Annotated in this window: 96 protein-coding genes and 3 pseudogenes (3 of these 99 running past the window's edge); 49 read left to right on the top strand and 50 right to left on the bottom strand. The window is 71.4% G+C overall.

Annotated features, from left to right (window positions below; all coding sequences use genetic code 11):
• Nucleotides 1-10, top strand: partial view of a DUF7882 family protein gene (locus KZC50_RS02890; protein ID WP_236967878.1) — the final stretch only. Its footprint begins 323 nt before the window's first position; only the last 10 of its 333 coding nucleotides appear in the window; its start codon lies beyond the left edge, outside the window; it ends in the stop codon at nt 8-10.
• On the top strand, nt 1-260 hold the 3' portion of the coding sequence (locus KZC50_RS02885; protein ID WP_310890558.1) for a hypothetical protein. It extends 4 nt beyond the left edge of the window; 260 of the gene's 264 nt are visible here — the last part of the coding sequence; its start codon lies beyond the left edge, outside the window; it ends in the stop codon at nt 258-260. The genes KZC50_RS02890 and KZC50_RS02885 overlap by 14 nt, the downstream gene beginning before the upstream one ends.
• An 86-nt stretch (nt 261-346) precedes the next feature.
• Complete coding sequence (locus tag KZC50_RS02880) at nt 347-562, top strand: hypothetical protein (protein ID WP_236967880.1); 216 nt, start codon at nt 347-349, stop codon at nt 560-562.
• Nucleotides 563-1,022: 460 nt separating this feature from the next.
• Nucleotides 1,023-2,042: pseudogene (locus tag KZC50_RS02875) on the top strand (PLP-dependent cysteine synthase family protein); the annotation flags it as partial.
• A gap of 38 nt (nt 2,043-2,080) precedes the next feature.
• Nucleotides 2,081-3,253, top strand: a complete 1,173-nt coding sequence (locus KZC50_RS02870) for a cystathionine gamma-synthase (protein ID WP_310890557.1) — start codon at nt 2,081-2,083, stop codon at nt 3,251-3,253.
• Nucleotides 3,254-3,346: 93 nt separating this feature from the next.
• On the top strand, nt 3,347-4,909 hold the full coding sequence (locus KZC50_RS02865) for an SLC13 family permease (protein ID WP_310890556.1): 1,563 nt from the start codon (nt 3,347-3,349) through the stop codon (nt 4,907-4,909).
• 16 nt (nt 4,910-4,925) lie between these two features.
• On the opposite strand, the gene KZC50_RS02860 is transcribed toward KZC50_RS02865, so the two are convergent.
• Nucleotides 4,926-6,002, bottom strand: coding sequence for an SDR family NAD(P)-dependent oxidoreductase (locus KZC50_RS02860; RefSeq protein ID WP_310890555.1), 1,077 nt, complete (start codon nt 6,000-6,002; stop codon nt 4,926-4,928).
• A gap of 125 nt (nt 6,003-6,127) precedes the next feature.
• Here KZC50_RS02860 and KZC50_RS02855 point away from each other — a divergent pair, with 125 nt between their 5' ends.
• On the top strand, nt 6,128-6,445 hold the full coding sequence (locus KZC50_RS02855; RefSeq protein ID WP_053546461.1) for a DUF7882 family protein: 318 nt from the start codon (nt 6,128-6,130) through the stop codon (nt 6,443-6,445).
• Nucleotides 6,446-6,631: 186 nt separating this feature from the next.
• On the opposite strand, the pseudogene KZC50_RS02850 reads toward KZC50_RS02855, so the two are convergent.
• The 6 genes and pseudogenes from KZC50_RS02850 to KZC50_RS02825 all read right to left on the bottom strand — a co-directional run.
• Nucleotides 6,632-6,931 (bottom strand): annotated as a pseudogene (locus tag KZC50_RS02850) (DUF7882 family protein); the annotation flags it as partial.
• A gap of 74 nt (nt 6,932-7,005) precedes the next feature.
• Nucleotides 7,006-8,409, bottom strand: coding sequence for an aspartate aminotransferase family protein (locus KZC50_RS02845; protein WP_053546460.1), 1,404 nt, complete (start codon nt 8,407-8,409; stop codon nt 7,006-7,008).
• A gap of 126 nt (nt 8,410-8,535) precedes the next feature.
• On the bottom strand, nt 8,536-10,884 hold the full coding sequence (locus tag KZC50_RS02840; protein ID WP_486336249.1) for a beta-xylosidase/alpha-l-arabinosidase: 2,349 nt from the start codon (nt 10,882-10,884) through the stop codon (nt 8,536-8,538).
• Nucleotides 10,885-10,933: 49 nt separating this feature from the next.
• Entirely contained in the window at nt 10,934-11,818 is an 885-nt protein-coding gene (locus tag KZC50_RS02835) for a carbohydrate ABC transporter permease (protein WP_156305115.1), read from the bottom strand.
• A 5-nt stretch (nt 11,819-11,823) separates the two neighbouring features.
• Nucleotides 11,824-12,837, bottom strand: a complete 1,014-nt coding sequence (locus KZC50_RS02830) for a carbohydrate ABC transporter permease (protein ID WP_301131995.1) — start codon at nt 12,835-12,837, stop codon at nt 11,824-11,826.
• A gap of 2 nt (nt 12,838-12,839) precedes the next feature.
• A complete protein-coding gene (locus tag KZC50_RS02825; RefSeq protein WP_310890553.1) occupies nt 12,840-14,132 on the bottom strand; it encodes an ABC transporter substrate-binding protein in 1,293 nt (430 codons plus the stop codon).
• Between the two features lie 168 nt (nt 14,133-14,300).
• Here KZC50_RS02825 and KZC50_RS02820 point away from each other — a divergent pair, with 168 nt between their 5' ends.
• Entirely contained in the window at nt 14,301-15,299 is a 999-nt protein-coding gene (locus KZC50_RS02820; RefSeq protein ID WP_053546455.1) for a LacI family DNA-binding transcriptional regulator, read from the top strand.
• On the opposite strand, the gene KZC50_RS02815 is transcribed toward KZC50_RS02820, so the two are convergent.
• Complete coding sequence (locus tag KZC50_RS02815; protein ID WP_310890552.1) at nt 15,271-16,500, bottom strand: ROK family protein; 1,230 nt, start codon at nt 16,498-16,500, stop codon at nt 15,271-15,273. The genes KZC50_RS02820 and KZC50_RS02815 overlap by 29 nt on opposite strands.
• Before the next feature lie 59 nt (nt 16,501-16,559).
• A complete protein-coding gene (locus tag KZC50_RS02810) occupies nt 16,560-19,943 on the bottom strand; it encodes an endo-1,4-beta-xylanase (RefSeq protein ID WP_310890551.1) in 3,384 nt (1,127 codons plus the stop codon).
• Nucleotides 19,944-20,277: 334 nt separating this feature from the next.
• On the opposite strand from KZC50_RS02810, the gene KZC50_RS02805 reads away from it, so the two are divergent.
• Entirely contained in the window at nt 20,278-20,571 is a 294-nt protein-coding gene (locus KZC50_RS02805; RefSeq protein WP_236967889.1) for a cupin domain-containing protein, read from the top strand.
• 92 nt (nt 20,572-20,663) lie between these two features.
• Here the strand turns inward: KZC50_RS02805 and KZC50_RS02800 are convergent, their stop codons facing one another.
• The gene (locus KZC50_RS02800) at nt 20,664-21,668 is read right to left on the bottom strand and encodes a LacI family DNA-binding transcriptional regulator (RefSeq protein ID WP_310890550.1); all 1,005 of its coding nucleotides are present in this window, start codon (nt 21,666-21,668) and stop codon (nt 20,664-20,666) included.
• Between the two features lie 116 nt (nt 21,669-21,784).
• Between KZC50_RS02800 and xylA the strand changes: the two genes are divergently transcribed.
• The 7 genes from xylA to KZC50_RS02765 all read left to right on the top strand — a co-directional run bounded on the left by xylA (nt 21,785) and on the right by KZC50_RS02765 (nt 28,617).
• Nucleotides 21,785-22,993 carry a xylose isomerase gene (xylA, locus tag KZC50_RS02795; RefSeq protein ID WP_310890549.1) on the top strand — a complete coding sequence of 403 codons (1,209 nt, stop codon included), beginning with the start codon at nt 21,785-21,787 and terminating at the stop codon, nt 22,991-22,993.
• A gap of 1 nt (nt 22,994) precedes the next feature.
• Complete coding sequence (xylB, locus tag KZC50_RS02790; RefSeq protein ID WP_310890548.1) at nt 22,995-24,308, top strand: xylulokinase; 1,314 nt, start codon at nt 22,995-22,997, stop codon at nt 24,306-24,308.
• 78 nt (nt 24,309-24,386) lie between these two features.
• Complete coding sequence (locus KZC50_RS02785) at nt 24,387-25,268, top strand: transposase (RefSeq protein WP_310890547.1); 882 nt, start codon at nt 24,387-24,389, stop codon at nt 25,266-25,268.
• 23 nt (nt 25,269-25,291) lie between these two features.
• The gene (locus tag KZC50_RS02780; protein WP_310890546.1) at nt 25,292-25,990 is read left to right on the top strand and encodes a GTP pyrophosphokinase; all 699 of its coding nucleotides are present in this window, start codon (nt 25,292-25,294) and stop codon (nt 25,988-25,990) included.
• A gap of 48 nt (nt 25,991-26,038) precedes the next feature.
• Nucleotides 26,039-27,241 (top strand): cation:proton antiporter, encoded by a 1,203-nt coding sequence (locus KZC50_RS02775; protein WP_310890545.1) that lies wholly within the window; start codon nt 26,039-26,041, stop codon nt 27,239-27,241.
• Nucleotides 27,238-27,750: a glutaminase gene (locus KZC50_RS02770; protein WP_310890544.1), complete on the top strand. Its 513-nt coding sequence runs from the start codon at nt 27,238-27,240 to the stop codon at nt 27,748-27,750. The genes KZC50_RS02775 and KZC50_RS02770 overlap by 4 nt, the downstream gene beginning before the upstream one ends.
• A gap of 63 nt (nt 27,751-27,813) precedes the next feature.
• A complete protein-coding gene (locus KZC50_RS02765) occupies nt 27,814-28,617 on the top strand; it encodes a TspO-related membrane protein (RefSeq protein WP_310890543.1) in 804 nt (267 codons plus the stop codon).
• Between the two features lie 22 nt (nt 28,618-28,639).
• Here KZC50_RS02765 and KZC50_RS02760 read toward each other — a convergent pair whose 3' ends face one another.
• Entirely contained in the window at nt 28,640-29,380 is a 741-nt protein-coding gene (locus KZC50_RS02760; RefSeq protein ID WP_310890542.1) for a type 1 glutamine amidotransferase family protein, read from the bottom strand.
• A 102-nt stretch (nt 29,381-29,482) separates the two neighbouring features.
• Between KZC50_RS02760 and KZC50_RS02755 the strand changes: the two genes are divergently transcribed.
• The 4 genes from KZC50_RS02755 (at nt 29,483) to KZC50_RS02740 (ending at nt 34,756) form a co-directional block, all read left to right on the top strand.
• Nucleotides 29,483-30,076, top strand: coding sequence for an RNA polymerase sigma factor (locus tag KZC50_RS02755; RefSeq protein ID WP_310890541.1), 594 nt, complete (start codon nt 29,483-29,485; stop codon nt 30,074-30,076).
• A 1-nt stretch (nt 30,077) separates the two neighbouring features.
• Nucleotides 30,078-30,545: a hypothetical protein gene (locus tag KZC50_RS02750; protein WP_053546444.1), complete on the top strand. Its 468-nt coding sequence runs from the start codon at nt 30,078-30,080 to the stop codon at nt 30,543-30,545.
• Between the two features lie 68 nt (nt 30,546-30,613).
• On the top strand, nt 30,614-32,239 hold the full coding sequence (locus tag KZC50_RS02745) for a S8 family peptidase (RefSeq protein WP_310890540.1): 1,626 nt from the start codon (nt 30,614-30,616) through the stop codon (nt 32,237-32,239).
• Nucleotides 32,240-32,275: 36 nt separating this feature from the next.
• On the top strand, nt 32,276-34,756 hold the full coding sequence (locus tag KZC50_RS02740; protein ID WP_310890539.1) for a CHAT domain-containing protein: 2,481 nt from the start codon (nt 32,276-32,278) through the stop codon (nt 34,754-34,756).
• Nucleotides 34,757-35,596: 840 nt separating this feature from the next.
• Here the strand turns inward: KZC50_RS02740 and KZC50_RS02735 are convergent.
• Nucleotides 35,597-36,385 (bottom strand): LysR family substrate-binding domain-containing protein, encoded by a 789-nt coding sequence (locus KZC50_RS02735; RefSeq protein WP_310890538.1) that lies wholly within the window; start codon nt 36,383-36,385, stop codon nt 35,597-35,599.
• On the opposite strand from KZC50_RS02735, the gene KZC50_RS02730 reads away from it, so the two are divergent.
• Nucleotides 36,384-36,809, top strand: a complete 426-nt coding sequence (locus KZC50_RS02730; protein WP_375294561.1) for a DUF1304 domain-containing protein — start codon at nt 36,384-36,386, stop codon at nt 36,807-36,809. The two genes, KZC50_RS02735 and KZC50_RS02730, sit on opposite strands and share 2 nt — an antisense overlap.
• A gap of 3 nt (nt 36,810-36,812) precedes the next feature.
• Here KZC50_RS02730 and KZC50_RS02725 read toward each other — a convergent pair whose 3' ends face one another.
• The 4 genes from KZC50_RS02725 to KZC50_RS02710 form a co-directional block, all read right to left on the bottom strand.
• Nucleotides 36,813-37,388 carry a thermonuclease family protein gene (locus tag KZC50_RS02725; protein ID WP_310890537.1) on the bottom strand — a complete coding sequence of 192 codons (576 nt, stop codon included), beginning with the start codon at nt 37,386-37,388 and terminating at the stop codon, nt 36,813-36,815.
• Between the two features lie 37 nt (nt 37,389-37,425).
• Nucleotides 37,426-37,833 carry a transferase gene (locus KZC50_RS02720; protein WP_053546441.1) on the bottom strand — a complete coding sequence of 136 codons (408 nt, stop codon included), beginning with the start codon at nt 37,831-37,833 and terminating at the stop codon, nt 37,426-37,428.
• Between the two features lie 162 nt (nt 37,834-37,995).
• Nucleotides 37,996-39,357 carry an aspartate aminotransferase family protein gene (locus KZC50_RS02715; protein WP_310890536.1) on the bottom strand — a complete coding sequence of 454 codons (1,362 nt, stop codon included), beginning with the start codon at nt 39,355-39,357 and terminating at the stop codon, nt 37,996-37,998.
• Nucleotides 39,358-39,397: 40 nt separating this feature from the next.
• Entirely contained in the window at nt 39,398-40,885 is a 1,488-nt protein-coding gene (locus tag KZC50_RS02710) for a CoA-acylating methylmalonate-semialdehyde dehydrogenase (RefSeq protein WP_310890535.1), read from the bottom strand.
• Nucleotides 40,886-40,974: 89 nt separating this feature from the next.
• Between KZC50_RS02710 and KZC50_RS02705 the strand changes: the two genes are divergently transcribed.
• The gene (locus tag KZC50_RS02705; protein ID WP_310890534.1) at nt 40,975-42,639 is read left to right on the top strand and encodes a PucR family transcriptional regulator; all 1,665 of its coding nucleotides are present in this window, start codon (nt 40,975-40,977) and stop codon (nt 42,637-42,639) included.
• On the opposite strand, the gene KZC50_RS02700 is transcribed toward KZC50_RS02705, so the two are convergent.
• A complete protein-coding gene (locus KZC50_RS02700) occupies nt 42,636-43,208 on the bottom strand; it encodes a dihydrofolate reductase family protein (protein WP_236967908.1) in 573 nt (190 codons plus the stop codon). The genes KZC50_RS02705 and KZC50_RS02700 overlap by 4 nt on opposite strands.
• A 70-nt stretch (nt 43,209-43,278) precedes the next feature.
• On the opposite strand from KZC50_RS02700, the gene KZC50_RS02695 reads away from it, so the two are divergent.
• Nucleotides 43,279-43,857 (top strand): TetR/AcrR family transcriptional regulator, encoded by a 579-nt coding sequence (locus KZC50_RS02695; RefSeq protein ID WP_310890533.1) that lies wholly within the window; start codon nt 43,279-43,281, stop codon nt 43,855-43,857.
• Nucleotides 43,858-43,877: 20 nt separating this feature from the next.
• Here KZC50_RS02695 and KZC50_RS02690 read toward each other — a convergent pair.
• The 16 genes and pseudogenes from KZC50_RS02690 to KZC50_RS02615 form a co-directional block, all read right to left on the bottom strand.
• A pseudogene (locus KZC50_RS02690) lies at nt 43,878-44,072 on the bottom strand (WYL domain-containing protein); the annotation flags it as partial.
• A gap of 47 nt (nt 44,073-44,119) precedes the next feature.
• Nucleotides 44,120-44,503, bottom strand: a complete 384-nt coding sequence (locus KZC50_RS02685) for a hypothetical protein (RefSeq protein WP_053546433.1) — start codon at nt 44,501-44,503, stop codon at nt 44,120-44,122.
• Between the two features lie 2 nt (nt 44,504-44,505).
• On the bottom strand, nt 44,506-45,420 hold the full coding sequence (locus KZC50_RS02680) for a dihydrodipicolinate synthase family protein (protein WP_310891518.1): 915 nt from the start codon (nt 45,418-45,420) through the stop codon (nt 44,506-44,508).
• Between the two features lie 81 nt (nt 45,421-45,501).
• On the bottom strand, nt 45,502-45,708 hold the full coding sequence (locus KZC50_RS02675) for a hypothetical protein (RefSeq protein WP_310890532.1): 207 nt from the start codon (nt 45,706-45,708) through the stop codon (nt 45,502-45,504).
• Between the two features lie 29 nt (nt 45,709-45,737).
• On the bottom strand, nt 45,738-46,739 hold the full coding sequence (locus tag KZC50_RS02670) for an endonuclease/exonuclease/phosphatase family protein (RefSeq protein WP_310890531.1): 1,002 nt from the start codon (nt 46,737-46,739) through the stop codon (nt 45,738-45,740).
• A gap of 116 nt (nt 46,740-46,855) precedes the next feature.
• Nucleotides 46,856-47,209: a cupin domain-containing protein gene (locus tag KZC50_RS02665; protein ID WP_053546430.1), complete on the bottom strand. Its 354-nt coding sequence runs from the start codon at nt 47,207-47,209 to the stop codon at nt 46,856-46,858.
• Complete coding sequence (locus KZC50_RS02660) at nt 47,206-48,642, bottom strand: NAD(P)/FAD-dependent oxidoreductase (RefSeq protein ID WP_236967915.1); 1,437 nt, start codon at nt 48,640-48,642, stop codon at nt 47,206-47,208. The genes KZC50_RS02665 and KZC50_RS02660 overlap by 4 nt, the downstream gene beginning before the upstream one ends.
• A 130-nt stretch (nt 48,643-48,772) precedes the next feature.
• Nucleotides 48,773-50,428: an amidohydrolase gene (locus tag KZC50_RS02655; RefSeq protein WP_310890530.1), complete on the bottom strand. Its 1,656-nt coding sequence runs from the start codon at nt 50,426-50,428 to the stop codon at nt 48,773-48,775.
• Between the two features lie 39 nt (nt 50,429-50,467).
• Entirely contained in the window at nt 50,468-51,373 is a 906-nt protein-coding gene (locus KZC50_RS02650; RefSeq protein ID WP_236967917.1) for an ABC transporter permease, read from the bottom strand.
• The gene (locus tag KZC50_RS02645; protein ID WP_310890529.1) at nt 51,370-52,314 is read right to left on the bottom strand and encodes an ABC transporter permease; all 945 of its coding nucleotides are present in this window, start codon (nt 52,312-52,314) and stop codon (nt 51,370-51,372) included. Before KZC50_RS02645 ends, KZC50_RS02650 begins: the two co-directional genes overlap by 4 nt.
• Entirely contained in the window at nt 52,307-53,491 is a 1,185-nt protein-coding gene (locus tag KZC50_RS02640; protein ID WP_310890528.1) for an extracellular solute-binding protein, read from the bottom strand. The genes KZC50_RS02645 and KZC50_RS02640 overlap by 8 nt, the downstream gene beginning before the upstream one ends.
• Before the next feature lie 91 nt (nt 53,492-53,582).
• Nucleotides 53,583-54,752 (bottom strand): ABC transporter ATP-binding protein, encoded by a 1,170-nt coding sequence (locus KZC50_RS02635; protein ID WP_053546425.1) that lies wholly within the window; start codon nt 54,750-54,752, stop codon nt 53,583-53,585.
• Nucleotides 54,753-55,007: 255 nt separating this feature from the next.
• A complete protein-coding gene (locus KZC50_RS02630) occupies nt 55,008-55,829 on the bottom strand; it encodes a DNA-formamidopyrimidine glycosylase family protein (protein ID WP_310890527.1) in 822 nt (273 codons plus the stop codon).
• On the bottom strand, nt 55,822-60,594 hold the full coding sequence (locus KZC50_RS02625) for an ATP-dependent helicase (protein WP_310890526.1): 4,773 nt from the start codon (nt 60,592-60,594) through the stop codon (nt 55,822-55,824). The genes KZC50_RS02630 and KZC50_RS02625 overlap by 8 nt, the downstream gene beginning before the upstream one ends.
• A 414-nt stretch (nt 60,595-61,008) precedes the next feature.
• Nucleotides 61,009-62,700 (bottom strand): ABC-F family ATP-binding cassette domain-containing protein, encoded by a 1,692-nt coding sequence (locus KZC50_RS02620; protein WP_310890525.1) that lies wholly within the window; start codon nt 62,698-62,700, stop codon nt 61,009-61,011.
• Between the two features lie 265 nt (nt 62,701-62,965).
• Nucleotides 62,966-63,622, bottom strand: a complete 657-nt coding sequence (locus tag KZC50_RS02615) for an alpha/beta hydrolase (RefSeq protein ID WP_310890524.1) — start codon at nt 63,620-63,622, stop codon at nt 62,966-62,968.
• An 84-nt stretch (nt 63,623-63,706) separates the two neighbouring features.
• Between KZC50_RS02615 and KZC50_RS02610 the strand changes: the two genes are divergently transcribed.
• The 7 genes from KZC50_RS02610 to KZC50_RS02580 all read left to right on the top strand — a co-directional run bounded on the left by KZC50_RS02610 (nt 63,707) and on the right by KZC50_RS02580 (nt 68,889).
• A complete protein-coding gene (locus tag KZC50_RS02610; protein WP_301132034.1) occupies nt 63,707-64,321 on the top strand; it encodes an NUDIX hydrolase family protein in 615 nt (204 codons plus the stop codon).
• A 23-nt stretch (nt 64,322-64,344) separates the two neighbouring features.
• On the top strand, nt 64,345-65,178 hold the full coding sequence (locus tag KZC50_RS02605; RefSeq protein ID WP_310890523.1) for an AlbA family DNA-binding domain-containing protein: 834 nt from the start codon (nt 64,345-64,347) through the stop codon (nt 65,176-65,178).
• A gap of 51 nt (nt 65,179-65,229) precedes the next feature.
• Entirely contained in the window at nt 65,230-66,417 is a 1,188-nt protein-coding gene (locus tag KZC50_RS02600) for a LolA family protein (protein ID WP_310890522.1), read from the top strand.
• 86 nt (nt 66,418-66,503) lie between these two features.
• Complete coding sequence (locus tag KZC50_RS02595; RefSeq protein ID WP_310891517.1) at nt 66,504-67,439, top strand: ABC transporter ATP-binding protein; 936 nt, start codon at nt 66,504-66,506, stop codon at nt 67,437-67,439.
• Nucleotides 67,426-68,271, top strand: coding sequence for an ABC transporter permease (locus KZC50_RS02590; protein WP_301132037.1), 846 nt, complete (start codon nt 67,426-67,428; stop codon nt 68,269-68,271). The genes KZC50_RS02595 and KZC50_RS02590 overlap by 14 nt, the downstream gene beginning before the upstream one ends.
• A 28-nt stretch (nt 68,272-68,299) precedes the next feature.
• Nucleotides 68,300-68,548, top strand: coding sequence for a hypothetical protein (locus KZC50_RS02585; RefSeq protein WP_301132038.1), 249 nt, complete (start codon nt 68,300-68,302; stop codon nt 68,546-68,548).
• Nucleotides 68,545-68,889, top strand: a complete 345-nt coding sequence (locus KZC50_RS02580; RefSeq protein ID WP_301132039.1) for a type II toxin-antitoxin system PemK/MazF family toxin — start codon at nt 68,545-68,547, stop codon at nt 68,887-68,889. Before KZC50_RS02585 ends, KZC50_RS02580 begins: the two co-directional genes overlap by 4 nt.
• A gap of 15 nt (nt 68,890-68,904) precedes the next feature.
• On the opposite strand, the gene KZC50_RS02575 is transcribed toward KZC50_RS02580, so the two are convergent.
• Genes KZC50_RS02575 through KZC50_RS02565 form a run of 3 tightly spaced genes read right to left on the bottom strand, consistent with a single transcriptional unit; the run spans nt 68,905 to nt 72,126 of the window.
• A complete protein-coding gene (locus KZC50_RS02575) occupies nt 68,905-69,969 on the bottom strand; it encodes a threonine aldolase family protein (RefSeq protein ID WP_310890521.1) in 1,065 nt (354 codons plus the stop codon).
• A gap of 34 nt (nt 69,970-70,003) precedes the next feature.
• Nucleotides 70,004-70,714, bottom strand: coding sequence for an SDR family NAD(P)-dependent oxidoreductase (locus KZC50_RS02570; RefSeq protein ID WP_310890520.1), 711 nt, complete (start codon nt 70,712-70,714; stop codon nt 70,004-70,006).
• Entirely contained in the window at nt 70,711-72,126 is a 1,416-nt protein-coding gene (locus KZC50_RS02565) for a DUF6421 family protein (RefSeq protein ID WP_310890519.1), read from the bottom strand. The genes KZC50_RS02570 and KZC50_RS02565 overlap by 4 nt, the downstream gene beginning before the upstream one ends.
• Nucleotides 72,127-72,254: 128 nt before the next feature.
• Between KZC50_RS02565 and KZC50_RS02560 the strand changes: the two genes are divergently transcribed.
• Nucleotides 72,255-72,752, top strand: coding sequence for an Lrp/AsnC family transcriptional regulator (locus KZC50_RS02560; RefSeq protein WP_310890518.1), 498 nt, complete (start codon nt 72,255-72,257; stop codon nt 72,750-72,752).
• A gap of 70 nt (nt 72,753-72,822) precedes the next feature.
• A complete protein-coding gene (locus tag KZC50_RS02555; RefSeq protein WP_310890517.1) occupies nt 72,823-73,791 on the top strand; it encodes a diacylglycerol/lipid kinase family protein in 969 nt (322 codons plus the stop codon).
• Between the two features lie 131 nt (nt 73,792-73,922).
• On the opposite strand, the gene KZC50_RS02550 is transcribed toward KZC50_RS02555, so the two are convergent.
• On the bottom strand, nt 73,923-74,408 hold the full coding sequence (locus KZC50_RS02550; RefSeq protein ID WP_310890516.1) for a hypothetical protein: 486 nt from the start codon (nt 74,406-74,408) through the stop codon (nt 73,923-73,925).
• Between the two features lie 167 nt (nt 74,409-74,575).
• On the opposite strand from KZC50_RS02550, the gene KZC50_RS02545 reads away from it, so the two are divergent.
• A complete protein-coding gene (locus KZC50_RS02545; RefSeq protein WP_310890515.1) occupies nt 74,576-75,784 on the top strand; it encodes a sensor histidine kinase in 1,209 nt (402 codons plus the stop codon).
• A gap of 13 nt (nt 75,785-75,797) precedes the next feature.
• Nucleotides 75,798-76,406 (top strand): response regulator transcription factor, encoded by a 609-nt coding sequence (locus KZC50_RS02540; protein ID WP_231717876.1) that lies wholly within the window; start codon nt 75,798-75,800, stop codon nt 76,404-76,406.
• 114 nt (nt 76,407-76,520) lie between these two features.
• On the opposite strand, the gene KZC50_RS02535 is transcribed toward KZC50_RS02540, so the two are convergent.
• The 7 genes from KZC50_RS02535 to KZC50_RS02505 all read right to left on the bottom strand — a co-directional run bounded on the left by KZC50_RS02535 (nt 76,521) and on the right by KZC50_RS02505 (nt 83,765).
• Nucleotides 76,521-77,699, bottom strand: a complete 1,179-nt coding sequence (locus KZC50_RS02535; RefSeq protein ID WP_310890514.1) for an ABC transporter substrate-binding protein — start codon at nt 77,697-77,699, stop codon at nt 76,521-76,523.
• 80 nt (nt 77,700-77,779) lie between these two features.
• Nucleotides 77,780-78,637, bottom strand: coding sequence for an ABC transporter permease (locus KZC50_RS02530; RefSeq protein WP_310890513.1), 858 nt, complete (start codon nt 78,635-78,637; stop codon nt 77,780-77,782).
• Nucleotides 78,634-79,467: an ABC transporter ATP-binding protein gene (locus KZC50_RS02525; protein ID WP_310890512.1), complete on the bottom strand. Its 834-nt coding sequence runs from the start codon at nt 79,465-79,467 to the stop codon at nt 78,634-78,636. Before KZC50_RS02525 ends, KZC50_RS02530 begins: the two co-directional genes overlap by 4 nt.
• Complete coding sequence (locus KZC50_RS02520) at nt 79,464-80,444, bottom strand: ABC transporter permease (RefSeq protein ID WP_310890511.1); 981 nt, start codon at nt 80,442-80,444, stop codon at nt 79,464-79,466. Before KZC50_RS02520 ends, KZC50_RS02525 begins: the two co-directional genes overlap by 4 nt.
• Nucleotides 80,441-81,457 carry a TIGR03842 family LLM class F420-dependent oxidoreductase gene (locus KZC50_RS02515; protein WP_310890510.1) on the bottom strand — a complete coding sequence of 339 codons (1,017 nt, stop codon included), beginning with the start codon at nt 81,455-81,457 and terminating at the stop codon, nt 80,441-80,443. The genes KZC50_RS02520 and KZC50_RS02515 overlap by 4 nt, the downstream gene beginning before the upstream one ends.
• A 10-nt stretch (nt 81,458-81,467) precedes the next feature.
• Nucleotides 81,468-82,904 (bottom strand): dihydropyrimidinase, encoded by a 1,437-nt coding sequence (hydA, locus tag KZC50_RS02510; RefSeq protein ID WP_301132057.1) that lies wholly within the window; start codon nt 82,902-82,904, stop codon nt 81,468-81,470.
• Between the two features lie 12 nt (nt 82,905-82,916).
• Nucleotides 82,917-83,765, bottom strand: coding sequence for a nitrilase-related carbon-nitrogen hydrolase (locus KZC50_RS02505; RefSeq protein WP_053546406.1), 849 nt, complete (start codon nt 83,763-83,765; stop codon nt 82,917-82,919).
• 191 nt (nt 83,766-83,956) lie between these two features.
• Between KZC50_RS02505 and KZC50_RS02500 the strand changes: the two genes are divergently transcribed.
• From KZC50_RS02500 to KZC50_RS02485, 4 genes are all read left to right on the top strand, one after another.
• Entirely contained in the window at nt 83,957-85,240 is a 1,284-nt protein-coding gene (locus KZC50_RS02500) for a sensor histidine kinase (RefSeq protein WP_310890509.1), read from the top strand.
• On the top strand, nt 85,237-85,893 hold the full coding sequence (locus tag KZC50_RS02495; protein ID WP_310890508.1) for a response regulator: 657 nt from the start codon (nt 85,237-85,239) through the stop codon (nt 85,891-85,893). Before KZC50_RS02500 ends, KZC50_RS02495 begins: the two co-directional genes overlap by 4 nt.
• A 103-nt stretch (nt 85,894-85,996) precedes the next feature.
• Complete coding sequence (locus KZC50_RS02490; RefSeq protein WP_053546403.1) at nt 85,997-86,815, top strand: ABC transporter ATP-binding protein; 819 nt, start codon at nt 85,997-85,999, stop codon at nt 86,813-86,815.
• The gene (locus KZC50_RS02485; protein ID WP_310890507.1) at nt 86,812-88,323 is read left to right on the top strand and encodes an ABC transporter permease; all 1,512 of its coding nucleotides are present in this window, start codon (nt 86,812-86,814) and stop codon (nt 88,321-88,323) included. The genes KZC50_RS02490 and KZC50_RS02485 overlap by 4 nt, the downstream gene beginning before the upstream one ends.
• An 84-nt stretch (nt 88,324-88,407) precedes the next feature.
• On the opposite strand, the gene KZC50_RS02480 is transcribed toward KZC50_RS02485, so the two are convergent.
• Nucleotides 88,408-88,944, bottom strand: a complete 537-nt coding sequence (locus KZC50_RS02480) for a hypothetical protein (RefSeq protein WP_310890506.1) — start codon at nt 88,942-88,944, stop codon at nt 88,408-88,410.
• Between the two features lie 69 nt (nt 88,945-89,013).
• On the opposite strand from KZC50_RS02480, the gene KZC50_RS02475 reads away from it, so the two are divergent.
• Nucleotides 89,014-89,655 carry a 2-phosphosulfolactate phosphatase gene (locus KZC50_RS02475; protein WP_310890505.1) on the top strand — a complete coding sequence of 214 codons (642 nt, stop codon included), beginning with the start codon at nt 89,014-89,016 and terminating at the stop codon, nt 89,653-89,655.
• Here KZC50_RS02475 and KZC50_RS02470 read toward each other — a convergent pair.
• From KZC50_RS02470 to KZC50_RS02460, 3 genes are all read right to left on the bottom strand, one after another.
• Nucleotides 89,642-90,130 carry a SprT-like domain-containing protein gene (locus tag KZC50_RS02470; protein ID WP_236967944.1) on the bottom strand — a complete coding sequence of 163 codons (489 nt, stop codon included), beginning with the start codon at nt 90,128-90,130 and terminating at the stop codon, nt 89,642-89,644. The genes KZC50_RS02475 and KZC50_RS02470 overlap by 14 nt on opposite strands.
• A 34-nt stretch (nt 90,131-90,164) precedes the next feature.
• Entirely contained in the window at nt 90,165-90,704 is a 540-nt protein-coding gene (locus KZC50_RS02465) for a hypothetical protein (protein ID WP_053546399.1), read from the bottom strand.
• A gap of 76 nt (nt 90,705-90,780) precedes the next feature.
• Nucleotides 90,781-91,641, bottom strand: a complete 861-nt coding sequence (locus KZC50_RS02460) for a spermidine synthase (protein WP_310890504.1) — start codon at nt 91,639-91,641, stop codon at nt 90,781-90,783.
• Between the two features lie 52 nt (nt 91,642-91,693).
• Here KZC50_RS02460 and KZC50_RS02455 point away from each other — a divergent pair, with 52 nt between their 5' ends.
• The 4 genes from KZC50_RS02455 (at nt 91,694) to rpoC (ending at nt 101,704) form a co-directional block, all read left to right on the top strand.
• Nucleotides 91,694-92,449 carry a 5-oxoprolinase subunit PxpA gene (locus KZC50_RS02455; RefSeq protein ID WP_310890503.1) on the top strand — a complete coding sequence of 252 codons (756 nt, stop codon included), beginning with the start codon at nt 91,694-91,696 and terminating at the stop codon, nt 92,447-92,449.
• Entirely contained in the window at nt 92,446-94,035 is a 1,590-nt protein-coding gene (locus tag KZC50_RS02450; RefSeq protein ID WP_310890502.1) for a 5-oxoprolinase subunit B/C family protein, read from the top strand. Before KZC50_RS02455 ends, KZC50_RS02450 begins: the two co-directional genes overlap by 4 nt.
• A 249-nt stretch (nt 94,036-94,284) precedes the next feature.
• Nucleotides 94,285-97,782: a DNA-directed RNA polymerase subunit beta gene (gene rpoB / locus KZC50_RS02445; RefSeq protein ID WP_310890501.1), complete on the top strand. Its 3,498-nt coding sequence runs from the start codon at nt 94,285-94,287 to the stop codon at nt 97,780-97,782.
• Nucleotides 97,783-97,828: 46 nt separating this feature from the next.
• Nucleotides 97,829-101,704: a DNA-directed RNA polymerase subunit beta' gene (rpoC, locus tag KZC50_RS02440; RefSeq protein ID WP_310890500.1), complete on the top strand. Its 3,876-nt coding sequence runs from the start codon at nt 97,829-97,831 to the stop codon at nt 101,702-101,704.
• Nucleotides 101,705-102,112: 408 nt separating this feature from the next.
• On the opposite strand, the gene KZC50_RS02435 is transcribed toward rpoC, so the two are convergent.
• Nucleotides 102,113-107,092, bottom strand: a complete 4,980-nt coding sequence (locus tag KZC50_RS02435; RefSeq protein WP_310890499.1) for an ExeM/NucH family extracellular endonuclease — start codon at nt 107,090-107,092, stop codon at nt 102,113-102,115.
• Nucleotides 107,093-107,371: 279 nt separating this feature from the next.
• On the opposite strand from KZC50_RS02435, the gene KZC50_RS02430 reads away from it, so the two are divergent.
• Entirely contained in the window at nt 107,372-108,004 is a 633-nt protein-coding gene (locus KZC50_RS02430) for a hypothetical protein (protein WP_310890498.1), read from the top strand.
• A gap of 21 nt (nt 108,005-108,025) precedes the next feature.
• Here KZC50_RS02430 and KZC50_RS02425 read toward each other — a convergent pair whose 3' ends face one another.
• Complete coding sequence (locus KZC50_RS02425; RefSeq protein WP_236967950.1) at nt 108,026-108,613, bottom strand: hypothetical protein; 588 nt, start codon at nt 108,611-108,613, stop codon at nt 108,026-108,028.
• 134 nt (nt 108,614-108,747) lie between these two features.
• On the opposite strand from KZC50_RS02425, the gene KZC50_RS02420 reads away from it, so the two are divergent.
• The 5 genes from KZC50_RS02420 to KZC50_RS02400 all read left to right on the top strand — a co-directional run.
• Nucleotides 108,748-109,833 (top strand): ABC transporter, encoded by a 1,086-nt coding sequence (locus KZC50_RS02420; protein WP_236967951.1) that lies wholly within the window; start codon nt 108,748-108,750, stop codon nt 109,831-109,833.
• Between the two features lie 38 nt (nt 109,834-109,871).
• Nucleotides 109,872-110,327, top strand: a complete 456-nt coding sequence (locus tag KZC50_RS02415; RefSeq protein ID WP_301132073.1) for a DUF6121 family protein — start codon at nt 109,872-109,874, stop codon at nt 110,325-110,327.
• Nucleotides 110,328-110,385: 58 nt separating this feature from the next.
• Nucleotides 110,386-111,039 carry a spermidine/putrescine ABC transporter substrate-binding protein gene (locus KZC50_RS02410; RefSeq protein WP_236968189.1) on the top strand — a complete coding sequence of 218 codons (654 nt, stop codon included), beginning with the start codon at nt 110,386-110,388 and terminating at the stop codon, nt 111,037-111,039.
• 108 nt (nt 111,040-111,147) lie between these two features.
• Complete coding sequence (locus KZC50_RS02405) at nt 111,148-112,290, top strand: serine/threonine-protein kinase (RefSeq protein WP_310890497.1); 1,143 nt, start codon at nt 111,148-111,150, stop codon at nt 112,288-112,290.
• Nucleotides 112,290-115,343 carry the 5' portion of an Ig-like domain-containing protein gene (locus tag KZC50_RS02400; protein ID WP_310890496.1) on the top strand. 2,925 nt of this gene lie beyond the right edge of the window, so the window shows 3,054 of its 5,979 coding nt (coding positions 1-3,054); the start codon lies at nt 112,290-112,292; its stop codon lies off the right edge, out of view. Before KZC50_RS02405 ends, KZC50_RS02400 begins: the two co-directional genes overlap by 1 nt.

The raw sequence follows: 115,343 nt of genomic DNA, 5'->3' as shown, positions 1-115,343 counted from the left end.
AACGCATTGACATCGCCTACGGCGGCGACCACTACAGCGTCGGCGGGCGGTCGCTCACCGAGCTGCAGGACGAGATCCTCACCGGACTGGCACAGGGCACCCACTGGCTGCAGGTCAACGACGGGGAGGGGGAGCCTCGTCCGTCCTATCTCCTGATCTCAGCAGGAGTGCCGCTCGCCCTCATCCCGATCCCCGACGACGCCCCCGAGGTCTCGGGTGACGAGATGTGGGACGACGAGGGGCACGAAGTCCATCTCTGAGCACAGGACGAGGCGCGAGCGGAGGGGCTGTCAACCCCCTCCGCGTTCCAGGTGACACGCGCGCAGACTGGCGGTCAGGAGGTCGAATGGAAGAGCAACTCCCGTTGCCGCCGATCGAGAACTGGTGGCCCTATCTCAGCGTCAGCGCGCGCCACGAGGTGCGCGGCGCGCCCGATGATGACCTCAGCCGTCACGTCCGCGCCGAGATCGAGCGTGCCCTCGGCATCCGCGTCCCCCTGCGTGCGCACCTCACCAGCGACGACCAGCGCTTCGTCGACTTCGACATCAACGCCGCCGACTGACGCGCGCGACCCATCGCGATCCCGTGGCCGCCGTCGGCTCGCGGGTCTCGCGTGCCGAACTCCTCAGAAACGTCGCCGAACCGGCCGCAACCCGGCCTGTGCGCGGGCGTACCCGGCGGATTCGAGGAGTTCGGCCCGCAACGGTGCCGGCACCGCCCGCCCACCTTGCTCGCGGTCCGGCGGGCCGAACTCCTCACAAACGTCGCCGAACCGGCCGCAACCCGGCCTGTGCGCGGGCGTACCCGGCGGATCTGAGGAGTTCGGCTCGCGCCGGCGCCCGCGCCGAGCCGGTACGGACGAGCGGACGGGGGACGGTCGCGCGTGCCCGCGGGGCGGGCTAGACTGTCGCGCGTGCTGACCTGTCGTTGTCGTCGTTGCTGTCTCTGAAGCGCTCGCTTCACCCTTTTCTTCCGCAACCCGACGACCGCGCCCTTCGGCGCCGACACCTCAGGAAACCACCGTGCGCTACGCCCACAGCGTCATCGATCTCATCGGTGACACCCCCCTCGTCCGACTGAACCGCGTCACCGAGGGCATCTCCGCCACCGTGCTCGCCAAGATCGAGCACGCCAACCCCGGCGGGTCCGCGAAGGACCGCATCGCCCGCAACATCGTCGACGCCGCCGAGCGCGACGGACTCCTGAAGCCGGGCGGCACGATCGTCGAGGCCACGAGCGGCAACACCGGCGTCGGGCTGGCGCTGATCGCACAGCAGCGGGGTTACAACTGCGTCTTCGTCGTGCCCGACAAGGTCGCCGAGGACAAGCGGGCGATCCTCCGGGCCTACGGCGCCGAGGTCGTGGTGACGCCCACGGCGGTGGAGGCCGACGACCCGCAGTCGTACTACAAGGTGTCCGACCGCCTCGCCGAGGAGATCCCCGGCGCCTTCAAGCCGAACCAGTACGACAACCCCAACGGCCCCCGCAGCCACTTCGAATCCACCGGCCCCGAGATCTGGCGCGACACCGACGGGCGCATCACGCACTTCGTCGCGAGCGTCGGCACCGGCGGCACGATCACCGGCACCGGTCGCTACCTCCGCGAGGCGTCCGGCGGCACGGTCCGCATCGTCGGCGTCGACCCCGAGGGGTCGCTGTACTCCGGCGGTCCCGTCCACGGGTACCACGTCGAAGGCGTCGGCGAGGACATCTGGCCGAAGGCCTACGACCCGACGATCGTCGACGAGATCCACCGCGTCGGCGACGCCGAGTCGTTCGCGATGACCCGTCGTCTCGCCCGCGAGGAAGGCCTCTTCGTGGGCGGCTCCAGCGGCATGGCGGTGGTCGGGGCCCTCCGCGCGGCCCGCACGCTCCCCGCCGAGGCCGTCATGGTCGTGCTCCTCCCCGATCACGGCCGCGGCTACCTCAGCAAGATCTTCGACGACGACTGGATGCGCGCGCAGGGCTTCGATCCGGATGCCGTCATCCCGGCATCCGACATCCCGGGCCGCATCCCCTCCCTCCCGACCGACCCCCACCCCGAGACCGACACCGCCCTCGCCGGCGAAGGAGACCAGGCATGAGCGACACCCACGGAAGCGACTCCCGCGAGCGCGGCTTCGGCACGCGCGCCGTCCACGCCGGCCAGTCCTTCGACCCCACGACCGGCGCGGTCATCCCGCCGGTGCACTTCTCCACCACCTACGCGCAGGACGGCATCGGCGGCCTCCGCCAGGGCTACGAGTACGGCCGGAGCGGCAACCCGACCCGCACCGCACTCGAGACCCAGCTCGCCGCACTCGAGGGCGCCCAGCACGCCCTGTCGTTCTCGTCCGGTCTCGCCGCCGAGGACGCGCTGCTGCGCGCCGCCCTCGTCCCGGGTGACGAGGTGCTGCTCGGCAACGACGTCTACGGCGGCACGTACCGCCTGCTCTCCCGTGTGCTCGGCGGCTGGGGCGTGAAGCTCCGCGTCGTCGACATGAGCGATCTGGATGCCGTCGCCGCCGCGATCGCCGAACGCGCGCCCCAGATCGTCTGGGTCGAGACCCCGAGCAACCCGATGCTCCGCATCACCGACATCGCCGGTCTCGCGCGGCTCGGACACGACGCCGGCGCCTTTGTCGTCGTGGACAACACCTTCGCCTCGCCGGCGCTGCAGCAGCCGCTCGCCCTCGGCGCGGACGTCGTGGTGCACTCGACGACGAAGTACCTCGGCGGGCACTCCGACGTCGTCGGCGGCGCGCTCGTCCTCAACGACGACGCGCTGTACGAGAAGGCGAAGTTCCTGCAGTTCGCCGTCGGCGCCGTCTCGGGGCCGCTCGACGCGTGGCTCACCACGCGCGGCATCAAGACCCTCGAGCTGCGGATGCGGCGCCACTCCGAGAGCGCGCAGCGGATCGCCGAGCATCTCTCCGCCGACCCGCGCGTCGCCGCCGTCCACTACCCGGGCCTCCCCGGCCACCCCGGCCACGCGCTCGCCGCCTCGCAGATGTCCGGCTTCGGCGGCATCGTGTCTCTCGAGCTGGCGGATGCCGCGGCGGCGCGCCGCTTCGCCGAGTCGACGCGGCTGTTCCAGCTCGCCGAGTCGCTGGGCGGTGTCGAGTCGCTGATGAACTACCCCGATGAGATGACGCACGCCTCCGTTCGCGGCACCGAGCTCGCCGTTCCGGAGCGCCTCGTGCGGCTGTCGGTCGGCATCGAGAGCGTCGAGGACCTCCTCGCCGACCTCGACGCCGCGCTCGCCGGTCTCTGACGCGCTGAGCCTCTGACACGCCGCGGCCGCGGTCCGGAGTAGTCCCGGCCCGCGGCCGCCACGCCGCCGCGCGCGCGATGGCATGCTGAGGGCATGGACCCCATCATCGCCACCCTCGTCATCCTGGCGGTCGCGGTCGTGGCGTTCATCAGCAACCGCGTGCCGCTCGCGGTGGTCGCAGTCGCCGTGGCGCTCGCGCTGTTCTTCACGGGTGTCCTCACCCTGCCGCAGGCGCTCGCCGGCTTCGGCGATCCCACCGTCCTCTTCATCGCCGCGCTCTTCGTCGTGAGCGAGGCGCTCGATTCGTCGGGGGTCACCGCGTGGGCGGGGCAGAAGGTCATCGGCCGGGCGGGCACGCGCCGCGGCATCCTCGTCGGGGTGATCTCGCTCCTCGTCGCCGTGCTGACCGCGTTCATCAGCATCAACGGGGCGGTCGCGGCCCTCCTGCCACTGGTCGTGGTCGTCGCCGCCCGCGCGGGCATCCCGAGCTCGCGGCTGCTGATGCCGCTGGCCTTCGCCGCCTCCGCGGGGTCGCTGCTCCTCCTCACCGGGACGCCGGTGAACATCATCGTGTCGGACTTCGCCGCCCAGAACGGCGGCCGTGCGTTCGGGTACGCCGAGTTCGCGCTCGTCGGGATCCCGCTGGTCATCGGGACCATCGCGATCCTGCTCCTCCTCGGCGATCGGCTGCTGCCGGTGCGCGAGGGGGCGCTCATGCCCGTGGACCTCGCCCGCCACGCGCGGCTGCTCCGGCAGCAGTACGACCTGACCCTCGACACCGGCACGATCCTCGGTCCGCAGAGCGGTGTGACCGAGATCGTCGTCGGGCCGCGTTCGCCGCTGATCGGGGAACGGATCGCCCCCGGGATGAAGACCCCGGGCGGCGATCTCGTGATCCTCGCCGTGCGTCGCGGCGACGAACCGGCGCGCGGCCAGGAGCTCGTGCTGCAGATCGGCGATGTCCTCCTCCTGCAGGGCGAGTGGGACGACCTCGTCCGGCACGCCGCGCTTCCCGGCATGCTCGCCGTCGACGCGCCGGACCGCCTCCGGCGCTCGGTGCCGCTCGGGCGGGGTGCGCGGCGGTCGCTGGTGATCCTCGGCCTCATGATCGTGCTCCTCGCAACCGGTCTCGTCCCGCCCGCGGCCGCCGCGCTCCTTGCCGCCGGCGCGCTCGTCGTCACGCGTGCGGTCAGCGTGAACCAGGCCTACCAGGCGGTGTCGTGGACGACGGTGATCCTCATCGCCGGGATGATCCCGCTCTCCACCGCCGTCTTCGAGACCGGCACCGCCGACCTCGTCGCCGGCTGGCTGCTCAGCCTCCTGGGGGACTCGGGTCCGCGCGTGGCGCTGTTCGCCCTGTGCGTGCTCACGCTCGTGCTCGGTCAGCTCATCAGCAACGCCGCGACGGTCCTCATCGTCGCGCCGATCGCCGCCGCGGTGTCGACGAGTCTCGACCTGTCGATCCAGCCGTTCATGATGGCGCTCACGGTGGCGGGCGCCGCGGCGTTCTTCACCCCGATCGCGACGCCGGCGAACCTCATGGTGATGGAACCGGCGGGCTACCGGTTCGGCGACTACTGGCGCCTCGGCGTGCCGCTGGCGATCTTCTTCCTGCTGATGGCAGTCTTCTACGTGCCGCTGATCTGGCCCTTCTGAGCCGCCCGCCCGCGTCTCACGCGGCCGACCATCCTCCGTCGCTCGGCAGGATGGCGCCGGAGACGTTCACGCCGTCGTCCGAGAGGAGGAAGGTGATGGATGCCGCCACAGCCTCGGCGACGGCAGGATCGGGCATGACGACCATGGCGGTCTGGATCCGCTCGGCGGCCAGCGGAGACGCGAAGGACGCCTCGATGTTCGTGATCGTCGGACCGGGGGCGACGGCATTCACACGGATGCCGCTCGGACCGTAGACGAAGGCACTCGAGCGCGTCAGCCCGACCACGGCGTGCTTCGACGCGGTGTAGGCCGCTCCCGCCGCCGAGCCGCGCAGCGCCGCCTCCGAGGCGATGTTGACGATGGATCCCGCCGTCTGGGCGAGCATGGCGGGGATGACCGCACGCATGAGCTTCATGGTGCCGTCGACGTTGACGCGGAAGACGCGCTGCCACACCGCATCCGTCACCTCGCCGACCGGGGTCATGTCGTCCATGATCCCGGCGACGTTCGCCAGACCGTCGATCCGGTCGCCGGCCGCTTCGACGATCCGGGCGACGTCGGCGTCGTCGGTGATGTCGGCCACGAGCGGCATCACGTCCGAGTCCGGAAGAGCGGCGGCGAGGTCGTCCAAGCGCTCGGCACTCACATCGACGGCGATGACGCGCCCGCCCTCGCGCGCGACGCGCGATGCCGTGGCGCGGCCGATACCCGAGCCCGCTCCGGTGACGATGACGGTCTGCCCCGAGAATCGTCCGAGATCCACACGCTCCGCCCACGCGGGGGCGGAGGCGGCGGAGGTCGGGGGAGCGTCCGGCGCCGGAGCGGTCGCGGCACGATCGGCCCCGGAGCCGATCGTTCCCGCCGGGCTTTCGCCCGCCTGCGCGCGGCGGACGATCTCGTCGAGCATCTCCTGCGTGAAGGCGCCGCGGCTGAGCGAGACCAGGCGCTTGATGGCGAATCGCCGTACCGGCTTGAACGCATCCGGCGTCTGCCCGGCCTGCGCGAGCAGATCCGTCAGGATCGCATTGCCGACGGGATCGGCGAGCCAGTCGGCGATGGAGGTGTCGGCGGTCAGCGGTCTGGGGGTGCCCATGGGGTCTCCTCGTCGTCGAGGCCACATCGTCCGGCCTGATCCGACGCTACGCGGATCGCGTCGGTGCCGGTAGAGGTTCCGTCCGCCCGGTCGCCCGTGGGGGATCCCCGCAATAGGCTCATCCCATGGGCAGGTTCATCTACGACTCCACCGCGACGTCGGTGGAGATCGACGACCGTACGCTGGCGCATCTGCGGATCGTGGTGATGAACAAGCTGCGCCGGTCGGAGTCGTTCATGTTCGACGCCGAGATGGGTGACGGATCGGGGCGACGCAGCTTCTGGATGCACCCGTCCGTGCCGATGCAGTTCCACTTCTACGGCGGCCGCAACCCGCGCATCAACCGTCACTGGGTGGAGGCGATGATGCTCGCGGCCAGCGGCCCGCACGGGCTGCACATCCTGCCCGAGCCGCCCGCCGACGACACCCCCGAGCGCGGCTGACCCCCGGGGCGCGCAACACGCGCGTCAGCTCTCGATCTGTCCTTCGCCGCGCGAGATGTTCTCGACGCTGAGCTTGTCGATCTCGAGGTGGTCGACCTCGACGTTGCCGAGGTTCACGCCGCCGTCGCCCGAGATGACTCCCGCGCCGTCGGCGTCTGCGTCGGACACGATCGGGATGGGCCCGGTGTCGAAGTGCTCGGCGACGAGGGTGATGCCCCCGGAGGAGTTGGCGGAGTTCGCGAGTTCCTCGATCCATTCGCGGCTCAGTTCCGTGGGCTCCGGATCGTCGAAGACGAACCGCAGGGGAATGGAGGGGTGCAGCCAGATGGTGCTGCGACCCCGCGGCTGATCATCGGGATGCGTCCACGACAGGGTGAACGTCTCATCGCGACGGAGCTTGGTGGCGATGACGACCTTGAGGTGCGCCAGCGCGCGGTCTTCGATGTGGATCGGAGTGTCCGACCCGCCGTAGTAAATGGTTCCCACGGATGAACTCTAAACCCCCCGGGGGCATCCTGCGCGGCATCCGCAGACGCTTTTGGACACGTGTCTCCGAAGCGTTACAGACGCGTCCACGCCTCCGTGAGGACGCTCCGCAGAATCTGCTCGATCTCGACGAACTCACTCGGGCCGATGGTCAGCGGCGGGGCCAGCTGGATGACCGGGTCGCCTCGGTCGTCGGCGCGGCAGTAGAGGCCCGCATCGAAGAGCGCCTTGGAAAGGAAGCCGCGCAGGAGCCGCTCGGATTCGTCGTCGTCGAACGTCTCCTTCGTCGCCTTGTCCTTGACCAGCTCGATGCCGAAGAAGTAGCCGTCGCCGCGCACGTCGCCGACGATCGGGAGGTCGGTGAGCTTCTCCAGGGTCTGCCGGAACAGCGGTGAGTTCTCGCGCACGCGCTCGGGGAGCCCCTCCTCTTCGAAGATGTCGAGGTTCTCCATCGCCACGGCGGCCGAGACCGGGTGTCCGCCGAAGGTGTAGCCGTGGTAGAACGCGCGGTCGCCGTGGGCGAAGGGCTCGTAGATCCGGTCGCTGATCACCGTTCCGCCGAGCGGGGAGTACCCGCTCGTGACGGCCTTGGCGAAGGTGATCATGTCGGGCTGGTAGCCGTAGGCGTCGCACGCGAACATGTGGCCGATCCGGCCGAAGGCGCAGATCACCTCGTCCGAGACGAGGAGCACGTCGTACTTGTCGCAGATCTCGCGCACGCGCTGGAAGTAGCCGGGGGGCGGCGGGAAGCAGCCGCCGGAGTTCTGCACGGGCTCCAGGAACACGGCCGCGACGGTGTCGGGGCCCTCGAACTGGATCATCTCCTCGATGCGGTCGGCCGCCCAGACCCCGAACTCCTCGAGGCTCCCGGTGGGGGCGCCCATATCGCTCGCGCGGTAGAAGTTGGTGTTCGGCACGCGGAAACCGCCGGGGGTGAGGGGCTCGAACATCTCCTTCATCGCGGGGATGCCCGTGATGGCGAGGGCGCCCTGCGGGGTGCCGTGGTAGGCCACGGAGCGCGAGATGACCTTGTGCTTGGTGGGCTTGCCCTGCAGCTTCCAGTAGTACTTGGCGAGCTTGAAGGCGGTCTCGACGGCCTCGCCGCCGCCGGTGGAGAAGAAGACCTTGTTGAGGTCGCCGGGCGCATAGTCGGCGATGCGGTCGGCGAGTTCGATCGCGGCGGGGTGCGCGTACGACCAGATCGGGAAGAACGCCAGCTGCTCCGCCTGCTTGGCCGCGGCCTCGGCGATGCGCTTGCGCCCGTGACCTGCCGCGACGACGAACAGGCCGGCGAGACCGTCGATGTAGCGCTTGCCCTGCGAGTCCCAGATGTGGTGGCCCTCGCCCTTGACGATGATCGGGACGCCGGGGCCGTCGGTCATCACCGACTGGCGTGCGAAGTGCATCCACAGGTGGTCTTTGGCCATCTGCTGGAGTTCGGCTTCGGTTCGGGGGCGGCGGTCGGTGGAGATCGACATGGTGGGCCTTCCTTCGCTTCCTCCCGACGATACCCGCGCGCTCGCGGCCCCGGTGGGACGGATCGTCCGGTTCCGCTCGTGGCCCCGGCGAACCGTCCGCCGGGGCCACGAGCAGAGAAGGGCGGGTCAGCCGACGGAGACGGGGATCGGCGAACCCGCGGCGACGGCGTCGGAGTCGACCGCCGTCGCACGGGGGAGGGACGAGACGACGGATGTCGCGACCCGGGGGTCGTCGGCCTGCACGCGGTGCACGTCGCCCACGATCGAGATCCGCGCGGTGGCCTCGCGGACGGCGCTGGAGGGCCCGACCCACAGGTCGACGTCGCCCGGCTCGACGATGCGGGTGTAGGAGCGGTCGCTGAACGCCAGCCGTTGCGTCGGGACCTCGAAGGCCACCCGCATCGACTGCCCCGGCTGCAGCGCGACGCGCCGGTAGGCCAGGAGCTGCGCGGTGGGACGCGTGATGCTCCCGACGAGGTCGTGCCCGTAGAGCTGCACGATGTCGTCGGCGGCGATCGCGCCGTCGTTGCGGACGGTGACCGAGACGCGGAAGCTCCGTCCCGCCCGGACCTCGGCATCCGCCGTGAGGTCCTCGTGCCGGAAGGAGGCGTAGCTGAGACCGTGCCCGAACGGGAGCACCGGGGTGCTGTCGGCGCTCGTGACGTCCGAAGGACCGCTGAGGATGGGGTGCATGTACGAGTACGGCTGCGCACCCGCCGACCGCGGCAGCGAGACGGGGAGGCGTCCGGACGGCGACACGGCGCCGGTCAGGATCCGCGCCAGGGCCGTGCCGCCCTCTTCGCCCGGGAAGAACGCCTGGACGACCGCGCCGGGGCGTGCGTCGCCCTCGACCGCCCACGCGATGGCGTAGGGGCGCCCGGTGAGCATCACCATCACGACGGGGGTGCCGGTGGCCGCGACCGCCTGCACGAGTGCGCGCTGAGCGCCCGGCAGGTCGAGCGATTCGACGTCGTTTCCCTCGCCCACGGTGCCGCGCCCGAACAGGCCCGCGCGGTCGCCGACGACCACGACCGCCACGTCGGCGGCGCGGGCAAGGTCGACCGCCTCGGCGATCCCCGAGGTGTCGTCTCCCTCGACCGCGCAGCCGGCGGCGTGGCTGATCTCGGCATCCGGCAACGCGGAGCGGAGCGCCTCGAGCACCGTCGGGATCTCGAAGCCCATCTCGGTCCCGGGGTGGTGGGCCAGGACGTGGTTGGCGAACGAGTAGCAGCCCATGAGCGCCTCGGCGCTGTCGGCGTTGGGGCCGAGGACCGCGATGCGGCGCGTGTCCGGCGCGAGGGGGAGCACGCCGTCGTTGGTGAGGAGCACCGTCCCCTCCTCGGCGAGGCGACGTGCGAGCGCCCGGTGGGCGGGGGTGTCCAGGTCGACCTCGCTCGGCGGGGTCGAGAAGTCGGCGTCGAGGAGTCCGAGCTCCTCCTTCTGCACGAGCACCCGCGTCACCGCGAGGTCGAGGACCTCAGGGCTCAGGATGCCGTCGCGGACGCGATCGGCCAGGGCCAGGAACGCGTCCCCGGTCGGCAGCTCGACGTCGATGCCCGCTTCGAGAGCGATCTGCGCGGCCTCGCCGAGGTCGGCGGCGACGGCGTGCATGGACTTCAGGAACGCCACGGAGAAGTAGTCCGAGACCACGACCCCGTCGAAGCCCCACCGCTCGCGGAGGAGCTCGGTCAGGTACTCGCGGGATGCGGCGACCGGGACGCCGTCGATCTCGGCGTAGGAGTTCATCACCGAGCGGACGCCGCCGTCGCGGACGGCCATCTCGAACGGCGGGAGGAACACGTCCTCGATCTCGCGCCGGCCCGCGTGGACGGGCGCGTGGTTGCGCCCGGCCTGCGTCGCCGAGTAGCCGACGAAGTGCTTCAGGGTGGCGTGGACGCCCTCATCCTGCAGTCCGCGGACGTACGCGGTCGCGATCGTGCCGACGACGTAGGGATCCTCGGCGATGCACTCGTCCACCCGGCCCCAGCGGGGGTCGCGGATGACGTCGAGCACCGGGGCGAGGCCCTGGTGGATGCCGAGCTCGCGCATCGAGGCGCCGATCAGCCGCCCCATCTCCTCGACGGCATCCGGGTCGAAGGCCGCTCCCCACGCCAGCGGCGTCGGGAACGTCGCGGCCTTCCACGCCGCGAGGCCGGTGAGGCACTCCTCGTGCACGAGCGCGGGGATGCCGAGACGCGTCTCGGTCTGCAGGCGCCGCTGCTCGGCCCACAGCCACTCCGCCCGCGCCTGCGGGTCGACGGGACGTGTCCCGTAGACGCGGGTGAAGTGGCCGATGCCGTCCGTGATGGCGTCCTCGAAGCGCGTCGAGGTCTTCATCTCGCCGGCCATGGGCGCCACGACGTCGTCGCCCTGGTCGATCCAGAAGCCCACGAGCTGGGCCACCTTCTCTTCGATGGTCATGCGCCCGAGGAGCTCGAGGACGCGAGGGGATGCCGGAACGGCGGGAGTTGTCACGATTCTGCTTTCTTGACGAGCCGAGGCGCTTCGCGAGCGGATGCGGCGGTCAGCCCTTGACGGCGCCGGTGAGTCCACCGACGATCCGACGCTCGAACAGGCTGAAGAAGATCAGCGCGGGGAGCATCGAGAGCGAGGTGAACGCGAGCACCCGGGCGGTGTCGACGGAGTACTGGGAGGAGAACTGCTGCACACCGAGGGGCAGCGTGAACGCCGCCTCGTTGTTGAGGATGAACAGCGGGAGGAGGTAGGCGTTCCAGCTACCGATGAAGGCGAGGATCGACACCGTGATGACGCCGGGGATCGCCAGCGGCAGCACCATGCGCCAGAAGAACGCCAGGCGTCCGCATCCGTCGATGTACGCGGCTTCCTGGATCTCGTCCGGGATCGCCCGCAGGAACGGCACCAGGATGATGATCGTGACCGGGAGCGCGAACGCGATCTGCGGCAGGATGACGCCCGGGAGGCTGTTCATCAGGCCGAGGTTGCGGATGACGATGTACAGCGGCGTGATGGCCACCGTGATGGGGAACATCAGTCCCGCGGCGAAGAGCGCGTAGAGCGCGCCGCGGCCGCGGAAGCTGTACCGGCCGATGACGTAGCTGGCCATGAGGCCGAGCGCGACGGCTCCGGCGGTGGTGGCGAGGCCGACGATCGTCGAGTTGCCCACCTGCGTCCAGAACTGCGGGGCCGTCAGGACGCTGGCGTAGTTCTCCCAGCGCCACTCGGTCGGAAGGCCCGACGGGTTGACGGTGATCTCGGAGTTGCTGCGGAACCCGCCGATGATGATGTACAGCACCGGACCGAGCATGAGTCCGATGACCACGAGCGCGATGAAGTAGACGCTCGGCGGACCCCACGGCAGCTTCGGGCCGGGAGCGGGCCGGATGCCGCCCCGACGCTTGTCGGCGGCGCGACGGGTGGTGATGGTCATGGTGCTCATCCGGCACCCCTTTCGGTGATCGCGCCCGCGGTGTCGCGCCGCAGCACGTAGCGCTGGTAGATCAGGGCGACGACGAGCGAGATGAGGAAGATGACCACGGCGACAGCGTTGCCGTAGCCGAAGTTGCCGGCGTTGCGACCGGTGGCGACCATGTAGATGGCCATCGTGTTGGTCCCGGCGACGGAGGCGACGTACTGGCCCCAGATGATGTAGACGAGGTCGAACAGCTGCAGGGCGCCGATGATCGACAGGAACGCCCAGATGCGGATCGTGGGTCCGAGCAGCGGCAGGGTGATCCGCCGCTGGATCTGCCAGTAGGACGCACCGTCGATGGCGGCGGCCTCGTACAGCTCCTCCGGAACACTCTGCAAGCCCGCGAGGAAGAGGATGACGGCGAAGCCGACGTACTTCCAGGTCAGGATCGCCATGAGCGTCCAGATGGCGATGGCCGGGTCGCTCAGCCAGTCGGAGGCGAGGAAGCCGAGTCCGGCGTTCTCGAGGAAGTCGTTGAGGGCGCCGCGGGTCGCGAGCAGCAGGCTGAAGCCCGTACCGACGACGACCTCGGCGATGACGTAGGGGACGAAGATCAGGACGCGGATGACGGACTGACCGCGCATCTTGCGGTTGAGAAGCAGCGCCAGCAGGATCGCGACCGGACCCTGCATGATCAGCGACATCACGACGATGAAGACGTTGTGCCCGAGGGCCGCCTGGAAGTTCGGGTCGCTGAAGATGACGAAGTAGTTCCGGAGGCCGACGAAGTCGATCGCCGGGCCGAAGCCCGACCAGCGGAAGAACCCGTAGTAGGCGGCCATGATGACCGGGAAGATGACGAACCCGACGAAGAAGATGACGGCGGGGCCGACCATGAGGAGGACTTCCAGGCGACCGGACCAACCCAGGCCGCGTGGACGACTCTTACCCCGCCGCACGGACGGGGGCGACGTGACGCCGCCCCCGTCGTGCTGCGCGAGATCGGAGTCCGTGGAGGACATCTCGCGTGTGGACATGCTCAGCCCTGCGCGCCCGCCGCGTTGACGGTCTGGAGGAAGCGCTCGGGGTCACTGTTCCCGGCGAGCATGTCGACGACCGCCACGTTCAGGGCGTTGCCGACGTTCTGGCCGAGGACGGTGTCGAGCCACTGCGAGACGAACGGGGCGTTGTTGTACGCCTCGAGGATCTGCTGCAGGTAGGGCTCGGTGACGGCCTCCTGGGCGACGGTGTTCACCGGCGGCGACTGGAAGGCCTCGTAGTAGAGCTCCTGCTGCTCGGCGCTGGCGACGAAGTTCAGGAAGTCGGCGCACTCGTCCGGAGCCTGTGCGGCGCACGAGTAGCCGTCGACGCCACCCATCATCGAGCCGGGGAGGCCTTCGCCACCCTCGATCTCGGGGAAGGGGAACCAGGCGAGGTCGGGGAGGGGCTGCTCGTCGGGCGTGAGCGAGGCGATGACGCCGGGGTTCCACGCGCCCATGAGCTCCATCGCGGCCTGACGGTTCGCGATGAGACCCGCCGAGCTGCCGGCGCCCTGCTGGGCCGGGGTGGTCAGGAAGCCCTGGTTGAACGGCTCGATCGCGGCGAACTCCTGCAGGTCTTCGGCGGCGCGCGTCCAGCACTCGTCGCTGAAGTCCTTGCTGTCGCCGGTCTCCTCGATGACCTCGGGGCTGCACTCGCGGATCGCGAAGAAGTAGTACCAGTGCGCGGCGGGCCACGCGTCCTGGGCGCCCAGGGCGATCGGCTCCATGCCGGTGCCCTTGATGGCCTCGACGGCGTCCTCGAGCTCGGCGATCGTCTCGGGGGTCTCCTCGATGCCGGCCGCGGCGAACGCGTCCTCGCTGTAGAAGAAGCCTCCGGGCAGAACCGACAGCGGCATCGCCCAGACCTGGCCCTGGTAGGTCTCCGCCGCGAAGGAGCCCTCGGGGATCTCGGCGCGGATGTCGTCCGAGATGAGGTCCGTGAGGTCCTTCAGCTGACCGGCGTTGACCATGTCGGCGAGCTTTCCGCCACCGCGCTGGAGGAAGATGTCCGGCGGGTCGCCGGCGTTGAGGGCGGTCTGGAGCAGGCCGTCCATGTCTTCGTTCTGGACCGACTGCATCTCGATCGTGACGTTCGGATTCTCTTCCATGAACGTGTCGATCGCGTTCTGCCAGAACGCCTGACCGGGACCGGTCGTGGAGTTCTGCCACAGAGTCATGCTGACGCTGCCGTCACCGGCATCCCCGTCTCCGCCGCCGCCGGTGCAGGCGCTCAATACGAGCGCGCCGGCGAGCAGGGACACGGCGCCCGCTGCGAATCTTCTGGCCTTCATGTGACTCACCTGTTCTCTTCGTTGAGGTGCACGCTCGATCCTCGAGGTGCGCTGCGAACGCCCGATTGCTGTGGGTGGACCCCTCGGGCGGATCTCATTTTTCGCGGGCTTTCCAACAATGTCAAACGTTTTCGAAATCATTTTCAATCCGGGCTACGATCAGCCCTCATGAGCATGCGTCCCACCATCACCGACGTCGCCAAGGCTGCCGGCGTCTCACCGGCGACCGTGTCCAAAGCGGTCAACGGTCGGTACGGCGTGGCCGCTGACACCGTCGAGCGCGTGCTCCGCGTCGTCGCCGAGCTCGGGTACGAATCGAGCCTCGTCGCCAGCAGCATGCGCTCGCGCCGTACCGGGGTCATCGGGGTGCTCGTGGCCGACTTCGAGCCGTTCAGCGCCGAGATCATGAAGGGCGTGGGGCGCGCCCTCCGCGACACCCACTACGATCTCCTCGCCTACAGCGGGTCCCGGCAGCCGAACGGCGAGGGGTGGGAGCGCCGCTCGCTCAGCCGCCTGAGCGGGACCCTCATCGACGGCGTCATCATGGTGACCCCGACGGTCCTCGGCGTCACGGCGGAGGTGCCGATCGTGGCGGTCGACCCGCACACCGGCCGTGCCGACCTCCCCACCGTCGAATCCGACAGCTTCACCGGCGCGCGCGAGGCGACGCGGTACCTCATCGAGCTCGGGCACCGGCGCATCGGGTTCATCGCCGGACGCCCGGATCTGCGGTCGTCGATCCTGCGGGACGCCGGCTACCGTCGGGCGCTCTCGGATGCCGGCATCGCGTACGACCCCGCACTGGTACGCGTGGGCATGTACCACCCCGAGACGGTGCGGGAGCAGGCGCGGCTGCTGCTGGAATCCGCCGATCGGCCGACGGCGGTCTTCGCGGCCAACGACCTGTCCGCCCTCGCGGTGATCGAGGTCGCCGCGCGCCTCGGGATCGCCGTGCCGCGGGATCTCTCGGTGGTCGGCTTCGACGACATCCCCGACGCCACGCAGGGGTCGCTCGCGCTCACGACCGTGCGTCAGCCCATGCAGGCGCTCGGTGCCACCGCCACCGGTCTCCTCGTCGCCCTCATGAACGGAGAGACGCCCGAGTCCACCCACATCGGACTGGCGACGCGGTTGATCGTCAGGGAGACGACGGCGCCGCCCCGCTGACGAGGTCCCGTTCGGCATCCTCCGCGCTGGTCGGCAGAGCCGGATCGGCGAGGATGCCGGCGAAGGCGAGCTCGGCGGCCCCGATGAGCAGGCGGTCTTCGGCGAGGCACGCCGAGCGCAGCTCGAGGGTCTCGGTGGAGGCGGACATCGCCTGCCCCCGCACGCGATCCCGCAGGTCGGCGACGTCGACCTCGGCGAGGGTCGCGAGGAAGCCGCCGAGCACCACGACCGACGGGTTCAGCACGTTCACCGCGTTGCCGAGGGCCGTCGCGAGGATGCGGCGCTGCCGCTCGACCTCGCAGCGGATCGGGTCGTCGGGGTCGTCTCCGGCCACCGCGGCGGCCACGGCGGCGGCGAGCGTCGGCTCGTCGGCCGACTCGAGGCCCACGGCGTCGAGCAGGCGGGCGCGGCTCACTTCGTCTTCGAGGACCCCTCCGCTCGCGCGGCGGTCGCTCTCGTCGGCGATGCCGGGGCGATTCTGGCCGAACTCGCCGGCGTACCCGTCGGCTCCGCCTACGGGGATGCCGCCGATGATGAGTCCGCCGCCGATGCCGCTCGCGCCGCCGTTCAGGTACACGACGTCGCCGACGTCGCGCGCCGCGCCGAAGAGGTGCTCGGCCATGGCGCCGAGGCTCGCGTCGTTGCCGACCCGCGTGGGAAGGCCCGCGGCATCCTCCACCAGTTCGCGGAGCGGGGTGTCGCGCCAGTGCAGGTGGGGGGCGTCGCGGACGAGGCCGTCGGAGGCCCGCACCAGGCCGGGGACGGCGAGGCCGATCCCGACGATCAGCGCGTCGGGGATGGTGTTCGCGCGCCAGTGGGCGACGCGATCGGCGATGAGGCGCGCGGTCTCCTCCGGCTCCGGGGCGCGGGGAACCTCGTGGCGCTCGCGGAGGACGATGCTCTGATCGAGCCGGACGACGGCGAGGGTGATCGCATCGACCTCGGGGTTGACCGCGACGGCGACCACGCGGGGGTCGATCGCGACGATGGGGGAGGGGCGTCCGACGCGGCGCGCCGGATCGGGGGCGCGCTCTTCGACAATGCCGGCGCGGGAGAGCTCGCCGACGAGGTCGGCGATGGTGGAGCGGTTCAGGCCCGTGGCGTCGGTCAGGGCCGCGCGGGAGAGGGGGCCGTTCCGGTGGAGGAGCCCCAGCACCGACGCCAGGTTGCGCTGGCGGCCGCCCGGCCCCATGAGATTCATCGCACCAGTGTAGGCATCGGGCCCGGCGAGCACGTGTCTCGCCGGGCCCGATGACCGGGTCAGCTGGTCATCCGCCGGAGCGTCGTCCCGCGCCGGACGGCGATGCCGCCGACGGTGAGGAGCGACAGGGCGGCCAGCAGGGCCAGGGCCCAGGGCAGCTCCACGCCGGTGGTGGCGAGGTGCGAGCCGGAGCCGGAGCCGGAGCCCGGGGCGGCGACCGGCGAGCCGTCATCCGAGCCACCGGGGGTGCCGGGCGTGCCCGGGTCCGTGGGATCGGTCGGATCGGTCGGGTCCGTCGGGTCCGTCGGGTCGACCGGGTCGGTCGGGTCCGTGGGATCCGTCGGGTCCGTCGGGTCGACGACGTCGGCGGCCACGAGCTGCGCCACGCCCCAGCGGGCGGTGGACTGGTAGCCCGCACCCGTCGGGTCGGCCCAGTTGCGGATGCCGGTGCGGGCGCCCTCGGAGGCGTCGTTGACCTGGAAGTCCACGCCGTGGAAGGTGCCCTCGCCGCCGGAGTCCAGCAGGCTCAGGCGTGCCTCGATGACGTACCCGCCGTCGACCCGGACGACGGCAGACTCCACGCGTGCGCGCTGGAACGGCTCGTCTCCCGTGCCGAACGACAGGGTGTTGTCGGCGTTGATGCGCACCTGCATGTCGTCGTAGCGGTAGGAGCCGTTCTTGACGTTGCCGGCGTCGAGGTAGAACTCCACCGAGTCCTGGATCCACGGGTCGGAGCCCGTGACATCCACGATCGGGTCGGCGACCTCGGCGAGGACGAACAGGTTGTTGCCCTGCCAGAGCGTGCGCACCTCGGCGGTCGCCCCGCCCGTGCCCGAGACCTGGCGGTCGGTGGAGACCGACGGTGCGGCATCCCATCCGGCCTCGATCTCGCCGTCGATGACCGGAGTCTCGGCGGCTTCGGGGATCGCCAGGTACGACACCGGCTCGACCAGCGTCATGATGCCGGTCTGGCCCGTGGTGTTCCAGCCCTGTGTCGCCTCGCCGTCACGCACCCGCACGTCGAAGGCGAGCGTGTCGCCCTCCTGTACGCTCTCGAGCGGCACCGTGGTGACGACGTCGTAGCCGCCCTCGCGCTCGGTGACGACGGCCTCGCGGTCGCCTTCGCCCGATCGTGCGACGGAGTAGACGGTGTCACCGAGCTGCAGGTCGATGCCATCGGCATCCTGCACCGTGGTGTCGTCGACCTTCACCAGCACGGTCGCCTCGTCGGGCTCCCAGCGCATCTGGAACTGCGCGATCGACTCCACCGGCAGCAGCGGCAGCAGCGACCACTCCAGAGCGGATGCCGCGTCGTCGGTCAGCGGCACGGAGCCGCCGAAGACGAACGCGCTCCGCTGGCGGGCCGGAAGCTCCTCGTCCACCGCGCCGTAGTAGGCGGGCTTGCCGAGGTAGCGGTCGTCGAACAGCAGCGGTGCGCCGTTGCCCGAGCGCCAGCTGCGGCCGTCGGTGAGGCCCCACACGGTGACGCTGAACAGCTCGTCGGTGTAGTCGCGGAACACGCGGAACGCGTCGCGGTAGTAGTAGCCCTGCTCCACCAGGAGCGCGTCGTTCACCGGGGTTCCGGTGGTGACGTCGAGCTCGGTGACCGCCTGGGTGAGACCCAGACCCGTGAAGCGCTCCAGCGCACCCTCGAGCGCCGCAACCGGCATGGCGAGGCTGACGTGGAACTGGTGGCCGACACCGTCGATCGGGACGCCGCGCGACAGCATCCGCTCGATGAGAGCGAGGTAGCGCGTCTGCTTGCCCGACTGCTCGGTGTTGTAGTCGTTGATGAACAGCGTCACCGGGCGGTCGCTGCCGGGGGCGGCGAACTCCTCGTTGAACGCCTCGTCGGCGTACTGGAACGACAGGTCGATGAACTCCTCACCCAGGATGCGGTACCACTCGCTGCGGCGCAGGCCGTCGGAGAACTCCGAGCTGTCCGAGACGACCTCGTTGACGACGTCCCACGCCGTGATGGGGTTGCCCCCGCCGTAGGCGCCGTACGTGTCGGCGAGGTACTCGGCGATGTTGAAGATGTGCGTGCGCATCCGGTCGCGGAGGATCTGGCGGTCGGCCTCACTGGTGGTGAGCGGCGAGCCGTCCTCGGCCTGGAAGAAGAACGCCGGGGTCTGGCTGTGCCACACGAGCACGTGTCCGTAGACGTCCAGGTCGTTGTCCGCGGCGAAGCGCATGATCGCGTCCGCCTCAGGGTTGGGGCGGAAGTTGCCCTGAGCGTCGTACCAGGCATCCGGCTTCATGTGGTTCTCGGCCGAGACCTGGTCGAAGTGACGGAGCAGCAGCTCGGAGGCCACGCCCGTGGTCTCGCGGCGGTCGATCGCGACGCCCACCGGCATGTCGAGGGTGTCCATCAGCGGCGTGATGTCTTCGATGACCGCCGGCTCCGGCACCGAGACGACGATGTCGTCGAAGTACAGGTCGGAGGTGTTCGTGCCGTTGTAGTCGGTCTCGAAGTAGAGCCGCCCGCTGTCGAACGCGGAGAGCGGGAAGGATGCCCGCACCTCGGTCCAGCCGGAGTTCGTCACCGAGGTGAACTGCGCCAGCGTGGCGTAGGTGGTCGCGCCCTCGAAGGTGCGCTCGAGCGTCATCCACACCGGGCCCGCGGGCTGACCGGCACCGAAGCGGACCTGCGCCGAGACCTCGTAGGTCGTCTCCGCCTGGAGCGACGCGATGTCGTGCCCGAAGCCCGAGCCCTGCGAGGTGCGCTCCGTGAGCGCGGCCGCGCCGGTGCCCGCGAACACGGGGTCGTTCACAAGGGTCACCACGGGTGCGCCGCTGCCGCTGTCGCGGGGGCCCCATCCGCCGAGGCCTTCTTCGAAGTCGTTCGAGAGGGCGCTGTCGCCCGGCGGGGTTCCGCCGTCGCCGCCGTCGTCTCCGCCACCGGTGTCGGCACCGACGTGGACGATCTCGAGGTCGTCGACGTAGTAGGTGTAGGCGTCGACGCCGGTGATGTCGCTCGTGCCGATGTAGAGCTGAAGCTGCGACGTGTCGGCGCCCTCGGGCACGGTGTAGCTGCCCTCGATGGTCGTCCACGCGTCGGCCGAGATCGGGGTGTTGCCGATCCACTCGTACGCGGGCTTCATCACGAGGCGGGCCGAGGTGGCCGGCGTCTCGGGGGCGAGCTTCACGCGGGCGGACAGGTCGTAGGTGGCGCCTGCCTCGAAGATGCCGAGGGGGCTTTGGATGCCGACGAAGTCGGCGTTGCGATCGGCGACCTGCAGCACTTTGCTGCCGTCGAGGTCGATCACGGAAAGGGTGGAGTCGTCTCCTCCGCTCGCAACCCACTCCCCGATCGTGCCGTCCTCGAAGTCCACGGCCGAGAGGACGGAGTCCTCCGCGGCGGCGGGTACGAGGGGGGCGACGATCAGGGCGGCGGTGGTGAGAGTGGCGGCGACGCCCCATCGAACCCGATGTCGATTCACAGAACGCTCCTTCGCGTAGTTTGTGGTCTTCGCAAACTAATCCGCGAGGCGGCGTCGACGGCACCCCGTTACGGAACTGTTACGAAAACGCCCCGCAAGTTTCGAACGGACGCAGTGTGCCCACCGTTCCATCGTCTCCTTCGACACACCGGAGTTCGTCGATGTCGGACCTGTTCGTCAATCACGGATAGCCCGGAAGAGGATCGCGAGGAGGAGCGGCCGCGTCGGTGCGGAGGATCCTCGACGCCTGGGTCAGTGGCTGTGATCGCGACGGTTGTCGATCCGGCACCGAACCCGCACGATGGGTGCCATGGGACTATCTGTCATTGCGAACGTGAATGATCTGGTGGAGATCGAGGCTGGCAGACGCACCTCGAAGCTTGCCGTTGCAGGCACCGGCGCGAGGGTCATCGTCTTCGCTCTCGATACCGGCGCCGAGCTCGCCGAGCACACCGCGCCCGGCCCGATCCTCGTGCAGGGACTCGCCGGTCGCCTGGAGTTCTCGACCAAGGAGGAGACCGTCGAGCTCCTGCCCGGCGGTCTCATCCACCTCGACGCCCGGGTGCCTCATGCCGTGCGCGCCACCGAGCCGTCGAGGATGATGTTGACGATCATCCGCCAGAACTGACCTCTCGCTCGCTCGGCCCTGGCGAACGGAACGAGATCGACAGGCACCCGTGCCGCGTCCAGACGACCGCCGACGTGTTTCCCGCCGGGCCGTCAGGCCGAAGGGGCGGTGCTGCCGCGCACGACGAGGTGCGTGGCGAGGTCCATGCGCATGGTGTCGGCCTGTTCGCCGTCCGCAATGCGGAGTGCCAGGCGCGCGGCCTCCTCGCCCATCCGGCGGAGGGGCTGGTGCACGGTGGTCAGCTGCGGGCTCATCCATCGCGCGAGGGCGATGTCGTCGTAGCCGACGACCGAGAGATCACGCGGCACGGAAAGGCCACGGGCGGCGGCCGCCGCGATGACGCCCAGCGCCTGGAGGTCGCTGCCGGCGAAGATCGCCGTCGGCGGGTTCGGGCCGGCGAGCAGCTCGGCGCCGTGGCGCTCGCCCTCGCCGGGGAGGAAGTCGCCGAAGCGGATGTGGTCGGGGTCGATCTCGAGCCCCGCGGCGTTCATCGCCGAGCGGTAGCCGTCGACGCGGGCGAGGGAGCACATCATGTCTTCGGGTCCGGTGATCGCGGCGATCCGGGTGTGCCCGAGCTCGATGAGGTGCCGGGTGGCGGCGAGTCCGCCCGCCCAGTTCGCCGATCCCACCGCGGGGACGTCGGATGCCGGATCGCCTGCGGGGTCGAGGATGACGAACGGGATTCCGCGTGAACGCAGCTTCTCGCGATAGCGCGGAGGGATGTCGCTGAAGACCAGCACGACGGCGAGCGGACGCCGGCGGAGCACACCGTCGATCCAGTCGGATGCCGGCGAGTGGCGGTCACCGCTGACGCTGAGCACCACGGACAGGCCCGCGGCATCCGCGACTTCCTCGACGCCCTCGATGACAGCGACCGACCAGCTCGGCTCGAGTTCATGGAAGACGAGCTCGATGTACTCGGAGCGCTGGCTGGCGTTGCGCCGTGTGTAGCCGTTCCGCCGCAGATGCTCCTCGAGGCGCTCGCGGGTGGCGGCGGAGACGTCCGCGCGCCCGTTGAGAACCTTCGACACCGTCGCGAGGGAGACGCCCGCCTCGGCCGCGATCGCGGCGAGGGTCACGCGCGTCTTCTCGGGCATCTAAGAATGCTAGCCCCGGCGGTATCCGAGCCCCGAACCCGCGCGGGAACAGGGATGGACGCGGAGCCGATCGTGAGATACGTTGTTAAGCGCAACAATTACCGCGAAGGAGCGCCATGACCACCCAGGCCTCGGGCCCTGTCCCGACCCCCGCCGACAAGTTCACCTTCGGTCTGTGGACCGTCGGCTACAACGGAGCCGACCCGTTCGGCGGGCCGACCCGCCCCGCCCTCGACGTCGTCCACGCGGTCGAGAAGCTCGCCGAGCTCGGCGCGTACGGACTCACCTTCCACGACGACGACCTCTTCGCCTTCGGCTCGAGCGACGCCGAGCGTCAGACGCAGATCGATCGCCTGAAGGGCGCGCTCGCCGACACCGGCATGACCGTGCCGATGGTGACCACCAACCTCTTCTCGGCCCCCGTCTTCAAGGACGGCGGCTTCACCTCCAACGACCGCGACGTGCGTCGCTTCGCGCTGCGCAAGGTCTTCCGTCAGCTCGACCTCGGTGCCGAGCTCGGCGCCAAGACCTTCGTCATGTGGGGGGGCCGCGAGGGCGCCGAGTACGACTCCGCGAAGGACATCCGGGCGGCCCTCGAGCGCTACCGCGAGGCCGTCAACCTCCTCGGCGACTACGTCACCGACAAGGGCTACGACATCCGCTTCGCCATCGAGCCGAAGCCCAACGAGCCCCGCGGTGACATCCTGCTGCCGACCCTCGGCCACGCGATCGCGTTCATCGACTCGCTCGAGCGCCCCGAACTCGTGGGCCTGAACCCCGAGGTCGGCCACGAGCAGATGGCGGGCCTGAACTTCACCGCGGGCATCGCGCAGGCGCTGTTCCACGGCAAGCTCTTCCACATCGACCTCAACGGCCAGCGCGGCATCAAGTACGACCAGGACCTCGTGTTCGGTCACGGTGACCTGCACAACGCCTTCTCGCTGGTCGACCTGCTCGAGAACGGCGGCCCCGGCGGCGTCCCCGCCTACGACGGCCCCCGTCACTTCGACTACAAGCCCTCGCGCACCGAGGACGAGACCGGCGTGTGGGACTCGGCCGCGGCCAACATGCGCACCTACCTGCTGCTCAAGGAGCGCGCCGCGGCCTTCCGCGCCGACCCCGAGGTGCAGGAGGCGCTCGCCGCCGCCCGCGTGGACGAGCTGTCGGTCCCGACCCTGAACGAGGGCGAGTCCTACGAGGACTTCCTCGCCGACCGCTCCGCCTACGAGGACTTCGACCCGTCGGTCTACCTCGGCGGCAAGGGCTTCGGGTTCGTCCGCCTGCAGCAGCTGGCGACCGAGCACCTTATGGGAGCACGCGGCTGACATGACGCTCGTGATGGGGGTCGACTCGTCGACCCAGTCATGCAAGGTCGTCATCACGGATGCCGAGACGGGTGCGATCGTGCGCGAAGGGCGCGCGTCGCACCCGCCCGGCACCGAGGTCGACCCCGCCGCGTGGTGGCGCGCCCTGGAAGCGGCGATCGCGGATGCCGGCGGCGACGCCGACATCGCCGCGTGGGCGATCGGCGGCCAGCAGCACGGCATGGTCGTCCTCGACGCCGAGGGGCGGGTCATCCGCCCCGCACTGCTGTGGAACGACACCCGCTCCGCCCAGGCCGCGACCGACCTGATCGCCGAGTTCGGCGCCGACGCGCTCGCCGAGCGCACCGGCCTCGTCCCGGTGGCCTCGTTCACGATCACGAAGCTCCGCTGGCTCCGCGACACCGAACCCGACAACGCCGCCCGCGTCGCCGCCGTCGCGCTCCCGCACGATTGGCTGACGTGGCGGCTCCGCGGCTTCGGTCCGGTCGACGAGTCGCCCCGCGGCCCGGACCTCTCCGAGCTCGTCACCGACCGCTCGGACGCCTCGGGCACCGGATACTTCCGGCCCGCGGCATCCGTCGGCGACGAGTACGACCGCGACCTGCTCGTCGCGGCTCTCGGGCGGGACGCGCAGCTTCCGCGCGTGCTCGGACCGACCGAATGGGTGACGGATGCCGCCGGCAGGCGCGTCGGAGGGGGAGCGGGCGACAACGCCGGCGCCGCCCTCGGCCTGAACGCGCGCCCCGGCGACGCCGTCGCGTCGATAGGCACGAGCGGCACGGTCTTCGCCGTCAGCGAGGAGCGGACGATCGACCCCTCGGGGACGGTCGCCGGCTTCGCCGACTGCACGGGCCGCTACCTCCCGCTCGTGGCAACCCTCAACGCCGCACGGGTGCTCGACGCGATCGCGGGTCTCCTCGCGGTCGATCACGCCGAGCTCTCGCGGCTCGCGCTTGCGGCCGAGCCGGGCGCCGGTGGACTCGCCCTCGTGCCGTATTTCGAGGGCGAGCGCACCCCCAACCTCCCGGACGCGACCGCGTCGCTGACGGGGATGACGCTGGCCTCCACGACGCGGGAGAACCTCGCGCGCGCGGCCGTCGAGGGGATGCTGTCGGGACTTGCGGCCGGAATGGACGCCCTCCGCGCCCTCGGCGTTTCGATCGAGCGGGCGCTGCTCGTCGGCGGCGGGGCGCAGTCCGAGGCGGTGCGCCGCATCGCGCCGCTCGTCCTCGGTGTGCCGGTCGAGGTGCCCGATCCCGGCGAATACGTCGCGCTCGGTGCCGCGCGGCAGGCCGCCGCGGTCCTTCAGGACTGACCATCGTCCCCGCCCGGCATCCGCGAGGGTGACCGGGCGGGGGTGGTCAGGCGCGGCGCCGCCGCACAGAATGGGACCATGCCCCGCACCCGCGATGCCGACGCCGAGGACGGCGACGCCGCGTCCGGTGCGGACCTCGACGCGATCGCCGCGGAGCTCTACGCCCTCCCGCCCGAGCGCTTCACCGCCGCGCGCAATGACCGTGCGGCACACCTCGGACGCGCGGATGCCGCCCGCGTGCGGGAGCTCCGGAAGCCCACCGTCGCCGCGTGGGTGGTCTCCCTCGCCGTCCGCGACGGACGTCTCGCCGAGGCGATCACCCTGTCGGCGGCGCTCCGCGAAGCGCAGGACGACGCGGATGCCGCCGCCCTCGCCGAACTCGGCCGGCAGCGCCGCCGTCTCGTCCAGGCCCTCGCCGCTGAAGCCGAGGTCCTCGCGGAGGACGCGGGGGTGACCGTCAGCGCGAGTGCGCGCGATGACATCGCCGCCACGATCAACGCCGCCGTGATGGATGCCGCGGCCGCCACGGCGGTGATGACGGGCCGCCTCGTCCGCCCGCTGGTGGCGGGCGGGTTCGATCCCGCCGACCTCGCCGATGCGGTCGGAGGATCCCTCCCGGGCGTCGCGCCGCCACCCGCGCCTCCCGACGACCTCGCCGAGCGACGCGCACGGAAGGCCGCCGAGCGTGCCGCGCGCGAGGCCGATCGCGCCCAGGCGGACGCCGAGCGGCGGCTCGCCGCAGCCGAGGGCGACCTCGAGCGCCGTCGCACGCGGCTCGCGCACCTCCGCGAGCGCGCCGACGAGCTCCGGCGGAGCCTGGACGACGTCGAGGCGCAGACCGAGGTCGCCCGCGCGGAGACGGAGAAAGCCGAGGCCGAGCACGCGGAGCTGACCACCGCCGTCACGCGCGCCGCCCGCGCTGCGGAGGCCGCGCGCGAGGCGCTCCCAGCGGGTTCGTAGCCGGCATCCGTAGCGTGGGAGGCATGGCGAGCTCCGCGGTGAACGCGTTCGACCCCGACCACACGACCCTCACCGTCTCGCCGGCGGAGCTCCGCGAGATGCGCGACGAGCTGCAGCGCTTCCTCATGGGGTACCGCTTCGGGCTCCGTGAGATCGAGACGAAGATCGCGATCCTCCGCGAGGAGTTCCTCCTCCTCCACGACTACAACCCGATCGAGCACGTGACCTCGCGTGTGAAGAGCCCCGACAGCCTCGTCGAGAAGGTGCAGCGGAAGGGCGTGGAGGCCGACTTCGACTCGATCCGCCGGGCGATCACCGACATCGCCGGGGTCCGCATCACCTGCAGCTTCACCGCCGACGCCTACCGACTGTTCGATCTGCTCACCGCGCAGGACGACGTGCACCTCGTCGAGACGAAGGACTACATCGCCCAGCCCAAGGCCAACGGGTACAAGAGCCTTCATGCGATCGTCTCGGTGCCGGTCTACCTCTCCACCGGACGCCTCGACGTGCCCGTGGAGGTGCAGTTCCGCACCATCGCGATGGACTTCTGGGCGAGCCTCGAGCACAAGATCTACTACAAGTACGACGCGCAGATCCCCTCCGAGCTCTCCGAGAGCCTGCGGGATGCCGCGCACAGCGCCGCAGAGCTCGACGCGCGGATGGAGCGGCTCCACCGCGAGATCCGCGGAGGTGGCATCGGGCCGGTGCACTCGGTCTGACAGTGCTCGGCAGTAGGTCGGGCACCTCGCGGTCGCTACCCTGAACCCGTGGACGACCTCGAGCCGACGCTGCTGCTGATCCCGCTGGTCGCGGTGCTCGCGCCGTTGGCCGCGCGCGGACTCGGCCGGTGGGTGCGCATCCCCATCGTCGTCTTCGAGCTCATGCTCGGCATCCTGATCGGACCGAGCCTGCTCGGCTGGGCGGTTCCCGGCCCCTACATCGCGGCGCTGGCGGAGTTCGGCCTGGCGATGCTCTTCTTCGTCGCCGGCACCGAGATCGCCTTCGATTCCTTCCGCGGGCGCGTCGGTCGCCGCGCCGGCCTCGGGTGGCTCCTGAGCCTCGGACTCGGCGTCGCCCTGGGCTGGACCCTCGACCCCGGGGAGGCGGCGATCGTCATCGGCATCGCCCTGTCGTCGACGGCGCTCGGCGCGCTGCTGCCGATCCTCCGCGACAACGGCGACCTGCGCACCCCGTTCGGGCGCTCGATCGGGGCCATCGGCGCCGTGGGGGAGTTCGGGCCGCTGATCGCCATCTCGATCTTCCTCGGTGGGCGCGACCCGGGGCTGTCCACCGTGATCCTGGCGCTCTTCGCCCTCCTCGCCGCCCTCGCCATCTGGCTGGCTTTCCGCCTCCCGCGCGGGGCGATGCACCGCTTCGTCGACGCGACGCTGCACACGTCGGGCCAGTTCGCGATCCGGGTGATCTTCCTCATCCTCGCCGCGCTCGTGGCCGTCAGCATCGTGCTCGACCTCGACATCCTGCTCGGCGCGTTCACCGCCGGCATCGTCTGGCAGCTGATCATGCGGGATGCCGCGGAGTCCGCCCGCGAGGCGGTGGAGAGCAAGGTCGAGGCCGTCGCCTTCGGCCTCCTGATCCCGGTGTTCTTCGTCTACACCGGCGTCACCTTCGATCTGCAGGCGCTGCTCGCGGAGCCGATCCTGCTCCTCGGCGTCCCGGCAATCGCGTTGGCCCTCCTCCTCGTCCGCGGTCTTCCCGCGTCGCTCGCGGCCCCCGCCGACGCCGATCGGCGCGAGCGCGTCGCCGTCGGGTTCTTCGGCGCGACGGGTCTTCCGATCATCGTCGCGGTGATGGGCATCGGCGTCGACGAGGGCGTGCTCACCTCGGGGCAGGCCGCGATGTTCATCGGCGCCGGCATGCTCACCGTCCTCCTCTTCCCTCTCATCGGCATGGCGGTGCGCGGCCAGCGGGTGCAGCGCTCGGCCGCGCCCGTGGAAGACGACCTCCTGTGACCGGGGTCGTCGGCGCGCTCTTCGACCGCGCACGCGAGCGCCTCGCGCCGATCCCGCGGGACGGCCTCGGCGAACTCGTCGTGCCCAAGCGCTTCCTCGGGATGGGGCGGGCGCCCCGCATCGTCCCGCGTGGCGAGGCCTGGCACGTCGGCACGCTTCTGATCGGCGATGCAGGCGGCGAGGTCGAGGTCGCCGCGATCGGCGACATCCTCCGCTCGCGCGCGGAGGTGCGGCGCGGGTTCACCGCCGAGGCGCAGCGCGAGCGCGCCGCCCTCCAGGCCGCCGCTTTCCGGGGCGGCTTCGCTGAGGGCGCGACGCTGCACCTCGACTACGCCCCGATCGACCTCGCGGCGGTGGAATCCGGAGGGTCATCCGGACCGCTCGCGCTGCGCGACGGCATCGCGAGCATCCGATGGAGTGCCGCCGGCGGATGGATGCCCCTCGAGACCTACCTCTCCGATCGCATCGGTCTGCTGCTGGATCCGCCCGGCGCCGCCGGAAACGTCTGATCCCCTCGGGCGTCGCATTGTCAAGGGGCGTGCGGGCGCGGCATCCGTTCGTACTCTCAGGGAATGAACGCCCCTCGCGACCTCCTCCGCCAGATCGTCGTGATCTCTGCGGTCGTCTTCATGCTGGTCGCTGCCGCGGTCGGCACCGGTGCCTTCGGCGGCACCCCGGTGCAAGACCTCCAGGGCGGCGCCCTCGACGCGGATGCCTCTCTCCTCGCTCCGGCGACGCCGGCGTTCTCGATCTGGAGCGTCATCTACATCCTCCTCATCGCCTACGCGATCTGGCAGGCCCTCCCGTCCCAGCGCACCCGCGACCGTCAGCGGGCGATCGGGTGGCTCGTCGCGATCACGGCGGTGCTGAACGGCCTGTGGCTGGTGCTCGCGCAGTTCGCGACGCTGCCGCTCACCGTCGCCGGGATCGTGCTGCTGCTCATCGCGCTGTGCGTGACATTCCGCCGCACCGTGACCGAGCCGGGTCGCGGTGTGCTCGACTCCCTGCTCATCGACGGCGTGACGGGGCTCCACCTCGGCTGGGTGTCGCTGGCCACCGTCGCCAACACCGCCGCGTGGCTCACCGCCACCGGGCCCGCCGACTGGGCGGCCGCCGGAGAGATCATCGCGGTCGCCGTGCTGGCGGTCGTCGCCGTCATCGGCGTAGGGATCGCGTGGGCGAGCCGCTGGCGCATCGCCCCCGGGCTCGCGCTCGCGTGGGGGCTGTCGTGGCTCGCGGTCGGGCGCCTCGTGACCGAACCGCAGTCGACGGTCGTCGGGATCGCCGCGATCGTCGTCGCGGTCATCGTGATCGCGGTGCCGCTCGTCGGAACGGTCATCGACCGCGCCGCCCAGGTGAGCAACGCCGGCGCCTGATCGGCTCCGCCGGTGCGCGGCGTCAGGCCTCGCCGAACGCCTTCGCGAACGCGTGGAGCAGGCGCAGGGGTTCGGTGACGGATGCCGCGAGCACGCGGTCCGCGGTCGCATCGAACGCGTCGGCGTCGAAGTAGCCGTCGTTCCGGTACACCTTCATCCGCTCGACGAAGTCGGCCGGAGTCGGTTCGGGATGGAACTGCGTCGCGTAGAGGTGCGACCCGACCCGATAGGCCTGCACCGGGCATGCCTCACCGGTCGCGAGGAGCACGGCATCCGGCGGGGGTGCTCCCGTGCCCTCCTTGTGCGCGGTGAGCGCGGAGAAGCGGGTCGCGAGCGGGCCGAAGAGCGGGTCGCGGAGGCCGGCGTCGGTCAGTTGCACCGCCACCGGACCCGTGCCCTCGGGGTACGCGCGTGTGACGTCCCCGCCGAGGAGGCGCGTGACCACCCCGATGCCGAAGCACGTGAACATGCCGGCGAGACGCGCATCGGCGGCCGCCTGCGCGAGGTGCTCGAGGCCCGCCTCGACGGCGCGCTGCTGCTCGGTCTTCGTCTCCTCCGGGTCGGCGACGTTGTAGGGGCTCCCGCCGACGACGAATCCCGCGTACCGGTCGACGGCGTCCTCGGGGAGGAGCTCGCGCACGAGGTCGACGCGATCGAGATGCTCCGGCCGCAGGCGCATCGCGCTACGGAACGACTCGTACTCCGCCGCCGCGGCATCCGCCTGCGGACGCACGCACACGTAGAGGAGCTTCGCGGAGGTCATGCCTGAAAGTCTAGGTCGGCGCGGTGCCGGGAAATCCTCGGGGGTGTCATGTATCAGTCCGCGCCTTCCGCTCTCGGTGGTCGTGTGGACACAATGGTCGTCATGACGCAACCCGGCGCCGAGACGTCCGTCGACCCTGCGGAACCCGCTCGGTGGCAGCGCGCCGCCGCGCTGTTCGTGCGGTGGCGAGACGGCGACGCGCGGGCGATGGACGACCTCGTCCGGCTCATGACCCCGCCGCTGTGGCACATCGTGCGCTCCTACGGCCTCGACCACGCCCTCGCTCAGGACGTCGTGCAGACGACGTGGCTGACGCTCGTGCGCACCCACGCGTCGATCCAGGACCCGCAGGCGATCTCGGGGTGGCTCGCCATGTGCGCTCGACGCGAGGCGTGGAAGGTCGGCAAGGCCCACGGCCGAGCCGACGCCACCGACGCGCCGGCGCTTGAAGAACGACTGCCCGTGGCGGACTCCGCCGAGGACGTCGCCGTCGACGCCGACCGTTCGCGACGGCTGTGGCGCGCTCTCGCGACCCTCGACGAACGGTGCCGCAGGCTGCTGCGCATCATCGCGTTCGACGACCGCCCTGACTACGCACGCATCGCGATGCCCATCGGATCCATCGGCCCCACCCGCGGCCGGTGCCTGACCAAACTCCGCTCGTCGCTGGACCGCGACGGGTGGGAAGGGAACTGACGTGGACAACGACGACGTCGCCGCCGACGCGGCGCTGTTCGCCCGCCTCCGGCACGTGTGGGAGACGGTCGACCCCGTGCCCGCCGACCTGATCGACCGGATGGTCGCCGCCGTCGCGGTGCACGATCTGTCGCGCGAGTACGCGCTGCTCACACTCACTTCCGCCTCCGACCTCGCGGCGGTCCGAGGCGAGAGCGACACCGCCACGCTGCAGTTCAGCGACGGGAAGACCAGCGTGCTGCTGCACATCAGCGCCACCGAGCACGGGGCGCGCCGCGTCGACGGCTGGGTGGACGCCGATGCGCTCGCCATCCGCCTCGTCCGCGGCGACCAGGAGTGGACGCGGGATGCCGCCGAGCACGGCCGGTTCGCGTTCGATGACGTCACCCCGGGGCTCGTGCGGTTGATCCTCGTCGTCCGCACGGGCGACGGCATCCGTGAGTTCCAGACCCCGCAGTTCGAGCTCTGAGCCGCTTCAATTTCGTGACCTGACCTGACCTGCCCTGATCCGCCTCGCCCCGATCTGAGGAGACACCGATGTCCGACATTTCCCCGCCCGACGGTGGGCGCTACCCGAACTGGCGGGCGCGCTACGACGCCGCGCGCGATCGAGGTGCCTCGCTCGACCCGAACAGCGAGCCGGTCAAGGGGGTGCGCGCCTACCCCACCGACTACGCGCTCGACCACCTCCTCGTGAACGTCGGCGACCGGCTCGGCGACGTGTTGGACGTGCTGCGTCCCGCCGCGCAGGACTTCGGCTGGGGCGTGAAGCTCCACAATCTCGACGGGTCGCCGGTCGAGGTCGACGTGGCGGCGGACCGGGCGCGACGCGGCCGCGAGCGGTTCGGCATCCCGACCCTGTATCGCGTGGACATCTTCCCGCAGCCGAGCCCCGACCGGGACGACCAGCCGGTGCCGCCGATCGACGCGTGGCGCCTGCTGCAGCGGGCACGCGCCCGGACCGGCACCCTCGTGCCCGGCGTCGGCCTCGACCACATCCTGAGCATCGACCCCTACGGGAAAACCAACCCCTACGGCAAGACGAATCCCTACGGGAAGACCAACCCGTACGGCAAGACCAACCCCTACGGGAAGACGAACGCGCCGGGCACCGACAGCTACGCCGATCCGGGGAGCGGCGGGCGTCAGCCGGTGCAGTACATCGGGCCCGCGCCCGAGCGTCGGACCCGTGTGTCCGAGAAGGGGCGACGCCCGGTCGTGGCGGTGCTCGACACCGGATGCGGCACGCACGCGTGGCTGCCCGACGACATCGTCACGCGCAACCCGGTCGTCGACGGGCACGTCATCGGCATCGACGACCCGGCGACCGACCCCGAGACCATCGGCGACGTATCGGGCGCCTACGACGGGGAGCTCGACCTCGCGGCCGGGCACGGGACGTTCATCGCCGGTATCGTCCGCCAGGTCTGCCCCGACGCCGACCTCATCTCCGTGCGCATCGCCGACAGCCAGGGGACGCTCCTCGAGGGCGCGTTCGTCTACGCCGTGCGGTCGCTCGTGAAGTGGATGGCAACGCCCGCGGATGAGGGTGGGAAGAAGATCGACGTTCTGAGCCTCTCGGTCGGGTACTACCACGAGACCCCCGAGGACGAGCTCTTCGACCGGGCTCTGAGCGACCTCCTCGCCCTGGCGCGCTCGCTCGGGTGTGCGGTGGTGTGCTCGGCGGGGAACGAGGCGACCGATCGACCGACCTTCCCGGCGGCGCTGTGGAACTGGCCGGGGTCGGACTTCCACGTGGCCGAACCGTCGAAGGCTGCGCCGCACCTGTCGGTCGGGGCCCTCAACCCCAACGACACGGTGGCCCTGTTCAGCAACATCGGCGCCTGGGTGCACACCTTCGCGCCGGGAGCAGGGGTGGTCTCGACGGCGCCGCCGATCATCGGCGGCGTGCAGGCGGGAACGCGGGACGACCGCGAAGGACTCCGCCGCGAGACGATCGACCCGGACGACTTCACCGGCGGCTTCGCCGTCTGGAGCGGCACGTCGTTCGCGGCGCCGTACGTGGCGGGGCGCCTCGCCGCAGCGCTGTGCACCCCGTTGGCGGATGCCGATCTCGACGTCGCGAAGCGCGTGAAGGTGCTCGACTCGGAGTGGGCGTCGCTCGAGAAGGAGCTGCACCGCCGGCGTCGTCACGCCCGCTGATTCCACGCCGCGTCCCGCGCGCGCCATGATGAGGGGATGCAGAGCACGGGGGACGCGCTCCACGCCGACGCGGTGCGCCTGTCGAACGACGGGCGCTACGGCGACGCGCAGGAGGTGCTGCTCCGCATCGATCTGACCGATGCGGAGCCGAATCTCCGCTCCCGCGTGCTCGGAACCCTCGGCTACGTCGCGGCGCGCCTCGGCGAACCCGAGCGGGCCGACATCCTGTGTCGTGACGCGCTGGAATGCGAAGGCATCGACCCCGCGACCTACGCGCTCGCCGCGGGGCAGCTGGGGAGCATCGCCGAACAGCGGGGGCGCTTCGACGAGGCCGACGCGTGGCTGACCCGCGCGATCGACGTGCTCGACGCCGACAGTCCCGAGGCGGCGAACCTGCTCGTGAACCGGTGCCTGGTGCGCATCCACCGGCGGGCGCTGCCGGAGGCGCGCGCGGACGTCCGCACCGCGGCGGCGATCTTCCGGGCCGCAGGTCTGGCCGTCGATGCCGCGCAGGCCCTGCACAACGAGGGATACATCTCGCTCCTGGAGGGGGATCTCGTCGGAGCCCTCCGCGACATGGCGCGGGCACGGCCGGTCGCCGGGGCGGTGTCGCCCGTGGCGGCCGCCGTCGGTGACGCCGACCGCGCCGAGGCGCTGCGCGAAGCCGGTTCGGTCCGTGAGGCCGAAGAGCTGCTCCGCTCCGCGGCCGAGATCTTCGCCGCTGAGGGGATGCCGCAGGCGCGCGCGGAGACCGAGCTGCAGCTGGCCAAGTCGCTCCTTGTGCACGACGCGGATGAGGCGCGACGGGTGGCGGCCGACGCGGCGGACCGGTTCCGGGCGCTCGACAACGCGGCATGGGCGGCGCGGGCCGACGGCATCCGTGTGCTCGCCGATCTCCGTTCCGGCGCCGTGACCGAGAGCGGCGGACGGGTCTCCGCGCCCGATCGTGTGCTCGAGGAGAGCGACGTCGACGCCGTGGCCGCTGAGCTTCACCGACACGGGTTTCGCAGTGACGCGGCATCCGTGCGATTGAGTTTCGACCTGTGGCGCGCCCGACAGCGGATGCCGGAGGGGGCGCGGCCGGTGCGGGCGGCGCGGGTTCCGCCGACGGCGAGCCTGGACGTGCGGCTTCTCGCGCACGAGGTGCGCGCGGTGCGCTCGGCGGCGCGCGGGGAGCTGGGGCGGGCTCGGCGGCACGCCGCGGAGGGGCTCGCGGAGCTCGAGAGCTGGCGGGCGGGATTCGGCAGCATCGATCTGCACACGTCCACCGCGATGCACGGGACCGGTCTGCTTGGGGCGGGGCTCGACGCGGCCGTGCGGTCGGAGCGGCCCGACGTGGTGTTCGAGTGGTCCGAGCGTGCGCGGCACGCCGCCGCCCAGGTCGTGCCGCTGCGGCCCCCGCCCGACCCCGCGCTCGCGCGCGACCTCGCCGAACTCCGGATGCTGCGCAGCGAGGGCCCGGAATGGCAGGCGGATCCGCGCGTGCGGGCGCTGCAGGAGCGCGTGCGCGAGCGACAGTGGGTCGACGTCGCGGCGGCATCGGCGCGCGCCCGCGTCTCGGTGGAGGAGGTTCAGGCGGCGCTGGATCACGAGACGGCGATGCTGTCGTACGTCTTCTCGGGCGACCGGTTGAGCGTGCTCGTCCTCACCGAAGCGGGGGTGCAGCTGCGGCCGATGCCCGGGTGGGACGAGGTGCGGCGGATGCTGCCCGGACTCCGGTCGGACCTCGACATGGCCGCGTCCATCCGCGGACGCATGGGCGAGGTCGTGCGGCGCTCGCTGGACGCGCGGCTTGCGCGGCTGTCGGCGCTTCTCGCCGACGACGCGGTCGCGGCCGCCGGCACGCGGCGGATCGTGCTCACCGCCCCCGGCGTGCTCAGCGGCATCCCATGGACGATGCTGCCGGCGTTCCGCGGGCGCGTGACGACGCTCGCGGTGTCGGCGTCACGCTGGGTTGCGGACCGGGAGGTTCACCCGGCGGCGGCGGTGGTGCGGGCCGGATTCGCGGTGGGTCCGCGGACGCGGCGCGGGGCGGAGGAGGTGGCCGTCGGCGCGGCGGCATGGGGGGACGCGCGGGTGGAGGCCGCGGCATCCGTCGGCGATGCGATCGAGCTGGCCGGTGACGTCGACGCGCTGCACATCGCCGCGCACGGCCGGCACGCCGCCGACAACCCGCTCTTCTCGGGGCTGGAGCTCGGCGACGGCACCCTGTTCGGATACGACGTCGACCTCATGCCGCACGTGCCGTCGCTCGTGGTGCTGTCCGCCTGCGAGGGCGGGCGGTCTGCGGTGCGCTGGGGTGAGGAGGCGATCGGCATGAGCCGGGTCTGGCTCCACGCCGGGGCGCGGAGCGTCATCGCCGCGCCCGTGATCGTCGCCGACGACGACGCGTGCGAGCTGCTCGGGGCGGTGCACGTTGCCCTCGCGGAGAGGCAGGCGCCGGCGGAGGCGTTGGCTGCGGCATCCGCGCGGACGGGGATCGTGGCGCCGTTCCAGGTGCACGGCGCCGGTTTCTGAGGCGGCTTTGCGGACTTTCAGAAAAACTTTGGACAGGGTGTATCAGGGCCGTCCCGGGGTGCTCTTCCACATCGGAGCGGCTCACGCAGTTCGATGCCGGGGGGCATCGGATACTGGGGGCCGGAAGTAACCATGGGGGACGTGGACTTCCGAGGGCCGGCTCCGCGGGGGATGTCGCAGAGACCCAGGTCGGCGACATCCCCCGTCTTCGTCTCCGCGGCGGTGCCCGCGCGTGCCGAACTCCTCCGATCCGGGCCCGTATGGCCGGTTTCGAGCTCTGGGGGTCCGGTGCGGCCGCAGTTTTGAGGAGTTAGGCCCGGATCTCCTCGCGCCGCAGCCGGCCTCCGCCGGCCGGCCGCCGCCGGCGGCGCGTACCGAACTCCTCTGATTCGCGTGCGGGAAGCCGGTTTCGGGGCTCGCGGGCCAGAACGGCGTCGGAATTGAGGAGTTCGGTCCGCCTCTTCCGCGTGCCGGCCAGTGCGCCCGGGTCGGTGGCGCCGGCCGGCACGACCGGCGGGTGCCGGCCGGCACGCGTGCCGAACTCCTCTCATCCGCGCCTGGAGTGCGGGTTTCGGGCTCTGGGGCCCGGTTCGGCCCTGGGTTTGAGGAGTTCGGCTCCGGGAAGCCGGTGCACCCTGCCGCCGACACACCCGGCGCGGGGTCGGCCACACCGGCTCGGCTCCGGTCACACCGGCGGGAGCCGAGGACCGCGCCGCGGGCGTACCGAACTCCTCTGGTTCGCGCGCGGGAGGCCGGTTTCGAGGCGTATCGGCAGGATCGGCGCCGGATTTGAGGAGTTCGGCCCGCGGCTTCCGCGTGCCGGCCGGGGCCGAGCGCGGGTCAGGAGCGGGACGAGTGAGCGGTGCGGCCGCGCACGATGCCGACGAATGCCTCGATCTCGGGCGTCGTCCGGTCGCGCAGCCACGCGAGACCCACGGGAGAGTGGGGCGCGTCGCGCACCGGACGGTGGTCGACGTCCTTGCGGCGGTTCGCGCGTGCGAGCGAGAGCGGGATCAAGATCACCCCGACGCCGGACGCGACGATCGCGACCGCCTCCGCGGTGTCGGCCGGCGCGGCGAAGCGCGGCGCGATCGCACCCGGCACGCGGGCGCGCAGCACGTCGTCCGCCGGCACCACGACGACTTCGCCCTCGAGGTCGGCGAGGTCGAGCTCCTCCGCGGCGGCGAGGTGCGAGTCGGCGGCGAACACCGCCACCGGCAGCTCCTCGTACAACGGGATCACGTGCAGGTCGTCGGCATCCGTGATGGGCAAACGTACGATCGCGGCGTCGACCTCACCCTCGACAAGCGCGCGGTGCTGGGTGGCGGCGGAGACCTCCACCAGCACGAGCGGCGCGTGCGGCGCGCGGGAGTTCCAGATGTCGATCCACTTGCCCGGCGTCGCGCCCGGCACCGCCCCGAGACGGATCGGCCCGAGCGGCGGAGGAACGGATGCCGCGACCTCGGCGGCTTTGGTCTTCCGGGGTGCGGGCTTCCGCGCCGGTGCGGGTTTCCCCGACCGCGCCGGCGCGGGACGACGCCCCGGCTTTCCGCCGGAACCCGTTCCTCTGCGTGAACCGCCGCCCGAGACCATGACGCACAGCGTAGCCCGCTCGTAGAGTTCCCCCATGATCGCTCTGCTCGCCACCGTCGTGGCCGCGCTCGCCGCAGCACTGCACGTCCTCATCTTCGTGATGGAGAGTATCGGCTGGTCCAAACCGCGCGTGTGGCGTCGCTTCGGGGTGCGCGATCAGGCCACCGCCGACGCGACCCGGCCGATGGCCTACAACCAGGGCTTCTACAACCTCTTCCTCGCCATCGGGACGGCGGTCGGCCTTGTGCTGTGGTGGACGACGGATGCCGCGACCACCGTCGCCGGCTTCGCCCTCGTGGTCTTCTCGCTCGGGTCGATGCTCGCCGCTGCGGTCGTGCTCGTCACCTCCGGTGCGCGTTATCTGCGTCCGGCGCTCATCCAGGGCACGCTCCCGGCTATCGGGCTCGTCCTCACGATCATCGCGGGCGCGTCAGCAGGCGCGGCCGCCGCCGCTGTGTGACGCTCAGTGGCACGTCCCCCAGAGTCCGGCGTCCGCAGTCCGGGCGGATGCCTCGGCCGACGCGAACAGGTCGGCATATCGCGAGTTCGGCTCGACCTCGAGGGCGACGCCCGCACCCGTGGCTACCAGCACGTGGTTCACGAAGGCGCCATCCTCGGTCCACAGGTAGAGCAGCGCCCGGTCGTACCGGTCGCGCGGCTCGGCATCCGACGAAGCCCATGCTCGCGAGCCGACCGGCAGCAGGTCCTCGAGTGCGCGCGTGGCCTCCGCGCCGCCGCACTCGACGTCGGGCCTGACCTCGGGGGTGTCCACGCCGATCAGCCGCACAGGTTCATCCTCGTCGCCAAGCAACACACCACCGTCCGCAACGCTGCGTGCGCGCACGGTGTCGCCGTCCGTGATCGACACGATCTCGATCAGCTCGGCGTCTGCGGGTGGGGAGGGGACACCCGCAGCAACGCCAGAAGATCGATCAGTGACGAGGGGAACAACGAAGACGAAGACGACGAGCGCAGCAGCGGCCAGCGAAACGGCGAAGAGGACTCGCCGGCGCACGCGTCGTCGTCCGAGGGGGCTCACGGCGACAGGCTAGCCGCCGCCACCCCCACGGATGTCGTCAGGCGATGTGGCGCAGCCCGCGTCGATCGGTGATCAGCGTCTTCCCCGCGGCGACGGACTCGTCGTCGGGGAGGATCGAACCGGGCGCGACCTTCGCGCCGGCCCCGATCTCGCACCGGATGCCGATCTTCGCGTTCCCGCCGATGACGGCGTCCGGGCCGACGTGGGCGTGCGGGGCGATGCGGGCGCCGGGTCCGATGATGACACCGGACTCGATCCACACCCCCTTGCCGATGAACGCCCCTTCGGCCACGCGCACGCCGGGTTCGACGTAGGCGCCGGCTTCGACGAGCGCCGACGCGTGGACTTTCGCGCCGTGCGCGATCAGCCCCCGGCCATTGGCGTGCTTGCGGTAACGCAGGGTTTCACCCTGGTCGTTTTCGATGTCGATGTAGTTCTTACCCACGAGGCCCCTCCTCCGACGGATCGTGTACCGAGTACAGGAACAACCGATCCCTGTGACTATTCATTCCGGTGAATCGGTCTTCTCGGATGCACCTGATGCAACGAATATTCGGTGCGGAGGGGAGAACGGATGCCGCGGCCCGCGCGGCGCCCGCGAACGGGGTCAGTGGGCGTAGGCGTCCGCGGCCGAGAGCGCCCGGTCGATGACGTCCAGGCCGCGCGTCAGCTCGTCTTCGGAGATCACCAGCGGGGGTGCGACGTGGAGTCGGTTGAAGTGCGTGAACGGCCACACCCCGCCGCTCTTGCACGCCGCGGCGACCTCGCCCATGGGCGCGGCATCCTTCCCGCCGGCGTTGAACGGCACGAGCGGCTCGCGGGTCTCGCGGTCGCGCACGAGCTCGATCGCCCAGAAGAGTCCGCGGCCGCGGACGTCGCCGACCGACGGATGCCGCGCTGCCATCTCGCGCAGGCGCGGCTCGACGACGCGGGATCCGAGGCCGCGGACGCGCTCGAGGATGCCGTCGCGTTCGAACACCTCGAACGTGGCGACGCCCGCCGCGCAGGCGAGCGGATGCCCGGAGTACGTGAGTCCCCCGGGGAAGGCGACGGTGTCGAAGTGCGCCGCGATCCGGTCGGAGATGACCACGCCGCCGAGCGGCACGTACCCGGAGTTCACGCCCTTGGCGAAGGTGATCAGATCGGGGGCGACGTCGTAGGCCTGGAAGGCGAACCACTCGCCGATGCGCCCGAAGCCGACCATGACCTCGTCGGCGATGTAGATGATGCCGTAGCGGTCGCACAGCTCGCGGACGCCGGCGAGGTACCCGGGCGGCGGGATCAGCACGCCGTTGGTGCCGACGACGGTCTCGAGGATGATCGCGGCGATCGTCGAGGCGCCCTCGAGGATGATCGTCTGCTCCAGGTGCGCCAGTGCGCGCTCGGCCTCCTCCTCGTCGGAAGACGCGTGGAACGCGGAGCGGTAGGGGTAGGGCCCGAAGAAGTGGGCCACCGATCCGTCGCCCGGCTCGTTCGCCCAGCGACGCGGGTCGCCGGTCAGCGAGATCGCCGTGGTGGTGTTGCCGTGGTAGCTCCGATAGGCCGAGAGCACCTTCCGGCGCCCGGTCACGAGCCGCGCCATGCGGACGGCGTTCTCGTTCGCGTCGGCGCCGCCGTTGGTGAAGAACACCTTCGACATCCCGTCGGGCGCGACCTCGCTGATGCGCCGGGCGAGATCGCCCCGCACGTCGTTCGCCATCGACGGCTGGATCGTCGCGAGCCGCCCCGCCTGCTCCTGGATCGCCCGGACGAGATCCGGATGCTGGTGCCCGAGGTTCAGGTTCACCAGCTGCGAGCTGAAGTCGAGGTAGGAGTTGCCGGCGTAGTCCCAGAACGTCGCGCCCTCCCCGCCGGCGACCGGCAGCGGATCGATCAGCGCCTGCGCGCTCCACGAATGGAACACGTGCCCGCGGTCGTCGGCGCGCACGCGCTGATCGGTGTCGAGATCAGAGGGGAGGATGCTGGTCATGGCGGTCTCCGTGAGGTGAGGCGTCAGTGATGCCGGGGCGTCAGTGGTTGCTCGGGAATCCCAGGTCGACCTGGGTGGGGGTGTGGTCGGGCCACCGGGTGGTCACGACCTTGGAGCGCGTGTAGAAGTGGATCGACTCGGGGCCGTACATGTGCGAGTCGCCGAAGAGGGAGTTCTTCCACCCGCCGAACGAGTACGCGCCGATCGGCACGGGGATCGGCACGTTGATGCCGACCATGCCGACCTCGATGTCGATCTCGAACTGGCGGGCGGTGCCGCCGTCGCGGGTGAAGATCGCGGTGCCGTTGGCGAAGCTGTTGGCGTTGATCAGCTCGACCGCCTCGGCGTAGGTCTGCACGCGGACGACCGAGAGGACGGGGCCGAAGATCTCCTCGTCGTAGACGCGCATGCCGGGGCGGACGCGGTCGACCAGCGAGACGCCGATGAAGAAGCCGTCCGAGTCGAACTCCGCGGTCGTGCCGTCGACGACGACCTCGGCGCCCTCGGCGGTCGCGCCCGTGACGTAGGAGGCGACCTTGTCGCGGTGCTCGCCCGTGATGAGGGGACCCATCTCGCTCTCGGGGTCGGTGCCCGGCCCGATGCGAAGGCCCTGCACGCGCTCGGCGACCTTCGCCACGAGCGCGTCCGCGACGTCGTCGCCGACCGCCACGAGCACCGAGACGGCCATGCAGCGCTCGCCGGCGGAGCCGTAGGCGGCCGAGACGGCGGCATCCGCTGCGCCGTCGAGATCGGCATCCGGCATGACGACCATGTGGTTCTTCGCGCCGCCGAGTGCCTGGACCCGCTTTCCCTGCGCGGTACCGCGCTCGTAGATCGAGCGGGCGACGGGGGTGGACCCGACGAAGCTGATCGCGCGGACATCGGGGGAATCCAGCAGCGCGTCGACGGCGACCTTGTCACCGTGGACGACGTTGAGGACGCCGGCGGGAAGCCCCGCCTCCTCGAACAGCCGCGCGAGGAAGATCGACGCGCTCGGGTCCTTCTCGCTGGGCTTCAGCACGACGGTGTTGCCGCAGGCGATGGCGGAGCTCATCATCCACAGCGGCACCATCACGGGGAAGTTGAACGGGGTGATCGCTCCGACGACGCCCACCGGCTGCTTGACCGAGTGCACGTCGACACCGCGCGACACCTGTTCGCTGCGCTCGCCCTTGAGCAGGTGGACGAGACCGGCGGCGAACTCGACGTTCTCGATGCCGCGGCTGATCTCGCCCTTGGCGTCGCTCAGGACCTTGCCGTGCTCGGCGGTGATGATCGCGGCGAGGTCGTCCTGGCGTTCGATGAGGAGCTGGCGGAGCCGGAAGAACACGTCGGCGCGGCGGACGAGTCCCGTCGCGCGCCATGCGGGAAGGGCTTCGCGGGCGGCGGCGATCGCCGCTTCCACCTCGGCGGTGTCGGCGAAAGCGACTTCGCGGGCGACGGCGCCGGTGGCCGGGTCGTAGATGCGGCCGGTGCGGGCGCCCTCGCCCGCCTCGGCTCCGTTGATGTGGTGGCGAACGGTGCTCATCGACAGCTCCTGGGGTCTCCGGACAGATCGACCGGGCATGCAATAGGGTGAGTGCGTCCCAGCCTGTCAGAGCGGAAGATCCTCCTGTGATGCCCGAACGTCGCGAAGATCGGGCGATCCAGACGGATCGTCCGACATCCTGGTCCGACTCTCCGACCCTGCCCACGGTGCGCGAGGTCCTCGCGCTCGAGGCGGTCGCCCAGGGCGTTCCGGAAGTGCTCGTCGGCGATGCGGCACTGGATGCCCGCGTGCGCTGGCTGCACGTCTCCGACAGTGCGGGCGTTGCCCGGCTGCTCAACGGCGGCGAGCTGCTGCTGTCGACCGGATCGTCGTGGCCGTCCGAGCCGGCGGAGCTCCGCGCCTTCGTCGCGGGACTCTCGGATGCCGGATCCGCCGGCATCGTCCTCGAACTCGGCACGCACTACCGCTACCCGCCGACCGTCGTGCGCGAGGCGGCACGGGAACGCGGGCTCGCGCTGATCGTCCTGCACCGCGAGGTGAAGTTCGTCACGGTCACCGAGGCGGTGCACAGCCGCATCATCACCGGCCAGACCGATGCCCTCCGCGCCCGCGACGAGGTGCGGGAGCGCTTCACGGCGCTCGTGCTGCGCGGCTCGCCCGCCGACTTCATCGTGCACCAGCTCGCGCAGACTCTCCAGGCGCCGGTGGTGCTGGAGAACCTCGGGCACGAGGTCGTCGCCGCCGAGGTGCCCCTCGCGCTCGAGGAGGAGCTCTTCACCGACTGGGAGCTCCGATCGCGGTCGGCCCACCGCCGGGCCGAGCTCCGCGACGAACGGGGGCGTCCGGGATCGGGCGAGGACTGGCTGATCGTCCCGGTCGAGGCCCGCGGCATCCGTTGGGGGCATCTGATCGCACTGCCCGGTCCTGATCACGCCGCGGGACGCGCCGCGGTGCTCGAGCAGGGAGCGATCGCGCTCGCCGTCGGACGCCTGGCCGGAGCCGACGACGACGAGTGGGGCCGCGTCGGTCGCCGGCGCCTCGTCGACGGACTCCTCGCGGGGCGCTTCGCGGGTCTCGGGGGAGCGACGGCGCGTCTTGAGGCGGCGGGTCTGCCGCTGCATTCCGCGCACCTCTACGGTCTGGTGATCTCGGGCGCGGCGGTGACGGCGGAGGCGGCGGATGCCGCGGCCCGGGCGATCGGCGGTCGTGCGGTCGCCGGGTCCACCGCCGAGGGGGTGCCCGCGCCGTCGGCGACGATCCTCCTCTCCCTCCCCGCCGGGACCGTTCTCGACGACGATGCCGCGCGAGGATTCGCGCGCGCGGCGGCCGGGCCGGGTGCCGACGTCGAACGCCTCACCGTGTCGGTCGGCCGTGGCGGCGATGACCTCGAGCAGGCCCTCGCGTCGCTTCACGAGGCCGTCGATCTCGCGCGCGGACGGCGTCGGCGCGCCGGGCGGGAGGTTCAGCTGCGACGGGCCGAACATCGCCCGCTCGTGCAGCTCGTCACGGCTCTCCGCGACGATCCGCGGGTGCTCGAGCACGGCGAGAGGATGCTCGCCCCGCTCGTGATGCACGACCTCGGCCGCGGTGGCGACCTCCTCGACGTGCTGGAGGCGATGCTCGCGCATCCCGGCAACCGCACCGCCGCGGCATCCGCGTCGCACCTCTCGCGCTCGGTGTTCTATCAGCGCATCTCGCTCATCGAGGAGCTCCTGGATGCCGACCTCGACGACGGCGAGACGCAGACCGCGCTGCACCTCGCGCTTCTCGTCCGCCGCTCGGCCGGACGCTAGGCCGCCGCGGCGACGTACTCTTCGACCACCACGCCCGAGGTGAACGAACGCGCCGCCACCGGCGTGAACCCACGCGACGCGTAGGGCGCAGAACCGAACAGGTGCACGCCGGATCCGAAGACGACGGGATGCCGTTTCAGAACGAGACGATCGATCTCGGGGAGCAGTGTCGCGGCGAGGTCGCCGCCGCCGCAGAGCCAGATGTCCGCTCCGTCATCCTGCTTCAGGGAGCGGACGGTGCGGAGCGGGTCATCGGTGAGAGTGATCGACGGATCCACCTCGCGCGCGTGCCGACTCGCGACGATCTGACGGAGGTGCGGGTATGGGCTGGCGATGCCCGCGTCGCGGGCGGGGCCGAGGGTGTTCCACCCCATGATCACGGTGTCGAAGCGGGTTCGCGGAGGCTCGGTTCCTCGCGCGGCGTGAACATGCGCCGGGAGCGCGTCGGCGTAGTCGCCGAACACCACCGAGGAGTGATCGCCGTCGATGAGAAAGGAGTCGTATCCCCCGCTGGGGTCGGCGATGTACCCGTCGATGCTGACGGCGACGTAGTAGACGAGGTTTCGCACGGTGTCTCCAATCACGACATGTGTCGTGGTTAATGTACAACAGCCGTCGTGGTTTGGCTAGCATGGCGTCATGGCTCGCAACGACGCACGACGCGCTTCTCTCGCCGACGCCGGAATCCGGGTGCTGGCGGAAGCGGGCGCGCGGGGTCTGACGCATCGTGCCGTCGACATCGCCGCCGGTACTCCGAAGGGCACGGCGTCCAACTACTTCCCCCGGCGCGACGACCTGATCGCCGCGCTCGTCACGCGCATCGGTGAACGTCTCGCCCCCGACCCCGCCGCCGTCGCCGCGGAGTCCTCGTCCCTGCAGGATCGGGCTCTCTTCGCCGCCTACCTGCGTGATGTCGTCCGACGGCTCCGTGCGGATCCGCACGTGTCGCTGGCGTTGTTCGAGCTGCGCATCGAATCGGCGCGGAGCCCCGCCGTCGCTATGGCGTTGGGAAAGTGGCGGCAGGAATCCTTCGAGGCGGACGTCGACTTCAACGAGAACGCGGGTCTTCCCGGGGGAAGGGCGGAGATCGCCCTGTTCCACTACGCGATCGACGGTCTCATGCTCGACCACCTCACCGCGCCGCTCGACACCGGTCTCGGGCTCGACGAGGTCGTGGACGAGTTCGTGAACCGGCTCCTGCCCCGATCAGCGGAGTGAAGGCGGAGCTGTCGGCGCCCTCATGAGCGCTCGCCGTGCACGGGCCGGGCATGCGGCGGTGGGTCGCCGACCTCGGCGACCGAGTGGCCGCTGCACGCGGCGCGGGTGACGGTCGCCTTCTCGATGCGGGAGAGGGCGATCCAGCGCATCGCGTCGCGCAGGCGGCACCACCCGATGAGGTACCAGCGGCCGTTCGTCGAGGCGAAGAGGACGGGCCGCCGTCATCCGCGAAGAGGCCGCGCGGCGTTAGCGGCGGATCGGCTCAGACCGTGAGCGCCTCGATCGGGGGAAAATCCGCGACGACGTCATCGACGTGCGGAGCGAGCTCGAGGTAGCTGAGTCGGCCGTCGTCGATGAACAGCAGGAGCGAGGCGCCGGGGCCCTCGGCGGTCAGGACGATCCGCGCGCCACCGCTCGGGGTCACCCCGTCGGCATCCTGAAGCTCGATCGAGGGACAGGTGCCGCATCGGCACCGTGCTCCGGCGCGGGTCGCGGGGATCTGCTCGCGCAGGCGACGCCGCGTGTCATCGGGGATCGGTGGGTCGCCCGCGAACGGAACAGCGCGATCGACCATGAACGTCAGGACGTCCCGTTCGCGCTCCGTCAGGGCCCGCCCGCTGTCGTCGGGGCGCGGCGGCGGTGTCATGCTCATCGTTCCGTGCCCGTGTCGGGTCCACCGAGGCCGAGGTCAGCGAGCACGGCGTGCAGACGCGCGCGTGCCGCGTCGTCCAGGCCGAGGATGGGCAGCGGAAGGCTTCGCGGGTGGACGAGGCCGAGGTGCTCCGCGACCGCCGCGATGACCCGCAGACTTCCGTGTTGCGAGAACGCCTCCCACAACGGCTGCAGCTCCGACGAAAGACGCCGGGCCTCCTCCGTGTCGCCCGAGAAGCCGGCACGAGCCAGCGCGACGGCGGATGCCGGGAGCGTGCCCGCGATGACCGAGTACCAGGCGTCGCACCCCGCGTCCAGTCCCGCGGCAGCGTGCGCGTCTCCCGAGACGCCGATCGTGACGTGTGCCGGGAGCAGGACCCGGAGCCGATCGATCCTCGCCCGCGCTGCCTCCGCACCGGCGGGTACCCCGGGGATCTTGAGCGACGCGATGCCCGGCAACGCGCCGATGGCGGCGTAGAGGTCGTCATCGAACAAGAAGCGGGTCGTGGTCGGGTTGTCGTAGACGATCACCGGAACATCGCTCAGCTCTGTGACGCTCTCGAACAGGTGGTACACGTCGTCGGGCGTCAGGGGCTGGTAGCTGACGGGGGCGAGCATCAGGCCTCGCGCTCCGGCATCCTGCGCATCCTCGGCGTGCTCGAGCACGTGGCTGGTCCGCAGGGCGCTGATCCCCACGAAAACCGGGGTGGTCCCCGCCGTCCGGACGGCCCGCCGCGCCACGAGGGCGCGTTCACTCCGTGAGAGATAGGCGGCGGACCCCGTTGAGCCCAACGCGGTCACCGAGTCGACGCCCGCGTCGACGAGGCGTTCGATCAGCCCGACGAACGCGGACTCGTCGACAGTGTCGTCGACCAGGGGCGTGAGGGGGAAGGCGCTCAGTCCGGAGAAGATCGACACCCCGACATCCTGCCTCGCCGATCGCGGGGATACGACAGGCGGTTGCCCCTCGGAACGGATGCCGGCGCTCATCGGTCAGTCCGCGTCATCCGAGCCGAGGAAGACGCCGATTCGGTCGCCGTCCTTGATGAATTGCAGCGAGGCACCCGGGAATTGGGTGCGCAGTTCCAGGGGTGAGGCGCTGTCGACGCCCACCGAGATGGTCGCGGGGAAGCTCCCGACCCGGCATCCCGAATAGATCGGGCCCGTAGGCGCGGAGACGGAGGGCTTCCAGCTCGGCACGGACGGCAGGCTTCACGTTCCCGATCGTCTCATGGGGCGGGATCGGCGTGTCCGGTGCACAGGCCCCATTCGGCGATGACGGCACGGTGGTCGCTTCCCTCGACGGCGATGGTGCGCCATCCGAGGGGTACGGCACCCCGGGCGAAGACGTGGTCGATGGCCGTGAACGCGGGGACCACCTTCTCCTCCGGCCAGGTGGGCCACGGGATCGGTCCCGCCGCTTCGGCGCCGGACCGCAGACCCGAGGCCAACCGGCGCAGCGCGGGGTGGGCGAACGAGGCGTTGAAATCCCCGGTGACGATGAGCGTGTCATCGGGGGTGTCGCGCACCCAGTCGGCGATGTCGTCCAGGCCGTCGCGCCACGCGTTCGGCTGCCACACCGGGGGCGGCGGGTGGACCGCGGCGATCCGGACGTCGCCGGCACCGGGCACGGCCGCGACAGCGCTGACCTGGTCGAACGCGCTCCCGGGGACGTCCTCCTCGTCGGACAGGGGATAGGCCGACAGGATCACGCTTCCGCTCGCCGGCCCCGGCGAGACCTCGCGCGAGCGGTGGGGGAGCGCGTCGCCCAGGCCGTGCTCGATGAGGACCGCATCGATTAACGGCTCGCTCGTCTCGAGCAGCACGACGGCGATCGGCTCCGTGTCACGGATGAGATCGGACAGGGCCGCCGGGTCGGCATCCGCGAACTTCGCGTTGAACGACAGGATCGTCGCCGAACTGTCGGTCTCGCAGTCCGCGCCCGCCCCCGTGTGCACGGGGGTGAGGGTCGGGATGACGCTGATCACCGCGCCGAGCGCGAAGGCCGCCGCTGCCGTCCACGATCGGAGCACCAGGGAGACGCCGGCGAGCACGAGGATACCGACCGCTCCGACCGGAACGAGCGCCTGCGCCACGGGGATCGCGGCCACACCCCGGATCTCGAGGTGGGGGAGCACCGCGGCCGCCGCCGAGACCGTGATCGCGAACATCGTCCAGGCGACCCTGCGACCCGAGCGCGGACGCGCAGGATCGGCCTTCGTGTTCTCCATCGCTCGATCGTGTCAAGCCGCTCTCTACCCCGCGTCGGCAGAGAGGTGTACGTCGGCGAGGGGGCATCATCCTCGAGACGGATGCCGCGCCCTGTGCGCGTCCGCGCCGCGGCGCCTCAGGGCGAGATGTAGACCTTCCGCAGCGTCTCGCGGACCGTCCAGGTGGTGCGCATCCCCTCGGACAGGCGCACGATGACACCCGGCGCGAGGGTGAGGGGCGCCGGCGCGTCCTCGCCGTCGAAGGTCAGGGTCGCGTCCCCGGCGAGCACGACGAAGACCTCGTCCGCCTCGACGTCCGTCGAGACGCCGGGGGTGTGCTCCCACACCCCGACGGTGCGGTGCGAGGTCTCGTCGAGGTCGACGAAGCGGGTGGTCGGGGTGCCCGAGACGACGAGGTCGGGATCGAGCGGGACGAACGGGGCCGGCAGGGATGCGGCATCCGTCGCCTGCCCGGGAACGAGCCGCGTCACGAGTCGAATCCCAGCCCGAGCGCGTCGAGCGTCTTCAGCAGGATGTTGCGGCGCCCGCGATCGTGGTCGGCACGGTCGAGCGACCAGCGCGTCATGTTGATGCCGACGGCGGCGACCGGCTCGGGCGGGAACGGGAGGGGGCGTTTGCGGACCATCTCCAGCTCAGTGCGCTCGGTCGCCTCACCCTCCAGCAGGTCGAGCATGACGTCGCCCGCGAATCGCGTCGCAGCGACCCCGAGGCCCGTGAACCCTGCGGCGTAGGCGACGCGACCGCCGCGCGCGGTGCCGTAGAACGCGCTGAACTGCGTGGACGTGTCGATCGCGCCCGCCCACTTGTGGGTGAAGCGCAGGCCTTCCAACTGCGGGAACGTCGTGAAGAAGTGGCTCGCCAGACGCTCGAAGGATGCCGGGCGGTCCTCGTAACGCTGACGCACCTGCCGGCCGTAGTGGTAGACCGCGTCGTACCCGCCGAAGAGGATGCGGTTGTCGCGACTCAGCCGGTAGTAGTGGAACTGGTTCGCCAGGTCGCTGAGGCCCTGGCGCGAGCTCCATCCGATCTCGGCGAGCTGCGCGTCGCTGAGCGGCTCGGTCATGAGCACGTAGTCGTACACCGGCACCGTCATCAGGCGGTTGCGGCGCAGCAGCGACGGGAAGACGTTCGTGGCGAGCACGACGCGCGGCGCGGTGATGCGGCCGCGCAGGGTGACGACCTTGAGCCGGTCGCCGTCGTCGTCGAGGGCGTGGACGGGCGACTCCTCGAAGATCTCGACGCCGGCCTCCTCAGCCGCGTGGGCGAGGCCCGCGGCGAGCTTCCCGGGGTGGACCATCGCCGTGGAGCGCTTTTCCCACACCGCCCCGAGGTAGGTGGGCGAGTTCACCTCGGCGCGGGTCTGCTGCTCGTCGAGGCGGACGACGCCCTCCTCGCCGCGGGAGGCGGCATCCTCCGCCCATTCGTCGAGCCATTCGAGCTGGTGCGGCTCGATCGCGACGCCGAGCGAGCCGGTGCGCTCCCAATCGGCGTCGATCTTCAGGCGCGCGATGTCGTCGCCCATCGCGTCGAGGTTCGCCAGCCCCATCTCGTCGAGTCGATCGATCTCGTCCGGCCACCGGGCCAGGCCGTTGTCACGCCCGTGGGTGAGGCTCGCCTCGCAGAATCCGCCGTTCCGACCGGATGCCGCCCAGCCGACCCGCTTGCCCTCGAGGATCACGACGCGCGCGGACGGGTCGCGGCGCTTCGCGGCGAGCGCCGTCCAGAGTCCGGTGTACCCGGCGCCGATCACGACGAGGTCGGCCGTGGCCTCGCCGGTGAACGACGCGCGCGGACGGGAGGCGGGGAGGTCGTCGAGCCAGAAGACGCTCTGCCGGGTTCCGGCGAGCGCGTGCGCGATGACGCGGGGAGCGGGCGGGGTTCGTTCGAAGACCGTGGTGCCCACGGGTATCACCCTTTCTCGGGTTCTGAGTGCTTCCATCCTGATCGCTCGGCGGCGGTCGTGCGCCGTCGTCCCGTCGCGACAATCGGTGCCCGTCGGACGGGTCGTCCGGGCATCCCGCGTCGTCGGAACCTCACGCGTCGTCGGCGGCGTAGACCCGCTCGCCCTCGACGAAGGTCTGGAGCACGCGGGTCGCCCCGATGAGGTCGGCGGGCCCGGCGAAGGGATCGCGGTCCAGCAACGCGAGGTCGGCGAACTTGCCGACCTCGATCGTGCCGGTGTCGGCCTCGAGGTGATTCACCCACGCCGACCCTGCGGTGTAGGCCGCGAGCGAGGTCGCGAGGTCGATCGCCTGCTCGGGGAGGAACGCGTCGTACTCGCCCTCCTCGTGGCCGGGGGCGGCTTTGCGGTTCACCGCGGTGTGGATCGCGGCCATCGGATCGGGGGACGACACCGACCAGTCGCTTCCCGCGGCGAGCACGGCACCGCTCCGCAGCAGATCGCCGAACGGGTACTGCCACGCGCTTCGGGGTTCGCCGAGGAAGGGGAGGGTGAGGTCGACCATCTGCGGCTCGTAGGTCGCCCAGAGTGACTGCATGTTCGCCGCGACGCCGAGCTCGCGGAAGCGCGGGATGTCGTCGGGGTGCACCACCTGGATGTGCGCGATGTGGTGCCGGTTGTCGCGGCGTCCGTTCTTCTCCACGGCGCGGGCGACGGCATCCAGGCACTCGCGGACGGCGCGGTCGCCGATCGCGTGGAAGTGCACCTGGAACCCGTCGGCGTCGAGGATCGGCACAGCCCGGGACAGGATCTCCGGGTCGACGAACGAGATGCCCGAGTTGTCCGTCGGATGCCCGTGCCCGTCGCCGTACGGCTCCAGCATCGACGCGGTGAAGTTCTCGGCGACGCCGTCCTGCATGATCTTGATGCTCGTCGCGGCGAAGCGGCCGCCGCGGTAGCGCTCGCGACGCTCCTGCAGGATCGGGATCTGCTCCAGCCCCGCCGACCGGTCCCACCACAGGGCGCCGACCACCCGCGCGGTGAGCGTGCCCTCCGCCGCGGCGCGGAGATACGCCGGCCCCGGATCTCCGGCGTCGCCGTAGGGGCCGACGATGGCGTCCTGCCACGCGGTGATGCCGAACGAATGCAGGTACCGCTGACCGACGAGGAGGGCCTCCGTCATCCGTTCCAGCGGCTCTTCCGGGAGGAGCCGGTTCACCAGCGCCATCGCCCCTTCGTGGAGCGTGCCGCTCGGGGTGCCGTCCGGGTTCCGCTCGATGCGCCCGTCCGCGGGGTCGGGGGTGTCGCGGTCGATCCCCGCGGCCCGGAGCGCGGCGGAGTTCACCCACGCGCCGTGCCCGTCACGGTTCGGGAAGAACGCGGGGCGGTCGCCGGTGACGGCATCCAGCGCCTCCGCCCTGGGCGTCCCACCGGGGAACGCCGACATCTGCCAGCCGCCGCCGAGGATCCACTCGTCGTCGGGATGCGCGGCGACGTAACGCTCGATCGCGTCGAGGTACTGCGGCGCGTCGCCGTACTCGGCCAGGTCGCACCGCAGCATGTCCAGCCCGCCCCAGACGGGGTGGACATGCGCGTCCTGGAATCCGGGGACGAGGAGGCGACCGCCGAGGTCGACCACCTCCGTCCGCGGACCGATGAGGTCGCGGACCTCGTCGCCCCCGACGGCGACGATCCGCCCGCCCGACACCGCGACGGCGTGCGTGCGCGAGCGCACCGTGTCGGCGGTAAAGACCGGACCCCCGTGGAAGACGAGATCGGCGTGGTGCATCGGGTTCCTCCGCGGGTGGCTGTCGGCGTGCGGGCGGGCTCAGCCGCCGGTCATGGTGCGGGCGATCTGCGTCGCCGAGTCGCCGGCGCGCCGCAGGACCAGGGCGACGACGGCGAGGGCGACGAGGGTCAGCAGCAGCATGATCGTCGACACCGCCGCGATCTCGGGGCGGAGCCCGGACCGCAGGGCGCTCAGCACGTACACGGGCCACGGCGTCGTGCCGGAGACCTGCACGAACGCGGCGATGATCGTGTTGTCGAGGCTCAGCGTGAACGCCAGGAGGAATCCGGCGAGGACGGCGGGCATCGCCAGCGGCAGCGTGACGCGACGGAACGTCGTGAAGGGCGTCGCGTAGAGGTCGCCGGAGGCTTCCTCGAGGTTCGCGTCCTGGCCCACCAGGCGCGCCCGCACGATGTACGACACCACCGCGGTGGCGAACAGCGACGAACCCACCGACAGACGCACGATGCCGTCGTTGAACATCGCGATCCCGGCATCCTGTCCGAGGAAGACGAACCACGGCAGCAGGGCGACCGCGTCCACGATCTCGGGCGTCACCGACACGAGCAGCAGCAGCGCCAGGAACCACCACACCCACTTGCCCGGGTAGCGCGACATCGCGATGCCGGCGAGCGTTCCGAGCACCGTGGCGATGATCGCCGCGATGAACGCCGTGACGATCGACACGCGCACCGCGTTCTGGATCTGGGGCTTCTCGAAGATCGTGAGGAAGGCGTCGAACCCGAACCCGCCCCACGACACCAGCAGCCGGCCGGTGTTGAACGAGTAGATGACGATGACGATGATCGGCGCGAACAGGAAGAGCATCACGAGGATGCCCCAGACCCGCAGGGCGATGTCCGACCCGGTCATGCGGGTGCGGCTGCGGCGGCCGCGCGCGGTCGACTGCGCGCGGAGCATCGTCTCGGTGGTCGTCTGCGTCATGACCGCACCTCCTCGCGGACGGGCTGGGCGGGAGCGGCAGGCGGTGTCTGCTCGGGCTCCGCCCCGAGCACCAGGCGGTTGCGGCTGCGGAACGGCATGCTCACGACCCAGATGAGGGCGGCGGCGACACCGATGGTGAGCGTGATGACGAGCATCAGCAGGACGGCCATGGCCGACCCGAGTGCCCAGTTCTGCGCGGTCTGGAACTGGCTCGCCACGAGCTGGCCGACCATGTTCCCGCGGGCTCCGCCGAGGACCGTGGCGGTGATGTAGTCGCCCATCAGGGGGATGAAGACCAGCAGCACGCCGGCGATGATGCCCGGCTGCGACAGCGGCAACGTCACCCGGAGGAAGGTCATGACCTTGCCCGCGCCCAGGTCCTTCGACGCTTCACGCAGGGCCGGACCGACACGGTCGAACGCGACGAACAGCGGCAGGATCATCAACGGCAGGTAGTTGTAGACCACGCCGATGAGCACGGCGGTACGGGTGTAGAGCAGGGCCAGCGGCCCGTCGATGATGCCGACGCTCTGCAGGATCTGCGACATCCAGCCCTCGGGAGCGAGGATCACCTGCCAGCCGATCGTGCGGACCAGGAAGTTCGTCCAGAACGGCACCAGGACCAGCGCGATCAAGAGGCCGCGCCGCGCGGGGTTGACCTTGAACGCCATCCAGTACGCCACCGGCATCCCGATCGCGAAGCAGAGGATCGTGCCCAGGATGCCGACCCAGAGGGTGTTGGTGAACGTCGCGAAGAAGGTCGGCGAGAGCGCTTCGACGTACCGGTCGAACGAGAGGATGTCGTTCGCGTGGGTGCCGAAGACGCCGGGCTTGTAGCCGAAGCTGAACCAGATCACCATCCCCACGGGGGCGACGAAGAACAGCAGCAGCCACGCCCACGCCGGGACGGCGAGCGCGGCGCCGGTCGGTCGACTACGCACCCGCGGCGGCCTTCACTTCGTTCCAGATCTCGACGCGCGTGGTCTGGGAGTCGTTCAGCACCTGCTCCCGCATCGTGTCGAGCTGCTCGGGAGTGAAGAAGATGAGGTCGGTGTACTCGAGTCCGGCCTCGATCGCCTCCGCCTCGGTGTCCTTCCCGCCGACGTTGTAGCCGATGTAGTCGAGGTTCAGGAAGAGGTTCTCCGGGGTCATCGAGAAGTTGATGAAGGCGTGGGCCGCTTCGGGGTTGGGTGCTCCCTCGGCGATCGCCCAGTTGTCCATCCACAGCTCGGTGAGGGGGCCGGGCAGGACCCACTGCCAGCGGTCGGGGTCGGGCGACTCGAGGATGCCGAGGCGGGAGTCTCCGTTCCAGCCCTGCACGAGCGCCTGGGTCCCCTGCGGGATCGCGTTGGTGCCCGGGTAGGAGTCGAAGGCCGAGATGTGCGGGGCGATCTCGTTGACGAGGAACTGGCGGCAGGCCTCGAGCTCATCGGGGTCTTCGGTGTTCCAGTCCATGTCGTTGGCCCAGAAGTAGGAGCCGATGATCGCGGCCGGGTCGTCCGACATCGAGGTGCGCCCGCTCGCCTCGTTCTGCGCCGCGTCGAAGAAGTCGGCCCACGTGGTGAGCTCGCGCGTGATGACGGTCTTGTCGTAGGTGTAGCCGGTCGTACCCCACGCCTTGCAGATCGTGTACTCGTTGTTCGGATCCCACGCGCGGCCGAGGTAGGCCGGGTCCATGTTCGAGATGTTCGGCAGCAGGTCCTTGTTCAGCGGCAGGAGCAGCCCGTTCTCGATCATCTGCGGAACGAAGACGCCGGTCGGGACGACGATGTCGTACCCCGAGGTGCCACGGGCGGCGATGAGCTTGGCGATGAGCTCTTCGTTCGAGGAGTACGAGTCGAGGGTGACGCGCGGGCCGAGGTCGGCGGTGAAGGAGGAGATGACCTCGGGGGAGTCGTAGTCGCCCCAGGTGTACACCGACAGGCTGCTCTCCAGCGCGCCGCCCGTGGCCTGCGGGGCGGGCGAGCTGCCGCCGCCCGGCGCGCACGCGGCGAGGAACGCGGCGCCGCCGGTGAGGGCGGCGAAGCTCAGGAAGCGACGGCGGGAGACCTCACGCATGATGATCGGCGCGGCGGCCTCCGGGGCGAGGATACGGATGGGAGTGCGAGAGGCGGGCATCGGGTCTCCAGTCGAGTCACGTGTCGGGTTCGGGTGTCGGGTGGGTGCTGGACGTGCGTTCGGGTGCGGTGGGTTCGGGTCTTCTCGGATGTCAGAGCGAGGTCGGGGGTGCGACGTAGCCGCCCTGCACGGCGGAGTCGTCGGCGGGGAACAGGAGGACGTGGTGCGGGGCCCACGTGCAGACGACGGGGTCGCCCACGCGGAGGGACGGTGCCTCCGGGGTCGGGCGGCGGACGAGCATGCTCTGGTCGCCGCCCAGCTCGACGAGGTACTGCATCGTGTCGCCGAGGTGCGAGACCCCGATGAGCGAGCCCCGGGCGACATTGGTGTCCGCGACGGGGGTGCCGGCATCCTTCTCGATCCGGATGTATTCCGGACGGACGGCCGCTTCGCCCTGCGCGACGCCCGCGAGCGTCGCATCGGGGGACTGCACGGTGGCGTGCGGGCTCGAGATGGCGGCACCTCCGGCGGCGACCGGCCCACGGAAGAAGTTCTGCTGACCGACGAACGCCGCGACGTAGGCCGATGCCGGCCGGGCGTAGACGGTGTCGGCATCGGCGAGCTGCTCGATGCGGCCGGCGCGCATGATCGCGATGCGGTCGCTCATCGACAGCGCCTCGCCCTGGTCGTGGGTGACGAAGACGAACGTGATCCCGAGACGCGCCTGGAGGAGCTTCAGCTCCAGCTGCATCTCCTCGCGCAGCTGGCGGTCGAGGGCGCCGAGCGGCTCGTCGAGGAGCAGGACGGCGGGACGGTTCACCAGGGCGCGCGCGAGCGCGACGCGCTGCTGCTGTCCGCCGGAGAGTTGCGTCGGCTTCCGGTCGGCGAAGCGGCGCATCTGGACCAGGTCCAGAGACTGTGACACGCGTTCGCGGATCTCATCCTTCGGCGTACGGCGCTGCTGCAGTCCGTAGGCGACGTTCTCCGCCACGCTCAGGTGGGGGAAGAGCGCGTATGCCTGGAACACGGTGTTCACGTCGCGGCGGTACGGCGGGGTGTTCAGCACCGACGTCCCGGAGATCAGGATGTCGCCCTCGTCCGGGTGCTCGAAACCGGCGATCATCCGCAGCGTCGTGGTCTTGCCGCAGCCGGACGGACCGAGGAGCGAAATGAACTCGCCAGGCTGGATCGCCAGGGACAGATCGTCGACGGCGACCTGGTCGCCGTAGCGCTTTGTGATCCCGTCCAGCCATACGCGACCGCGTTCGTCGTCTGTCGGACGTGTGGGCGGAGCGTGGTCCGCGTCGGTCGCCGTCGTCACCTGGGGGACTCCTCCTGCTGACGGTCCGCGCGCCGGTGCGCGGACGGGTGGGTGTGTGGGGTATTCAATAGGGCGCGCCGTCATGGTCGCAATGGAGGGGTCCGCGAACCGGACGAAACGCGGTGCCCGAATGCCCTGTCTGACAGATCGTCCGGGGTTATGTAACGGTCAGGAAACCGCGGCGTTTCGGCATGCGCATCGCCGGAGTCGGGCGTGTGTCGTGAGGGGCCTGACAGATCGTCGGCCCCGTCGGGGTCAGGAAATGGGGACGGCCGCCGTGACGTCGGGCGCCGGCTGGCACCGCGGGCACCAGAAGACGATCCGCTCGCGGGTGGGGTCGGCGCCGAGGGTGCCGCCCTCGATCAGTGTGCCGCAACGGCGGCAGGGACGTCCCTCGCGCCGATACACCCAGGTGGATCGGCCGGGACGTGAGTCTCCGGTGAAGGTGCGCCCCGAGCGGTCGCGATTCGCCCGGATCATGCGCGTGCCGAGGTCGATGGCGGCGGCCACGTCGACCTGCGAGGTGGGGGTGAAGGGATGGACGCCGCGGACGAAGAGGATCTCGTTGGCGTACTCGTTGCCGAATCCCGCGACGGAGCGTTGATCGAGCAGCGCCACATGGATCTCGCGCGGATCAGCCGACACCCGGCGGGTCGCCTCTACCGGATCCCAGTCGGCGGCGAGGGGATCGGGGCCGAGATGCCCGACGAGCGAATCCTCCTCGCGCGTCGGGACGACGGCGATGTCGGCGAGGTCGAAGCCGACCGTCTCCCACTCCTGACCGTCCGGAGCGCGCCCGCCGATCACAGCCCGGGCCTTGAAGCCCGCCGCCCGCCACCGCTCCCCGCGACGGTAGACGTGCCACTCTCCCTCCATCTTCAGGTGCGAGTGGACAGTGGTATCTCCGATGCGGTGGAGCAGGTGCTTCCCCCGCGGGACCACCCCGTGCACGCGCTGGCCGGTGAGGTCGACCGTCGCGACCTGCGGCACGCGCAGCTCGAAGCGGGTCACCTCCGCGCCCGCCAGAGCGGCATCCAGCCGGTGAGCCGCGCGGAAGACGGTATCGCCCTCAGGCACGCGCGCGATCCTCGGGCGGCGCGTCGGCCGTGGACCGTGCCCGGCGATCGGCCTCGCCGGGGGTGAGGCGGCGCAGCGTCAGACCGCGGGGGGACTCGACGAATCCGGCCTCGCGCAGCGCCCGGCCCCACTCCGACCCGTGGATGAAGACGCCGTTGACCTGCTCGATCGTCAGGGTGTCCAGGCGTCGGGCGCGCGCCGTCGTGGCGAGGTCGGCGGCCGCGGCGGAGAGGAGGGCGGGGTCGTCGGCGAAGGCCAGGGCGGTCTTGCCGCCGCGCTCCAGATAGAGCACGAGGGCGCCGTCGACGAGGACCACCAGCGCGCCCGCCTTCCGGCCCGGCCGGTGGGAGATGCCCTCCAACGCCGGCCACGACAGGGCCGCACCGTACGGGTTCGCGGGGTCGGTCGCGGCGAGGGTCACCGCGCGCCGCGGGGGCGGATCGGCGAGGCCGGCGAACTGGCGCAGACGGTCGACGGTCGTCGACGCGGCGAACTGGGCGGCGCCGAGCTTCTCGACCACGTATCCGCGGCGGCAGTGGCCCGCCTCCTCGAAGCCGGCGAGAACGCGGTACACCTGGGCGAAACCGCCGGGGACACCCTCGGCCTGCACGGAGCCCCGGGTGACGACGCCGTAGCGGTCGAGCAGCAGGCTCGCCGTGGCGGTCGCGCGCACCGCGGCATCCGTCTCGGGCTCGGGAAGCCGCGACCACCGCCCGCCCGAGGGTGGGGTGCGGGCCGGCGTCGGCGTGCGCGTCGCCCCGACCGACGCGCCGCGGTACATGCGGGCGCGTGGTGCGCGACGGGCGACCCGGTGCGCCTGACCGCCGCCGGACACGAGGGCGCGGACGGGGGCGAACGTGTCATTCGTCACCAGCCCGGCCCACGCGAGACGCCACAGAGCCTCGACGACCTGCATCTCGTTGTCCGCTCCCGCGAGGGTGCGCAACTGGCCCGCGAAGTAGGCGCCGCCGCCGTCGAGCGCATCCAGGAGTCGGGCGTCGAGGGAATCCGGCGCCGGGGCATCGGCATCCGGATCCCGCGTGACCGTGACCGGGGCGGCATCGGCGGGGTGCAGCGCGATCCAGCCGTCGCGGCCCGCCAGACTGCCGTGACCCGACCAGACGACCTCGCCCGTCGCGGTGAGCTCATCGAGCATGCCCGGGGTGTAGTCCTTCACCCGCGCAGGGAGCACGAGCGATTCCCACGCGCTCGCCGGGATCGGCACGCCGGCGAGCTGCTCGACGACCGCGAGGACGCCGTCGACGCCCTCGAGCGGGCGTGCGACGTGCTGCCAGACGGGAAGGAACCGCCCGAACGCCTGCTGCGAGACCGGCTCGACGCTGCCGCGGATCGCGGCGAGCGAGCGCATCCGCAGGCGCCGCAGCACCTCCGCTTCGCACCACTCGACCTCGTCGGCGTTCGCGGCGCGGCCGGCGCCGGCGGTACGCGCGGCGTCGGGGAGGAAGTAGCCGCTCGAGACGCGACCGGCCGACTCGAGACGCTGCAGCGTCAGACGCGCGACGGCGACGCCGATCCCGAGGCGCTCGGCGACATCCTGCGCCGTGAACGGCGCGTGCGTGCGGGCGTGCCGCGCGACCAGGTCGCCGAGCGGATCGGGGAACGGCTCGAGGAACGCATTCGGGATGCCGACGGGGAGAGCGACGCCGATCGCGTCGCGGAGGCGCCCGGCGTCCTCGATCACCGCGACCCGGGACGTGCCGGCGATGCCGACGGGGATCGCGCGGCGGGCGGTGATCAGCTCGTCGAGGAGCGTCTGGGCCTCTGCCTCGGTGGCCAGGTCGGCGCCCTCGGCGGGCTCGAGCCGGAGGGCGACCTCGGCGGCATCCATCGGTCCGAGGATGCGCAGGAGATCCGCGACGCCCTCGAGTCCGCGGGCGCGGCGGTCGGGAGCCAAACGCTGCGCCTCGCGCTCGAACTGCGCGATGACCTCCGGATCGAGCAGCTCCCGCATCTCGATCGTCCCGAGGAGCTCGCCGAGGAGCGCCGGGTCGACCGACAGGGCGGCGGCGCGACGCTCGGCCAGCGGCGAGTCGCCCTCGTACATGAACGCGCCGACATATCCGAAGAGCAGGTCGCGGGCGAACGGCGAGGGCTGCGGCGGCTCGGTCTCGACGAGCCGGATGCGGCGCTCGCCGATGCTGCGGGCGAGGCGGAGGAGCGACGGGACGTCGTACACGTCCTGTAGGACCTCGCGCAGGGTCTCGAGGATGATCGGGAACGTCGGATGCCGGCGCGCGACCTCGAGCAGCTGCGCCGAGCGCTGGCGCTGCTGCCAGAGCGGGGTGCGCTTGCCGGGATTCCGTCGCGGCATCAGAAGGGCCCGCGCGGCGCACTCACGGAAGCGGGCCGCGAAGAGGGCGGAGCCGCCGACCTCGGCCGTGACGATCTGCTCCAGCTCATCGGGGTCGAAGACGAAGAGTTCGGCGCCGGGAGGTTCGGCCTCGGCATCCGGGATCCGGGCGATGATGCCGTCGTCGCTCGCGACCGCGGACCCCTCGACGCCGAGGCGTTCGCGGATGCGGGCGTTGACGGCCAGAGCCCACGGAGCGTGCACCTGCATGCCGTACGGGGAATGCAGGATCACGCGCCAGTCGCCGACCTCGTCGCGGCCGCGCTCGACCGTCAGCTGGCGGTCGGTCGGGAGGGTGCCCGTGGCCTCGCGCTGCTCGTCGAGGTAGGCGAGGAGATTCGCGCGGGCGTAGTCGTCGAGGCCGGCTTCGATGAGGCGCTCGTGCGCCTTCTCGGGACCCGCGGCAGACACCTCGCGCGAGAACTTCCCGAGGGCCTCGCCGAGCTCGGCGGGGCGGCCGATGCCGTCGCCGTGCCAGAACGGGACCTTGCCGGGCTGCCCGAAGGCGGGGAGGACGTTGACGCGATCGTGGGTGATCTCCACGATCCGCCAGCTGGTCGTGCCGAGCGTGAAGACATCGTTGACGCGTGACTCGTAGACCATCTCCTCATCGAGCTCGCCGACGCGGGCGTTCTGCGACTCGCCCGCGATGAAGACGCCGAACAGCCCCCGGTCTGGGATGGTCCCGCCGCTCGTGACGGCGAGGCGCTGCGCGCCCGGACGCGCGGTGAGGGTGCCGTGATCGCGGTCCCAGATGAGGCGCGGGCGGAGCTCGGCGAACTCGTCCGAGGGGAACCGGCCGGCGAGCAGATCGAGGGTCGCCTCGTAAGCCGAGCGGGGGAGGGCGCGGAACGGGGCGCTGCGCTTGAGCGTCTCGAACCACGTCTCCACCTCGAGCGGCGCCAGCGCGCACGCCGCCACGGTCTGCTGGGCGAGGATGTCGAGCGGATTCTGCGGAACGGCGATCGCCTCGATCTTCCCCGCCAGCATCCGCTCGGTCACGATCGCGGTGTGCAGCACGTCGCTGCGGTGCTTCGGGAAGAGGGCGGCGCGGCTCACCTCGCCCACCTGGTGGCCGGCGCGGCCGATGCGCTGGAGTCCGGATGCCGCGCTCGGCGGTGCCTCGACCTGGATGACCAGGTCGACCGCGCCCATGTCGATGCCGAGTTCGAGGCTCGAGGTGGCGACCACGCAGCGGAGCACACCGGACTTCAGCTCGTCCTCGACGATCGCCCGCTGCTCCTTCGACACCGAGCCGTGATGCGCCTTGGCGAGGACGGGGTCAGCCCCCGAGGTCGCGCCGGCCTGCGCCATCATCTGCGCCGGGACGGTCGGATCGGGCAGGTCGAGACCCAGGCGCTCGGCGTAGATCTCGTTCAGGCGCCCGGTGAGGCGCTCGGCGAGACGGCGGGAGTTGCAGAAGACGATCGTCGACCGCTGGTGGAGGATCCGGTCGACGATCGCCTCCTCCACGTGCGGCCAGACGGAGCCTGTGATCTCGGTCGTCGGCGAGGCCGTGGAGCCGTCGCCGAACCAGTCCTCGTCGATGGGTGCGGCATCCGTATCGGCGGTCTTCGCGGTCGGGGGCGGGTCCGAGCCGGGGGCAGGAGGCGGGTTCAGCATGTCGTCGACGGGGACGATGACCTTCATGTCGAACGCCTTCGACGCAGGAGGGGCGACGATCTCGACCGGCGCGGCGCCACCGAGGAAGCGCGCGACCTCGTCGATCGGACGCACCGTCGCCGACAGGCCGATCCGTTGCGCGGGGGCGTCGAGCAGGGCGTCGAGGCGCTCGAGGCTCACGGCGAGGTGGGCGCCGCGCTTGGTGGCGGCCACCGCGTGAACCTCGTCGACGATGACCGTGTGGACCCCGCGCAAGGTCTCGCCCGCGGCGCTGGTGAGCATGAGGTACAGCGACTCGGGGGTGGTGATGAGGATGTCGGGCGGATCCTGCACGAGCGACCGCCGCTCGGACGCCGGAGTGTCGCCCGAGCGCACCCCTACCCGTACCGGGGGGACCGCGATGCCGTGGCGCCGCGCGGACTGCTCGATGCCGACGAGCGGGGAGCGGAGGTTGCGCTCGACGTCGACGCCGAGGGCCTTCAGCGGCGAGATGTAGAGGACGCGGGTGGCGGGGGTGTCGTCTGGCCGTGGGCGCTTCTTCCGGCCGGTGGCTTCTTCGGGCGGCGGGATCGGCTTCTCGCGGAACACCCGGTCGATCGCCCAGAGGAACGCCGAGAGGGTCTTCCCCGAGCCCGTCGGGGCGACCACCAGCGCGTGGCGTCCGGCCGAGATCGCCTCCCACGCCCCCGCCTGCGCGGTGGTCGGCGCCGCGAAGGCGCCACGGAACCAGTCCCGGGTCGCGGGACCGAACCGCTCGAGCACGTCGCTCATCCTCCCATCTTCGCCCTCGCCACCGACATTCGGGCGGGGTTGCGCGCCCCGCCCTGGCCCCAACTCCTCCGATCCGGCTGGTCTGGCCCGGTTTCGGGGCCCGGGGGCCGGGTTCGGCACGGTTTTGAGGAGTTAGGCACGCCCCGGGCCCAACTCCTCCGATCCGGCCGGTCTGGCCCGGTTTCGGGGCCCGGGGGCGGGGTTCGGCACGGTTTTGAGGAGTTAGGCACGCCCCGGCGGCGTGACCCGGCCCGCCGGTGCGCCGGGCGGGGTTGCGCGCCCCGCCCCGGGCCCAACTCCTCCGATCCGGCCGGTCTGGCCCGGTTTCGGGGCCCGGGGGCCGGGTTCGGCACGGTTTTGAGGAGTTAGGCCCGCCCCGGCGGCGTGACCCGGCCCGCCGGTGCGCCGGGCGGGTCACCGCTCGCGCAGCGACCCGTCCGGACCGAGAGCAAGGGTGAGGTCGGGCGCCAGCCGGGCGAGGAACCCCTCGTCGTGGCTCACGACGAGGAGCGCGCCGCGGTACGCGGCGAGCGCGTCGACGAGCTGGTCGAGGGTGTCGAGGTCGAGGTTGTTCGTCGGCTCGTCGAGCACCAGCAGCTGCGGCGGCGGATCGGCCAGGAGGAGCCGGGCGAGGGCGACGCGGAAGCGCTCGCCGCCCGACAGCGCCGCGACCGGGCGCTCGACCATCGCGCCACGGAGCAGGAACCGGGCCAGCCTGTTGCGCATCTCGACGTCGCCGATCCCGGGCGCGGCGGCGCCGACGTTCGCAATCACCGACGCCGCCTCGTCCAGCCCGTCGAGGCGCTGGGGGAGGTATCCGATGCGGTCGGTGTGCGCGACAGCCCGTGCCGAACTCCTCCGATCCGACCCGTTCAGCCCGGTTTCGGGGCCTCCGGGCGGGATTCGGTGCGTTTCTGAGGAGTTCGGCACGGCGGCCGAGGCGACCAACCCCTCGAGCAACGTCGTCTTCCCGACGCCGTTGGGCCCCACGAGCGCGACGCGCTCGGGCCCCTGCAGCACCCACTCGCGATCGCCGTCGCCGAGGGTGGCGATGCGTCGGCCGGCCGGCACCGCGGGATCCGGCAGGTCGATGCGCACCGACGCGTCGTCGCGCACGCGCCGCTCGGCGGAGGCGAGCACCTCGCGCGCGGCGTCCTCCCGCGCGGACTTCTCCACGCGGAGCTTCCCCGCCGACACCTGCGCCGCGCGCATCTTCCCGCCGGCGACGATCGGGGGCACGCGCGCGTTCCGCTGCGCCTTCTTCCCCATCGCGAGTCGACGCGCGAGGGTCGTCTCGGCCTGGATCCGGTCGCGCTTCTCCCGTCGCACCGCTTGGGCCGCCGTGCGCTCGGCCTGCCGGGCGGCATCCTGTTCGGCGTCCAACCACTCCCGCCACGCCGAGTAGGGCCCGCCGAACACCGAGAGCGTCCCGGCGTGGAGCTCTGCGGTGTCGTCCATGAGGTCGAGCAGCGCCGTGTCGTGGCTGACGACGATCAGCGTCCCCCGCCAGGTGCGCACCATGCCGTACAGCCGCTCCCGCGCCGCCCCGTCGAGGTTGTTCGTCGGCTCGTCGAGCAGCGTGATGTCCGTGCGACGGAGACGGATGCCGGCGACCGCCGCCACGATCGCCTCGCCTCCGGAGAGGGAACCCACGGTGCGATCGAGCATGGCGGGCGACAGGCCCGCCTCGGCCAGCGCCACCCCGGCGCGGGCCTCGACGTCCCAGTCGTCGCCCACGGCGTCGAAGTGGCGCGGATCGACGTCGCCGGATTCGATCGCCCGCAACGCACGGAGTGCTGGCCCGACGCCGAGGAGATCGGCGACCCGCCGGTCGACGTCGAGCGTCAGGCGCTGCGGAAGGAACGCGGCATCCGCGGTCCGGTGGACGACGCCGTCGTCGGGGAGGAGGTCTCCGGCGATGAGGCGCAGGAGCGTCGTCTTGCCGGCGCCGTTGCGCCCGACGAGGCCGGTGCGCGCGGCGCCGAACGCCCCCGAGACGGCGTCGACGGCACGCGATCCGTCTGGCCACGAGAAGCCCACGCGGTCCAGAACGACGGCGGGTGCGCCCGCGGAAGCGGAAGAAGGAACAGAGGAAGCAGATGACATGAGGTCTCCGGTGTCGTCGTGCGCTGACACCGGAGCGCGCCCGAACACCGGAGATTCCGGAGGGGAAGCGAGGTCGACGGCTCAGCGCGGAAGAAGGGCGCGGCACGTCGGGGTTCGACGGGGCAGCGCGATTACAGCGCGGATGCGTCGATCAGCTTCACCGGTTCGTCCTCACGGTCGGGAACAAGGTCACCCACGGTACCAGCCGCACCGTGCCACGACCAGGCCTCGGCCGCGTACCAGCCCGCCGGATCCGGCCCGCTCCTCACTCCACGTCGTCGGCGAGCCGCTTGGTCAAGAACACGTGGACGTCGGCCAGCTCGTCCGCCGAAACGCTGTGGGTGAGGCCGGGGTAGACCCGCCCGCTGAGGTCGCTGTGCTCCGGCAGCCACGCGGTGGTGTGCGCGACGAGCGCATCGGGGATGACGTCGTCATGCGTCCCCCGACCCCAGAAGATCGGCGGTCGCTCGTCGCGCAGCACCTCGTCACCGGGAAGGATGCCGGGGGTGACGTAACCGGCGAGGTTGACCCCGAACGCGAAGCGCCCGGGCGCCAGGCGCATCGCCTGCATCGCCACTGCCGCACCCTGCGAGAACCCGAGCAGCCCCACCCGCGAATGCCCGAAACCCTGCGCGTCGATCCACGCCAGGACGGCGCGAGCGGCCGCGGTGACGGCGGCGGGGTCACGGCTCTCCAGCCCCTCGATCGGGTACCACGAGTACCCGGGCGCCGGCCACGGCGGCGCGAGGGGCGCGCGCAGTGCTGCGACGGTGAAACCCTCCGGCAGATGCGGGACGAGCCCGAACAGATCCGCCTCGTCCGACCCGTAGCCGTGCAGCAGAACCAGCAGCGGGCGATCCGCGCGGTCTGCGGCATCCGTCGACCAGCGCACGGCGTTCTCATCAAGGACCGGGTCGGACATGCCGTCCAGTGTCCCACCCGCCGCCGACATCGCCCCGCTGCCGGCCGCCCCGAACCCCGGCCGCCCGTGGGGTATACAGGAGTCATGCCGGTCCGAACGCCTGATCCCGACCCCGACGAGCGCGACGAGGGTGCCGCGAACGATCCGCTCCGCTTCGGTTCGGGGCCGTCGTCCGGCTCCACCAACCCCGGATGGCTGAGCGACGTCGAGCTCGCCGAAGCCCGGCGACGGATGCCGATGCTCTACGTCGAGGCCGTGCCGGTGCGCACCGACGGCGTGGGTGCCGTGACGCAGGTGGGCATCCTCCTGCGCGCGACGCCGGTGGGCGAGATGACCCGCACGATCGTGTCGGGGCGGGTCCGCTACGGCGAGACGGTGCGCGACGCGCTCTTCCGGCACCTCGAGAACGACCTGGGCCCGATGGCCTTCCCGCTCCTCCCGCTGCAGCCGGTGCCCTTCACCGTCGCGGAGTACTTCCCCATGCCGGGCCTGAGCGCCTTCCACGACGATCGCCAGCACGCCGTGTCGCTGCCCTTCGTCGTCCCGGTCACGGGCACGTGCGAGCCGCGTCAGGATGCGCTCGAAGTGACGTGGCTCTCGCCCGAGGAGGCGGCATCCGATGCGCTCGCCGCCGAGATGGAGGGCGGCCGCGGCACCCTGATCCGCCTCGCGCTGGCGAGCGTCGGCGCGCTCCGCTGACCGGACACGCACACGGATTCCGGATGCCGCACAGCCCGCTCCTCGTCGAATTCGCCGTCGCCCTGCCCGTCGTCCTCCTCGTCGCGTATGTCGTCGCGCGGGTGATCCGACGCCTGTTCGGGCGCCGCATCGCGCTGGAACTTCGCACGATGACGATCGTGTCGTTCCTCGGCGTCAGCGTCGGACTGCTGCTGTCGGGGATCTTCTTCTACGGCCTGCGCCTGTGGATGCCGACGACGATCCTGCTCGCCTTCGGGTGCAGCGTCGGCCTGTCGGCCCTGGTCGCCGGCATCGCGGCGTGGATCCGCCGGGGACGCGTCGACGTCGATGTGCCGGCCGTCCTCGCGGCGGGCGAGAGCGACCGGGTGGAGTTCAAGGAGACCGCGCGGTGGAACATCCGCGAGGACCGCAAGGATCCGCGCATGGAGATGGCGATCGCCAAGACCGTCGCGGCGTTTCTCAACAGTGCGGGCGGCGTCCTCGTCATCGGTGCGTCCGACGAGGGGCGGGCCGTCGGCCTCGACCGCGACCTCGCGACGCTCCGCACCCCCGACCACGACCGCTTCGAGCTGTGGCTGCGCGACCTGCTCTCCACGCTTCTCGGACGCAACGCCGCCGCCCTCCCGCGCCTGCAGTTCACCGTCGTCGAGGGCGCCACGGTGTGCGCGGTGATCTGCCCGCCCTCGCCGAAGCCGGTCTTCCTCACGGTGGCGAAGGACGGCGGCTCCACCGACCTCTGGGTGCGTGTGGGCAACTCCACCCGCTCGCTCGGCGTGGACGAGGCCGTCGACTACGTCGCGCGGCACTGGCGGCCCTCCGTCCTCGGGGCCCTCACCGGCACCGGCCCCACCCGCTGAGTCTTCGCTGTGACCCCGGTCGGCGCGCCGAGACCGGCGTAGCCTGACAGCATGTCCTCCGGTCGTCCTCTGCCCTCCCGTCGGGCCCTCGCCTGGACCGCCGCGGTCGCCGTGCCCGCCGTGGTCGGTGCCGCCGTCCTCGTTCCGCTGGCCGCGAGCGGCAGCGTCGATCTCCCCGACCTCACGCCCGAGCAGCTCCTCGCCCTTGCCGCCGACAGCGATGTCGACCAGCTCTCCGGCACCCTCGAGCAGACCTCCGCGCTCGGACTCCCCGACCTCGGCGCCGTCGCCGACGCGCTCGGCGGTGGGTCGAGCGGCGGGTCGAGCGGAGACCCGGGAACGGATGCCGACTCCCGCGTCGCCGACGTCGCCGATCTCCTCGAGCTGGTGACCGGCACGCACACCGCGAAGGTGTACCTCGACGGAGATCGCGCTCGCCTGCAGGTGCTCGACGAGCTCGCCGAGCGCAACGTCTACGTCGACGGCTCAGCCGGGGAGGCGTGGTTCGTCGACAGCGAGTCGCAGACCGCCACCCGCTTCGTCGCCCCGGAGGGCTCCGGCGAGAAGCCCGAGGACGCGCCGCAGGCCGAGCTTCCCACCCCACAGGAGATGGTCGACCGGGCACTCGCCGACCTCGACGAGTCCACCGAGGTGTCCGTCGGGACCGACGGTCGGGTCGCCGGGCGAGACGCGTACGAGCTCGTCCTCACCCCGCGCACCGACGACACGCTCGTCGGCGAGGTGCGCTTCGCCGTCGACGGTGAGACGGGCGCAGCGCTCGCGGCATCCGTCACCGCACGCGGAACGAGCGAGCCGGCGTTCGAGATCGCCTTCACCGACGTCGATTTCGCCGCTCCGGATGCCGCCGCGCTGACCTTCGCGCCCGGCGCCGGGATCACGGTGGAGGAGAAGGAACTCCCCGCGTGGACGGATGCCGATGCCCGCGACCACGCCGACAAGCCGGCGCCTCCGGCCTCCGCGCAGCCGCGGGTGAGCGGAGAGGGGTGGGCGACGATCGTCGAGATCCCGGCGCCCGCCGGGGAGCGCGACCCGATCGCGGGGCTCGCCCCTGACCAGGCGGCGCTGCTCGACTCGGTGACCACCGCGGTCGACGGCGGTCGGGTCCTCGAGACGGCGCTCGTGACGGTGCTGCTCACCGACGACGGTCGCGTCTTCGCCGGCGCCGTGCCGGCGGATGCGCTCGTGGCCGCCGCGGCCGCGGACGCACCCGGCCGGTGACCGCAGACGGCGCGGTGCCTGTCGGCGCCCCCGCTCGTGACGCCGCGAATCCGCACGACGCTGACGCGGACGCCGGCGACCTCGCGATCGCCACACGGGGTCTCACCAAGCGCTTCGGCGCGCAGACCGCCGTCTCCGACCTCGATCTTCGGGTTCCACGCGGGGCGGTGTTCGGCTTCCTCGGGCCGAACGGTTCAGGGAAGACCACGACGATCCGGATGCTGCTCGGCCTGATCCGACCCAGCGCGGGGGATGCCCGGGTCCTCGACACCGCCGTGCCCGCGGGACTCGACCGTGTGCTCCCGCGCGTCGGCGCCCTCGTCGAAGGGCCCGCGTTCGCGCCCTTCCTCACCGGGGCGCAGAACCTCGCCCGGCTCGACGCCGCCGACCGTCGGAGCGACCCCGCGACCCGCGGTGACCGCGTCGCCACGGCGCTCGAGCGGGTCGGGCTCGCTCACGCGGCGCGGAAGAAGGCGCACGCGTACTCGCTCGGCATGAAGCAGCGCCTGGGGCTCGCCGGCGCCCTGCTCGCCCCGCGGGAGCTCCTCGTCCTCGACGAGCCCACCAACGGCCTCGACCCCCAGGGCACGCGCGAGGTGCGCGCCCTCGTCCGCGCGCTCGCGGCGGAGGGTGCCACCGTCTTCGTCTCCAGCCACCTCCTCGCCGAGGTGGAGCAGCTGTGCTCGCACGTCGGCGTGATGAGCGGCGGGCGCCTGGTCGCGCAGGGGACGCTGGACGACTTCCGTCGCACCGGCGCGCAGCCGCGCGTCCACGTCCACACCCCCGACACCGATCTCGCCCGCTCCGCCCTCGCTTCGCTCGCGATGTCGCCGGATGCCGAGGCCGCGGCATCCGATCGCGATGTTGTGGTCGCCGCCCTGCCGGAGGACCGGGCGCCCGAAGAGATCGTCGCGGCGCTCGTGTCGGCCGGTGTGCGGGTGCGCGGGTTCGAGGTTGTCGGGTCGAGCCTCGAACAGCGCTTCGTGGAGCTCACCGGGGAGGGATTCGATGTCGTCGCGTGAGATCGCCGTCCGTCCCGGAGGCACGCTCCGCCTGTTCGCGAACGAGCTGGCCACCCAGTTCCGTCGCGGACGGACCCTCGCGATGCTCGGTGCGCTCGCGCTCATCCCGATCCTCCTCGGCGTCGCGATCCGGATCGCCGGCAGCTCGTCCCCGGGCCGGGGTCCGGCGTTCCTCGACCAGATCACCGGCAACGGCCTCTTCGTCGCGCTCGCCGCGCTGACGGTCGCGATCCCGCTGTTCCTGCCGCTCACGGTCAGCGTCGCCGCGGGCGACGCGATCGCGGGGGAGGCGGCATCCGGAACCCTCCGCTACCTCCTCCTCGTGCCGTCCGGACGCGCGCGGCTCCTGGCGGTCAAGTACGCGTGGGCGGTGGTGTTCTGCCTGACGGCGGCGGTGCTCGTGGTCGTCGTCGGCACGATCGTCGGGTGGATCCTCTTCCCTGTCGGCCCCGTGACGCTGCTCACCGGCACCGAGGTCTCGGTGGTCGAGGGGGTCGGCCGCGTGCTTCTCATCGCCGGATACGCGGCACTGTCGCTGTGCGGTCTCGCCGCGATCGGGCTGTTCTTCTCGACCCTCACCTCGGTGCCGATCGGCGCGATGGCCGCGACCGCGATCCTCGCTGTCGCCGCACAGATCGTGGGCGCCATCCCGCAGCTCGAGGCGCTGCATCCGTGGCTGTTCACCGACCGATGGCTCGACTTCGGCGACCTCCTGCGCGCGCCGATCGTGTGGGACGGCTTCGCCCAGAACGCCCTGCTCCAGGGCGCCTACATCGTCGTGTTCGTCGGCGCCGCGCTGTGGCGATTCGCCCGCAAGGACATCCTGACCTGATGTGTGCAGGGTGAGTCATACTGTCGGTATGACCACGACCATCAAGGTCAGCGACGAGCTTCGCGACCGGCTGAAGAAGCAGGCGTCACGCGACGGCGTGACCCTCGGCGCGCACCTCGCACGTCTGGCGGATGCCGAAGACCGTCGGCGTCGACTCCGCGACCTGGCCGAGGCCATCGCTGCGTCTGCGCCGGAGGTGCTGGCCGCCCACGCTGCCGAGACTGCTCACTGGGAGCGGGCCGAACTGATCGACGGTGCCGATGAATGGCGCGCGTGACCGCCTCTGAGCTCGGGCCGGGCACGATCGCGTGGGCGCAGCTCGAACCGGTTCAGGGTCGGGAGCAGGGTGGCCACCGACCGATCCTGGTGATCTCGTCGACGGGATACCTCGAGGCCGTCACGACGCTCGTTGTCGCCCTGCCCATCACCACGACCGACCGCGGGTGGCCCAATCATGTGCGGGTGGCGGGACCGAGTGGTCTCGACCGACCGTCATGGGTGATGACGGAACAGCCGCGGACGCTCGCTCGGTCGCGGATCACCGGGATCGCAGGCGTCGTATCCGATGCATGCCTCGCGAGTGTCCGAGTGTGGCTCGGGGACTTCCTGGACCTGTGAAACGCGGCGGGCCGCTCAGGCGGTTTCGCGCGCGATCGCGGCGATGAAGGCGTCGATGTCGGCTTCGGTGGTGTCGAAGCTGCACATCCAGCGGACCTCGTTCTTCGCCGCGTCCCAGTCGTAGAAACGGAAGGATTCGCGCAGGCGGTCGGCCACGCCGTCGGGGAGCGTCGCGAACACGCCGTTGGCCTGGGTGGCCTGGGTGAAGCCGACGCCGCGGATGGATCCGTCGGCGATGCCCGCCTCGACGCCGGCGCGGAGGCGCGCGGCCATCGCGTTGGCGTGCCGGGCGTTGCGGAGGTACAGGTCGTCGCTGAGCAGCGCGACGAGCTGCGCCGAGACGAAGCGCATCTTCGACGCGAGCTGCATGTTGAGCTTCCGCAGGTAGATGAGGCCGTCGGAGGCCGCGGGGTCCATCACGACGATCGCCTCGCCGAGCATCGCGCCGTTCTTGGTTCCGCCGAAGCTCAGCACGTCGACGCCGGCGTCGCGGGTGAAGGCGCGCAGCGGCAGGTCGAGGGCGGCGGCCGCATTCGAGATGCGGGCGCCGTCCATGTGCAGGCGCATGCCGCGGGCGTGGGCGTGGCCGGCGATCGCGCGGACCTCGTCGGCGGTGTACACGGTGCCGAGCTCGGTCGACTGCGTGATCGACACGACGAGCGGCTGCGCGCGGTGCTCGTCGCCCCAGCCCCACGCCTCGCGGTCGATGAGGTCGGGGGTGAGCTTGCCGTCCTCGGTCGGGACGGTGAGGAGCTTCAGGCCGCCGACCTTCTCGGGCGCCCCGCCCTCGTCGACGTTGATGTGCGCCGTCCCCGCCGCGATCACCGCACCCCAGCGGGGGAGCATCGACTGCAGGCCCGTGACGTTCGCGCCCGTGCCGTTGAACACCGGGAAAGCCTCGACGCCGTCGCCGAAGTGCGACGCGAACACCTCCTGCAGGCGGGCGGTGTACGCGTCCTCGCCGTAGGCGACCTGGTGGCCCTCGTTGGCCGCGGCGATCGCGGCGAGGATCTCCGGGTGGATGCCGGAATAGTTGTCAGAGGCGAAGCCGCGGACGGCGCGGTCGTGGAGGGTGCTCACTTCGTCCAATCTAGTCGGGGTCGTCGGCGCGGGATCAGCCGAGGGTGATCGGCGCGGCGAGGTCGTCGGGTGACGCGTCCCACAGTCCGACGACGGCGCGGGCGAGGTCGTCCTCGAGTCCGTCGAGGCTCTTCACGCGGAAGATGACGGATGCCGCCCGCGGCGTCTCGCCGGCATCCCGCGCGGCCTTGGCGTAGCCCTGACCGACCGCGCGGGTCCAGGTCTCCGCCGCCGCCTTGAGGGCGACGTAGTTCGCCGATCCGGCGAGGGGACGCTCGACGGAGGTGCTCGAGACGATCGCCAGGCGCCCGGCCGCGGAGGCTTTCAGGTCGTCGTCGACGGCCCGCGATACGTGGCGGAGGCTCGTGAGCGCCGTCTCCAGCGCGCGGTAGTCCTCCTCGGTCTGACCGGCGAGTCCGCCTCCGCCGCGCCATCCTCCGACGAGGTGGACGACGCCGTCGACGGGCCCGCCCGTGGCGTGGACGCGTGCGACGAGGTCGGCGACCGCGGATTCGTCGGTGAGGTCGCACACCTCGGCCGAGATCGCGCGCCCGGTTGCGGCGCGGACGTCGTCGACGAGCGCGGCCAGGCGTGCCGCATCCCGCCCGACGGCGATCACCTCGGCGCCCGCGGCGGCGAGCTCACGCGCGCAGGCGAGGCCCGAGGCGCTCGTGGCGCCGGCGATCACGACGCGGCGCCCGCGGACGGCGCGAGCTGCCGCTTCGGTCTCTCCGGCCTCGCTCACGCGGGGGTCCGCCCGGTGATCCCCGTGGTGGAGGCGATGACCGGACGCATCTTCTTCTCCAGGGCCTCGAAGAACATCGACAGGGGGAATTCGTCCGGCAGAACCGCGTCGGTGTAGCCCTTGGGGGCGCCGGCGAGGATCTCGTCGCTCAGCCCGCGCGCCCACACCGAGGCCGGGTGCGGGGTGACGACGCCGCGGACGAGGTCGTAGGCGGCGAGCCAGTGGGCGACCTTCGGGCGGTCGATCGAGCGCCAGTAGAGCTCGTCGATCGCGTCGCTGAGGGCGATGACCGCCGCCGGTACGGCGTCCCAGTCGAAGGCGAGCGTGGTGTCGGTCCAGTGCAGGACGCCGCGCTGGTGCAGCCACGCGAACAGCAGCTGTCCGCCGAGCCCGTCGTAGTTGCGCACGCGCGAGCCGGTGATGGCGAAGCGGAAGATGCGGTCGAAGATCACCGCGTACTGCATGAGGACCGCGTGCTGGAGGGTCTCCGCCTCGGTCGCGTCCAGTGTCTCGCCGGCCTCGACGCGGGCGCGCAGACGTGCGGCGATCCCGACGCACTCCCGGAACGCGGTCAGGTCGCAGCGCAGCTCCTCGAGGGAGTACAGGAAGAACGGCATCCGCTGCTTGATCATGAACGGGTCGAACGGGAGGTCTCCGCGCATGTGGGTGCGGTCGTGGATGATGTCCCACATCACGAACGTCTTCTCGGTGAGCTCCTGGTCGTCGAGCATCGCCGCGGCATCGGCGGGCAGCTCGAGCTTGGTGATCTCGGCGGCGGCGCGGACGACGCGGCGGTAGCGCGCGGCCTCGCGGTCCTGGAAGATCGCGCCCCACGTGAAGGTGGGGATCTCCCGCATCGCGACGGTCTCGGGGAAGAGCACCGCGGAGTTGGTGTCGTACCCGGGGGTGAAGTCGATGAACCGCAGCGAGACGAAGAGGGCGTTGCCGTAGTCGCCCGCCTCGAGCTGCGCGATGAACTCCGGCCAGATGACCTCGACGAGCACCGCCTCGACATGACGGTCGCTCGAGCCGTTCTGGGTGTACATCGGGAAGATCACCAGGTGACGGATGCCGTCGACGCGGTGCTGCTGCGGCTGGAACGCCACGAGGGAGTCGAGGAAGTCCGGGACACCGAATCCCTCCTCTCGCCAGCGGGCGAAGTCCGCGGCCGAGGCGCGGAGGTACGCGTCGTCATGGGGGAAGGAGGGGCGGAGCTCGTCGAGCGCCGCGATGATCGCGTCGACGTGGGCGGTGGCGGCGGGGTGGTGCGCGGCATCCGGGATCGACCCGTCCGACGCCTGCAGGGGCTGCAGGGCGGTTGCGGCGGCCTTGAGGCTCAGCCAGGCCGCGGAACCCTCGACGCCCGAGGCGGAGTGCGCGGTGGTGGTGGCCTGCGCGGTGGTGAGGGGCATGGGGCCTCCGATCGACGTGGGCGGGACGGATCTCGTCGCCGCACCATGCTACGGGAAGAATTCCGGCCGAATCAAACAAGTGCAGGATAATTATCGGCACAGGCGAAAGTGGCTGATACCGTCGCCGCATGACTGATCAGCGGGTCGACCCGCCTGCCCCGGAGCGCTCCTCGGCCCGCCTCGAGGACGACACCGACGCCGCGATCGTCGCCGAGGTCACCCGGGACGGGCGCGCGACGCTCGCCCACATCTCCGCGGCGGTGGGGCTGTCGATCTCGGCCGTGCAGTCGCGTCTGCGCCGGCTGGAGGCCCGCGGGGTCATCACCGGCTATCGCGCGGTGGTCGACGCCGAGGCCGTCGGCAAGCCGCTGGCGGCGTTCATCGAGATCACCCCGCTCGATCCCGGACAGCCCGACAACGCACCGGAGCTGCTCGAGCACCTGCGCGAGATCGAGGCGTGCCACTCGATCGCCGGCGACGCCAGCTACATCCTGCTCGTCCGGGTCGCGACGCCGCGGCACCTCGAGGAGCTCATCCGCGAGATCCGCCAGACCGCGTCGGTCAATACCCGGACGACCGTCGTGCTGCAGACCTTCTTCGAGCACCGGCCGGTCCTCCCCGCCTGACGGCCCGGGGCCTGCGGGGCCGATGCGCAACCCCCCGGGCCGCGGCATCCGTGGAGAGTAGCCTCGACCGATGACGGACGCACAGGCAGACGGGCACCCACCGCACACCGGACCGGACGGCGCGGGCCTCCTCGTGCTCCGCAATCGGCGCGCGGGCGCCTCCACGCTGCGGGCGGACCCGGGCGCGCGGCTGCTGCGCGAGCTCCCCGCGGCGCGCGTCCGCGAACTCGAGCCGGACGAGGACATGGCGGATGTCGTCGCCGAGGCGGTCGCGGGCGTCGACCCGCCCCGCATGCTCGGGGTGCTCGGCGGTGACGGCTCGGTCTCGGCCATGGCGCACATCGCCCGCACGGTGGATCTGCCGTTGTGGGTGGTGCCGGGCGGGACCTTCAACCACTTCTCGCGCGCGCTCGGGATCGACGGTCCCGACGCGGCGATCGCCGCGCTCCGGGGCGGTCGGGTCCGCGCGATCGACGTCCTCGAGGTGCGCGTCGACGACGGCGAGCCGCAGACGGTGCTCAATGCGGCGTCGCTCGGCCTGTACGCGGGGCTCATCGACGAGCGCGAGCGGCGGCAGTCGCTCGGCAAGTGGCTCGGCGCGCTGGTGGCGGCATACGACGAGATCACCGAAGCCCAACCCACCGAGATCGTCGTGGACGGTCGCCGCGCGCGCGTCTGGTCGGTCTTCATCGGGGTGGGTCTGCACGCGTCCGACCAGGTCGCGACACTGCAGCGTTCCGAGGCGGATGCCGGCACCCTCGACATCCGTATCCATCACGCGCGCGGCGGACGCCTGAGGGCGCTGGCGTCGTTGGCCTTCGGGCGGCGGACGCGGGCGGTGCTGCGCGCGGTGCGCGTCTTCCCGCCCGCGCGCGACGTCGAGCGGCGGCTCGTGGACGCGCTCGAGCTGCGCGTCCGCCCCGCCGATGCGGACCAGGCCGCCTGGGTCCACGACGGCGAGCTCGAGAAGGCCCCGGAGTCCGGCTTCACCCTCCACCTCCGCCGCGTCCCCGCCGCCCTGTCGGTCGTGACCTCCTGACCCCCCGGTTGCTCCTTGGCCGCGAGACTGCATCTTCCCGTCGAGACTGCGTGCGCGGCGTGCAGTCTCGACCGGAGGATGCAGTCTCGGCGTCAGTGGGGCCGGAGCGGGGGCGCCGGGGTGGGGCGGGGTCAGCGGGTGAGCTGGACGCCGAGGGTGGCGAGGACGCCGAAGGCGATGCCCCACAGGATGATCGAGACGATCTGCCAGAAGATGACGGTGTTGCGGTTCGCGCCGAACGACACCATCGCCGCCGACGTGATCTGGCTCGGCAGGATCGTCTGCCCCAGCAGGCTCACCCCGGCCACGCCGTAGCGGTCGAACGCGCGGCGCAGCTTCATGCGCCGCGGCGACTCCTCGGGTGCGGCATCCGCTCCGCCCCGTCCGGCGACGACCTTCGTGCGCACCCCGTGCGCCGAGAAGACGAACGCCAGCATCGAGGCGACGTTTCCGACGACCGCGACGCCGATGGCGACCGGCGTCGGCAGGCCGATGAGCACCCCGATGACCGACCCGAAGTACGACTCCACGAACGGGATCGCCGAGACGAGCATCACCCCGAGCCAGGAGATGTACTCGGGGAACGAGGCGGCGAAGTCCTGCAGGGCGGCGATCATGGGGGAGTCCTCTGGCTGTCGGGAACGGGTGGTCTGCGGCGCCGTGAGCGCCTCGATGACCATCCTTCGCGAACGGATGCCGCGGCGGCAGTGCGCCGGGATCACCGCCGTCCGGGTGTTCCCGCATGTCCGACCGTGACAGATGTCACTGGTCTACCCTCGGGGACGTGACCGTCGATCATCACCGGAACGTGCGCACGACGTGGCTCTACACCCTGGGCTCGATCGTGGCGTTCGTGGGCTTCTTCAGCGGGTTCATCGCGCTGATGATGCTCGCGGCCCTCGCCGTGGCGCCCACGGCCGCGCTGTCCGTGGCGATCGTGCTGCAGCTGGTGGCGGGCGTCGTGCAGATCCGCTTCTGCTGGTACCTGCGCGGCGGACGCGGGGCGGGGATGCCGGGCCTCGGCCCCACGCTGGCGCTCTTCCTCCCCGCGGCGGCGGTGTGGGTGCTGACCCTTTTCGCTCCGGGCGTCGCGCTCGTGGGAGCCGCCTCCCTCTGGGTGGCGCTGTGCCTGGCGGCCTGCCTCGTCGGCCGCCGACGCCGGTGGGAGCTCATCGCGCTCGGCGCGATCCTCCTGGTCGGACACACGGTCCTCGCCGAGCGCATCACCCCACCCGTGCCCGGGGAATCCCTCGTCGAGGCCGGCACCGCATGGGCGACGGTGATCTACGCCGCGTTCGTCCCGTTCATGCTGCTGACGAGCGTGTGGTTCTGGGAGGTGGTGCTCGAGCTCGACCGGCACCGCCGGACGGCCGCGGCGCTCGCCGTCACGCGCGAGCGCCTGCGGTTCGCCTCCGACCTGCACGACATCCAGGGCCACCACCTGCAGGTCATCTCGCTGAAGGCCGAGCTCGCCGAGCGCCTCCTCCCGGTCGACGTGGAGGCGGCGCGCGCGCAGCTGCGCGACGTCCGCACGATCGCCCACGAAGCGCTCGCCGAGACCCGCTCGCTGGTCGCCGGCTACCGGCAGGTGTCGCTCGACGACGAGCTGTACAACGCCCGCGAGGTGCTCGGGGCCTCCGGTGCGCGGTGCACGCTGCGCGTGGAGGCCCTCCCCGACGAGGACGCGACGCGCAGCGCGCTGGCGCTGACGGTCCGCGAGGCGACGACCAACATCCTGCGCCACAGCGAGGCCACCGAGGTCGAGATCACGGTCGTCGCCGCGGTCGGCGGATGGACGCTCACGATCGCGAACGACGCGGCCGCGCCCGCGGCGACCGATTCCGTCGACGCGGGGAGCGGCATCGCCGGGCTCCGGGAGCGCCTGGTCGCCCTCGGCGGAAGCCTGGATGCCGCGCACGAGGGGGACCGGTTCGTGCTGCGCGCGATGGTGCCCGCGGTCGCGCGGCCGTCGACGAGCGGGGTGCGCGCGTGAGCGGGTTGCGCCGGTGAGCGGCATCCGTCTCCTCGTCGCCGACGATGAGCACCTGATCCGGGGCGCGCTCGTGGCCCTGCTGCAGCTGGAGCCCGACATCGAGGTGGTCGCGACGGCGGAGAACGGCATCCGTGCCGTCGAGGAGGCGCAGAAGCACCGGCCGGACGTGTGTCTGCTGGATCTCGAGATGCCCGAGGCCGATGGCCTGGAGGCGGCCGGGAAGATCCTCGCCAGCGTGCCGTCTCGCGTGGTGATCGTCACCCGCCACGCCCGGCCCGGGGTGCTGCGACGTGCCCTGGCGAGCAAGGTGTCGGGGTTCGTGCCGAAGTCGACGCCGGCGGAGGAGCTCGCGGACGTCATCCGGACGGTCGCCGCCGGGCGCCGCTACATCGATCCCGAGATCGCCGCGGTGGCGCTGACGGCCGAGCGGAGTCCACTCACCGATCGCGAGCTCGACGTCCTCCGCCACAGCCGCTCGGCCCACAGCGTGCAGCAGATCGCCGATCGCCTGCACCTCGCGCCCGGCACGGTGCGCAACTACCTCTCCGCGGCGATGATGAAGCTCGACGCCTCCTCCCGCCACGAGGCCGCCGACCGCGCCTGGGAGCAGGGCTGGATCTAGCCCCCGCGTCCCCCGTTTACCCGCGAGACTGCATCCTCCCGTCGAAACAGCGCGCGCGGCATGCAGTCTCGACCGGAGGATGCAGTCTCGCGGTCAGGGGAAGGGGAGAGGGGGCTACTGGCCGCCCTCGGTGAGGGTCACCTCGATCGGGGTGTAGGTGCCGGCGACCTCGACGCCCTCGTCCTGGAGCTCGGCGAGCGCCTGCTCGATGTACTCGTTCGAGAAGGCGGATGCCGGGGGCTCGGCCGTGATGAGGTTGAGGCCATCCTGGTTGACCGCGGCGAGGGCTCCGGCGACGGTCTGGTCCCACGCGGCCTGGTCAACGACGCCGAACTCGCCCCCGGTCCAGATGAGCTTGTTCACCTCGTTCATCTGCCACAGCTGGTGGGTCGGGCCGACGGGGAAGGCCGCCTCGGCGTTGATCGCCGCGTCGTACGTGATCTGCGCGGCCTCCTCGGGATTGTCGCGGGCGAAGACCCAGCCCTTGACGACGGCCTTGAGGAAGCGCACCGCCGCGTCGGCGTAGGCGGGGTCGCTCTCGAGGCGCGCTGTGTCGGCCCAGATCGCGTCCTGCAGCATGGCGCCGGCGGTGTCCTGGTACGACACGACGTCGAAGTCCTCCGGCTGGTACAGCTCGCCGGTGTCGGGGTTCACGACCTCGAGGATCTGCGCCCACTCGTTGTAGGTCATCGCCTGCGCGGCATCCACGTCGCGGTCGAGCAGCGCGTTCATGCTGAAGTCCTGCGTGACGATCGACACCGTCGAGGCGTCGAGTCCCTCCTCGGCCATGGCCGCGAAGATCTCCCACTCGTTGCCGAAGCCCCACGATCCGATGCGCTTGCCCTCGAAGTCGGCGACCGATTCGATGCCGCTGTCGGCCCACGACACCTGCAGGGTTCCGGAGTCCTGGAAGACCTGGGCGATGTCGGTGAGCTCGGCGCCGCTCGCCTCGAGGCTTCCGAGCACCTTCGGCACCCACGCGACGGCGAAGTCGACCTCGCCCGCGAGGAGCGCGTCCTGCGGCACGATGTCGCCGCCCGACGGGAGGATCTCGACGTCGGTGAAGCCCTCGTCCTCGAAATAGCCCTGGTCGAGGGCGACGTAGTAGCCGGCGAACTGTGCCTGCGGCAGCCACTGCAGCTGCAGCGATACCGAGGTCATCGTCTCGGTCTCGCCGGAGTCGCCGCCGGCGCCGGAGTCGGAGTCGGACGATCCCGCGCAGGCGGAGAGGGCGAGCGCGCTGACGGTGATGACGGATGCCGCGGTGAGCGTGCGACGGATGCGGTGTCTCATGCTGTTCCTTTCTCGGGTGGTGCAGGGGTGGTGCCGTTAGGTGTTGCAGGGAGGCGTTGCAGGTACGGGAGGTCGTGGGCTCAGCCGGTCGACCGTCGCGTCGCCCAGCGCTCGAGCAGCGAGGTGACGACGTAGAAGGCGAGCCCGATGAGCATCCCGCCCACGACGAACGCCCACGCGAGCGCGGCGCGTCCGGACTTGGCGTAGGTGGCGATCGCGGTGCCGATGCCGTCTGCGGGCCCGCCGAAGTATTCCGCGACGAGCGCGGCGATCACGGCGAGGGAACTCGCGATCCGCAGCCCCGTCATGAGGTACGGAAGGGCCGTGGGGAGGGTGAGGAGCCGGAAGGTCTGCGCGCGCGAGGCCGCCGAGGCGCGGAGGAGGTCGCGGTGCACCGGGCGGGTCTGCCGGAATCCGCGCAGCACCGTGACGAACACCGGGATGAAGGCCGCGATCATCGCCACCGCCTGCCGGCCGAACTGGCTGGACGCGCCGTACATCGTGTTGAGGATCGGGGTGATCGCCACGATCGGGATCACGGCGAGGGCCGAGACGAGCGGTGCCAGCATCCCGTCGATGGGGCGGATCGTGGCCGCGAGTGCCGCGAGGACGATCGCGAGGATCGACCCCGCCACGAGCCCGACGAGGGCGTTGGTGGCGGTGATGGCCATGTCGTCGGCGATGATGTTCCACCGCAGCACGAACTCCGCCGCGATCGCCATCGGACTCGGCAGCATCCGGGGCGCGGTTCCGAGCACGTCGACCCAGAAGATCCAGGCCACGAGGATCACCAGCCCGACCCCGACGGGCGCGACGACCTTCGCCCATCCCGGCAGGTCCCGCCCGGCGCGGGGCGACGCGCGGTGCGGTGCGCTCCCCGCGTCCAGCCCCGAGACGACGTCGGATGCCGGAGCGGATGCCGGTGCCGGTGCGGTCATCGCTCGTTCGCCCTCTCCACCGGGGCGCCGTGGAGGGCTTCGCGGACGGCCGTGACCCGCGCGAAGTACTCCGGGGATTCGCGCAGGGCCTCGTCGCGGTCCTCGCCTAGGTCGGTGACGATGACATCGGTGATCCGGCCGGGGCGCGGGCTCATCACCACGACGCGGTCCGAGAGGAACACCGCCTCCGGGATCGAGTGGGTCACGAACACCACCGCGGCTCCGGTCTCCACCGCGATGCGGGCGAGCTCGGACTGCAGGTACTCGCGGGTCATCTCGTCCAGGGCGCCGAACGGCTCATCCATCAGCAGCAGCTTCGGGCGGGACGCGAGGGCGCGGGCGATCGCCACCCGCTGCTGCATCCCGCCGGAGAGCTGGTCGGGGTAGCGGTCGACGAAGTCGGTGAGGCCGACCAGCTCCGCGAGTTCCGCGACCCGGTCGGCGCGGGCGGCCTTGCCGGTGCCGTGGAGCTCCAGCGGCAGGGCGATGTTCGCCGCGACCGTCCGCCAGGGGAGCAGCCCCGCCTGCTGGAACGCGATGCCGTAGTCCTGGTCGATCCGGGCCCTGCCGGCGGGCTTGCCGAAGATCCGCAGGTCGCCGCTCGTGGCCTGGTCGAGGTCGGCGATGAGGCGCAGGAGCGTCGATTTCCCGCATCCGGATGGTCCGATCAACGAGACGAACTCGCCCGCCGCGACCTCGAGGTCGACGCCGGTGAGGGCCATGACCTCGCCGGTCTTGGTGGGGAAGACTTTGCCGACGTCGGTGGCGTGCACGGCGGCGTCGACGGATGCCGGGGCGGGGCCGGCGGCGGGGGTGTGCGCAGTCGTCATGCCGCGGCTTCTCCTCTGCGGTAGGTGGCGAGGGCCAGTCCGATCAGCGCGACCGAGCCGGCGGCGATGAGTCCGAGGGCGATCGCGCCGAAGGTCGGGCCCCAGGGGGCCGCGGGATCGCTGGATGCTTGACCTGCGAGCTGGATCAGCATCCGTCCGATGCCGCCGCGCATGCCGATGGAGACCTCCGCGACGACCGCACCGAGCACCGCGTTGGCGGCGGCGAGACGCAGCGCCGGCAGCAGGTACGGCACCGACGCCGGAAGCCGCAGGCGCAGGAGCGTCGGCCAGTAGCCGGCGGCGTAGGTGCGCATGAGGTCGAGGTGGATGCGGTCGGGCGATCCGAGTCCCTTGAGGACGCCGATCGCGACGGGGAAGAACGCCAGGTACGACGCGATGATCGCCACCGAGAGCCACTGCGGCCACGGCGTCCCGCCCCGGTCGATCTGGATGCCGATGGCGTTGACGACCGGCGCGAAGGCGATGAGCGGCACGATCTGGCTGATCACGATCCAGGGGAGGAGCCCCCATTCGACCAGGCGCCAGCGTTGCATGAGCAGCCCGAGGAGCGCACCGACGGTGACGCCGATCAGCCAGCCGACGGCGGCGATCCCGAGCGTCACGAGCGCAGCGCTCATCACCGACACGACCAGCGGAGGTGTGTCGCCGCCGCTCGTGGGCTGGAAGAGGCGCGAGACCATGTCCCACACGTGCGGCATCGCGCGGTCGTGGGTCCGCGGAAGGATCAGCAGCCCCGACCCCGCCTCCCCCTCGATGGCACCGACCGTCACGCCCTCCGCGGGGCCGAGGAACTTGTAGCCCTCCCAGATGAGGAGCACCACCAGGATGCCGAGGGCGCCCCATCCGGCGGCGACCCACCCGCGCAGCTCCCGCTCGCGGCGGGCACTCCCGCGCACCCCGCGCACCTCGCGGCGTTCACCCCCGCGCGCCGGGGTGCTCGCGGGGGCGGTGGTCACGACTTCGCCGTCAGGTGGGACTGGAGGGCGGGGATCACGGTCTCGCCGTAGACCCGCATCGTCTCCTCCTTGTTGTCGTGCTGGAGGTAGCCGGCGAACTGCGTGACCCCGATCGCGCGGAGTGCTTCGAGCTTGGCGATGTGCTCGTCCGCGGTTCCGAGGATGCAGAAGCGTTCGACGATCTCGTCGGGGACGAAGTCGACGTGGTCGTTGTCGGCCTTCCCATGGGTGTTGTAGTCGTACCCCTGGCGGCCGGCGATGTAGTCGGTCAACGCGTCCGGGACGGCCCCGTGGTGTCCGTACTTCGCCACGATGTCGGCGACGTGGTTGCCGACCATCCCGCCGAACCAGCGGCACTGGTCGCGCATGTGCTCCCGGTCCTCGCCGATGTACATCGGGGCGGCGACGCAGAACGCGATCGAGTCGGGGTCGCGTCCGACGTTCGCCGCGGCATCCCGCACGGTCTTGATCATCCAGGCGGCGATGTCGAGGTCGGCCAGCTGCAGGATGAACCCGTCCCCGACCTCCCCGGTGAGCTTCAGCGCGAGCGGACCGTACGCGGCGACCCAGACGTCGAGTGCGGATCCCCGACTCCACGGGAACCGGATGGTCGCGCCGTTGTACTCGACGGGCCGGGAGTTGCCGAGCTCGCGGATCACGTGGATCGATTCGCGCAGCTCCCTCATCGTGACCGGCTTGCCGTTCGTCACGCGGACGGCCGAATCGCCCCGCCCGATGCCGCAGATCGTGCGATTGCCGTACATCTCGTTGAGGGTGGCGAAGACGGATGCCGTGACCGTCCAATCGCGCGTGGCGGGGTTCGTGACGAACGGCCCCACCGTCACCCGGTTCGTCTCGGCGAGGATCGCCGAGTGGATGACGTACGGCTCCTGCCACAGCAGGTGCGAATCGAACGTCCACACGTGGCTGAATCCGTGCGCCTCGGCGAGCTTCGCCAGCTGCACGGTGCGGGCGGCGGGCGGGTTGGTCTGGAGGACGACTCCGAAGTCCATGCGGGATCCCTTACGTGAGGTACTGCGTGAGTCCGCGCTTGATGAACCGGCCGTCGCCCTTGGCGCCGAGGTAGGCCCCGTCGTCGATGACGACCTTGCCCCGGGAGATCACGGTGTCGACGTGCCCGTCGATCTCGTACCCCTCCCACGCCGAGTGGTCCATGTTCATGTGGTGGGTGGCGTCGATCCCGATGGAGGTGTGGCCGTTCGGGTCGTAGACGACGATGTCGGCATCCGCTCCCGGTTGGATCACGCCCTTGCGGCCGTACATGCCGAACATGCGCGCCGGAGTGGTGGAGGTGAGCTCGACCCAGCGCTCGAGCGTGAGGCGGCCGGTGACGACGCCCTGGTACATGAGGTTCATGCGGTGCTCGACCGAGCCGATGCCGTTGGGGATCTTGCGGAAGTCGCCGAGGCCGAGCTCCTTCTGGTCCTTCATGCAGAACGGGCAGTGGTCGGTGGAGACCATCTGCAGGTCGTTGGTGCGCAGGGCCTGCCACATGTGGTCCTGGTGGCCCTCGGCGCGCGAGCGCAGCGGCGTGGAGCACACCCACTTCGCGCCCTCGAACGCGCCCCACTCGTCGCTCTGCGCGCCGAGCTGCTCCTCGAGCGAGAGGTAGAGGTACTGCGGACACGTCTCGCCGAAGACGTTCTGGCCGCGGTCGCGCGCCCACGCCAGCTGCTCGACGGCCTGCTTCGCGCTCACGTGGACGACGTACAGCGGTGCGCCCGTCACGTCGGCGAGCATGATCGCGCGGTGGGTGGCCTCCTCCTCCATCTGCCACGCGCGGGCGATGCCGTGGTAGTACGGGTCGGTCTTGCCCTGAGCGACCAGCTGCGCGGCGAGGACGTCGATGGCGGGGCCGTTTTCGGCGTGCATCATCGTGAGCAGCCCCGTCTCGCGGCTCACCTGCATGGCCCGGAGCACCTGCGCGTCGTCGGAGTAGAAGACGCCGGGGTAGGCCATGAAGAGCTTGAAGCTCGAGATGCCCTCGTCGACGAGTTTCGGCATCGCCGCGAGCGAGGCGTCGTCGACACCGCCGATGATCTGGTGGAAGCCGTAGTCGATCGCGCAGTTGCCGGCGGCGAGCTCGTGCCAGCGTTCCAGGCCCTCGAAGACGTCCCCGCCGTAGGTCTGGACGGCGAAGTCGACGATCGTCGTCGTCCCGCCCCACGCCGCCGCCCGCGTCCCGGTCTCGAACGTGTCGCTGGCGGAGGTGCCGCCGAACGGCAGCTGCATGTGGGTGTGGGCGTCGATCCCTCCGGGGATGACGTACTTGCCCGTCGCGTCGATCACGCGGTCGACGGATGCCGCGACATCCGTTCCGAGGAGGGCGGAGCCGGGCTGGAGCACGGCGACGATCGTCTCGCCGTCGACGAGGACGTCGGCGAGGCCGCGCCCGGTGGCCGAGACGACGGTGCCGCCGGTGATGAGTGTCGTGGTCATGTGCCCGTCCCCTTACGGCTTCGCGATCCGGGTGTAGGAGTCGGGGCGGCGATCCCGGTAGAACTGCCAGTCGTCGCGCATCTGCAGCACCATGTCCATGTCGAGGTCGCGGACGAGCACCTCGGTCTCGGTGCCCGACCCGCGCTCGCCGACGAAGTTCCCGCGCGGGTCGATGACCTGGCTCGTGCCGTAGAAGTCCACGGCGAGGTCGCCGTACTCGTTGTCCTCGCGCCCGACGCGGTTCGGCTGGAGCACGAAGTAGCCGTTGGCGACGGCCGCGGCCGGCCCCTCGACCTCCCACAGGCGGTTGGACAGGCCGGGTTTGGTGGCGTTGGGGTTGAACACCATATGCGCGTCTGCGAGGCCGAGCTCGCGCCATCCCTCGGGGAAGTGGCGGTCGTAGCAGATGTACATCCCGACGCGTCCGACGGCGGTGTCGAAGACGGGGTAACCGAGGTTGCCGGGGCGGAAGTAGAACTTCTCCCAGAACCGGTCGAGGTGGGGGAGGTGGTGCTTGCGGTACTTCCCGAGCACCGTGCCGTCGGCATCCACCAGCACGGACGTGTTGTAGTAGACGCCCGTCTCGGCCTCTTCGTAGATGGGCAGGACCATCACGGTGCCGAGTTCCTTCGCGAGGGCGGCGAAGCGCTGGACGATCGGACCGTCCGCCTGTTCGGCGTAGCGGTAGTACTTCTTGTCCTGCGTGATCCCGAAGTAGGGCCCGTAGAACAGCTCCTGGAAGCACACGACCTGGGCGCCCTGCGCGGCCGCATCGCGGGCGAAGCCCTCGTGCCGGTCGAGCATGGAGGCCTTGTCGCCCGTCCAGGTGGTCTGGGTGATGGCTGCACGTACCGTCGTCATCGTCTCTCCGTCCGCCGTGCCCGAAACCTGATCCTGACGCGAACACGTTTCCCGTCGATTTCGGCCTGTGTCGCGACAGTAAAGCCTCCCGAGACCCGCGGCAATGGGTCCGCGCGTGCACCCCCGTCGCGGGCAGGGGATACATCGGGAGACGGATGCCGGGGAGCGGGGAAGCGCATAGCGTGGGGCGGGTGTTCCGTGCGCTGCCCGTCCGATCCGTCGTGATCGACATCGTCATCGCGGTGGGCTTCCTCGCGATCGCGCTGCCCGTCGAGGTGCAGATCGTGCCGTGGGCGGGGCTCGAGCAGCGCGTCGGCACCACACTCGCCGCCGTCCCGGGGATCGCCGTCGCGTTCGTGTTCGCCGGCTCCCTCGCGTTCCGGCGCCTCGCTCCCGGACTCGCCCTGGGCGCCGCGTGGGCGGGCGCGGTGCTGCAGATGGGCTTCGGGCGTCCGCCGAGCTTCTCGGATGCCGCGGTGTTCGCCGTCCTCTACACCGCCGCCGCGTACGGGACGCGCCAGGTGTTCTGGACAGGGCTCGGCTCCGCGATCGCCGGAGCCGGCATCGGCACCGTGTATCTCTTCGTCGGTCCGCTCTCGGGCGGCGCCGCGGTGTCGTGGGAGACCCTCCCCGTCGCCGCGATCGTGCTGGTCGCGGCGGTCTTCGCCCTCGGGCTGTCGTGGACGATCGGCGCCCTCGTCCGCACCTCCCGCCGCGCCCGCGAGACGCGGCAGGAGCGCGAGGTCGCCCGCGCCGAGACCGCCGCCGAGGCCGAGCGCGTGCGCATCGCCCGCGACATGCACGACGTCGTCGCGCACTCGCTCGCCGTCGTGATCGCCCAGGCCGACGGTGCGCGGTACGCCGCGGCCGCCGACCCTGCCGCTGCCCCGGCGGCGTTGGCGACGATCTCGGCGACCGCCCGCGACGCGCTCGCCGACGTCCGGCTGCTGCTCACCCAGCTCCGCCACTCCCAGTCCGAGGGACCGCAGCCGACCCTCGCCGACCTCGAAGGGCTGTACGCGCAGGTGCGGGAGGCCGGCGTCGACCTGCGGGTGGACGTCGATCCGATGCCGATCGGCGACCCGCCCGCCGGCGTCCAGCTGGCCGTCTTCCGCATCGTCCAGGAGGCGCTGACGAACGCACTCCGCCACGGCGACCACTCCTCCCCGGTCGAGGTGGGTCTGCGCTGGCTGCCCGAGCGCGTCGAGGTGGGGATCGAGAACGTCGTCGCCCCCGCGGCATCCGCGCCCGCGCCCGCTCTGACGGATGCCGCCCCCGGCGGCGACCTCCCGCGCGGCCACGGACTCATCGGCATGCGCGAGCGCGCGCAGCTCGTCGGGGGAAAGGTGGATGCCGGAGCCGATGGGCCGGTCTTCCGTGTCCGCGCCGTCATCCCCGTGCCCCCGGCACCCGGAAGCCCCTCGTCCGCTCCCGGAGACCCCTCTCGGTCCCCCTTCACCCCGGAAGAGTCATGACCGCACCCATCCGCGTCGTCCTCGTCGACGATCAGGCCCTCTTCCGCGCCGGCATCCGCATGCTCGTCGACTCCCAGCCCGACCTCGCGGTCGTCGGCGAAGCGTCCGACGGGGCGGAGGCGCTCACGGTCGTCCGTGCCACGCGGCCGGACGTCGTGCTCATGGACATCCGGATGCCGGTGATGGACGGGCTCGTCGCCACCGCCGAGCTCCTGCGCGACGACGCGCCGCCGCGGGTGGTGATGCTCACCACTTTCGACCTCGACGAAGCCGCCGCGCGCGCGATCCGCCAGGGCGCGAGCGGGTTCCTCCTGAAGGACGCCGATCCGGAGTTCCTCCTCGCCGCCGTCCGGACCGTCCACGCCGGATCCGCCGTCATCGCCGCGTCGGCGACGCGGGAGCTCTTCGCCCACGTCGCCACCGACGCCGCGCGCCCGGCGCCCGCCGTTCCCGAGACCTACCGGCAGCTCACCGAGCGCGAGCGGGAGATCTTCGCCCTCGCCGCCCGCGGGCTCTCCAACGCGGAGATCGCCGCGCGGGAGTTCCTGTCCGAGGCGACGGTGAAGACCCACATCAGCCGCATCCTGACCAAGCTCGGCCTCCGCGACCGCGTGCAGCTGGTGGTCTTCGCCTTCGACCACGCCCTGGTGTAGCCCCCGCCCGCGTCGCGCCGCCCGCGGAGATCATCCTTCCGACGTACGCGGATGCGACCCGAGACCGACGCGGCGGACGGATGCCGATTCGTAGCGTCGAAGCATGCGAACGACGATGAACGAGCTGGGCCTCGCGGCCCGCGTGTACCGACTGACGAAGACCTACGGCGGCGGATCGGCCGAGGTCCGCGCCCTCGACGGGGTGGACGTGGCGATCCGCCGCGGGGAGTTCACCGCGATCATGGGGCCGTCGGGGTCGGGCAAGTCGACCCTGATGCACATCATGGCGGGCCTGGACGCACCGACCGGCGGCGAGGTGTGGCTCGGCGAGACCGAGATCACCGGACTCAGCGACCTCGAGCTGACGATCCTCCGTCGGCGGCGCGTCGGGTTCGTCTTCCAGTCCTTCAACCTCGTCCCCACCCTCACCGCGCTCGGGAACATCCTGTTGCCGTTCGACCTCGACGGGCGCGCGCCGAGCGCCCTCGAGCGTGGCCGCATCGACGACCTCGTCGACCGGCTCGGGCTGTCCTCCCGCCTGCACCACCGTCCGCACGAGCTCTCCGGCGGGCAGCAGCAGCGCGTCGCGATCGCGCGCGCCCTGGCCACCGGCCCCGACCTCGTCTTCGCCGACGAGCCGACCGGAAACCTCGACAGCCGCAGCGGCGCGGAGGTCCTCCGCCTCCTCGCCGACGCGAGCCGCGCGCACGGCCAGACGATCGCGATGGTCACCCACGACCCGGTGGCCGCGGCGCACGCCGACCGCGTGCTGTTCCTCGCCGACGGACACCTCGTGGCCGACAAGCCGCGCCAGACCGCCGAGCAGATCTCCGCCTACATGCTCGCCGCCGAGGCGGAGACGGAGCCCCGGACGGATGCCGCGCCCGCCGCATCCGTCGCCTCCGCCGGAGCGCTCCGGTGAGCGCCGGCATCCGGGAGAGCCGCGGCACCGGGGCGAGCATCCTCGTGGCGGCGATCTCCACCGCGTTCGGCGTGGTGCTCCTGAGCGCGACGGGGTATCTGGCGGCGGTGCTCCGCGCCGACCCCTATCTCGGCGAGAGCGACACGCTGGCCCTCGTCCTCGGCATCCTGTCGGCGCTCCTCCTCGGGGTGGCGCTGTACGTCGCGGCGATCGTGACGGCCAACACCTTCGCCACCGTGGTCGCGGGGCGCACGCGCCGCATCGCGCTCCTCCGCCTGATCGGGGCCTCGGCCCGCTCGCAGCGCTCGGAGATCGGTCGCCAGGGTCTGTCGGCGGGCCTCTGGGGCGCGCTGATCGGACTCGCCGCCGGTATCGGCATCGCGGCTCTCGGCATCATCGCGGCCGAGACGTTCCTCGGCGTGCCGTCGGTGGACTACCCGGTCGTGCAGCCGGTGCTCGTGCTCCCCGCGATCGCGGTGACGCTGACGACGTGGGCCGCGGCGTGGGCGGGTTCGCGCCGGGTGCTGACCGTCACACCGCTGCAGGCGCTCGGCGGTGCGGTCGAGCAGCCCTACCGCGAGGCCCGAGGGAGTCGGGCCCGGACCGTCGGGGCTCTCGTCCTGCTCGGGTGCGGAGTCGTGCTCCTCGCCGGCGGCATCCTCGTCGGCTTCGTCACCCCGTTCGGGGTGGTCGTGGCCTTCTTCGGCGGTGTCCTGTCGTTCTCCGGGCTCGCCGGTGCGTCGACGCTGTTCATGCCGCCGCTGCTGCGCGCCGTCGGCCGTCTGTTCGGGCGCTCGGCGATGGCGAGGCTCGCGGCCGAGAACGCCCTCCGCCACCCCGAACGCTCCAGCCGCATGACCATCGGCGTCGTGATGGGGGTGGCGCTCGTGACGATGTTCGGTGTAGCGGGCGAGACGACCAAGAGCGTCATCGCCGCCTCGGGCGAGGGCGAAGCGCCCGCGGAGCTGACGACCCTGCTCGACACCTTCAGCGGCATCATGATGGGGCTCGTCGCGGTGGCCGCCGTCATCGCCGCCGTCGGGCTGGTGAACCTCCTGACCCTCGGGATCCTGCAGCGCCGACGCGAACTCGGACTCCTTCGCGCGCTCGGCGTGACCGACCGCCAGGTGCGGCGCCTCGTGCTGCTCGAGGCCGCGCACGTCACGGTGACGGCGACCGTCACGGGCCTCGTGCTCGGCATCCTCTACGGCTGGGTCGCCGCGCAGTCGCTGTTCGGGGCGATCCCGATGCCGCCGGCGTGGTCGACGCCCACCTTCGTGCTCCCCGCGGTCCCGTGGGGGCCGGTGGCGGTCATCGTGGTGGCGACGGCCGTCCTCACCCTCCTCGCCGCGGTCGCGCCGACCCGGCTCGCGACGAACGTCACGCCTGTCGAGGCGCTGCGCGAGGACGGGGGAGCGCCGGCATCGCGCGAGAAGCAGCGTCCGCGCGGCATCCGTCGCTACCGTCGCCGCGGTGCCCGTACCGCACTGAGCCCCGCGGGACGCTGAGCCCCGCGCGTTCGTGTGGCACTCGTGGCCGCGTCCCCCGTCGGGAGGCGGCCACGACCGCCACGCGAACGCAGATCGGAGGCGTCAGCCCTCGTCGTCGGCGGATGCCTCGTCGCTCGCCCGATCGGATGCCGGGTCGTGGGCCCAGGTCGGGGCGAGGGCGCGGATCCGCGCGCCGCGCCACTGCCACACCGTCCACAGCATGGGCCACAGGGCGGGGGCCGCGGCCCCGCCGATCACGAGACGATCGCGCCAGAGGGCCTGATCGGGACGACCGGGCACCGGCGACACCGCCATCTGGTGATCCCACACGTCCAGCGCCGCGAGCGGCCCGGTCAGCGGGATGCCGCTGTCGCGGAAGATCCGCACCCGGCCCGCGGGTTCGTCGACGACGCGCTCCGAGGCGTGGATCAGCTGCCGGCCGAGCGGGATCGCCCCGAGGGCGGTCAACTGCACCGGGATGTCGTCGCCGGGCGAGAAGGTGGTCGGCAGACCCTCAGGGGCCATCGGCTCCATGTCGACCATGGGCCCGTACAGCTCCGACACCGCTCGGGGGGAATGCAGCGCCCGCCAGGCGGCATCCGGATCGCAGTCGATGGTGAACTTCAGCAGCACCCGCATGCGCTCAGTCTGTCATCCGGCGTCATCGTGAGGACCCGCTGGCGGCGAGGGGGATCGTAAGGTATCGGGGTGTCGTCATCGTTCGATCAGCATCGCTACCAGGTCCGCTTCGACTGGGGGGTCGCCGGGCTCTCACGGCTCGCCCCGGCCGACCTCGTCGTCGTCGTCGACGTCCTCGGCGCCGGCACCGCGGCCTCCGACGCGCTCGAGGCCGGATCGCCCCTCGCGCACGCCGCGCTCGATCAGCGCTTCCCGGATGCCGCGGCCGTGGTGCGCGCCGCCGTCGACGCCGGCTCGGGGGTGCTGCTCGGCAGCCTTCGCACCGCGCGCGCGGTCGCCGAGGCCGTGGCCGCCGTGCAGCGGGCCCGCGGCGAGCGCACCAGCGTGTCGCTGATCGCGGTCGGTGAGGCGACGCCTGCGGGCGGCATCCGCTTCGCCGTCGAGGACGAACTCGGCGCCGGCGCGATCATCGACGCCCTCGCGGCCTTCGGCATCGACCACACCTCGCCCGAGGCGGCCGCCGCGTGCGCGGCCTTCCAGGGGCTGCGTCCGGCCGTCCGGCACCTGCTGACCGCCGCCGGATCGGGTCAGCAGCTCATCGCGGACGGCGCGCGCGACGACGCGATTGCCGCGGCGATGGTGGATGCCGCATCCGCCGCACCGCGCCTGATCGACGGAACCTTCTCCGCCGCCGCGATCAGCGGGGAGTGAGGGCCGCGTCGCGTGCCGCGCGGGTGATCTCCCGCCGCGTCCACGTGAACGCGTGCGCCGGGTCGAAGCGCGGAGCGCACTTCGCGCAGGAGGTCGGCCGGCTCGCCCGACGGTGACGGTACGCGACGTGACCGGCGGGGCACACCCCGACCCAGGGGGCGAGCTCGACGGCGGTCTCGCCGTGGTGCGTCGTGCCCCCGACGTAGCCGAGATCGCGCGCCACCCTCTTCCATTGCGGACCGTGACCCGCCTGCGGGCCTGCGAGGGCGTGCGCGACCTCGTGCAGGAGGGTCTGGTGGTTCTCGTCGTCGCTGTAGCGGGCGGCGAGGTAGCGCGAGACGCTGATGCGACGCGCGCGGTAATCGCAGAGCCCCGCGCGGCGCTTGGCGTTGTCGAACCCGAACGTCCAGCTCTCATCGAGATGGAGGGCGATCAGAGCGTGCGCCCATCCGCGCACACGATGCAGTTCCGACATGGGGGAAGGCTAGATCCGGCCTCGGACACCGGGCTCAGCTGGCGACGGAACCGGCGACCGCCCCGACCACGCGGCGGCGGTCGGCGGCGTCGATGGCGAGCAGCGTCGACTCCAGCTGGTCGTCGGGGACGCCGGACTCCTGGCGGAGGAACAGTGCGCTCTTGAAGTCGCGACGGGCGCTGTCGTAGTCGCCCTCGTCGTAGTGGACCTTGCCGCGGTGCTGGTAGGCGAAGGCGGCGATCGCCGACCAGCCCTGACCTTCGGCCTCGTCGGCGCACGCGGTGAGCTCCTGCTCGGCGGCCGCGTACGCGCGGAGCGCCTGCAGCACGGTGGCGTGCAGGATCCGGGCGCGCAACAGGTCTTTGCGGGTGCCGGCCATGCGGGCGACGCGGACCGACTGGTCCGAGATCGACAGGGCGTCCTCGGGCCGGCCGAGCACCTTCAGCAGCCACACGCGCTCGAGCAGCGCCGGAAGGCTCCGCTGCTCCCCGATCTCCTCGAGACGCTCGCTGCAGTGACGCGGATCGACGATCTCGCGGAGGGTGTCGGGGTCGTATCCCTGGATGTAGCTCACGATGCACTCCTCCCGTTCGATCGGCCCCCACCAGTGTGCAACGCCGGTCGTCGAACGCCGGTCTTGCCACGCCGGGTCAGCGCTCGAAGAGCGACGACGACGGCTTGGGCGAGGCCGTCGCCGAGGCATCCGTGGCGATGCGGCCGGCCCGCGCGAACTCCGCGACCTCCGCTCCCTCGGCGATCTTCGCGGGGTGCGGGCCCGCCGCGAGCAGACGCGGCAGCCAGGCGGTCGGGAGCGGCCGAGCGGATGCCGCGACCACGAGGTTGCCGAAGCGCCGGCCCTTCAGCACCTGCACCTCCGCGAGGACGATGACATGGTCGAGCACGTGCGCGATCGTCGCCACCTGGCCGCGGGCGAATTCCAGACCCGCCCCGTCGGCGACGTTGACCAGCAGGACGCCGTCGGGGGCGAGGAGCTCCGCGGCCTCCCGGTAGAACTCCACGGTGGTGAGGTGCGCGGGAGTCTGCGCGCCGGAGTACACGTCCGAGACGACCAGATCGGCCTGCCCCCGCATGCTCGCGGGAAGGCGGGCGAGGCCCGCCCGCGCATCGCCGATCCGCACGCGCACCGAGGCGCCGCGGGGGAGCGGCAGTTCCTCGCGCACGAGGTCCCAGAGCTCCGCCTCCAGCTCGATGACCTGCTGGCGCGAGCCCGGCCGGGTCGCCTCGACGTACCGCGGCAGGGTCAGCGCCCCCGCCCCCAGGTGCACCGCGGTGAGCGGCTGCCCCGGCATCCGGAGCTGGTCGATGACCGCCCCCATGCGGGCGACGTACTCGAAGTGCAGGTGCGTCGGGTCGTCGAGGTCGACGTGGGACTGCGGGGTGCCGTCGACGTCGAGCTCGAAGCCGCCGGCATAGGCCGAGGGGATCACCCGCGCGAGCGTGCCGTCGCCGAGACGCCGTGACGGCGTCGGCTGCTCCCGCGTGCGTCCCATGTGCTCCACGGTAGTCGGCGCCGCCGACCGGCCGCGGGGATACCGTGGACGCATGGCCGTCATCGACCTGAACGCCGACCTCGGCGAGACGATCGCGGGGGTGCCCACCGCCGACGACGAGGCACTGTTCGCCGTCGTGTCCAGCGCCAGCGTCGCGTGCGGCGGGCACGCCGGGGATGCCGCATCGATGCGCGCCTCCGTCGACCGCGCCACCCGGTTCGGCGTCGCCGTCGGCGCGCACCCCTCGTACGCCGATCCGGAGAACTTCGGTCGCGTGGCCCTCCGGGTCCCGGCCGACGAGCTCGAGCGCAGCATCGGGTCGCAACTGGACGCGCTCATCGCCGCCGGCGCCGACCTCCGCTACGTCAAGCCGCACGGCGCGCTCTACCACGCCGTGCGCGCCGACCCCGCGCAGGCGGGCGCCCTGGCCCGTGCCGTCGTGGAACGCGCCGAGCGCATCGGTCGGGCGCTGCCGCTCCTGGGCCTGCCGGGCGCGGTGTCCGACGCCGCCGCCGCGCACGGCCTGCCGTTCCTCGCCGAGGCGTTCCTCGACCGCGCCTACCGCCCCGACGGCGCCCTCGTCGCACGCGGCGAACCCGGCGCCGTGCTGCACGATCCGGCCGAGGTCGCTGCGCGCGCCGTCCGGCTCGCGCAGGAGGGCACGGTGATCGCCGTCGACGGCGGCGTCCTCGAGACCGGCGCCGTGTCGCTGTGCCTCCACGGCGATTCGCCCGCCGCCCTCGCGATGGCGCGCGCCGTGCGGGCGGCCCTCGACGCGGCCGGGGTGAGCGTGCGGGCGCCGTGGTGAGCGGCGCGACCCCGTCCGAGGCGGCCGGAACGGATGCCGGCCTCCTCCTCGCCGCCCGTCCGATGGGCGAGGCCGCCGTGCTCCTCGACGTCGCACCCGGCGGCGTGGGGGAGCTCCTCGCGCGGCTCCAGGCGACGCCGCCCGACGGCGTGCTCGATCTCGTCCCGGCGGCGCGGACGCTGCTCGTCCAGGTCGATCCGCGCGTCCTGCCGCTCGCGCACGCCGCGCGGTGGGCGCGCTCGGCCGCGGCATCCGTCATCCCTCCCGAGGAGGGAGGCGACGCGCCGGCGGTCGACCTGGACGTCGTGTACGACGGCGGGGACCTCGCCGAGACGGCGCGGCTGCTCGGGCTGAGCCCCGAGGCGCTCGTCGCCCGTCACCGCGATGCGCGATGGCGGGTCGCCTTCACGGGGTTCGCACCGGGCTTCGGCTACCTCGAGAGCGCGGACTGGCCCTTCGACGTCCCGCGCCTGGACACCCCGCGCACCCGCGTGCCGGCCGGAGCGGTCGGCCTCGCGGCGGGCTTCACCGGCGCCTACCCGCGGGCGACGCCGGGCGGCTGGCGGCTGATCGCGCGGACCTCCGCCGCGCTGTTCGACCCGTTCGCGGATCCGCCCGCCCTTCTCGCGCCGGGGCGGCGGGTGCGCTTCCGCGAGGTCGAGGCTCTCCCCGTCGTGCGGACAGCGGGTACGCCGGTTCCGCGGGGCGCGGCGGCCCGCGCGGACATCCGCGTCACCCGCGCCGGCATCCTCTCCACGGTCCAGGATGCCGGGCGGCCCGGCCGCGCGAGCATCGGCGTCTCGGTGTCCGGAGCCGCAGATCGGGGTGCGCTGCGTCTGGCGAACCGTCTCGTCGGCAATCCCCCGGACGCGGCGGGCTTGGAGGTGACCCTCGGCGGCTTCCGCGCCGTCGCCGCGCGCGACGTCTGGGTGGCGGTCACCGGTGCCGGACGCGCGCTCTCGATCGACGGACACGCCTGCGACCCCGCCGCCGCGCACGCCTGGCCCGCGGGGACGACGCTCGAGATCGCGCCCCTCACCGCCGGGGTGCGGGCCTACCTCGCCGTCCGCGGCGGCATCGCGGTGCCGCCCGTCCTGGGCTCCTCCGCCACCGACACGCTCTCCGGCCTCGGGCCCGCCGCGCTCGCCGACGGCGACGTCCTGGCGCTCGACACCGAGCCGGAGTCGCCCATCCCGGTCGCCGAGGTGATGCCCTTCGACACCCGAGCCGGCGACGACCTCGTCGTCGAGGTCCACCCCGGACCCCGCGCGGACTGGTTCACCGCGGCGGCGCAGGAGGCCCTCTACGCGGAGGTGTTCACCGTCACCGCCGACACCGACCGCGTCGGCATCCGCCTCGTCGGACCCGCCCTCACGCGCGCCGTCACCGGCGAGCTGCCGAGCGAGCCGATGGTCCCCGGCGCCCTGCAGGTCCCGCCCGGAGGCCGCGTGGTGGTGCTCGGGCGCGACGGACCGGTCACGGGCGGATATCCGGTCATCGCCGTGGCGACGGATGCCGGGCTCGACGCGCTGGGTCAGGCGCGGCCCGGGACCAGGGTGCGTTTCCGCCACGCGCGAGGGGGATGACCGCCGGCGCGCGCGGAGTTATACCGCAGCATCCGGTCCTTTTCAAGGATCCCGCTGGACATGGCGCGTCGCGCGACGTATAGTGGGTCTTTGCGCTCTTGGATTCCCCCTGCCCTCATATGGTGGTCGGCGGTGCTTGCGTGCCCGTGCCTTGCGGCACGGCGTGACGCGCGGGTTTTCGGGGAATGATCGAGCACTCCACCTGACGACAAGGAAACGAGCCCTCTCGGGCCCACGGAGGTAATCCCCTTGGTTGCTGCGCCCAACGCATCCACCCCTGCCACCACCCTCAAGAACGGACGCGGAGCTTCCCGCCTCTCGTTCGCCAAGATCTCCGACACGTTGACGGTCCCCGACCTCCTCGCGCTGCAGACCGAGTCCTTCGACTGGCTCGTCGGCAACGAGTCCTGGAAGGCTCGCGTCGAAGAGGCGAAGGCCGCCGGCCGCACCGATGTCCCCGAGATCAGCGGACTGGAGGAGATCTTCGAGGAGATCTCCCCGATCGAGGACCTGAGCGAGACCATGCAGCTCTCGTTCACGAACCCCTACCTCGAGCCCGAGAAGTACTCCATCGAGGAGTGCAAGGAGCGCGGCAAGACCTACGCCGCCCCGCTCTACGTCGAGGCCGAGTTCATGAACCACCAGACCGGTGAGATCAAGACGCAGACGGTCTTCATGGGCGACTTCCCGCTCCAGACCGACAAGGGAACCTTCATCATCAACGGCACCGAGCGTGTCGTCGTCTCCCAGCTCGTCCGCTCGCCCGGTGTCTACTTCGACAAGACGCCCGACAAGACCTCCGACAAGGACATCGTCTCGGCGCGCATCATCCCCAGCCGCGGTGCATGGCTCGAGTTCGAGATCGACAAGCGCGACCAGGTCGGCGTGCGCATCGACCGCAAGCGCAAGCAGTCCGTCACCGTGTTCCTCAAGGCCCTGGGCCTCACGAGCGACGACATCCTCGCCGAGTTCGCCGGCTTCGACTCCATCGAGGAGACGCTGTCCAAGGACACCATCCTGAGCAAGGAAGACGCGCTCCGCGACATCTACCGCAAGCTCCGTCCGGGCGAGCAGGTCGCCGCCGAGGCCGCCCGCGCGCTGCTGGACAACTTCTACTTCAACTCCAAGCGCTACGACCTCGCGAAGGTCGGTCGCTACAAGATCAACCAGAAGCTCGGCCTCACCGGCCCGCTGTCCGACTCGGTGCTGACCGTCGAGGACATCGTCGCGACGATCAAGTACCTGGTGCGCCTGCACCGCGGTGACACGACGTTCGACGGCACCCGCGCCGGCAAGCCCGCCGAGATCCGCCTGGACGTCGACGACATCGACAACTTCGGCAACCGTCGCATCCGCGCCGTCGGCGAGCTCATCCAGAACCAGGTCCGCACCGGTCTGTCCCGCATGGAGCGCGTCGTCCGCGAGCGCATGACCACGCAGGACATCGAGGCGATCACCCCGCAGACCCTGATCAACGTCCGTCCCGTCGTGGCGGCGATCAAGGAGTTCTTCGGCACCTCGCAGCTCTCGCAGTTCATGGATCAGAACAACCCGCTCGCGGGCCTGACCCACAAGCGTCGCCTCTCGGCGCTCGGCCCCGGTGGTCTGTCGCGTGAGCGCGCGGGCGTCGAGGTCCGAGACGTCCACCCCTCGCACTACGGCCGCATGTGCCCGATCGAGACCCCGGAAGGCCCGAACATCGGTCTGATCGGCTCGCTCGCGTCCTTCGCGCGCATCAACGCGTTCGGGTTCATCGAGACGCCGTACCGCAAGGTCGTCGACGGCCGGGTCACCGACCAGATCGACTACCTGACCGCCAGCGAAGAGGCCGACTTCATCGTCGCCCAGGCCAACGCCCCCCTGAAGGCCGACGGCCACTTCCAGGAGACCCGCGTCCTCGCCCGCAAGATCGGCGGCGAGGTGGACCTCATCCCCGCCGAGGAGATCGGCTACATGGACGTCTCGCCGCGCCAGATGGTGTCGGTGGCGACCTCGCTCATCCCGTTCCTCGAGCACGACGACGCCAACCGCGCCCTCATGGGTGCGAACATGCAGCGTCAGGCCGTCCCGCTGCTGCGCAGCGAGTCGCCCGTCGTCGGAACCGGTATGGAGGGCTACGCGGCCATCGACGCCGGTGACGTGGTCACCGCCGACAAGGCCGGTGTCGTCCTGGAGGTCTCGGCCGACGTCGTCACCGTCCAGCTCGACGAGGGCGGCACGCAGGAGTACTTCCTCCGCAAGTTCGACCGCTCCAACCAGGGCACGTCCTACAACCAGCGCGTCGTCGTCTCCGCCGGCGACCGCGTCGAGGCCGGCGAGGTCATCGCCGACGGTCCCGCCACCGAGAACGGCGAGCTCGCGCTCGGCAAGAACCTCCTCGTGGCGTTCATGACGTGGGAGGGTCACAACTTCGAAGACGCGATCATCCTCAGCCAGGACCTGGTGAAGGACGACACGCTCTCCTCGATCCACATCGAGGAGTACGAGGTCGACGCCCGCGACACCAAGCTCGGCAAGGAGGAGATCACCCGTGACCTCCCCAACGTCAGCCCCGACCTGCTGAAGGACCTCGACGAGCGCGGCATCATCCGCATCGGCGCCGAGGTCCGTCCCGGCGACATCCTCGTCGGCAAGGTGACCCCGAAGGGCGAGACCGAGCTGTCGGCCGAGGAGCGCCTGCTCCGCGCGATCTTCAACGAGAAGAGCCGCGAAGTCCGCGACACGTCGCTGAAGGTGCCCCACGGTGAGCAGGGCACGATCATCGCGGTCAAGGAGTTCAACGCCGAGGACGGCGACGACGAGCTCGGCTCGGGCGTCAACCGCCGGGTCGTCGTCTACATCGCCCAGAAGCGCAAGATCACCGAGGGCGACAAGCTCGCCGGACGCCACGGCAACAAGGGTGTCATCGCGAAGATCCTCCCCGTCGAGGACATGCCGTTCCTCGCGGACGGCACGCCGGTCCAGGTCATCCTGAACCCGCTCGGCATCCCCGGTCGAATGAACTTCGGCCAGGTGCTCGAACTCCACCTCGGCTGGATCGCCCAGCAGGGCTGGAAGGTCGAAGGCACCCCCGAGTGGGCTGCCAGCCTCCCCGAGGCCGCCCGCGAAGCGGCGCCGGGCACCAAGGTCGCCACCCCGGTGTTCGACGGTGCGTACGAGGACGAGATCGCGGGTCTGCTCGACTCGACGCTCCCCACGCGCGACGGCGAGCGCCTGATCGACCGCTCCGGCAAGACGCTGCTGTTCGACGGCCGCTCCGGCGAGCCGTTCCCCGCGCCCATCTCGGTCGGCTACATGTACATCCTGAAGCTCCACCACCTCGTCGACGACAAGATCCACGCGCGCTCCACGGGTCCCTACTCGATGATCACCCAGCAGCCGCTCGGTGGTAAGGCGCAGTTCGGTGGACAGCGCTTCGGTGAGATGGAGGTGTGGGCGCTCGAGGCATACGGTGCCGCGTACGCCCTCCAGGAGCTCCTGACGATCAAGTCCGACGACATCCTCGGCCGCGTGAAGGTGTACGAGGCGATCGTCAAGGGCGAGAACATCCAGGAGCCCGGCATCCCCGAGTCGTTCAAGGTCCTCATGAAGGAGATGCAGTCGCTCTGCCTGAACGTCGAGGTCCTCTCGGCCGACGGCACCGCGGTCAACCTCCGTGACACGGATGACGACGCGTTCCGCGCTGCGGAAGAGCTCGGCATCAACATCTCCAGCCGCTTCGAGTCCTCGTCGATCGACGAGATCTAAGCCGCCGGGTCCGAAACAGAATTCTTCACAGGAGAACTGAGAACTAGTGCTCGAATCAACTACTTTCGATCAGCTTCGCATCGGCCTGGCCACCGCTGACGACATCCGTCGTTGGTCCTTCGGCGAGGTCAAGAAGCCCGAGACCATCAACTACCGCACGCTGAAGCCGGAGAAGGACGGCCTCTTCGGCGAGCAGATCTTCGGACCCTCCCGCGACTGGGAGTGCGCCTGCGGCAAGTACAAGCGCGTCCGCTTCAAGGGCATCGTCTGCGAGCGCTGCGGCGTGGAGGTCACCAAGAGCTCCGTCCGCCGTGAGCGCATGGGCCACATCGAGCTCGCCGCGCCCGTCACCCACATCTGGTACTTCAAGGGCGTGCCCTCGCGCCTCGGATACCTCCTGGACATGGCGCCGAAGGACCTCGAGAAGGTCATCTACTTCGCCGCGTACATGGTCATCTCCGTCGACGAGGATGCGCGTCACCGCGACCTCGCCACGCAGGAGAACAACATCCGTCTCGAGCTGAAGACCCTCGCCGACCGTCGCGACGCCCGCGTCGCCGCGCGCCTGCAGAAGCTGGAGGACGAGCTCGCCGCCCTGGAGGCGGAGGGCGCCAAGGCCGACCAGAAGAAGAAGGTCAAGGACGCCGCCGAGAAGGAGATGACGTCGATCCGCAAGAACGCGGACGACCAGGTCGCCCGGCTCGAGCGCGTGTGGGAGGAGTTCCGCACGCTCGAGGTCGGCTCGCTCAAGGGCGAGGATGAGATCTTCCACGAGCTGCAGGACCGCTTCGGTCAGTACTTCGAGGCCCACATGGGTGCGGAGTCGATCAAGCGTCGCCTGGAGACCTTCGACCTGCAGGCCGAGGCCGACAGCCTCCACCTGCAGATCTCCGAGGGCAAGGGTCAGCGCAAGATCCGCGCGATCAAGCGCCTGAAGGTCGTCAACTCGTTCCTGCAGACCGGCATGAGCCCGGCATCCATGGTCCTGGACGTCGTCCCGGTCATCCCGCCGGAGCTGCGCCCGATGGTGCAGCTGGACGGTGGCCGCTTCGCGACCAGCGACCTGAACGACCTCTACCGTCGCGTGATCAACCGCAACAACCGTCTTCGTCGTCTGATCGACCTCGGCGCCCCCGAGATCATCGTCAACAACGAGAAGCGGATGCTGCAGGAGGCCGTCGACGCGCTGTTCGACAACGGCCGCCGCGGTCGCCCCGTCACCGGTACCGGCAACCGGGCCCTGAAGTCCCTGAGCGACATGCTCAAGGGAAAGCAGGGTCGCTTCCGCCAGAACCTGCTCGGAAAGCGCGTGGACTACTCGGGCCGTTCGGTCATCGTCGTCGGTCCCCAGCTGAAGCTGCACCAGTGCGGTCTGCCCAAGCAGATGGCGCTCGAGCTCTTCAAGCCGTTCGTCATCAAGCGCCTGATCGACCTCGGTCACTCGCAGAACATCAAGGCCGCCAAGCGCGCCGTCGAGCGTACGCGTCCCGAGGTGTGGGACGTGCTCGAGGAGATCATCCGCGAGCGTCCGGTTCTGCTGAACCGTGCGCCCACGCTCCACCGTCTGGGCATCCAGGCGTTCGAGCCGCAGCTCGTCGAGGGCAAGGCCATCCAGCTCCACCCGCTCGTCTGCGCGGCGTTCAACGCCGACTTCGACGGTGACCAGATGGCCGTCCACCTGCCGCTGTCCGTCGAGGCCCAGGCCGAGGCCCGCATCCTGATGCTCGCCTCGAACAACATCCTGAAGCCGTCCGACGGCCGCCCGGTCACCCTGCCCTCGCAGGACATGATCATCGGCCTGCACCACCTGACCACGGTCAAGGAAGGTGCGACCGGTGAGGGCCGCGTGTTCGGTTCGGTCTCCGAGGCGATCCTGGCCAAGGACGAGGGCACCCTCGACCTGCAGGCCAAGGTCCGCATCCGCGTTCCGGGGCTCACCTTCCTCGAGGGCGATGCCCCCGAAGGCTACGAGCGCCACGGCCTCCTGGACGCCTCGCTCGGCCAGGCGATCTTCAACGACGCGCTGCCCAAGGGCTACCCGTTCGTCCGCGAGCAGGCCGACAAGGGCAAGCTCAGCCAGATCGTCAACAAGCTGGCCGAGGAGTACCCCAAGGTCGAGGTCGCGGCGACGCTGGACCGCATCAAGGACGCCGGCTTCTACTGGGCCACCCGTTCGGGTGTCACGGTGGCGCTGAGCGACATCCTGACCCCGCCGAACAAGGCGGAGATCGTCGCGGGCTACGAGAAGCAGGCCGCGAAGGTCCAGGGCCAGTTCGAGAAGGGTCTCACCACCGACGCCGAGCGTCGTCAGGAGCTCATCAAGATCTGGACCGCCGCCACCGACGAGGTCCAGAAGGCGATGCGCGCCAACTTCCCCGAGGACAACACCATCAACCGCATGGTGTCCTCCGGTGCGCGTGGTAACTGGCTGCAGATCCGGAACATCGCCGGTATGCGAGGCCTGGTGAACAACCCCAAGGGTGAGATCATCCCCCGCCCGATCATCTCCTCGTACCGCGAGGGTCTGTCGGTCGCGGAGTACTTCATCGCCACCCACGGTGCCCGTAAGGGTCTGGCCGACACCGCCCTCCGTACCGCCGACTCGGGCTACCTGACCCGTCGTCTGGTGGACGTCTCGCAGGATGTCATCATCCGCGAGGAGGACTGCGGCACGACCAAGGGTCTCGAGCTGCCGATCGCGGCGCCCGGTGCCGACGGCGAGCTCATCAAGGACGCCAACGTCGAGAACTCGGTGTTCGCGCGTACCCTGTCGGCGGATGTCGTCAACCCGGCCGGCGAGGTCGTCGCCGAAGCCGGTGACGACGTCGGCGACGTGCTGATCAACCGTCTGGTGGAGTCGGGTGTCGAGAGCATCAAGGTGCGCTCGGTCCTCACCTGCGACTCGGCCGTCGGCGTCTGCGCGAAGTGCTACGGCCGTTCGCTGGCCACCGGCAAGATCGTCGACATCGGCGAGGCCGTCGGCATCATCGCGGCCCAGTCGATCGGTGAGCCCGGTACCCAGCTGACGATGCGTACCTTCCACACCGGTGGTTCGGCATCCGCGGATGACATCACGCAGGGTCTTCCCCGTGTGCAGGAGCTGTTCGAGGCGCGTACCCCCAAGGGTGCCTCGCCGATCGCGGAGGCCGACGGCCGCATCACGATCGACGAGACCGACAAGAGCAAGAAGGTCATCCTCACGCCCGACAACGGCGACGAGCCGCACGTCTACCCCGTGCTCAAGCGCGCGACGCTGCTGGTCGAGGACGGCCAGCACGTCACGGTCGGCCAGCCCATCCTGGTCGGCACGCTCGACCCCAAGGAGGTCATGCGTGTCATGGGTGCCCGCGAGGTGCAGAAGTACCTCGTCGGCGGCGTGCAGGGCGTCTACCGCTCGCAGGGTGTGCCGATCCACGACAAGCACATCGAGGTCATCGTGCGCCAGATGCTGCGGAAGGTCACCGTGGTCGACCACGCCGACACGACGTTGCTCCCGGGTGAGCTGGTGGACTTCAAGCGCTACCAGCAGATCAACCGCGAGGCCGTCGGCGAGGGCAAGCGCCCCGCGTCGGGTCGTCCGGAGCTGATGGGTATCACCAAGGCGTCGCTCGCGACGGAGTCGTGGCTGTCGGCCGCCTCCTTCCAGGAGACGACCCGCGTGCTCACCCAGGCGGCGATGGAGGGCAAGAGCGACCCCCTGGTCGGCCTCAAGGAGAACGTCATCATCGGAAAGCTCATCCCCGCCGGAACCGGACTTGCGAAGTACCGCAACGTCACGGTCGAGGCGACGGAGGAGGCCAAGAGCGAGCGGTACCCCAACCGCATCTTCGCCTCGGACGGCGCGTACAGCGACGCCGACCTGAGCTATGTCGACTTCGACAGCTTCTCCACGGACGACTTCACCCCGGGCACCTACAACTGACCTGAGGCACGTCCCGAAGGGCCCCGGCTTTCGCCGGGGCCCTTCGTCGTTCCCGCCCGGAGTTCGGCCCGCCCCGCGGGCCGAACTCCTCCGATCCGGCGCGGTGGGTGCCTGTGGGGCCGCTTCCAAGCCTTTCGGGGCCGGATTTGAGGAGTTAGGCCCGGCCAGGGCTGCCGAGGTCCCAGGGTCTGGCGCCGGGCAGGCGGGCGACCCGGTTCCGCGAGACGCGTCCGCCCCGGCGTACCGAACTCCTCTGATTCGGGGGGTGCGGGGGCCTGTGGGGCCGGCTCCGGGTCCTGTGGGGCCGGATTGGAGGAGTTCGGTTCACCCGGCGGCGGGGAGGGTGAGCGCGGCGGGAACGACGAAGCGCCGGCGGATCGAGATCCGCCGGCGCTTCGTCGTGGGGTGTTAGGCCCGCTGGCGTCGGATGCTGCCGATGCGGAGCGCGGCTCCCGCCCCGATCATCAGCATCACGGCCAGCCACAGGCCGGTCAGGTCACCGGGCTCGCCACCGGTGACCGCGAGGCCACCGGTCTGTCCGCCGGTGGCGGGCTGTCCGCCCGCGGCGGGGATGTCGAGGTCGTACCAGACCAGGACGTCGCCCTCGGCATCCAGGATCACCAGGCGGTGCTCACCCGACACGTCGTTCGGGAGCGTCACCGAGATGGTGCCGTCCGCCTGCACGAGGTGCCAGCCGCCGAGCTGCTGCGGCGTGGAGTACAGCCACGCGGTGACCCACTGGCCGGCGTACTGCTCACCCACCAGCACGGTGACGGTGCCTCCGGGGACGACGTCACCGCTGATGCCGGCGTTCGAACCCTGGAGGGCCGGGGTCAGCTCCTCGACACCGGGAGCAGTCGGCGTGGTCGCCGGCGGCTCGGTGCCCTCGCCGGGCTCCTCCGGGTCGACCGGCTCCAGGATGTCGCGGACCGCGAGCGACAGGCGCACCTCGGTGCCGCTGTCGGGCGCCGTGAGCACCACGGTGGTCGCCGCGGGGGCGTCCAGCGGGATGGTCATCGTCACCGTCGCCGCACCGTTCGTCACCGCAACCGGCGCGAAGGTCGCCGCGCTTCCCTCCACGCTCGGCACGAGCGTGGTGTTGGCGGGGCTTCCGAGCGACGTCAGGTCGAGACCCGAGACCTGGAACGAGACGTCGGTGAGACGCTCGGCGGTTGCGGGGACTCCGGTCACCTGCACGCCCCGCGAGGCGTGGTCCGGGGTCAGCGGCGAGTTGGTGCGGATGTACTCGATCCACGCGTCACGGTCGACCAGACCCGAGTCGCGGGTGTCCGTTCCCTCACGGAAGGCGGTGAAGTTGTCGCCGCCCTGCAGGAGGAAGTTGAACGAGCCGATGCGGTACTCCCCGGCCGGGTCGATCGGCGCGCCGTCGATCCAGACACCGGTGATGCGCTCACCGCGCGCGGCCCCGGCATCGAACGTGTACGACACGTTCGACGACAGGCCGAGCTGGAGGTAGGAGCGGCTCGAGCCGTCCGGCTGCCACTGCTGCTCGAGCACCTGGATGAACTGCTCCCCGGTCAGGGTCGTCGTCCACAGGTTGTTCACGAAGGGCAGGACCGCGTTGGCCTCGGCGTACGTGATCACGCCGTCCGGCGCGTAGAACAGCTCCGCGCGCAGACCGCCGGGGTTGACGACGCCGATCTCGGCGCCGCCCCGCTCGGGAGCGGAGAGGCTCGACACCAGCGACTCGGCGACGAGGTTTCCGAGAGTGGACTCGCTGGCGCGGTCATCACGGGTTCCTCCGACGTAGACGCCGTCGACGTAGCTGCCGCCGGAGAAGGCGCTGGTGATGTCGGCGGTCACCGATCCGATCGGCTCGTTCCCGATGACAGCGGCCTCCGCGAGGGCGTCGGCGACGATCGCCGACACCTCCGCCACGCGCGGGTACTGCGCGGCAAGCTGCTCATCGGTGGGTGCGTCCGCACCGCCGATGCGCGGGACGTTGCCGGCCTCGTACGAGATCACCGTGCCGTCCGTGGCGTCGAGCTCGAGCACCACCTGGCCGATGAACTCGCCGTAGTTGCCGGTCTGCACGATCGGGCGGGTGGTGTCGGTGCCGGGCACCGGACCGTCCCACACGTACTGCTTGTGGGTGTGACCGGTGAAGATCACGTCCACCGCGGGGGAGGTCTCGGTCACGATCTTCGCGAAGACGCCGCCCGAGGCGACCTCCTCCTCGAGCGTCGAGCCCTCGACCACGCCGTCACCGGCGCCCTCGTGGAACTCGGCGATGATGACGTCCGCGACGCCCTCGAGCTCGGCCGCGACGCGGTTGACCGCGTCGACGGGGTCGCCGAAGTCGATCGTCGCCACCGCGTCCGGGGTGACCAGGGTGCTGGTCTCCTCGGTCACGGTGCCGATGACGGCCACGGTCAGACCGTCGACCTCGAACAGCGCGTACTCGTCGAGCACGGGCTCCTGCGTGCCCTTGGCGTACACGTTCGCGCCGAGGTAGGGGAAGTCCGCGGCGTCCGCGACCCGACCGGTGAGGTCGTCCAGACCCTGGTCGAACTCGTGGTTGCCGACCGCGGATGCCGCCAGCTCGAGCGCGTTCAGAACGTCGAGCGTGGGGACGTCCCCCGCGACCGATGAGGCGAACAGCGAGGCGCCGATGTTGTCGCCGGCGGAGAGGAACAGCGTGTTCTCATCGCCGTGCTCCGCGCGCAGCTGCTCGACGGTCGCGGCGAACTTCACCGTGTTGGCATCGATGCGACCGTGGAAGTCGTTGATGTTCAGCAGGTTGAGGTCGACCGTTCCCGGCTCCTCATCCTCGGGGAAGGCGAGGCCGACGACGACCGGGTCGTGGTCGGAGGAGCGGTAGGGCGAGGCGTCGTAGAGGTTCGTGACGTTGTAGTTGAACCGGCTGTACTCCAGCGCGATCGACTCGGCGGCGTTGATGTTCCAGATGTCGACGCCGGTGACGAGCTCGTCCGCGGCCGGGGAGGCCAGGATGTGGTCGAGCGAGCCGCTCTGGCCGGAGAACGAGTAGGTGTACTTGTCGGTCTTCTCGGCCCCCTGGTTGACGTAGCCGGCCTCGTAGAAGACCTGCATCGGGTCTTCCTGCGTGTACGAGTTGAAGTCGCCGACGAGGAAGACGTAGTCGGTGTCGACGTCGACCTTGAGCTCCTCGGCGAAGTCCACCAGCGCTTCGGCCTGGGCCACGCGCGAGGCGTTGGAGGCGCCCTGCCCGTCGCCCTGGTCGGCGTCGGCGCCCGAGCCCGAGCCCTTCGACTTGAAGTGGTTCACGATCGCGACGAAGACGTCGTCCTCGCCGCCGCCGACGGGTGCGAAGGCCTGAGCGAGCGGGTAGCGGGCGTTCGAGAACGCCGCGTCGCCGTCGATGACCGAGTCGCCGACGAGCTCCACGGCATCCTTCTTGTAGATGAACGCGGTGCGGATGACGTCTTCACCGGACGGAACGGATGCCGGAGACGGCGCAAACGCCCACACATCGTCGCCGAGCGCGGCGTTGAGGGCGTCCACCAGGGTGGACACCGCGACGTCGCGGTCGGTGCCGGAGATGAGGGAGTTCTCGATCTCCTCGATCGAGACCACATCGGCGTCGAGGCCGTTGATCGCCGCGACGATCTTGGCCTGCTGGCGCTCGAGGTTCGCGTCGTCGGCGGCACCGCGCGGGGCGGGGCCGTTGCTGCAGGTGTTCACCGTGACGGGGTTGCCCGCGCGGTCGTTGTAGAACGTGCAGCTCGCACCGGCGGCGATCGCGTCGGCGCCGGTGGTGGTGAAGTAGTTCAGCACGTTGAACCCGGCGATGCGGATGTCGCCACCCACCTCGGCCGGAGCCGCGGTGCGGGTGTTCTCGAACGTCACCGGCTGCACGTCGGCGGCGTTCTCCGCCGTCAGGTGCCGCGTGGGCTGGAAGTTCCACAGGTCGTTGCGGAAGTCCAGCACCACCGGAGCGGTGAAGGTGACGGCCGCGCCCACGCGCACCGGGTCGGTGGTGGAGAGGTAGGTCAGCGGAACCGACTTGTTGGCGTTGCTGTTGAAGTTGATCGAGGCGCCGTCGTCGAGGGTGACCTTGCGGGCGGCGTTGTCGGCGACTGCGGCGTCGTACTCCGGCGAGCCGGGTGCGGCGACCTCGGTCGGGGTCAGCAGCGGCTGCGTGCCCGCGGCGAGACCGATCGAACCGTAGAAGTTGGTCGAGTACACGTCGCTGACGGTGAAGTCGCCCTGCGGGGCGAGCAGCATCGACTCGAGCGTCTCGCGCTCGGCATCCGTGCCGGGCCAGACGACCTCGGCCGGGGTGACCGGCTCGGCGGGTTCGTCGAGCACCGTGACGGCGTCGGCAGAGGTGGGGGAGATCTCGGTCAGACCGTTGAACTCCACGACCGGACCGGTGACCTCGACGTGGTCGCCGATCGCGACCTTCGCGGCCGCGGCGGAGGAGAAGACGTAGATGCCCTCGGAGGCGGTGTGCGTCGCCAGGTCGAGCGGTCCGCCGGTGCCGGGGGTCTGAATGGCGAAGCCGTTGTAGCCGCCGGTGGTGTACGCGGCGGTCACGACACCGCGCGTGGTGACAGTCGATCCGACGAGCGGGCTGGCGGCGCCGGTGCCCTGGATCTCGCGGATGGGGGTCAGCACGGGGGTTCCAGGTTCCGTCGGCTCACCGGTGGGCGTCGGCTCTCCGGTGGGCTCGGGGTCGCCGGTCGGATCCGGGGTCGGCTCCGGGTCGGGCGTGACGGATGCCGAGGCCTGCGGAGTGATCGTGGCCGGGTGGCTGAAGTCCGCGGCGTTGTCACCGGTGTCGACGAAGCCGGTCCGGGCGAGGGAGTTGGGGACGGAGTTGCCACCGGTGACGGGGGCGGCGGCGCCCTCGAAGGTGTTCGCGGTGCCGGTTCCGAGGAGGTCGACGACATTCACGACACCGGCGATGTCGCCGGTGGGAAGGCCGAGGCGCTCGGTGGTCGAGGCGAGCCAGACGACGCCGTTCTCGCCGCCCGGGTTCATCGACCCGGTGATGTCCGGCGTCGGGAGGGCGGCGCCGACGGCGTTCGCGCCGCCGTTGCCGGGCAGACCGATCAGGTAGTAGTCGCGCGCTGCGATCTCGCCGGAGAGGGCGACGGTGTTCGAGGTCGAGGGCTGTGCGCCGGCGGTGCGCGTCGCAGGGCTGTACTGGACCGACCAGCCGTCGAGGCTCTGCGCCACGTCGCTGTCGTTGTAGAGCTCGATGAACTTGCTCGAGTAGGCGGCGTTGGCGCTGCCTCCCTTGAAGTACACCTCGTTGATGAGGACGCGGGAGCCCTCGGCGGCTGCGGCCGGCAGCGGCGCCAGTGTGCCGGCGGCGGCGAGAGCTGCGGCGACGACGGTCGCGAGGAGCGATCGCCTCCCGGAGCGGGGTGGGACGGACATGAATCTCCTCGGTGTCAGAACGCAGGTTTCGGTGACGGCTGAATCAGCGCGATTGTGCGACCGTAGGCTCGCGAAACGCGCGAATTCTTACGCTCATGTGTCCAACAGGTAAAACCGCCGGCGCACGGGCGCATGAGACGCGATCCTAGACACATCGGCACGCGGTGCCGGACCGCCTGTGGATAACTTTCCGCGGCGCGCAGGCTTCCGCGCGCGTGCCGCGCGAGCGGTGCGGGACCCCGCGCGTACCGTGGGAGAGGACGTTCGGGAGGGCGGAAGATGGCGCGGGTCGCGGGACGCAACCGCTGGATCGCGGTGCCGGTCGGCATTCTTTGCGCGGCGGTGGTGGGCGCTCTGGTGTGGCTGGCGGCGCCGATGATCCCGGTCTCCGTCGCCTGGGTGGGAGACACCCTCCGCGACGCGAGCGCCCGGCAGGCGGCTGCTCTCGACCGCGAAGACGGCGAGGTGCGCCGCGCCCTCGCCGAGGGCGGCGTCGACTGCCGCGCGGCCTACCCCGACAGTCTCTGGAGCGAGCTCACGTGGCGCGGCGGGTCGCTGCTCGACCAGAGCACCGACGCCCCGCCGACGGGCGCCGACGCCCTCATCGACGCGCTCGGTCCGGACGTGGTCGTCACATGCGCCTGGAGATCGGATGCCGGGGCCATCACGACCGCGTTCACCCGCGTGGGGGAGGATGCCGCCGGTCTCGTCGACGCGGCGCTGCGCGGTCAGGGCTTCACGTGCGTCCGCGCCGATGACGCGCTCCGCTGCGACCGCGGGAGCGCGGCGGGCGAGGCGGGGGCGAGCGAGCACCACATCGTCCGGGACGGCATGTGGATCGTCACCTCGGCCGACGGTGCATACCCCGAGCAGTTCGACGCCCGGCTGGAGAAGCACATCTGGGGATGGTGACCCGTCCAGGCCTCCGGCCGGTCAGCCCCAGATTCCGGCGATGATCGCCGAGGTGTATCCGGACGGCGCCAGGTTCGAGAACGTCGTGTCGATGAGGATGCCGTCGCGCCAGAAGAGCGTCCGGCCGTCGGTGACGGGATACGTCTCGTTCTCCCACGTCTTCTCGCAGCGGGTCCCGCCCTCGGGCGTGTAGCAGGTGAAGTCCTGCTCGTCGGCGAGGTCGTTGAGGAGATCGAGCGCCGGCCCCCGTGCGAGGCCGCTGATCGTCGTCTGCAGGAACGTCGTGTCGGCGCCCGGGTCTCGCCAGAGGCACACGAGTGATCCGTCGGGACGCGGCCCGGTCGACACACCGGCCTCGGGGTCGTTGAGCGGGATGTCGTCGAGCTGCGAGAGCACGGTCTCGGTGAGCATCGACCGGCAGTCGTCGGGGATCTGCGCGAGCGGAGTCGGGGTGGCGTCGGGGGTGAGGGTCACGATGGGCGTTGGCGTGCCCGACGGCGTCGGGCCGAGCGTCGCGGAATCGTCGGGCTCGGGGGCGCAGGCCGCCAATGACAGGACGACCAGGACGGATGCCGCGGACGCGACGATGCGCGCGGGGAGGGAGTCCATCACCACACCTTAACAAGGTCGTCGTCCCGCGCGGCGCGCCCGACATCCCGCGACGCGGCACGCCTCCGCGGTCCCGGGGGTGCCAGAGGCTACCCTGCAGGAGCGGAACCGAACCCGCGTGAGGAGTGCTTTCGATGAGTGACCCCAAGTCGTCCTACGGCGAGCCGGTCGAGGAGCCGACCCCGGCCGACGGTGACGTCGTCGGTCGCGCCAACGAAGGCCTGGCCGAGGCCGAGGCCGCGGCATCCGCCCCGCCCGCCGTCCACCAGGATCCCGTCCACCACGATCCCGTCGTTTCCGAGGGGGCCGCCGACCCGGCGGACGCGCACATGGCGCACAGCCCCGCGTCGACGGATGCCGCACCCGCCGACTCCGCCCCCGCGGCCGAGCCCGACCCGTGGGATTCGCCGGAGGCCTCGTCGCTGTCGTACGACACGCCTGCCGCCGCACCGGCGGCGACGTCCTCCGCATACGACGACACGACCGCCGCCGCGCCCGTCCACGACTCGTCCGCGGCGACCACGGCCTACGCCACGGACCCGGATCGGGACGCGCCGACGGTCACCGCGAGCGAGCCGGGCTCGGGCTACGGCGCCGCGGGTGCCGCCGCCGGCGTGGGTGCCGGCGCCGCCGCCACGACCGCGTTCGCGCCGCAGCCGATCTTCGTCCAGGCCCCGGAGGCTCCTCGCCCCCGGGGCAATCGCGCCGCCGCCGGGGCGATCGGCCTCCTTGCCGCGCTCGCCTTCGCCGTGCTGTACCTCGGCGCGTGGATCGGGTTCCGCGCGATCGCGGGCGAGGTCAGCGGAGAGAACATCGGCACCGAAGCGCTCGCGATGCTCGGCACGTGGTCCCTCTGGGTTCCCACCGTCGTCTTCTTCGTCGCCTTCTGGCTCCTCGGCGCGATCATCAACCGCGGTCGCTGGGGACAGTGGGTCATCTTCGGTCTGCTCGTGGGCGCCGCCGCCTACGCCGGCCACATCCTCGGCCAGCTCTTCCAGGCGCCGTTCTGGATGCTCACCGCCCGCGAAGGTGCGGCCCTTGCGGAGGAGCAGCTGCTCGCACCGGGTGCGATCGCGGCGTTCATCATCGGCCGCGAGCTGACGATCTGGTTCGGCGCGTGGGTCGCGGCGCGCGGCCGCCGCGTCACCGAGCTGAACGTCGAGGCGCAGCGGGAGTACGAGCGCACGCTCGAGGCAGGACCGCAGCTGGTCCGCGCGTGACCTCCGAACACGACCATGACCGGGGTCAGCCGGGGCCGATGAGCCCTCGGCTGGCCCTGGTTCTGTCGACGGCGACGTTCTTCGCCCTCGCGGTGTTCGCGCTCGGGATGACGAGCCTCCTCCTCGACGCGAGCGTGATCGCCGAGCCCGGGCTCGGCCAGATCCCCGGCATCCTCGCGATGGCGGGGACGACGCTCGCCTTCCTGCTCACCCTCCGCCCGGGGCTCGGTCGTCCCCAGCCGAGCTACGCCTCGGCGCTGTGGACGGCCCTGGCCTGCTTCCTCGCCTACCCCCTCGTGGCGGCGCTCGGCATCCTCATCGTCGGCGGCGAGCTTGGGGTCGCCACCGCGGTCGTCCTCCGTCACGTCACCGGAGCATTCGGGCTCGCGGTCGCGGCATCCGCCCTGCTCGCGGCTGTGGCCGCCATCGCGATGGTGCGCACCCGCGGCGGACGTGCCCAGTGGCCGTGGGAGCGGGAGTCGGACGAGGAGTGAGAGCGCGCCGAAGCCCGGAATCCCGCGGATGACACGCCCGACGGGCTACCGTGGAACGGTGGAGCGCTCGCTCGAGACGCAGGTCAGCCAGGCCGTGGACGCCTGGTTGGCATGGTTGCCGCGCTGGGAACCGGCCACGCACCGCGGACGCGTCGCCCCGTGCCGGCGCTGCTTCGGCTCGCCGGTGCTCTCAGCCGTGGGGCTCGGCGCCGATGTCCCGCACGGCGTGCAGCACGGACTCTCCACGCGCGTGAAGACGATCGTCGACCGCTCGGTCGCGGAATACACCGCTCAGAACCTGCCCATGCTGCAGGCCGAGCTCGACCAGCAGGCAGCCCGCAACCGCGCGCGCACCTACCTCCCCTCCGAAGGGCTCGAGCCCGAGTTCGAGGGATTGCCGTTGGACCCCGAGCCGCAGCCGGGCGCCCCGTTCCTCTTCACCATCGCGGGTCTCGCCGAGGAGGTGGATGCCGCGATCCCGGCCCTCCCGCCGCTTACGGACGAAGCGAAGGCGGCGCTGCGGCAGGAGGTGTCCCTCGCCGACGACTTCGCGAACATGGTCGGCCGGGAGGTGTGCACGATCCTCCTCCACCACCGCGTGCGCGTGCAGGCGGCGGTCACCCAGTACGTCGAGCCCCAGATCGCCGCGATGCTCGACGAGCTCACCCGCTCGCTCGATGCGCCGTTCGACCCGCGCGACCCGCACGCGTGACGGGCCGGTCGCGGCGCGGACGTACCCGCGGGCGCGGTTTGTTAGCATGTCCGGGTTTCCCCGGCGAGTGCTTCCGCGCGCCGGCGGGCGTCCGAGCGAGGAGGTGACGTGTCCACACGCCTCCCGTCCGCGCCCCCGATCCTGCCCGGCCTGACGTATGTCCGCCCTCTCGGATCGGGTGGATTCGCCGACGTCTTCCTCTATGAGCAGGACATGCCGCGCCGCAATGTCGCGGTGAAGGTGATGCCGAGCGACGTGCGCGACCCGGAGCTTCGTCGCATGTTCAACGCCGAGGCGGATGTGCTCGCGCACCTGTCGGCGCACCCCGCGATCGTCACCGTCTACCAGGCGGGGATCTCCGCCGACGGTCGCCCGTACATCGTCATGGAGTACTGCCCCGGGTCGCTCGCCCAGCGCTATCGGCTCGAGCGGATCCCGGTCGAGGAAGTCCTCTCCACCGGGGTGCGGATGGCGGGTGCGCTGGAGTCCGCCCACCGTGCCGGCCTCGTGCACCGCGATGTGAAGCCCAGCAACATCCTCATCACGACCTTCGGGGCCCCTGTCCTCGCCGACTTCGGGATCTCGTCCTCGCTTCTGCGGCTGGAGGCCGAGGAGGTGCTGGCGATGTCGATCCCGTGGAGCGCGCCCGAGGTGATCGCCGAACAGACCGCCGGGACGATCTCGAGCGAGGTGTGGAGCCTCGGCGCGACGGTGTACTCGCTGCTGGCGGGGCACAGCCCGTTCGAGCGTCGCGAGCGCGGGCAGAACACCAAAGAGCAGCTGCGCCGCCGTATCGCCCGCGCGGCATACACCGACATCCCCCGGACGGATGTGCCGGCCTCGCTCCAGGTGGCGCTCGCGACGGCGATGGCGCGCGACCCCGGGAAGCGGTTCGGCTCGGCCCGCGCGTTCGCGGAGGCGCTCCAGCGGGTGCAGGCCGAGCTCGGTCTGTCGATCACCCGCCTGGAGATCCCCGACGAGGAGTGGGCTCCCGCCGGGGCGCCGGTGGACTTCGCCGACTCCTCCCTCCGCGGCCCGGTGCGCTCGCAGCTCGAGCGCGACGACCGCCGCAAGCGCCGGCCGGGCGCGGACGTCACCTCCCTCGCGCGTGACGAGGACACCGACATCTCCACCCCGGTTGCGCGAGGGCCGCGCGCGAGCACGGCCGTGCCGTGGATCGCGGCGGGTCTGTCGTTCGTCGTCGCCGTCGGCGCGGTCATCGGGGCCCTGTGGGCCGTGGGGGTGTTCTGATGCGTCGCCGCACGATCGCCGCCCTCGCCGCGAGCGTCGCCGCCGGAGCCCTCGTCGTGGGGATCGCCGTGGTGTGGCCGGGCCTCGACGCGCAGGAGACCCCCGAGGCGTCGACGTCGGTGTGGGCGCTGCAGACCGGCGACGGTCGCCGCTACGCGCGCGTGAACACCGCGGTCGGCGAGCTCGACACCGTTCGGAGCATCAGCAATCCCGATGCGGTGGTCTCCTCTCCCGCCGGGGTCTACCTCTTCAGCGACTCGTTCAGCAAGATCACCCGCATCGACGAGGCCCTCCCCGCCGATCTCGACGAAGAGGCCCTCCGGGCCTCGGATTCCACGCCTCCCGGCACGATCGACGTCGCCGCATCCGGGGATCGGGTGGCGTACCTCACCGATTCCGGCACCGTCTACGTCGGCATCCTCGGCGGGGAGCAGCCTCGCGCGCTCGACCCGTTCCCCTCCACCGACGAGGATGCCGCGGCGTACACCGCCGACGCCGTCGCGATCGACGACCGCGGCGTGCTGTTCGCCTACTCCCGCGCGGATGCCTCGGTGCTGCGCTACGACATCGGACGGAGCGAGGTGCGCGGGCGCGACGCCCTGGAGATCGACGAGATCGCCGCGCCGGCGGTCACCGCCGCCGGCGACACGTGGGCGGTGGTGGACGGCGAGTCCGGCCGCATGTGGCTCCGCGACGCCGAGGATGCGCCGCCGCTTCCCGCCACCGGGGCGATGACGGTCGCCGAGCCCTCGTCCACGGCGGAGGAGATCTACGTCGCCACCGAGACGGCGCTCGTGCGCGTCGCGCCGGACGGGTCGGGTGCCGACATCGCCTTCGGCACCGGGGCGACCGTCCTCGGCATCCCGGCCCGGCCCATCCAGCGCGACGGCGAGGTGTACGCCGCGTGGCTGCCCGAGGGGACGGGCACAGGCATCCTCTGGGGATCGGATGCCGAGCCCCGCACGCTCGACTACGGCGGCGAGTCGCTCGGCGATGAGCGCCGGCCGGTATTCGTCGACGGCGGGGGATCGATCATCCTGAACGAGACGCGCTCGGGGTGGGCGTGGACCGTGCCCGACGGGCAGCTCGTGCCGTCGAGTCAGAACTGGTCGCTCGACGATCGGGTGGATCCGGATGCCGTTCCCGCCGAGGAGCAGCTGCCGGTGCAGCTGGACCCGAAGCCGCCGGTCGCCGAACCCGACGCATTCGGCGTGCGGGCGGGGAGCCTGTCGACCCTCCCGGTGCTGATGAACGACCACGATCCGAACGAGGACGTCCTCAGCATCGATCCGACCTCCGTCACGGGCCTCGACCCCGGCTTCGGCACCGTCACCGTCACGGACGATGCGCAGCGTCTCGCCGTCCGCACCGAGCCGGGCGCGACCGGCTCGGCCACCTTCAGCTACCGCGTGACCGACGGCACCACCGCGGACGGCCTCGCCTCCGAGCCGACGACGGTCACGCTCACCGTTGTGGGCGAGGACGCGGATTCGGCCCCCGTCTGGTGCGGGGTGGAGCGGTGCCTCGTCGAGTGGCCGGCGCCGGAGGTCGCGCGCGGCGGCACTGTGACCGTTCCGATCCTCCCTGGCTGGGTCGACCCCGAGTCCGACCCGCTGCTCCTCCTCTCCGTCGTCAACCGGTCGGGCATCGGCAGCGTCGCCGCGACGCCGTCGGGCGACGTCGTCTATCAGCACTCCGACGACGGCGCGGGCGGGGAGCAGCTCATCGACCTCGCCGTGACCGTCTCGGACACCGCCGGCAACACCACCGAGCGTCAGCTCGTCGTCCGCGTCTCGCCCCAGCCGCGCCTGGCCGTGGAGTCCTTCGCGGTCCGCGACGTCGTCGGCGGCGCGATCAACGTCGACGTCGCCCCGCACGTCTCCGGGACGACGGGGTCGCTGTCGCTGGAGTCCGTGCGCGTCCTCGACGACGCCGCGGCGACGGCGACGGTGACGGGCGGGACGACCGGCTTCGACTTCACCGCGCGCGAGCCCGGCACGTACCGCGTCGACTTCACCGTCACCGACGGCTCCACCGAGGCCACCGGCACGACCCGCATCACGCTCCTGCCCGCCGACGCGCCGGCGGAGCTGGCGACCTCCCCGGTCGTGGCCTTCGTCCACCCGCAGGAGGATGCGACCCTCGACATCTTCGCCGCGGTCTCCAACCCGACGCGCCGCGTGCTCCTCCTCAGCGACGTCACCACCGCCGCCGACCCGGGCGCGGTGCTCTCGGTCGACGCGGTCGGCCAGAACCAGCTGCGGGTCTCCGGCTCGACCGCGTCGGGCGAGCCGGGCCGGCTCGGCACGGTCCGCTACGTCGTCAGCGACGGCACCGAGGATCAGGGGGCGAGCGTCGAGGGCGAGGCGACGGTCTACCTCCTCCCACCGGCTCCCGAGCTCGCCCCGATCGCGGTCGACGACCGCGTCGTCGTGCGGGCCGGGGCGCAGATCGACATCCCCGTCCTCGCCAACGACGTCGCCCCGGCGGGTGGGCGTCCGACGCTGAACCCGGCATCCGTCGTCTCGTCGTCGCCCGACGCGCTCGCCTTCGCGTCGTCCGATGTCGTGCGCTACCTCGCGCCGCAGGAGCCGGGCGACTACACGATCACCTATTCGGTCTACACGACCGGCGCCCCCTCCCTCGCCGACGACGCCACGGTGCGCGTGCGCGTCCTCGACGAGGAGGCGAACCGCCCGCCCGTGGCCGACACCCTCGAGGGCCGGGTCCTCAGCGGCCAGACGACCCGCATCGACTTCGACGGCTTCGGCGTCGACCCCGACGGCGACGGCGTGACCCTCGACCGGATCCTCGAGCAGCCCGAGCGCGGCGCGGCGACGATCGCCGCCGACGGCGCGGGCATCGTCTACACCAGCGTCCCCGGCGATCGCGGCCAGGTCACCTTCCGCTATCGCGTCGTGGACGCCTTCGGGGCCACGGGCGAGGGGACGGTGCGCGTCGGCGTCCTCGACGGACAGACCAACCCCAGCCCGATCACCTACACCGACTACGTGCAGGTCCAGGCGGGCGAGGGCAACAGCATCCGCGTCTCC

The organism is Microbacterium aurantiacum, from assembly GCF_031625015.1.
GTDB lineage: Bacteria > Actinomycetota > Actinomycetes > Actinomycetales > Microbacteriaceae > Microbacterium > Microbacterium aurantiacum.
Note: the sequence above shows the minus strand (reverse complement) of the source record. Positions and strands in the feature narration are given on the sequence as shown.

Coding starts and splice junctions, on each gene's coding strand:
- KZC50_RS02455 (WP_310890503.1), top strand. CDS start 91,694: ATGGCCGTCATCGACCTGAACGCCGACCTCGGCGAGACGATCGCGGGG.
- KZC50_RS02420 (WP_236967951.1), top strand. CDS start 108,748: ATGAGTGACCCCAAGTCGTCCTACGGCGAGCCGGTCGAGGAGCCGACC.
- KZC50_RS02610 (WP_301132034.1), top strand. CDS start 63,707: ATGCCGGTCCGAACGCCTGATCCCGACCCCGACGAGCGCGACGAGGGT.
- KZC50_RS02505 (WP_053546406.1), bottom strand. CDS start 83,765: ATGACGACGGTACGTGCAGCCATCACCCAGACCACCTGGACGGGCGAC.
- KZC50_RS02685 (WP_053546433.1), bottom strand. CDS start 44,503: ATGACACCGCCGCCGCGCCCCGACGACAGCGGGCGGGCCCTGACGGAG.
- KZC50_RS02625 (WP_310890526.1), bottom strand. CDS start 60,594: ATGAGCGACGTGCTCGAGCGGTTCGGTCCCGCGACCCGGGACTGGTTC.
- KZC50_RS02670 (WP_310890531.1), bottom strand. CDS start 46,739: ATGGAGAACACGAAGGCCGATCCTGCGCGTCCGCGCTCGGGTCGCAGG.
- KZC50_RS02760 (WP_310890542.1), bottom strand. CDS start 29,380: ATGACCTCCGCGAAGCTCCTCTACGTGTGCGTGCGTCCGCAGGCGGAT.
- hydA (WP_301132057.1), bottom strand. CDS start 82,904: ATGACCACGACACTCATCACCGGCGGCACCGTCGTCTCGGCCACCGGG.
- KZC50_RS02460 (WP_310890504.1), bottom strand. CDS start 91,641: ATGGGACGCACGCGGGAGCAGCCGACGCCGTCACGGCGTCTCGGCGAC.
- KZC50_RS02495 (WP_310890508.1), top strand. CDS start 85,237: ATGACCGCACCCATCCGCGTCGTCCTCGTCGACGATCAGGCCCTCTTC.
- KZC50_RS02780 (WP_310890546.1), top strand. CDS start 25,292: ATGGCGAGCTCCGCGGTGAACGCGTTCGACCCCGACCACACGACCCTC.
- KZC50_RS02525 (WP_310890512.1), bottom strand. CDS start 79,467: ATGACGACTGCGCACACCCCCGCCGCCGGCCCCGCCCCGGCATCCGTC.
- KZC50_RS02435 (WP_310890499.1), bottom strand. CDS start 107,092: ATGTCCGTCCCACCCCGCTCCGGGAGGCGATCGCTCCTCGCGACCGTC.
- KZC50_RS02830 (WP_301131995.1), bottom strand. CDS start 12,837: ATGTCCACACGCGAGATGTCCTCCACGGACTCCGATCTCGCGCAGCAC.
- KZC50_RS02650 (WP_236967917.1), bottom strand. CDS start 51,373: ATGACGCAGACGACCACCGAGACGATGCTCCGCGCGCAGTCGACCGCG.
- KZC50_RS02815 (WP_310890552.1), bottom strand. CDS start 16,500: ATGAATCTCATGGGGCCGGGCGGCCGCCAGCGCAACCTGGCGTCGGTG.
- KZC50_RS02470 (WP_236967944.1), bottom strand. CDS start 90,130: ATGTCGGAACTGCATCGTGTGCGCGGATGGGCGCACGCTCTGATCGCC.
- KZC50_RS02705 (WP_310890534.1), top strand. CDS start 40,975: ATGCCCGAACGTCGCGAAGATCGGGCGATCCAGACGGATCGTCCGACA.
- KZC50_RS02865 (WP_310890556.1), top strand. CDS start 3,347: ATGGACCCCATCATCGCCACCCTCGTCATCCTGGCGGTCGCGGTCGTG.
- KZC50_RS02415 (WP_301132073.1), top strand. CDS start 109,872: ATGAGCCCTCGGCTGGCCCTGGTTCTGTCGACGGCGACGTTCTTCGCC.
- KZC50_RS02695 (WP_310890533.1), top strand. CDS start 43,279: ATGGCTCGCAACGACGCACGACGCGCTTCTCTCGCCGACGCCGGAATC.
- KZC50_RS02605 (WP_310890523.1), top strand. CDS start 64,345: ATGCCGCACAGCCCGCTCCTCGTCGAATTCGCCGTCGCCCTGCCCGTC.
- xylB (WP_310890548.1), top strand. CDS start 22,995: ATGACGCTCGTGATGGGGGTCGACTCGTCGACCCAGTCATGCAAGGTC.
- KZC50_RS02490 (WP_053546403.1), top strand. CDS start 85,997: ATGCGAACGACGATGAACGAGCTGGGCCTCGCGGCCCGCGTGTACCGA.
- KZC50_RS02740 (WP_310890539.1), top strand. CDS start 32,276: ATGCAGAGCACGGGGGACGCGCTCCACGCCGACGCGGTGCGCCTGTCG.
- KZC50_RS02800 (WP_310890550.1), bottom strand. CDS start 21,668: ATGCCCGAGAAGACGCGCGTGACCCTCGCCGCGATCGCGGCCGAGGCG.
- KZC50_RS02715 (WP_310890536.1), bottom strand. CDS start 39,357: ATGACCAGCATCCTCCCCTCTGATCTCGACACCGATCAGCGCGTGCGC.
- KZC50_RS02755 (WP_310890541.1), top strand. CDS start 29,483: ATGACGCAACCCGGCGCCGAGACGTCCGTCGACCCTGCGGAACCCGCT.
- KZC50_RS02600 (WP_310890522.1), top strand. CDS start 65,230: ATGTCCTCCGGTCGTCCTCTGCCCTCCCGTCGGGCCCTCGCCTGGACC.
- KZC50_RS02530 (WP_310890513.1), bottom strand. CDS start 78,637: ATGACCGCACCGGCACCGGCATCCGCTCCGGCATCCGACGTCGTCTCG.
- KZC50_RS02710 (WP_310890535.1), bottom strand. CDS start 40,885: ATGAGCACCGTTCGCCACCACATCAACGGAGCCGAGGCGGGCGAGGGC.
- KZC50_RS02615 (WP_310890524.1), bottom strand. CDS start 63,622: ATGTCCGACCCGGTCCTTGATGAGAACGCCGTGCGCTGGTCGACGGAT.
- KZC50_RS02745 (WP_310890540.1), top strand. CDS start 30,614: ATGTCCGACATTTCCCCGCCCGACGGTGGGCGCTACCCGAACTGGCGG.
- KZC50_RS02560 (WP_310890518.1), top strand. CDS start 72,255: ATGACTGATCAGCGGGTCGACCCGCCTGCCCCGGAGCGCTCCTCGGCC.
- KZC50_RS02565 (WP_310890519.1), bottom strand. CDS start 72,126: ATGCCCCTCACCACCGCGCAGGCCACCACCACCGCGCACTCCGCCTCG.
- xylA (WP_310890549.1), top strand. CDS start 21,785: ATGACCACCCAGGCCTCGGGCCCTGTCCCGACCCCCGCCGACAAGTTC.
- KZC50_RS02425 (WP_236967950.1), bottom strand. CDS start 108,613: ATGGACTCCCTCCCCGCGCGCATCGTCGCGTCCGCGGCATCCGTCCTG.
- KZC50_RS02515 (WP_310890510.1), bottom strand. CDS start 81,457: ATGGACTTCGGAGTCGTCCTCCAGACCAACCCGCCCGCCGCCCGCACC.
- KZC50_RS02825 (WP_310890553.1), bottom strand. CDS start 14,132: ATGAAGGCCAGAAGATTCGCAGCGGGCGCCGTGTCCCTGCTCGCCGGC.
- KZC50_RS02640 (WP_310890528.1), bottom strand. CDS start 53,491: ATGCCCGCCTCTCGCACTCCCATCCGTATCCTCGCCCCGGAGGCCGCC.
- KZC50_RS02620 (WP_310890525.1), bottom strand. CDS start 62,700: ATGTCATCTGCTTCCTCTGTTCCTTCTTCCGCTTCCGCGGGCGCACCC.
- KZC50_RS02860 (WP_310890555.1), bottom strand. CDS start 6,002: ATGGGCACCCCCAGACCGCTGACCGCCGACACCTCCATCGCCGACTGG.
- KZC50_RS02870 (WP_310890557.1), top strand. CDS start 2,081: ATGAGCGACACCCACGGAAGCGACTCCCGCGAGCGCGGCTTCGGCACG.
- KZC50_RS02845 (WP_053546460.1), bottom strand. CDS start 8,409: ATGTCGATCTCCACCGACCGCCGCCCCCGAACCGAAGCCGAACTCCAG.
- KZC50_RS02585 (WP_301132038.1), top strand. CDS start 68,300: ATGACCACGACCATCAAGGTCAGCGACGAGCTTCGCGACCGGCTGAAG.
- KZC50_RS02655 (WP_310890530.1), bottom strand. CDS start 50,428: ATGCACCACGCCGATCTCGTCTTCCACGGGGGTCCGGTCTTTACCGCC.
- KZC50_RS02730 (WP_375294561.1), top strand. CDS start 36,384: ATGATCGCTCTGCTCGCCACCGTCGTGGCCGCGCTCGCCGCAGCACTG.
- KZC50_RS02550 (WP_310890516.1), bottom strand. CDS start 74,408: ATGATCGCCGCCCTGCAGGACTTCGCCGCCTCGTTCCCCGAGTACATC.
- KZC50_RS02555 (WP_310890517.1), top strand. CDS start 72,823: ATGACGGACGCACAGGCAGACGGGCACCCACCGCACACCGGACCGGAC.
- KZC50_RS02430 (WP_310890498.1), top strand. CDS start 107,372: ATGGCGCGGGTCGCGGGACGCAACCGCTGGATCGCGGTGCCGGTCGGC.
- KZC50_RS02880 (WP_236967880.1), top strand. CDS start 347: ATGGAAGAGCAACTCCCGTTGCCGCCGATCGAGAACTGGTGGCCCTAT.
- KZC50_RS02480 (WP_310890506.1), bottom strand. CDS start 88,944: ATGCGGGTGCTGCTGAAGTTCACCATCGACTGCGATCCGGATGCCGCC.
- KZC50_RS02855 (WP_053546461.1), top strand. CDS start 6,128: ATGGGCAGGTTCATCTACGACTCCACCGCGACGTCGGTGGAGATCGAC.
- KZC50_RS02785 (WP_310890547.1), top strand. CDS start 24,387: ATGCCCCGCACCCGCGATGCCGACGCCGAGGACGGCGACGCCGCGTCC.
- KZC50_RS02590 (WP_301132037.1), top strand. CDS start 67,426: ATGTCGTCGCGTGAGATCGCCGTCCGTCCCGGAGGCACGCTCCGCCTG.
- KZC50_RS02835 (WP_156305115.1), bottom strand. CDS start 11,818: ATGACCATCACCACCCGTCGCGCCGCCGACAAGCGTCGGGGCGGCATC.
- KZC50_RS02535 (WP_310890514.1), bottom strand. CDS start 77,699: ATGAGACACCGCATCCGTCGCACGCTCACCGCGGCATCCGTCATCACC.
- KZC50_RS02765 (WP_310890543.1), top strand. CDS start 27,814: ATGAACGCCCCTCGCGACCTCCTCCGCCAGATCGTCGTGATCTCTGCG.
- KZC50_RS02735 (WP_310890538.1), bottom strand. CDS start 36,385: ATGGGGGAACTCTACGAGCGGGCTACGCTGTGCGTCATGGTCTCGGGC.
- KZC50_RS02820 (WP_053546455.1), top strand. CDS start 14,301: ATGAGCATGCGTCCCACCATCACCGACGTCGCCAAGGCTGCCGGCGTC.